Genomic DNA, 115,343 nt, shown 5'->3' with positions numbered 1-115,343 from the left:
CCTTATAGCCGGTGGAGATGCCCTCGGAGCTGAGCCACATGATCTCGCGGGCGTGATCGGAGTCGGCGTTGACATCCGTGAAGACGTCGTAGGACTCGGGCGTGAACTTCTTGGCATCCTTATCGCCCAGATAGGTGGCGAGACGGTTCAGGAACGCCGCCATATCCTGGCGGTAGACCTTCTCCTCGGGACGGAAGGTCCCATCAGGATAGCCGGTGGAGATACCGGTGCTTGCGAGCCACCAGATCTCGTTCGCGTGCGGCGTGGCCTCGGTAACATCGGAGAACGCGGCCTTCTGGTCCTCGGTGGGCGTGAAAACGGGCTCGCCCGCGATGCGATACAGGAAGGCGGCCATATCCTGGCGATAGACCATCTCCATGGGACGGAAGCTGCCATCGGGGTAGCCCTTGGTGATACCGGTGCCCGCCAGCCACGAGATGTGCTCATGGTGATCGGTGTTGACCGTCACGTCGGGGAAGGTGGGCAGCGCCCATGCGAAATTGGTAAAAGCGGGGGCGACGGTCAGGGCGGCGGTAATCGCGGCCGTACCGACGATCGCTCCAAATGCGTTCTTCTTCATCTCTTTCCAATCTGTTCCTAGGGTGGGGGTGATTTTGTGTGTAGGAATGATTGTCCTCGCAGGCAAGAACACGCTAGCTATAATCTGTCAAATGTCGATCGTCGCCACGCTTGTTCGCATTGATTCTCGCCGGTCGTAAGCTACCAACAAACATCGGCGTGAATCATGCGGCGGTCGGCCGGAAACAGATTTCGCGAGAACACGATCGAAGATCGATCGCTATTTCCTACGCACCTCTCGTTTTGCCTCCTGCACACCACTCCTTTCACACGCCCAAGGCATCGGCTTGCCCCGTCCGCTCGATTCAACTCCATCCGGCACGATGATCCGGCTCCTATGCGTTGGGGACGCGCTCGCATGCATTGGACTCAATTGGCCTTGCGACTTCATTATCGACCGTTTGACCGAGTTTCCTAACCCCGCTCGGCGAACGTACGGTTTCGTTCGTTATACGGAAATCTTCCTATTTTTTGCATTTTGATGATGGCAATGGGGCACAACCGTCCACGGTCGATCGTAGCCGTTCTCGAAAATCTCCTGTTAACATAGGTAAACAATAGCCGTTGCTCGATTCGTTCATCATCGTGTAACCCTTTCGCGCTACCCTTTCCTTGATTCATACGCTTGAATGAAAGGAGCCATCATGGGCGAAGCCTTGAACGCCGGCATGACGCGCGATGCAGCCTTTGCACTGCTCGGGGAACACAACAAAGATCCGTTCCACATCGAGCACGCCGAGACGGTCGAGCAGACGATGCGCTACTTCGCACGCGAGTACGACCCCGAGAACGAGGAGTTCTGGGGCATCGTCGGCCTGCTGCACGACCTCGACTGGGAAGAGCACGACGACGATCCCATGAACCACACCATCTACGCCGCCAAGGACATCGAGGCCGCCGGCGGCAGCGCCGAGCTCATCCGCGCCATCCAGACGCACACGAGCGACTTCAACACCGCGCTGCCCAAGCCCGAGCTCATGATGGAGAAGATCCTGTTCGCCACCGAGGAGCTCACGGGCCTCATCGGCGCCGCCGTGGTGATGCGCCCCTCCAAGAGCGTGATGGACTTCAACGTGAAGTCGCTCAAGAAGAAGTTCAAGGACAAGCGCTTCGCCGCCGGCGTATCGCGCGACGTCATCCGCTCCGGCGCCGAGATGCTGGGCTGGGAGCTGGACGACCTGTTCGCCCGCACCATCGAGGCCATGCAGTCCTTCGCCCCCGACCGCGACACCTTCCCCTCGAATTAGGGACAGGCACTTTTCTGAGCAGGCACCTCTCAGATTAGGGACAGGCACTTTTCTGAGCAGGCACGTTTCCGAGCATTTTCGTCTCGGAAACGTGCCCGTCCTCTGAAAGGTGCCTGTCCCCTTTCTGAGAGCTGAAGGCCCCGCGGTACAGCAGAAGGGCTCGGACGAGATGGTCCGAGCCCTTCTTGCATGCGCGGTCGCCTCTACGCGGCAGCCGTTATGCCTTGTAGTCGTCGCCCAGCATCTTGCTGAACAGGGCGCCGCTCAGGAAGCGGTAGTCATCCTGCTGATGGCCCTTGTTGGTAAGGGTGTTGGCGAAGATCGTCATGTCCATACCGTTCTGGGCGTAATCGAATGCCTGGATGGTGCCCTTGTACTTGGCGATGTGCTCGCCGCTCATGAAGCCCTCGATGGGGTCGGCGCTGGTGGTCTTCATGATCACGCGCGCGCCCTCGGGCACGGCCGTGATAAAGCTGCCGCCGTAACCGTATACCAGGTCGTCGCCCTCGCCCACATAGGTGGCGGTCGCCAGGCTCTGCTCGGGGTACTCCACCGTGGTCAGCGCGTCGTACATCATATCGGCCTCGTCGTTGTACTCGAGCCCCAGGCCCATCTGGGCCACGGACTCAAGCGCGCCCAGGGTGTAGCCGACGTAGGGCTTTCCCTTGGCGACCGCGGCGATCTCGTCCTCGGACAGACCCTGGTTGCCCACGATGACGTCGGCTTCCTCGGCGCTATCCACGACCGTGAAGCCCATCTGGTTACCGAGCGCGAACCTATCCCAGTTGAGCTCGGTGTTGTGGCGGTTCTCGAAGTTCTTCACGCCGAACTCGTTGCCGGCGGCGTCGGTAAGGAATTCGGGCGCGGCGCCGGGAATGTAGACCTTGATGTCGTTCTTGATCACCTTGGCGGCGGGAACGTCGTCGGTCTTATGCGCATCGAGCACGAACTTGTCCTGGATCGAACCGAAGTCCTTCGCGGACAGCACGTAATCGCCCGCGAACTCGCCCTCGGTTACCAGACCGACGGTCTTGCCATCGGCGAGCAGGGCGTTGACGGCGCGAATGGACTCGACGCCGCTGTTCTCGAGACGAACGGTTTCACCCTCGCCATCGACGACGGTCTTGAGCTCGATGCCCTTGTCGACCTCGTCGAGGGAGGCGTCGGCGAAGGCGCCCGGCGTGGTGATGATGTCCATGTCGAAGCCGCGCTGATCGGGGAAGTTGGTCACGGGCTCGGAGTACAGCGAATCCCAGCCGCTGATGACCATGTTCTTATACAGGGCGGCGTTGGCCATGTTGCGCTTCGCCTGGTGCATATCGACCACCAGGTCGCCCTTGGCATAGCTCTTATCGCCAAACGAGAAGTCCTCGGCGAGCTGTTTGACCTTCACATCGTTGCGCAGCAGGTAGTCGACCATCTCGCCCACGGCGGCGCGGTCGTGCTGGCCCTCGACGGACGTGGGGATCACGTAGTACTCGGGGAAGAAGCTGCCGTTCTCCGCATAGCGGGGACGGAAGACCTCTGCCTCAGCACCCAGGACGTCGTGCTGGTCCACGTAGTAGGGACGCATCTCCTCGGGATCGATGTTCTTGATGCCGCGCTCGTAGCGCTCGAGGAGGTTGAGGAACATCTGATCCTTGTTCTTGGAAATATAGTCGGCATTGCCGATGAAGCCGTACTTGGTAGCCGTCACGGCATCCTCATGACCGTAGGGCAGCTCGACCGTGTAGGCGTTCACGCCGTGGAGCATGGCGTACTGCGGGGTGTAGCTCGAGGACATGTCGTCGAACGGACTCCAATTGAGGGTGCCGTCCTCATCACGGGCCAGGTAGTCGCGCAAGGGGATCTGGACGGCGTTGATGGTCTCGTTGTTGGAGATGGAAGCCGCGGCGAACGCCTCGCCCTGTCCCATGGCGGTATCGATGAACAGGTCGTACTCGTTGTTGGGGTCGTGCGTGGGCGAGCAGGGCTCGACCTGGTACTGGGTGTAGTACCCGTGGATCTCATGCAGGGAGATGGGGTTCCACTTGGCGATCATGGCGGTCATGGCCTGGGTCTCGGGCTGCGTCTGGTAGGTGTTATCGCGGTTGAGGTCGAAGCCGTTTCCGCCGGTGCGCATGGTGATGGCGCGACCATCGGGGTTCTCGGTGGGCACCAGGATGAAGAACATGTCGTCGAGCGCCTTCTCGACGTCGAAGGTGCGATCCTCGAGGTTGTAGTAGCTCTGGAACTCATCGTCGGTCATATCGACGGTATGGTGCGGGTTCTCCTCGGTGTCCGTGGGGTTCTTGGCGCCGTTGCCCTGGATATAGCCCACGCCGGTCGCCTGGTCCTTGATGATCTCGGACCACACGGTGCCGTCCTGCTCCATCTCGCTCGAAAGCGTCGCCTTGCCGTGATCGGTCAGGCTCGCCACGGTACGGTAATCGACCGGTTTGTTGGCGGCGAGCAGGCGCAGGAACTCCATCACGCTGTCGGTACCGATGATCTCGTCGGAATGGATGTTGCTGTATACGACGGGCACCTTGTACTCGAGCTCGCCCGCCTCGACCTGCTTCTGCAGCTCCTCGGGAGCGGCTTCCATCTTGTCGGTCATCTCGAGGTAGGTATCCAGGTCGGCCTCGGACTTCGCGACGAAGACCGCGTTGATATCGCGGCCCTGGGCGGACTCGCCGATCTTCTCGACCTTTGCGAACAGCCCGTTCTCGTTTGCCTGCTTCACCAGCTCGGGAAGTTCGGCGTCGACCTCCTCCTGCGTGCGGAAGGTGTCATAGGGACGGAAGTCGACCTCGGCCGTACCGGCTTCCTTGCCATCGATCGTGCACGACAGCTCATAGGTGCCGGTGTAGTCCAGCAGCGAGTCGTTCATGAGGTCGCCCTCGCGGCCATCGAAGCCGTCATAGCCGTAGAACATGCCGGAATCGAAGGTGAGCTTGAGCGCCGTCTTGCCATCGACCTCGGTGGGCTCGTTCTTGATGTTGGTGAAGAACTCGGTCGAAGGCTGGATCTCGGTCGCGACCGTCTTCCACTCGGACAGCGCGCCGCCCTTGTACTGGTACGGGAACTGCTCGGTGTCGCGCGGCAGCTCCTCGCGCTGCAGCGTCCATTCGACCTTGCCCGCGTCGATAAGGGCCGCCAGGTCGTCGGCCGACTTGCCCGAGACGGGTACCGTCGCCTCGAACGAACGCGCCTCGAGCATCGTGATGTTGTCGGGCGCGGATGCGTCCACGCCCTCGGTTACGTTTTGGAAGGTGACGGCCGGAACCGATCCGCCCGCGCATCCCCCCAGGGTCAAGGCGAGCGCCAACCCCGCCGTCGTCGCGAGAACGGTATGCTTCCTATTCATCTCGCAAACTCCTTTCCTACATGCCATTCCATCCAACGAGTACAGCCAAAACTGCGCATTCCCCCCCTTTTCACGAAGCGCCGCACGCGATATCGGCCAAAATCGGCACAAAAAAATGAGCCGGGCGACAGTTCGCCGGTCCATCAACCCGATCGGGTCCGCCCGCGTGCGAGCGCAAATTGTTCGGTACCGCCATCATGCCGTTCCCCACGCGCGACGTCGTGTGCCGTTCGCCGAACGACACGCTGGCATCGGCGAACGGAAAAGGCGCTTGAAATGCTATTTTTCCTATTTCAGAGGGGGGGGGTTGAACCACCCTGCCCACCAGATCGCTCAGATTAGGGACAGGCACTTTTCTGAGAGGCGAGGGTGGCGCCAGCGAGCAAAAACCTCAGATTAGGGACAGGCACTTTTCTGAGAGGTGGACCGGGGGTTGTGGATGAAAAGGCGGCCGCGCCCGCGCGCGCGATAACGTGCTAATGTGGGAAGCCTGTCCAGAGTTGCACGAACTCGGAACGCACATCCACACGCGACATGGAACAGGAGCTGCAATGCCACGAGCGCCGCGACAACGATCGGAAACCGGCTATTACCACGTGACCCTGAGGGGCAACGGAAAGCAGAACTTGTTCGAGACCGATACGGACCGGACGGCGTTGTTGGATGCCGTCCGGTCTTCTTTTACATGCCGCGAGATCTCGCTTATCGCGTGGTGCCTGATGAGCAACCACATACATCTCGTCATCGACGACCCCCACGACCATATAAGCGAAGCACTTCACCGGGTGACGACGACATATGCGGCGCACTTCAACCACGAGACCGGCCACACGGGGCACGTGTTCGAAGGGCGTTACCGAAGCGTTCCCATCCGCGATGACAAGCAGCTGCTTGCCGCGGTGCGCTACGTTCATGATAATCCGCTCCGAGGCATGGGCATCTCCCCCGGCCGCTACCCTTGGTGCAGCTATTCGGAATACGCTTCCGGCGCGTCGACGTACGCCGACATCGACAGCCTGCTCGACATGCTCGGAGGCGTGCAGGGGTTCACAGCATTTTCATTGCAAGAGGATCCGGAACCGTACCGCCCCGCCTTTCGAAAATACGCCGACGCCGACGAGCGCGAGCAGGTGGCGCGCAGCGTCTTCAACGCATTCGGATGTACAGCCACGAGCATAAAGGAGCTGCCGAAGGAAACGAGAGACCGCGTCCTTAGCGCCCTGTGCGACGGCGGCATTTCGATCGCCCACGTTCAGCGACTCACCGGCATCGGGGAATGGACGATCCGCAAGGCCGTCGGCCGAATCGCGCGACGCTCAAGCAACCGCACCTCCCAATAGGCCTCTCAGATTAGTGCCTGTCCCTAATCTGAGAGCGCGCGCCGCCTCTCAGATTGGTGCCTGTCCCTAATCCGAGAGGGGTTAGGGGCGGACTTGGCCGGTGCCGCGGATGACGTACTTGTAGCTGGTAAGGGCCTCGGCGGCGAAGGGGCCGCGGGCATGGAGCTTCTGGGTGGAGATGCCGATCTCGGCGCCCAGACCGAACTCGGCGCCATCGGTGAAGCGGGTGCTCGCGTTGGCATAGACCGAGCTGGCGTCGACCTCGTGCAGGAAACGCTCGATGGCGGCCTTGTTCTTGGCCACGATGGCCTCGGAATGCCCGGTGCCGTAGCGGGCGATGTGCTCGAGCGCCTCGTCCTCGCCGCTCACGCACTTCACCGCGAGCTCCATGGCGAGGTACTCGCGAGCCCAGTCCTCATCGGTCGCATCGACGAAGTTGACGATGTCCGCCAAATCGCGCGTGCGCTCGTCGCCATGGACCAGAACGCCCGCGGCATCGAGCTCCGACAGCATCTCGGGCAGGAACTCGTCGGCGATCGCCTCGTCGACCAGCAGCGTCTCGGCGGCGTTGCACACGCCCACGCGCTGCGTCTTGGCGTTCATCACGATGGCGCGCGCCTTGGTGAAATCGGCGGATTCATGCACGTAGATATGGCAGTTGCCGGTGCCCGTCTCGATGACGGGGACCTTCGCGTTCTCGACGCAGTGGCGGATGAGCCCGGCGCCACCGCGCGGGATGAGCACGTCGACCACGCCGCGCAGGCTCATCAGCACGTCGGCGGCCGCACGGTCGGTCGTCTCGACGATGCTCACGCAGTCGCGCGAGAACCCGCAGGCCTCGACGGCGTCGGCGAGCACGTGCGCGATGGCGACGCAGGAGTTCTGCGCCAGCGAGCCGCCGCGCAGCACGCATGCGTTGCCCGTGCGGATGCAGATGCCCGCGGCGTCCGCCGTCACATTGGGGCGAGCCTCGTACACCATGGCAACCAGGCCCAGCGGCACGCTCACCTTCTGCAGCTTGAGGCCGCAGTCAATCGTGCGACGCTCGATCACGCGGCCCACCGGATCGGGCAGGTCGGCCAGCGCGTCCAGGCCCTCGGCCATAGCCTCGATCCGCAGCGGCGTTAGCAGCAGGCGGTCCAGCAGGCCGTCGGCGGTACCCGCCTCGACAGCCGCTGTCATGTCCTGCTCGTTCGCGCGGATGATAGCGCCGGCATGCTCGCGCAGACCGGCCGCCATCGCCCGAACAGCAGCCTGGCGTTCCTCGTTCGATGCGAAGCCAAGCTCCTTGGAGGCAGCCTTAGCCGCGCTCGCGAGCGTCTCTACATATGCAGCGATGTTATCCGCCATACCCTGGCTCCTCTCGCAGAAAATACTGTCAACATGGTACTCGAATCGCGCGCGAGAACACAGGTGCTTCGACCAGCGCGCGCGATCGACCCCGAATCTCTATGCACACCGTCGCGCAGCCCGCACATGGGAATCGCGGCGGACGGGCCTTAAGCGAACACGATCAGCTCGTCGCGATGAATGGCGGGCTTACCGGCCAGTGCGGCGAGCAGGTGGTTGCGCGCGATATCGTCCTGACGGCGGCCGCACGCGAGCTCCAGCTCGTCGGACCCCGCGGCCGCGCGCCCGCGGGCGATCACGAAACCGTCGGCGTCGCGCACGTCGAGCACGTCGCCCGCAGCAAACGTGCCCTGCACGCTGCGGATGCCAACCGGAAGCAGGGAGCTTCCGCACTCCACCACCGCGCGCGCGGCCCCTTCGTCCACCACCACGCTGCCATGGGCGGAATCGCCCAGCGCGATCCAGAGCTTGCGCGGGGCGATATCCAGGCGATCGGCGGGCGGCGCGAACAGCGTGCCAACCGACTCGCCCGCCGCCAGGCGCACCAGCGCGTCGCGCTCCTCGCCGCTGCAGATAACGCTCGCGATGCCCGCCGTCATGAGGATGCGGCTCGCGCGGATCTTCGTGATCATGCCGCCCGTGCCCACCGACGTGGTGGAATCGCCCGCGGAGCCGATGATGGCCGCATCGATCTTGGTCACGCGGGGGATGAACGTCGCCGTGGGATCGAGCGAGGGGTTCGCCGTGTACAGCCCGTCGATATCGGAAAGCGTGACGCACAGGTCGGCCGAGACCAGGCAGCTCACCAACGCCGCAAGCGTATCGTTATCGCCGAACTTGATCTCGTCGACCGTGGTCGTGTCGTTCTCGTTGACCACGGGCACCACGCCCAGGTCCACCAGGCGCGTGAGGGCGTCGCGCGCATGAAGGTACGACGTGCGCCGCGCGGTATCGTGGCGCGTGAGCAGGACCAGCGAGGTGAGCAGCTCCTGCGCGCGGAACTCCTCGTCGTAGACGGCCGAAAGGATGCACTGCCCCACCGATGCGCAGGCCTGGAGGCTCGGCATATCAGCCGGCCTCGACGCGAAGCCGAGCTTGGGCGCGCCGCACGCGATGGCACCGGAGCTCACTACCACGAGATTCCATCCCATATCGCGCAGGGCGCGCGCCTGCCGCGCCAGGTCGGCGATGAAATCACGGCGGATACGGCGGTCGTCCCCCACCAGCGTGGAGGAACCGATCTTGACCACCATGGTCTTGCGCTGCGCCGTCATGGGGCACCTCCGTAATACGAGGGCGCGCCGCCGCGGAGATGCGGCGACGCGCCGGGTTTGATTCGTCTGCCCATCATAGCGCAGAGCGTGCGAACACGCAGTGGAGCGATGCTAGAACTTGGTCGTCTTCCACGGCAGGGAACCGGACGCCTCGGCCATGCGCTCGCGCACGAGCTCGTCGCGGACGCGCGCCAGGCCCGACTCCATGCCGACCACATACGACTGCGGGTACAAAAAGCGCTTATACGCGGGGTCGAGGCTCGCCAGCGCCTTCGAGCAGCGGTCGCGGGCGAGCGCCAGGTCCTCGCGCGGGGCCACGGCCCGGCCGTCGCGCGCACATGGCTGTAGCAGCTCGCGGTACGCATAACCCGATACATCGGTTACGAGCGCCGCGTCGTTGACCGCGACGAGCGTCGAGCCGCGCGAAGCCCCCTCGCCTGCAAGGTACGCCTCGTCGTAGATCATGTCGCACACCGGGGTCCCCGAGCCGTCCTCGTAGCGGCGCACCTGCTGGATACCGGGGATGGTGCGCTTATACGGCTGCTCGGAGAGCTTGACCACGGGCGTCCACGCCGCCTCGCCGGCGCGACGGCGCGCCGTGAGCTTGTAGACGCCGCCCAGGGCGGGCTGGTCGTAGCAGGTGGCGAGCTTGGTGCCCACGCCGAACGAGTCGATGGGCGCGCCCTGGTCGAGCAGCGACTGGATCGTGTACTCGTCCAGGTCGTTGGAAACCGATATCTTGACGTAGCCCAGGCCCTCCTCGTCGAAACGCGAGCGGACGTAGCCCGACAGCTTGGCCAGATCGCCCGAATCGATGCGGATGGCCGACAGGCGCTCGCCGCGTGCCTCCATCTCCTTGGCGACCACGATGGCGTTCTCCACGCCCTCGCGCACATCATAGGTATCGATGAGCAGCGTGCAGTTGTTGGGCATGGACCGCGCGAAGGCGCGGAACGCCTCGAGCTCGGAATCGAAGCTCATCACCCAGCTATGGGCATGCGTGCCGAACACCGGGATGCCGTAGCGACGGCCCGCCAGCACGTTGGAGGTCGAGGCGCATCCCGCCACGTAGCTCGCGCGCGCCACCGCCAGGCCGCCGTCGGGACCCTGGGCGCGGCGCAAGCCGAACTCCGCAACCGGGCGCCCCTTGGCCGCCTGCACCACGCGCGCGGTCTTGGTCGCCACCAGCGTCTGGAAGTTGATGGTGTTGAGCAGCGCGGTCTCGACGAGCTGGCACTCCAGCGCCGAGCCCGTCACGCGCACCATGGGCTCGCGCGGGAACACCAGCTCGCCCTCGGGCACCGCGTCGATATCCACATGCATGCGGAAATCCCGTAGGTACTCGAGGAACGCGGGGTTGAACAGCGCGCCGCCACCCGGGGCCGTGAGCCCGGCGAGATACGCGATGTCCTCTGCGGTAAAGCGCAGGCTCTCGACGAGCTCGGGCAGCTCGGCGGTGCCGCACATAACGGCGAACGCGCTTCCAAACGGATGATCGCGGTAGAAGGCCGTGAAACAGCCCTCCTCATCGAGCTTGCCGTTTTCCCACAGGCCCTGCGCCATCGTGAGCTCGTATAGATCGGTGAGCATGGCGACGTCCGTGGTGTACGCGGTGTCGGTGAGCGCCATCTCTTCTCCTCCCGTCGTGTGCGGGGCCGCGCGGACGAGTGCCGCCGGCTCCCGAAGCATTTCGATATAGAAAAGCCGCCGGCACCGAAGCGCCGGCGGCCGTATAACCTGCTGCTAGCCCAGATTGCCCTGCACGAGCCACCACATGCCGGCGACCAGCGCCACCAAGGCGACCACGATGATGATCTTCTGCGCGGGCGGCATGGGCGGGATGCCGTCGTCGTCCACCTCGTCTTTGGTCATGACCATCTTCTGGCCGAAGGTGAGGTTCTCCGGATTGACCGCGGGCGGTTCGTCGGCAACGCGACGCGCACGCGCGGGGCCCGGGGCCGGCTGCGGTGCCTCGGCGGCGGCGCGTTCGGCACGGAGCTGCTCGAGCTCGGCGCGCTCGCGGCGGGCGCGCTCCTCGGCCTCGCGGCGGGCCTTTTCGGCACGGAGCTCCTCGAGCTCGGCGCGCTCTTCGGCGGTGAGCGGCGTATCCTGCTGATCGGTCATATGCCGACCTCCTTATTTAGGGCAGCGACATGGTGCGTCGCCGTGCATGCGAAAAACTTGGAAGAAAGTATACCCGTTTCGAGCGGTTCCACCGCGGAGGGGACGAGCGCCGCCGCGACGATGCCGTGCGCCGGCGACGCGGCAGCGCCCATAGGCCTCGTTGCTAGCGAGCGGGAGCCGAATCACCCGGCGCGGCGCCATCCCCGCAACTGGCGGCAGAGCGCAACACGCCCGTGGTATCGAACGGGGGCGTGAAGCTCTCGTCGACCGCTCCCCCTTCTTGCCAGAACATAGTGGTGAAACCGAGCTCGTCCGCGTGATCGAGGACAAGCTCGTATTCGTCCTCGGTCACGGCGCGCGCCAGCTCGCCGCCTGCCGCCCGAACGCGCTCGTTGGGCGTGTACTGGTTCATCACCGAGATGGGCACGTCGCCGACCGTCTTCCAGATCAGGTCGAGCACGGCGCACGAATCGTCCGCATGGCCGGGAAGCACCAGATGGCGCACGATGATGCCGCGCTTCATCAGGGCCCCGTCCGCATCCCAGAGCTCGCCGCCGCGATCGGCCACCTGCTTCGCCATGGCTTCCAGTGCTCGCTGGGCGACAAGCGGGTAATCGGCCACGTGCGACAACCGTCGCGCCAGGGCGGCGTCGGCGTATTTGAAATCGGTGAGCCAGACATCCACCGTATCGGCCAAGGCGCGCACGGCCTCCACGCGCTCGTAGCCGCTGGTGTTGTAGACGATGGGCAGCGCCATGCCCCGTTGGCAGGCGCGGGCCACGGCACCGGGCACCAGGTGGGCGAAATGCGTCGCCGTTACCAGGTTGATGTTGTTGGCCCCCTGCTCTTGGAGCTCGAGCATGATCTGGACCAGACGGTCCTCGGAGACCTCAAGGCCGAAGTTCCCCGTCGAAATCTCGTGGTTCTGGCAATAGACGCACTTGAGCGGGCATCCGCTGAAGAAGATGGTGCCGGAACCAGCCTCCCCGGAGATAGGCGGCTCCTCCCACATATGCAAGGCCGCCCGGGCGATCTTGAGCTCCGCACCGGCACCGCAGATTCCGCGGGCACCCTGGGCGCGGGCGGCACCGCAGCGGCGCGGACAGAGCGCACAGCGCTCGAGGGCGGAGGGCTGGAGAAGATCGGGCGCGGGCATGCAGGGCCCCTTTCCATAGTAGAGGCGCGCGACCGGCCTCGAAGCCGAACGCGCGCCAACGTGCATCGTTCCTATTGTAGCGCCGACCGCGGCCGCGCACGCACGCGGGCACAGGACATCAAACCTAGTTCGACTCGCCGGCGCAGGCGGCATCGCGAACCTTGAAGAGCACCATGACCAGGCTGACGCCCAAGATGATGTGGCCCAGGCCGGCGATGCCGGAGATGGCGGCATCGGTGCCCGCGGAGAGCGGCACGGCCAGAACCTGCGTCACGCCGCGGACAAGCATCATCACGACGCTGAGGTTGAGTCCGATCTGATACGGCACCAGCAGGCGGCCGAGCTTCCGCGATACCTGGAAATTCTTCTCCAGCGTCATAAGCACCACGAAGAACAAAGCACCCAGCACGAGGTAGTGCGGGTGGACGAATCCCAGCGACGTGGCGCCCTCGAAACCGTTGAACTTGGTGAATTCGCGATAGAACACACCACCCGCCAACGCGAGGACGGCATAGACGATGGAGAGGTTCGCAAGTTTTTTCATGATGCCTCCAATGGTGGAACAACAGGTTAGAGGCACTATACCCAACTTATGAACAACGTTCACCGAGAATGAACAGAGTTCATATATTTTGTGCCACCGGAAAGGAAGCACATCCAAACAACCAGGAAGCACCTGTTAGATATAGGTTAGAAAGGGGGCCTTGCGACGTCGATTCGCGCGCGTATCGCTAATCATCCTGCACTGATTTTTTCAAGTCAAGACTGGTATTGCGAACGGCGCGCCCTAAGATAAAGGTATTCCGCCCCCCGCGGAGCAACTGGGTGAACCGTCGCGTTTTTCTAGGGAGCCCACACAGTCGTTTCTGCTACAGGTATCCTTCGTTGTTAAGGACGCTGGAAAGGACGATGAGGGCACCCACCTGGTAGTAGGTGGGTTCATTTCGCAACGTGGGGGACGGTTTTTTCATGCCGCGACGTCCCGATCATCGCGGCGCGCATCGCTTTCGCAACCGAATATCCGCCAAGCCGTCCGCGTGCGCGCACCGACCGCCGCCCGCGGCAGGGGCAACCGCCCGCGCATCGCCTTCACACGGAGATACATGAGGACGGCATCCGGATCGTGCGCCGGTGCGGAATGCCAAACAAAAAGGGCCGCCCGAAGGCGACCCTTGAACGATCCTGTGGTGGAGACGAAGGGAATCGAACCCTCGGCCTCTGCCATGCGACGGCAGCGCTCTCCCAGCTGAGCTACGTCCCCAGGACAGGTTTTAATTGTATTCATCGCCCGGCGCGTGTCAATGGGAAATGCCAAATTTCATACGAAGGCGTCCATCGTGCGCCCGCGCCGACGACGACCGTGCCGCGAACGCGCACCCGACCAGAGCTATTCTGCTATGACCGTGATTATAGGAAGCGCGGAGCGCACGCTGCCCAACTTCGGTATCATAGGTCCATTATTGGCTTTTCTACTGATAGTGGGATCTTCCGTGACGCTTGCCCTTCCCTACATATGCCTGGCAGCCGCCGCGCTTGTGACAACGCTGGCCCTCACGCCGCTTGCCAAGAAGATCGCCGTGCGCCTGGGCGCCGTTGACTATCCGTCCAAGCGCCGCATCAACACGAAGCCCACTCCGCGTCTAGGGGGCCTGGCCATCTTCGCCGGACTCTTCGTGGCATGCGCGCTGCAGATATTCGGCACCCTCAACTGGGGATGGCCCTCGGCGCTCATCCCGCATCCCAGCATGGAGATCAACTACCCGTTGCTCGGCCTCGCCTTCCTCGTCGTCTTCGCCACGGGTGCCGCAGACGATATCTTCCAGCTCACGCCCAAAGCGAAGCTCGCGGGCCAGGTCATCGCCGCCGTGATCGCCGCGACGAGCGGCCTGCTCATCAACGTGGTGGTCAACCCGTTCGCGTCGGGCGGCGAGGTATCGCTCGGCCTGCTCGCCTACCCCATCACCATCGTGTACCTGGTCGCTTACACCAACATCATCAACCTCATCGACGGGCTCGACGGGCTGGCATGCGGCATCAGCGCCATCGCGGCGTGCTCGATGTTCTCGTTCGCCATCCTGGGCGGCCGCGCGGATGCCGCCGCGCTATCCATCGCCCTCGTTGGCGCCTGCCTTGGCTTCTTGCGCTATAACTTCCATCCCGCCAGCATCTTCATGGGCGACTCGGGCTCGCTGCTGCTCGGTTTCGCCCTGGGGTCCATCTCCCTGCTCAACGTTACGCGCACGGCCGCCCTCACCACGCTCATCATCCCGCTGCTGGTGGCCGGCGTCCCCATCATCGATACGTTCTCGGCCATCATCCGCCGCATGCGCGCGCACGTCAGCATCGGCCAGGCAGACAAGGGCCACATCCACCATCGCCTCATCGAAGAGGGCTACGACCAGCGCCAGGCAGTCATCCTCATCTACCTCTGGTGCATCTTGCTCAACCTGGGCGCCGCAGCGATCAACCAGGTCGAGGTCCAGTGGCGCATCGTGATCTTCATCGCGCTGCTCGCGCTGTCAGCCGGCTTCGCCATGCGGCTCCATCTGTTCGAGCCCGTCCTGCGCCACCACTACAACCCCAAGACGCAACAGGACGAGATCGTCACCCCCGAAGACCCGGGCTTCGCCGACGAGGTCGAGGCGGAACGCGAGCAGCACGAGAAAATCCGCTCGAAGCTCGACATCAGGAACCGTAAGCAACCTCGCAACTAGCATACGGTCCCACCTCTCAACGAATCGAACATCCCTGCGACCAAAGGAGTCATCATGCCCAACGAGCTCAGCTACGAAGTCAGCCTGGAGCGCAGCAACCAGATCCGCGCCGACCTGCCCCTGCACCCCGAGAAATACACCATGCTCACCGGCGACCGCCCCACCGGCCGCCTGCACCTGGGCCACTACTTCGGCACCCTCAAGAGCCGCGTCGAACTGCAGGAGCTGGGCGTGCACACCAACGTCCTCATCGCCGACTACCAGGTCATCACCGACCGCGACAGCACGGACAACATCCAGGACAACGTCTACAACATGGTCATCGACTACCTTGCCTGCGGCCTGGACCCCGATAAGACCATGATCTACACGCACTCCGCGGTTCCCGCATGCAACCAGCTCATGCTGCCCTTCCTCTCCCTCGTCTCCGAGGCGCTGCTGCAGCGCAACCCCACCGTCAAGGCCGAGATGGAGGCCAGCGGCCACGAGCTCACGGGCCTGCTGCTCACCTACCCCGTCCACCAGGCGTGCGACATCCTCTTCTGCAAGGGCAACGTCGTGCCGGTCGGCCGCGACCAGCTCCCGCATATCGAGCTCACCCGCACCATCGCGCGCAAGTTCAACAACCGCTACGGCGACGTGTTCCCCGAGGTCGACGCGCTGCTGTCCGACACGCCGCTGCTGCCCGGCCTGGACGGTCGCAAGATGAGCAAGTCCTACGGTAACGCCATCAACATCTCGATGACCGCCGAGGAGACCGCCAAGCGCATCAAGAAGAGCCAGACCGATGGCGAGCGCATGATCACCTTCGATCCCGAGGCGCGTCCCGGCGTGTCCGGCCTGCTTTCCACCGCCGCGATCTGCACGGGTCGCTCCGAGGTCGAGATCGCCGAGGAGATCGGCATGGGCGGCTCCGGCCAGCTGAAGAAGTACGTCACCGAGAGCGTGAACGAGTACTTCGCCCCCATCCGTGCCCGCCGCGAGGAGCTCGTCCAGGATATGGACTACGTCAAGGACGTCCTACGCGAGGGCAACCGCCGCGCCAACGAGGTGGCCGAGGCCACGCTCGCCGAGGTGCGCGAGGCGATGGGCATGGTCTACTAGGCCCGCTGGGATACTCGCCCATGGCGTCCTTCCCCGATTACGGGTACCGGACGCCTACAGCCCCTACGGATTTAGACGGGAGCGCGCATGCCGGGCTCCCGTTTCTTCTATCAAGCGAGAGGAGCACGATGTACAAACTCGTGGTAAGCGATATGGACGAGACGTTTCTCGATGAGAACCACCGGATTCCCGCCGCGAATATACGCGCGCTGGAACGCATGCACGACCTGGGCATACGCTTCGCCCCGTCCTCGGGACGCCCGTACGCCTCGATAGCGGAAAACCTCGCCGAGCTGCCGGAGCATCTCCTGCGCGACCTGTATGTGGTCTCCTACAACGGCGGCTTCATCAACCGCTACGGCGTCGACGAGCCCCTCACCCGATGCGGCATCTCCCTCGATACCGCCAACGAGCTCTATCGCCTGGGCCTCGAGCGCAACCTGTGCGTGCATGTTTACGCCGAGTCCGGGACCGTCTACGTGTGCGATGCGCCCGCCGACGAGCATCGCTATCTCTCGAGCCTGTCCTTTGTGAGCTTCTTCGATGCCAAGGAGCACGACACGCTCGCGTTCCTCTCGCATGAGCGGCTCGTCAAGGTCATATTCATGGACGGCGATTTTCCTGCGCTCCAACGCGTTGGCAGCGAGCTGGGCGGACGCGCCGCAGCGCTCGGGCTCGCGACCACCTATTCCTCCGGACGCTATCTCGAGTTCATGCCCGCCGGCATCGACAAGGGCGAGGGGCTGCGGCGCCTGTCCGCGCTCCTTGGTATCCCGCTCGAACAGTGCGTGGGCGTTGGCGACTCGGCCAACGACCTTGAGATGATCGCGACGGCAGGGCTCGGCGTAGGCGTGGCGAACGTCACCGACGACGTCCGCCCCTACTGCGACGTCGTGCTCGACACCACGGGTATGGCAGGGGCCTTCGAAGAGCTGGTCGAACGCTATCTCGAGCCAGCGATGCACCAGCGATGAGCAGGGTGCAGGCACCACCGGCGTGTCAAGGGCCCTACGTCGTGCTGCGATTAGTAAGCCGTGGGTAACTTATGGAGACGTTATGTGCTCGAGATTCATAGTTACCTTTGGCTAACTGTTACGTATAGTAAGAGGCGAACAAAGTGGTCGCAGGCGAATTATTAAAGACCAATTTGTTTTGCGAATCGCGTCCCTCCCCTCTGCGCGGTTCCAACGTGTACCTCAGTGCAGGCCCGTCGCAGCTCATGGCGACGGGCCTGCACTGCGTTGATATGATGGGACGTACCGACATGCATTCCAGCCGCTCTGAAGGGAGCTCCATGGCACGAACCCGCACCACCGATAGCGCCCGCGACGGCTTCTTTGCCGCCGTGTACGACATGGTCAAGCAGGTCCCCCGCGGTACGGTAGCGACATACGGACAGATAGCCACCCTCAACGGCGCCCCACGACGGGCACGCTACGTGGGCTACGCGCTCCATGTCAACCCGGATCCCGGGCCCATCCCCTGCCATCGCATCGTCTTCGCCGACGGACGCCTGGCAGACGGCTTCGCCTTCGGCGGACCCGAGGCCCAGCGAGCGATGCTCGAAGCCGAGGGGGTAGCATTCCTGCCCGATGGACGCGTGGACCTTGCCGTCAGCCGTTGGACCGCCGGCATCGAATAGCACCGCACGCCACTGGACCGGCTCGTAGAAATCGCGCAGACCGCGTCGACGGGACGGGTGGAGGGTAGCGAAACGGGCGCCGATCAGCAAACCGACGCCCGTTCATGCGCAATAGCGCCGACTTTACACATCAAAGTTCAGATATCGTTTGTACACCATCGTTGCCGCAATTCCATGACCAGGGCTTTCCCAGTCTCCCAAGGAGAGCCTACTCGCGAATTTGGCAAATCGGTGGGAGAAGTCGACAGAATTGCACAAATAGACCGGCTCGAGCGCTCCCAAAGGCCCGGGCCGGTCGATCAAAACCCCTTCGTCGCGCTCGCGCGAGCTACTCGGCGAACTGGGAATTGTACAGGTCCGCGTAGAAGCCGCCTGCCGCCAGCAGCTCCTCATGCGTGCCGCTCTCGATGATGTCGCCCTCCTTCATCACCAAGATGAGGTCGGCATTCTTGATCGTTGAGAGACGGTGCGCGATCACGAAACTCGTGCGGCCGCTCATGAGCTCGTCCATAGCCTGCTGAATCTTGAGCTCGGTGCGCGTATCGACGTTGGAGGTCGCCTCGTCGAGGATGAGCATGGGCTTGTCGGCGATCATCGCGCGGGCGATGGTCATCTGCTGCTTCTGACCCTGGGAGAGGTTGACCTGGTCGTTCAGCACCGTGTCGTAACCCTGGGGCAGCGAGCGGATGAAGTGGTCGAGGCCGACGGAGCGGCATGCGCGCTGCATCTTCTCATCCGTCACGCCTTCGTCGCGGTACACGAGATTCTCGCGCACCGTGCCCTCGAACAGCCAGGTATCCTGCAACACCATGCAGAACAGCGCGTGGACGTCCTCGCGACGCATCTCGCTGGTCGGCACGCCGTCGATGCGAATCTGTCCGCCGTCGATCTCGAAGAAGCGCATGAGTAGGTTGACCATGGTGGTCTTACCGGCACCCGTGGGACCCACGATGGCGACCTTCTGCCCCGGGAACGCGTGCGCCGAGAAATCCTTGATGACCGGCTTATCGGAGCCGGGGTACGTGAAGCGAACATGGTCGAACTCGACCTCGCCGCGCACGGACCCGGCCGCCAGCGCCGGCTTCGCCGACTCGTCGGCCATCTCGGGAGCCTCCAGGAACTCGAAGACGCGCGTGCCCGCGGCGCCCGCCGACTGGAGCGCCTGCACGCCCTGGGCGATCTGCGACAGCGGCTGGGTGAAGTAGCGCACGTAGAGCATGAAGGCCACGATCACGCCGAAGCCGATCTGGCCGTCCAGCGCCAGCGCGCCGCCCACGACGCACACCGCCACGTAGCCGAAGTTGCCGATGAACATCATGATGGGCATCATGAGGCCCGAGAGGCACTGGGCGCGGAAGCCCGCGTCGACCAGCTCGCCGTTCATGCGGTCGAACTCGGCGCGGACGCGATCCTCGGCGTTGTACGCCGCGATGACCGAGTGGCCGGTGTAGGACTCCTCGATATGGCCGGACAGCGCGCCGAGGGCCGACTGCTGGCGCAAGAAGTACTTTTGGCTGCGACCCATGATGCCCATCATGAGCGCGAAACCCAGCAAGCTCGCGCCCACGGCGGCCAGGGTCATCCAGCCGTTGGTGGTGACCATCATGAACAGGCTGCCCGCGAACAGAACCACCGCGGACAGCAGCGTGCCGACGCTTTGGTTGAGCGACTGGCCGAGCATGTCCACGTCGTTGGTGATGCGCGAGAGGATATCGCCCTTGGGCACCGTGTTGAAGTAGGACATGGGCAGGCGGTTGATCTTGGCCGAGATGTCGGCGCGCATGCTCTGGCCAATGCGCTGCGTGACCGTCGTCATGATCCAGCCCTGCAGCACGGTGAGCAGGTAGCTCGCCACATAGAAGCTCACCAGGGTGAGCGCCACGTGGCACACGAAGCCCATGTCTATACCGGGCTCCACGAGCCCCTTTACCGATGCCGGAAGATCGTCGAGAGCCGCCATGGCGGCCTCGGTGTCGTTCATATCGAGATGCTCGAAGATATCGAGAAGCTTCTTCTGGTCCGCCGCCGTGATGACGACCCCATCCACCTCGACATCGGAGAGCAGCGCCGTGCGCGCCTCCGCGGGCATGGCGGGCAGGTCATCGAGCGAGGGTGCTGCCGCGCCCCCTGCATCGAGGCCGGATCCGGCCGCATCCCCGGCCGCCTCGCCCGGGCCACCGGCCTGCAGCCGCGCGCGGGCACCGGCGTTTGCCTCGATGTTCTCCGTCACCGTCTGGACGACCCGCTCGAGCGCCTCGGTATCGGGCGCGATACCGTTTTGCACCGCATCCGTGATATCGGAGAGCATATTGGGGCCAAGCAGCGTAAGGACGGTGCCGACCATGGCGCACACGAGCGCCACCGCGACCGCGGGGACGTAGCGCCTGCAGTACCGCAGCAGCTTGCCCCAGGTCGCATGGTCGACGCGCTGCGGCGCGCCATCGCGCCCGCGCGCGCCGTGAGGGGCATGTCCGTGCATCATCTACATCAACTCCTCTTCGCTCAGCTGGGACAGGGCGATCTGCTGATAGGTCTCGCAATCGCGCATCAGCTCGGCATGGGTGCCCTGCCCCACCACACGGCCGTCCTCGAGCACGACGATCAGGTCGGCATCGCGGATGGTGCCGATGCGCTGGGCCACGATGATGCGCGTTGTATCGGCGCATTCGCGGGCAAGGGCATCGCGCAGCACGCGGTCGGTCTTGTAATCGAGCGCGGAGAAGCTATCGTCGAAGATCAAGATCTCGGGTTTGCGCGCGATGGCGCGGGCGATCGACAGGCGCTGGCGCTGGCCGCCGGAGAGGTTTGCGCCGCCCTGAGCCACCTGGGCATGGTAGGCGCCCTCCATCTTCTGGACGAACTCCGCGGCCTGCGCGGTGTCGATGGCGTCGGCGACATCCGCCTCGCTCACGGGGCCGCGGCCGTTGTCGCCGTACGCCACGTTGGTGCTGACCGTGCCGCCGAACAGCGTTGCCTTCTGGGAGACGTAGCCGATCTTGTTGCGCAGCGCGCGAACGGAATAGTCGCGCACGTCAACGCCATCGACCAGCACCTGGCCCCAGGTGGCGTCGTAGAAGCGCGGGATGAGGTTGATGACCGTCGACTTACCCGAGCCGGTCGCACCGATAAAGGCGACGGTGTCGCCGCGATGCGCGCTGAACGAGACATGGCGCAGCATGCTTCCCTCGGCATCCGGATAGCGGAAGGTCACGTCGCGGAACTCGATCTCGCCGCGAAGACCCGCCTCGCCCTGCTCGCGGGCTCCATCCCCGATCGACGCCTCGGTGTCGAGGACCTCGTTGATGCGGCCGGCTGCCACCTGGGCGCGCGGCAGGATCATGAAGATCATCACGAGCATCATGAAGGCCATGACGACCTGGATGGCGTACTGCGAGAACACCATCATGTCGGAAAACAGCGCGATCTTGCCCGCCATGGCCGAGGAATCGATAAGCGCCGCACCGATCCAGTAGATGGCCAGCGACAGCCCGCTCATCGCTGCCTGGATAGTGGGCATGAGAAACACCATGGTGCGGTAGCCCACCAGCTGGTTGTTGGTGAGCGTATCGTTGACCTGGCCGAATCGGCGCTCCTGGTAGCCCTCGGCGTTGTACGCGCGGATAACGGACAGGCCGGACAGGTTCTCGCGCGAGACGCGATTGAGGTCGTCGGTGAGGCGCTGCATGCGACGGAAGCGCGGCGTCGCGATCACGAGGCACACGGCGACCACGAGGAGCAGCACCACGATGGAGACGCCGGTGGCGACGGTCCACTCCCATCGCTTGCCGGCGATCTTGGTGATCGCCCACGCCGCGGTGATGGGGGCCTTGATGAGCATCTGCAAACCCATAACGATAAGCATCTGGACCTGCATGACATCGTTCGTGGAACGCGTGATGAGGCTCGGCGTGGAAAAGCGCCCGATCTCCTCCATGGAAAACGATTGCACCTTTGCAAAGAGCTTCGAGCGAACGGTGCCCGCGAACCCGGTGGCGATGCGAGCGGAGCACACCGCCGTTGCCACCGCCGCAAGCAAGCTGCCGAGCGAGCAGCCGAGCATCTTGCCGCCCGCGGCGAGAATCTGCGGCATGGTCGACCCCTCGACCTGCACGAGCCGCGTGATCTCGGCCATATACTCCGGGGACTTGAGGTCCAGCCAAACCTGCACGACGATGAACGCCAATGCCAAGCCGGCCAGCCCCCATTCCCGTTTCGTCAGATTTCGAAATAGCTTAAACAACGACATCTCTCCTTATCTAACCCCATAAGGTATTTATAAGCACGATTTGCCATCGGAATCACTCGTAGTTCAGGGGAAATTGGCGGAACACCGCGGGTGCGGCGGCGATCAAGCCCACCGGACCGCTTCGAGCACCCCGAGCGACCGGCCCCCGCCTCCGATTCGGCGCGCTGGGGCATCAGCCGTGGATCCCCCCATCGGCGCCCCATAGCGGCGCGTCCTAGATCTGCATGGTGGGAGGACGCAGACGGGTGCGGATCTCCGATGCGGTTATGAAGAACTCGCGCAAGCGCTCCTCGCCGAGCTCGTCGATCAACATAGCGACCTGGGCCCGCACCTCGCTTCTGAACGTCTCCACGCGCGCAGCGCCCTCTTCGGTAAGGACGACCTCCGTCACCCGCGCATCCACCGCGCTGCGGCGGCGCGCGATCAAGCCCTTGGACTCCAGGCGCTTGAGCAGGGCCGCTACACGCGGCGTAGACACGCCGAGTTTCTCCGCGATGGCGCCGGCGGTGACGACCGTACCCGACTTGCGCGCTTCGGCCAGCATGCGCATCGTGCCGCCGATTCCCGCGTTCGCCTCATCCATGCAGCGAAACGCCTCCGAGGAGTGAACGCGTTCCGCCAGGCGGATCATCTCCGTTACCTGCTCTTCTGTTGCCACAGCAAGCCTCCAGTCCGGTCCATTGCGCCATCGGTAGGTAACCCCGTTAATGACCTTTAGATTATTACCTCATGCCATTACATAATTCAGATTGATGAGGAAAACACGCTACGCTACATAGATTGCATAGAACTGTATCTAAAGTGCATACAGATAAATTACAGATGTCGCTTATTGCTAATCTTGATGCCTCTTTCGTAGACCGCTGGCATTATTTGCACATTTTGAGTCACCTCACCGCATGAGACAACAGCCCCGCCAAAACACGTCGCATCCAATCGCGCTACCAGCAACCGGAAACGCTTGCACCTGTCCATGAATCCATCGCTGAGAACATGCCGAATATCCTCGCACGGCACCCTTGCCGTTATACATCGGCCATTCATGCGCGCAAAAAGACTCAAAATCGACAATTCCTGCCAACGGTCTCGCCCCAGCACTCACAGGTCAGGTTCATGCAGCCCTTAGCCGATCGCCTCGAGCGAATCCTCGGCGCGATCGATGGCCGATCGGGACCGTGCGCCCTCTTTGAACCACGTGCGCAGGTCTTCCAGGGTGCTCCCGGCAGCGTAGACCTTGAACTTACGGCCGTCCGCTGCCGTGATCGAGCAGCGGTCCCCGCTCTCGCTCCCCTCATACGCCGCGACCTTCTTGAGGTAGTCGCGTCGGAACGCCACGATGCGGGCGTTGACGATCTCGATAAACCAGTCGTCGTCGACGAACGAGGTGCCCGTGGCGCCACGGGCAGCCATCTCCTCGGCGAAGGAAAAGCCAAGCTCGCGCTCCTGCCTGCCGATCTCGAGGATGCCGCGGGCAGGCATGCTGAGCATGAACAGCGGCAGCGCGACCCCTATGAACAGGAACAGGAACGGGACGAGCGCGAGCAGGCGCACGCCCTCGTCGGTGAAGAACGCCATGAACGCGATCACGAGCGAGAAGACGAACGCCATGCCGTTGAACACGAGCGCGAGCGGCTTGATGGCCGCCCAGCAAAGCCCCACCTTGGTCATAGGGCGCTCGACAGCATCGAAGATCTCGATGCCCTCCTCCTCGAGGCGCGCGATCAAGTTGAGCGAGCACACGCCCTCGAGGCTGATCGAGCAGAACTTCCGCTCGCCCTCGAACAGGTCGATTCTCATCATCTGCGCATGCAGCGTCGCTCGGGTGATATTGGAGAAAGTCGTCTCCCTGCGCGCGCCGAAGACGTTGCGCGACACGACCCGGTCGCCGTCGACGTCGAGGCGCGGGATGCTCAGCAGGGCCCATATGGACATGCCGGCGAGCGCCATGGCATGGCCGAACCACACGAGCTCGTGGTCCCACTCCCCCAGCGAGACGCCCTGCCAAACGTAGACGCCGAGCATGATAAGCTCGAACGCGACCGCGCAGCAGGCGATGACCACGCGGACGGCGGCGGGCATGCGCACGGTGAAGCGGTCGAGACTGTCCGTCGCCTCGCTGCGCTCGCGCGCGCCGCGGCGGGCGACCCATGCGATGAGGGGGCCGACGATGAACACGGTCATAGCGACGCGCAGAAGGGATTCAAACAGGTCACTCAAGGAAACCACCACCTCGGGCTCTGGAGATAAACTGCAGGAAACACTACCAGACCGATAGGGTTCGCGCATCGCAAGGCGCCGAGCGTCGGCAAGCGGCGGAACAGCAGGCGCTCACCGACCGGACGGGAAGCGGCTCCAGGCCCTCCGCGCCGAGCAGAAGGGCGGCCGACGGCGCCCTCGTGGGCACACCGTCGACCGCCCCTCACGTCGCAGCGACCCTACGCGCCGCCCGAAACGAAACGCGCTCCTCCGAAGCGCTACCCGATCTTCCTGATGCTCGGGATCGCCCAGGTGATTCCCGCGAGAATCATCATCGCCGCACCGATGAGCACGAAGCACACGCTCGCGCCGATGGCGTCCGCAAACAGGGTCGATGCGATAAGGCCCACGGGCATGGCCCAGCTGCAGACCGCCCCGTACAGGCCGAAGACGCGGCCCATGCACTCGGGATCGACGCGTTCCTGCATGAGCGCCATCTGCGGCGCACTGTAGAGCGGACTCGACACGCCCATCGCGAACGTGAGGCCCAAGAAAACGACGAGCGCCGAAGGGGGCACGAGGCCGCCCGCGAGCGTAACCGCGCCGAAAAGGGCGATGGCCAGCGTGAACGAGAGTGCGCGGTTCTTGAGGCCGCCCGTCGCCCCGATCCAGCCGCTCGCCGCGATCATGCCGACCGAGAACGCGATCTCCGCGATGGCCGACTGCGTTGCAGTGCCCCCGAAATGGTCGAACACCATGAGCGGGAACAGCGCGGATATGGGCGAGAACAGCACCGAGAACGCGAAGCCGATCCAGAGCATGGCGAACAGGCCGCGATGGCGCTTGAGCTCGTGATAGCCGCCTGCCGTCTCCGATAGGAAGGCCCGCACCGCATGGCGCGACGCCTCGGCGTTCTCCTCGGGCGTGCGACGCTCGGGCGCCGGCGTCTTGATGCCAGAGACCGCAACCGCGATGCTCGCGAGCACCGCGCCGGCGACGTCGAGAGCGATCATGAAGGTCAGGCCGAACGCCGGGTAGATCACCGCGGCGATGGCGTTGCCGATGATGTAGCTGCCCGACTGCATGAACTGCAGCATGCCCGCCAGCTTGCCGAGCGCCTCGGGCGGGGCGACGAGCGGCGTGAGCGCGTTGAAGGCGGGCGTATGGAGCGTACTGCCCAGCGCACGGACGAACAGCACCGCCGCCACGGCGGCGACGGAAAGGTCGCCTTGAAGCGAGCCGAAGACGAGCGTGAGGCTCACGGCCGCGATGAAGAGGTCGGCGCCGATCATGAGACGCCTGATGGACGTGCGGTCCACGATGGTGCCCGCGAAGGCGCCGAGGAGCGCCATGGGCAAGAAGGCCGCGAGGCTCACGAACGACAGGGCGCTCGCGGAGCCGGTGGTGAGGGTGACGTGCCAGATGAGGCCCATCTGCAAGATGGAGCTCGTGAGCACGGAGAAGAACTCGCCGATCCAGACGATGGCGAGCGAGCGCCTCCAAGAAGCGCGAGGATTCGATTGTGTCATGGAATAATCCTTTGATGCGATCGGTGATATGCAGCGAAGTACCGGTCGCTCACGCGACCGTGGCTAGAGCCAAATCCTCATGGAAGCAAGCATGGTGCAGCCCCCCTTTCCCATAGTCGATTATGCAGCGGGTCGTGAGTGCAGGATATTATACGCAACATGCCCCGCCGCGCAACGCGATGCTCCCTACGCTCCGTAGATATCGTTTCCCCAGGTACATCACAACTATAAAGCCTTTTGACAACCCGGCTCGACCCCTCAGCGGCAGGTCATAAAGACCTTTGATGGTACGATTTGCCCGTCAATGCCATGGTGACTCTCGACAGGGGTCACCCCGAACCCCAAGGGAGCACGCGCATGGAGCTGGGCTCGCACATCAAGGAGCACCGCACGGAGCTCGGGCTCTCCCAGGACGATTTGGCGGAGCGCATCTACGTGTCGCGCCAGACCATCAGCAACTGGGAGTGCGGCCGCACGTATCCGGACGTCCAGAGCCTGCTGCTGCTTTCCAACGTGTTCGGGGTGACCGTGGACTCCCTCATCAAAGGAGATGTGGAAACCATGGCACAGGTAATGAACGAGGCGGTCAAGAAGTACAACAACCTCTCGACGGTAGCGGTGGTGAGTGCGGTCGCGTTTCTCCTGCTCGGGATCTGGGGCGCGCTTCAGTACGAATGGGGATGGGGCGGGCACGCGATCCCCACGGTGGTGTTCGCGCTCGCGGCGCTGTTCGTCATGCTGATCGCGTTCGCCAATCTCGAGCACCTGAAGAAGCAGCACGACCTGGTCACCTACCGCGAGGTGCTGGCGTTCAGCCGCGGGGAGCACGTGGACCGCAGCACGCTCGCCGGACAGCACGCGCGCGAGATGCAACCATGGAAGAAGGGCGTGCTCAACAGCCTGAAGATCATCCTCGGCGCCGCCGTGGGCGCAGCGATCGGCATCGGAATCGGCATGCTCATCAAGATCCTCGCCTAGCAGCAGACTTGGCGCATTTCGCAACCGGCGATCGCCCCGTCCAACTAGATATTGGACCCACGTCCCTCCTATATGTCAAAGCGGATCAGCCATGAGAGCGCAACCGAAAGTACGCCGCCCACCCTCACCGCGTTGAGCATAGTTTTCTTATTTCCCCAGGTGACCCATGTGGGCAAAACGGGATGGACGGCAAAGACGATACCGCCGAGAGCAGAGGCGATATTGAAGAGGATGGGACTATCAAACGCGGCGGCGGCATACTGTCCGGCAACCGCGACGGCGAAGCAGGCGATCATCTGCGCACCGAAGGTGATTTTTCTCATCTCAGCACCCCTTCAACGCACCACATATATTAACCCTATGCTAACGCACCACGGATGATTAAGCGCCGCGATCAGACGGCGGCCGACGTTTGCGCCCGCCCAGTTTAGTTTCTGTCCCTAAAATGAGTCCTTGCGGCATCGCCCACGCCGCGATCGGCCGTGCCGCCATGCGCATACGCGCTCACATTACGCACGGCTGCGGCTCTCACCCCCGAAGTGAGTGACTTTTCCCGGGCACCCGATGAACAGCGTATGCGCAAGCTAAATAGTAGCGACATATTCCCAGATGAGCACTTTCTCACAGTGCAGTGTACCGACGCCTCTCTGAAAAAGTCACTCACTTCGGGGGTGAGAGCTCCACTCTGACGGACACGCAGCGCGAAACGCCCGGCTCAAAAGCACTCGGCCCCAAGCGCACCCGTTTTCCGCACCGCTTCGACCGTCTCGTATCGTCAGACGCTCCAGATCGGTGAACATGCAGATCAGGCGCGTGCAAAACAGATTTTGCAGCGAGGAATGACCCCATCCGCGTAAGATGTACGGCAGATTTGATGGCGCGGCCGCGGCGACCGCGGGACGCTCCTTCACAACCGGGAGGTGACGATGGACATCAGCAACCAGATCAAGACGCGTCGCGAGGCGATGGGCCTCTCGCAAGAGCAGCTCGCCGAAAAGCTCTACGTATCGCGCCAGACCATCTCGAACTGGGAGCGGGACAAGACGTATCCGGACGTCCAGAGCCTGCTCATGCTGAGCATCCTGTTCGACACCTCCATAGACACGCTCGTGAAGGGAGACGTGACCGTTATGGAAGAGGCTGTCGAGAGGGACCGCAAGCTCGCGGGAAAGCGCATGGTACGGCTCGCCCTGCTCATGGTCGCACTACTTGTCTTGGCATTTGCCCTGCTGTTGTCGCCCGCCTTTACTTGGCTGGAAAGGGCTTGGGGCACGGGCCTTGCAGCGGGGATGGTGTTTGCCCCGGCGGTTGGCGCGCTTCTCGTCGCGACGGTCCTGGAGCGCATCAAGCGCGAGAACGACCTGGTGACCTACCGCGAGATCCTCGCGTTCATGAACGGCGAAGCAGAGATCGAGCGCGATCCGCGGGCACTCCCCCGCCGCGCATGGCCGACGAAGCACCGACTGGCGTATGACCTACTGACCTTCCTCGCCGCGGCGCTCATCGGCGGTGCACTCGGCTTTACCGCGTGGGGGCTGCTGAATTAGACGGACGCGCCCCGCGGCGGCCGAATGCTCGGTGCCGCGGGGCGCGAGAAGGACACGATTCGTCCGATGAACCAATGGCACGATGGAGGAGCCGTCGCCTAGCAATCGCTCCCAGGCTGGACGTCGTCATCGTCGATGACGACCAGAGCGATTCCGCTAGCCAGGCTGCCAACGAGCCAGGGAAGCCAGAACAGACCGGAGACACCCTCGGACGCGCCTATGGCGGACGTGCCGAAAAGCCATACCAGCGCCACCATCGTGGCGACGAGCATGATCACCATGCAGGCCTTCTCCTTGCGATCGGCGGCGCCGCGATGCCTGGGGTTGCTAACGCGCAGGTACGCCTCGCGGCTCTGTTGGTCGAGCTGCGCCAACTCGTCATCGCTCAGCTCAACGGTCTCGAGCCACTCCTTGTTGTAGTCCGCAAGGTCCGTGCGCCCCCAGAGCATGCCCCAGTAGACGATCGTCCCGACGCCGAGCGCGACCAGCACCATCATCAGCGAATCGCCGTATACCTGCACGTTGAACTCGACCTCGAACAAACCGGCCAACGCGACCCCGAGCAGAATCATCGCGATGCCGGCCACGATCGCGATCGACGCGCGGCGGCGGGCCGTCGCCTTCTCCTCCACCGTATAGAAATCGGCGACGTAGGGGTGCGCCTTGGCAAATGCGGCGTGGTCGATCCCCGCGGGAATGGTAAATGCGAGGCCGGTGGCAACGAACGCGAACGTCGCGAGGAGGACGATACCGTCCGAATGCATGACCTCGTCGGTGAAGATGGCGGCCGCCGCACCGAGAATAAAAAGCACGACGCCGATCGCGATTTTGCGAGCAAAGGTGACCATATGCTCGTCGTAACCACATACATCCGAAGCTGGACCGGCGGGAATAGCGCAGGCACCAGCGGAGAAACGTGCGCGCGCAGGCCCCGCGGGCGCGCCGAGGGAAGCGTCGTGCGCCGCGACGACCAACGAGGCTGCAGGCATATCGCCGTCGACAATCGGTGTGGGCGCGCACGCCACGGAGCGGCCGTCCAGGTCCTCCCGGCCAGAAACCCCGCGACTGGACACGTCCCCGGTCACCAGATCGTCCAGCGAGCACTCGAAGACCTGGCACATCTTGATGAGCTTGTCCATCTCCGGGTAGGACTTCTCGGCCTCCCATTTGGTGACGGATTGGCGGGACACCCCGAGCAACATAGCGAGTTGCTCCTGGGTCATGCGGCGCTCTGCGCGCAGATATTGCAGGTTGGTGCGGAAGCTCATGATGGGTCCTCTCGTTGGCTGGCGCGAGGACTCGTGAGACGCAGCGCCAAGGCAATGCTGCGACTCGGGTTCGGCATCCCAGCATTTGGTGTTATTCCTGCCGGCGACTTACACACTACGGTTGCCGCACGGCGAGAACCACCAACTTAGCGCTTCATTTTACGCAACTTGCAGGCACCCTGCGGTTGCAAACCGCAGGTAGATTGACCAGACGTCAAATGAGAAGGATTGCACCCCAATTCCCCAGGGAGACAAGGTACAGCAGAAGCGCAATGCGGAATCGCACCGCCCGATGCCGTCAGGACAGGCCACCACTTACCAACTAGAACATATGTTCGTATTATATGGTATACTGGACATAGCGACATGGGCGGTGCCCTCCGAGTCCTTGCAGGGGGTTAGGAGGGTTCCCATGGCGAAGTTCACCGCAATGCTGCTCGCAGCTGCCGTGCTCGTTCTATCGATCACGCTATTTGTTCTTGCCGTTCTCTAACGGCCGAGGGGTGAGACTCGCCACATAAGGGAACAGCCGCCCTGGCAGGAGCGGCTGTTCGTGCGGGTTTCACCCCACCAGCTAAATCCAGGAGGGCGTACGCCTCCCTAGTCGTTACCAGTATACCCGCTTTCCGGCGCCCCTGCACGCCACCCGCGGGTTTCTGGGCGGCGCCGGGCTACGCGAGCTCGGCGCCGTTTTCTAATGATCGGGCCCCAGCGTTGCGACAAAACAGCTCGGCGCAGCCCCGCCCTGCAAAGAAAGTACGCCTCAAACCGCTCGCTACAGCTTGCGGAATTCAAAACAAAGCGGGTCTCGCCGCGTTGCAATTCACATCGATGTCACCTACCGTTGAGGAATCTTGATCCGAGCACTCAACCCGGCAATCCCAAGGGGGCGCAATGAACAGGAAAACGGCTCTCGTCGCGATAGCGGGCGCTTTTGCCGCTCTTGGCATCCTGGTGGCGCTCGTCGGCCCCTCCGGTGGAAACGTGAAATCTGTCGAGCGCATCGCGCAATCCACGGACCGCTATACCGAAGCCGATATCCTCGCCGCATTCAATGCCATCGAGACGGAGTTCGCGTCGGAATTCGAGGGATGCACGCTCGATGAGGTCCGCTATGACGGCGAAGTCGAAACCCGGCATCTGGACGAAATGCTCGAGCATGGGCAAAAAGGCGAAGGGGACCTCATCGTCGTGCTATCCGAATTCACGACAGACTGGCGGGCAGCTGACGAGGGCTTCTCGCCGAACGAAAGATACGAAGGCTGGCAATGGATTCTCACCAGGCCCTCGCAAGGCGCCCCATGGAAGGTTGTCGACTGGGGCTATTGATGATGTCCCCAATGACCTCCGAAATAAACCAGGCCCATCATAGCGACCCCGATTAAGCGCAAGGCAAGCGCGTGCGTCGGAACGGCGACATCACGCAAATAAACCAGGCCGGATAAGTGTCGCAAACCACACGAGCATGCATGCGATATCTACCGCACACGCTGCGCTCAATACAAGGCGAGCGTATGGGTCGCGCACGCCATCGCGCGCGATCTCGTGGGCCAATCGCTCACGAAGCACGACCTTTTCCGCAGCGGCGCACTTGCCCGCAGCCAACTCGGCAAGCACCCCGGCGGCTGATGCAGCGGATACGGCCCTCTCGCCCGCCCGTGTCATCACCGTAAAGCCCATCACCATGCTCAAAAGCGTCATCGAGTAAAATGCGACGGAACCCACCAGATAGCGCGCGGTAAAAGAGACCGCGACAAGACAGACTCCCGCACCTACGGCAACGCAGGCAAGCGCGAGCGTCCTACCTATGGCCACCCGCGCTTCGCGATCGACAATCTCTTCCATTTCTGCAACATCCCCTTTCACGAGCTCATCAATGCTCGTTCCGAATATCTCGGAAAGAACCAGCAGGGATTGCGCGTCGGGGAGCGTCCTGCCCGTTTCCCAATGCGAAAGCGTCGGGCGCGATACATATGCTCGGTGAGAAAGTTCCTCTTGAGAAATCCCAAGCCGCTGCCGCTCACGACGAATCCGGTTTCCGACCTCCATTGCCCCTCCTTCGCTTCATGCATCCCCGGAGATGTTTCAGATGGTTATAGCACATGGACCGGAAAGCGTCCGTAAAAATACTTATCAAGCGGCTCACCTGCGCTTTTAAATTAGATGAACGGTATGATCTAAGCATCTGAGACCGGTTTGCGAGCCGCTGCCAACAGGAGGTCGACGAGCATTCGGGCATCAAGCAAGCAGAAGCCCGCCTGCTTCTTCCGCAAGCATCTCTTTCGATGCGGTCAGCGAACATATCAAATATCCGTCAGCCCCGCTCGACGATCGCGCCGTAGCCCGTGTGCGGCAGGTACTCCACCGCGAGCCCCTCGCCGTCGTCGACGTATCCGGAGAACACCGTGAGGTCGACGACCTCGCCGGTCTCGCCGTCGCGCACCGAGATGCCTCGGCGCTCGCTCGGAACGTCCGCCCCGCCGTGCGCGCGGCCGACCGCGACGCCCTCGACCCTGAGGTAATCCCCGCCCATGATCCGGGGCACGTCGAGGAGGGCGCAGACGAGGAAGGCCGCCGTGGCGACCGCCACGACCATCGGGACGATGTTCAAAACCCTCAGGAACAGGACGTCGTTCCTGCCGCTGAAACTCTTCCTCACCTCGTCCGGGCTCCGGAAGACGGCGTCGATGAAGTCCCTTTTGCGCACGAGGTGCGAGACGCAGAAGACAAACGCGACGAGGAAGACCAGCGATCGCATCGCGAGCCTGAAGACGGCGTATTCCATCACGCGCTCACCTCCAGCCCTGACAGGACATCGGCGCGCAGGCGCTCCATGCGGGGCGTGAGCGGCTCGAGGAAGGCATCGGACGCCAGGCGCGCCGCCTCCTCGGGCGATCCATGTAGCAGCTCGTACTCGGCAAGGTAGAGCTGCCAGTTCGCGCGCTGCTGGTGGTAATCGGCCAGAGCCATGCGTTCACGCATACGCGCAGCGTCGGCGGCGTCCCGCTCGGCGGGAGGGCGGACCAGGACGGTGAAATCGGCGATCTGGGAATCGATGACGGCGCGGTTGCGCGAACCCTCCTTGAAGCTCGTACGGAACGCCGAGAGCCTGGACAGCGTGTCGCGCGCGCCGTCGAGGTCGCCGGTGTCGACGCGGCTCAGAAACTCGACCTGCATGACGCGAAACCACCTCGGATTGTCCGGCCGCTTGAAGGAGACGGATCCGAGCCGGCTCAGCGCGCCGGCGCTGTCGAGCTCGAGGTAATCGCAGTACGCGAGCTCGATGGCAATGGCGTTCGCGGAGCGGCCGAAGCGGTCGCGCGCAGAGAGGACGTCGAGCACGGCGCGGTAGCGCGCAGGGTCGCAATCCTGCGACACCACCTCGCTCAGCTTGACGAACAGCGACGCCATGCGCGCCCGCGCGATGAGCACGATGGCGAACAGGAGGACGAAGCCGAAGAAATATAAGGCGACGTGCCCCCTCTCGATAAACCAGACCATCGCGACGGCATTCGCGATGACCAGCGCGATGGATTGCGCCTTAATCGAGCGCAGCCGCCCGAGATAGGCGTCCACGGTCTCCTGGGCGCTCATGCCGCCATACGCCGAGCGGCCCTCCCCTTGCGCGGGGGCGCCTTGCGGCTGGTCGGGCTCGGGCGCAAAAACGGGCGGTACGGGTTTCTCGTTCATCGTCACCATCTCCAAAATACGTTGAGGGGATTGTATCCCATCCGGAAGGCACCGTCCGAAACAGCGCGAGACAACTCGACGGGCGCCGAACGAAGGATCTAGCGAATCCTCAGGCGCTCGAGGCCCGGGTATCCGCGGCGGAGCGCGGCGTTGTACTGGCTCTTCAGGCGGCCGGCCTGCAGATACCAGGCGACATAGAGGGCGATCCCCTCGACCGCGAGCATACCTGCCAGCACGAAGGGCGACGAGCCCGTCATGATCAGCATCCCATCGAAGGCGGCGAAGACCGCCAGCACCCCGGACATGGCCCTGGTGCGCTCCTCGACCTGCCTTTGGAGACGGCAACGGACGCCCTCGAGCTCCATCTCCGAATAGCGCGCCGCGATAATGCCGCGGCGAACATCCTCATCCATGTGCGCGATGCAAAATCCGATCACGGCAAGCTCCCCTCGATCGCTAATCAATGAACCAGAACCACGTGAAGAACGCTAGATACGGGACGCACAGAAGGTACAGGGCGCCGATCAAGACGACCATGCCCGTCCGAGCGCTCGAGCCCGCGCGGGCCCGGCGCGCCTCGCGCACCGTCAGCACGATGGCTATGACGAATCCGAGCAGCGCCACGGCGGCCATCCCCATCAGCACCAGCGCGATGCCCGCGCCCAATGCCACGACGGGCGCCATGAGCAGGGCGCACCCGCAGCCGCCGGGACTGTACAGGCGCCCGGCTCCCCTATGGCGCGGGCAGCCGCCGGACACGGCGGCAAGAGGGCCCTCGGGCTCATTACCAGGCATCATCGCCCCCCTACCCTATCGGGTCGCCCGCGGTGGCGGGTCCGTCGACGTCTTGCGCGCCCACAAGGGTACGGGTCCTGGGATACCAGCGCACCTCCGCCATCGGCTCGTCGAGCACGAGGGCGACCTCGGGCCATTCGTCGGCGTTGACGCTGAGGCGCGCGTCCACGTGCCCGGTCCTGACAGACTCGCCGTCCTTGTAGAGCGAGACCTCGAACGTGGTGGGCGACAACGCCGCCCCGCGGCCGCGCGGACGGTTGATCTCGGCCTCGTAGAAAGCGAAGCGCTCCTGCTTCCAGCCGCCCTCGAGGTCATCGAGCATCTCGCTGCAGGAGAACGCGCCGCCAACCAACGCGAAGCCCGCCATCGCGACGCAGAACAATATGAGCGCGGCGGACCCGGTGTGCTTGTAGGAGATGGGATCCTTCTTGCGGTGGCGGCGGTAGACGAAGGGGATCGCGCCGAAGGCGACCATGAGCGCGAGCCCGAACATCCCGGTGCTGTCCGCAGAGGAGAGGGCGCCCATGGCGAGGAAGAACGGGACCACGTAGCAGAGGAACCCGAGCGCGATGCCCTTGAGCTCGCGGGCGAGGTCAGCCGGATCGACGTGGCGGCGATGCATGCGCTGCAGGTAGAGAAGGGGCGTGAAGCACAGCAACGAGACGCCGAAGAGCATGAACCCGACGCCGACCGCGGCGCGGTTGTACAGCGCGAAGGCCCCGACGCTGGTGGCGAAGCGGCCGTAGACCAGCACGCCGAACGCGGTGAAGAGGAACACGCAGCCGATGATGGCGGCAGCGCCCTGCTTGCGATCCCGTGCGGTGGTTAAACGTGCCATGGCGCCTCGCTCGTGTCCGGACGGCCCGGATCCGTCCCCGGGCCGATGATTCAGACGAATCTAGCACGTGGCGAAACAACCCATAACGGCGGTTCGGTAAAAGAAAGAAAGGGTCGGCATGCGCGAGATTCACCGGCTCGGCGCAGCACCAATCCGCGGCGCCGGGGTAACGCGAGCCAACTTCAATCCGCAGGATACATCCTCACCGGGTTCGCAGGGGTACCAAGAGCGGTGAAGCACGGATCGGAGCCATCCCATTCGAGCGCGTAGGTCCCGTTGCCCATGGGGCTGTAGCCGTCGTCGGCGCTGTAGCTCGCGATCTTGCAGCCCAAGCCGCATCCACGAGGCCGCGCGCTTCGTCCCGCTCGAGGACCTCTGCCTCTCCCCGCAGTGCGGCTTTGCCAGCTGCGAGATCGGCAACAAGCTCACCGAAGACGAACAGTGGGCCAAGATCGCGCTCGTGCGCAGCATCGCCGAGGAGGTCTGGGGCGCATAACTAAAAGACTCGTGGAGAACGTGGCACGCCTACTCCGCGGCGGCGCGGACGAATTCACGGAACAGCGGATGCGGGCGCGTGGGGCGGCTCTTGAACTCGGGATGCGCCTGCGTGGCGACGAACCACGGGTGCAGGTCGCGGCGCAGCTCGACCATCTCGACCAGTTCGCCATCCGGACTCATGCCGGACACGACCAATCCGGCCGCCTCCAGCTCCTCGCGGTACGCGCTGTTGAACTCGTAACGATGACGATGGCGCTCCTGAACGAGCGCCTCGCCGTATGCCTCCGCAGCGAGCGTGCCTGCGACGAGCGCGCACGGATACGCGCCAAGGCGCATGGTGCCGCCCTTCTCGGTCACGCCCTCCTGCTCATCGAGCAGATCGATCACGGCGTGCGCGCACTGCGGATCGAACTCGGACGAGCTCGCGTCCGCATAGCCCAGCACGTCGCGCGCAAACTCGCACACGGCGACCTGCATCCCCAGGCAGATACCCAGATACGGCACCTGGTGCTCGCGCGCGTAGCGGGCAGCGGCGACCTTGCCGTCGAAGGCGCGCCTGCCGAAGCCGCCCGGGACGAGGATGCCCGATGCGTCGCCCAGCACCTGCTCGACGTTGTCATCGGAGAGCGCCTCGCCATCGACGAGCTCGAGCTCCACGTGCTTGCCCAGGTGCGTGCCCGCGTGGTGCAGCGCCTCGATGACGGAGAGGTACGCGTCGGGCAGCTGGGTGTACTTGCCCACGAGCGCGATCTTCACGGGGTCGCCCTCGTTTTCCGCATGGTCCTTCGCAGCGAGGAACCCCTCCCAATCCGCCATGTCGCGCTCGTGCGGATCGAGCCCCAGGCGCTCGCAGACGCGCAGGTCGAAATCCTGCTCGGCCATCATGCGCGGCACATCGTAGATGGACGGGGCGTCCTCGCAGGTGAACACGCAATCCACGTCCACGTCGGTGAACGAGGCGATCTTGGCGCGCACGTCGTCGTCGATGTGATGGTCGCTGCGCAGCACGATGATGTCGGGCTGGATGCCGAAGCTCCGCAGCTCCTTGACGGAGTGCTGCGTCGGCTTGGTCTTTACCTCGTGGGCCGCCGCGATATAGGGCACGAGCGAGACGTGGATGTAGCAGACGTTCTCGGCGCCGGCATCCTTCTTGTACTGGCGGATGGCCTCGACAAACGGCTGGCCCTCGATGTCGCCGATCGTGCCGCCGAGCTCGGTGATAACCACGTCGGCGCCCGTCTGCTCCTCGACGCCGCGAAACTTGGCCTTGATGGCGTTCGTCACGTGCGGGATGACCTGCACCGTGCCGCCGAGGAAATCGCCGCGGCGCTCGCGCGCGATGAGGTCCTGGTAGATGGCGCCCGTGGTGAAGTTGGAGTCGCGCGTGAGGTTCTCGTCGATGAAACGCTCGTAGTGACCGAGATCGAGGTCGCTCTCGTAGCCGTCCTCGGTGACGAACACCTCGCCGTGCTGGAACGGGCTCATGGTGCCCGGGTCCACGTTGAGATACGGGTCAGCCTTCTGCATGGTCACCCGGTAGCCGCGCGACTTGAGCAGACGCCCCAGCGATGCCGCGGTGATGCCCTTGCCCAGCGAGCTGACCACGCCGCCGGTCACGAATATATGCTTTGTCATGGTGTTTACCTGCACTTCCCGTCGAAATCTGCACCGGAGTCCGGCGCTTCCACGGGATTTCAGTGTACTACCCGCCTACCATGACGATGGGGAGCATGGCGAATTCACGCACTGGAAACGATTGCCCCTCTCAACCTCAAATGAGGGACAGTCCCTAATTTGAGGTTGAAGTCCCATGCATTCGAAGCGAAGGCCGCGGTGAAGGCCGGTGCTCCGCGTGGTGCTAGCGTCCGAGTCCGAGCTCCCGCAGCGCCGAGGCGCAACGCCGCGACGCCTCCGCAGACTCCTGCGCGGTCGCATGGTCGCGATCCACCTCGACCATGAGCTCGCGGACCGCTTCGCAATCCTCGGCCACCGCAGGATCACCCGTCCCGTTCACCCACTCCCACCAGCGGGCACGGCCGTAGAACTCCACGCCCTCGAACCAGGCGCGAATCTCTTCCAGGCTCACCGGCGCCAGGTCGTTCGCATCCACGCCCACGTCATAGCGCATGAGGCCCTGCTTGCGGTTGAGCTCGTTATACACGCTACCCGCGCTGTGGATATGCCCATGTAGATGCCAGGACCCGCGCGACATGGACTGCCACTCCATGAGCGGATAGTGCGACAGCACAATCTTCTGCCCGTGGATGTTGATACGCACGATGGGCGGCTCGACGATGAACGTCCCCGCCACGTCCTTGTGCGTCCAGTCCTTGTCGTGATTGCCCGGCACGATGTGCACCTTGCGGCAATTGATCTTCGAGCGCAGCGCCGCCGCCTCGACCGCGGTCATCTGATACGAGAAATCACCGAGGATGTACAGGTCGTCGGTGGGCGCCACACGCTCGTTGATCGCGTTGATGAGCGCGCGATTCATATGCGCGATATCGCCAAATGGGCGATCGGTGAAATTCAGCACGTTGGCATGGCCGAAGTGCGTGTCCGATGTAAACCAAATCATGAGACGGACCTCCCGTCACGCGGAGTGACATAGTCCGATAATCATACCCTCGGCAGCACCACCCGCTCGACGGCGCGGGCGGTGATCGCCCCGTACGTCGCCATGAGGCCGACCGTGAAGGCGAGCACACCCGCAACGATCGCGAACAGGCCCTCGGCACCGAGCGCGAACGCGAGGAACGCGACGAGGAACAACCCGAATACATCGTGGACGAGAGCCCCGGCGAGCGGCGCGGCGAAGTAGAGCGCGAGCTGCCGGCGCACGGACGCGCGCATAAGGGCGCGGTCGCACCCGAGCTGCCCCAGCACGCCGTACGCGCGCCGTGCATCGACCGCGCCCGAAAGCTGCTGGAGTGCGAGCACCGCGACGGCGCTTAGCAGGAACACCGCCCCGTAGAAGATGCCGATGTAGCCGATCGGCGCCATCGACGCCGCGATGCCGGCCGAGACCATCTCGGGCGTGCGCAGCCCGATGCTGAAGACGAATCCCGCGACCATCATACACACGGCGACGGCGACGAGCACGCATACGCAGGCGAGCGCCATCGAGGTACTGGACACGCGCGCCTCGACCTGCCGCACCGTGAAGCCGGTGAGCCCGTCCCAGTACCGCTCGGAGCGCTCGCGCGCCCGCTCACCCCATGCGGCCACGCCCAGGCGCGCGACGAGCGACGTGGCGAAGCAGGCGGCGAAGCCCATGGGGATGATGAACGCGATGAAGTACACCGGTTGGAACACGCACGAGCCCCATACGACCGCGAGCAGGACCGCGGCGAGCACCGCCTGGCCGCCCCGAACGACCCGACCGCCGAGGCGCATGCGCTCCGGCGCACGCTCAGCGGACATGAGCTCGATCAGCGGGCGCCGCGCGATATCGCGCGCGCCGTCCACAGCGTTCACCGCAAACACCACGGCAAAGCATCCGGCGGTCCATGCCGCGGAGTCGGGCGAGAAGGAGAACGCGAGCCGCCAGGGAGCGTCGAACACGAAGGCCGCGACCGCGCCGAACGCGGGCGACAGTGCCGCACCCGCCGCCAAACCGCACGCCAGCGCGCCGGCACCCACGAGCGCCGTCTCGGCCACGAGCACGACCGATACCGCACCGCGCCCCATGCCGCACAGCTCGTAGAGGGCGAACTCGCGCTTGCGCCGGCGGAGCAGGAACCGATTGGCATACCGCACCAGGAAGAGGAACACGAGCACCGTGAAGACGGAGAACGCCTGCAGGATATCGCCCGCGCTCCCCAGCACGCCCAGCTGCTCGGGCGAGAGCCCCATGGCGCGCAGATGGTCGGTCGAGGCGACGAACGAGTACAGCAGGCATGCCGCGAACCCGAGCGTCGCGAAATACACCGAGTAGTCACGTGCGCCGCGACGCACGTTGCCGAGGGCGAGCTTGAGATATAGCTGCATGGCGAGTCCTTCCAAGGGTTATTACCGCACCCATTCTCGTGAACTCGTCCCTCCCGTGCCATCGATTCGGCTTACGCGCGGCATACGAAAATGTAAGGCTCTCATCCTCGAAGCGAACCAAAGTAAAGATAACCGCTCCGTTCACGACCGAAAACACCCGCACTTTGGATGACCGGACCGAGTTCCCTACACCGAACCCACGGCCTTCCATTTCTCCACGAACGAACGGTAGGCGGGGACTGCGCGCACAAAAGCATACTCGTCTTCATTCTCGACTTCCGAAAGCAGCAGCGCACCCATCCTGGACGTCAAGTCGGTCAAGTCATTCAGGTCCGAATAACGGTAAAGCGGACCCTGGAGTGCCGCGGAGTCGCCCCCATGCAACGAGGCCATGACGGCGTCAAGAAGCTCAATCGCCTCACCAGAATCGCCCGATGCCGTCACGGCCGCCAGCCGCGGCATCAGACTCATCCATGCAGGCTGACCAAGTGCCTCGAATGCCAGCTGAGCGCGGTGCGCGCACTCGAGCGCATCGTCTTTGCGGCCATCCCTCAACGCAATTTCGATCAACCCGACAATCGCCCCCATCAAATCGGCGGCAATGCGAATCACGCGGGCCTCCCAAGTGCGCGCGGCGTCCTCGTCCTTTCCTTCGCGCGCATACAAGATCGCCTGGCGCTCCTCCTTATCCACCGTGCGGTCGGGGATGCCGTCCAGGATACGCTGGGCATCCTCATACCGCTCTTCCTGCATGGCTTTCGCGATGAGCATTGCGGACGCCTGATCCCTCACTGCCGGCACAACGCTCTTCGCCAAACGCGCATACGCATCGTCAAGCACGGGCCGATACCCCTCGGCACCCGGTATTTGCCGAAGCATGAGCGAACCGTCGAGATACTGCGTAAGAACGATAGCCAGCTCATCGCTCGTCGGATATAGGCGCATCTTCTCCTGCGCGTAATCGAAGCCCGCCTCGTATCCCTCTTCACGCACCAGTCGATCGACCTCGCGCTGTATTGCCAGGTTCTCTTCCTCTCCCAACTCCGGCTCGAACGACAACAGCGTGTTTGCATCCGTTTCGAACAGGCGGGCAAGCGAAGGGATGAGCGTGATATCCGGATAGCATATCCCGCGCTCCCATTTGTTGACCGCCGGAGCCGAAACACCGAGACGCTGCGCCACTTGCTCCTGAGTCATACCGAGCTCACGACGGCGAGAGCGAATTATCTCTGAGATGTGCATGTCTTTCCTTTCGCCTAAAGACGATATACCGCAGCTGCTTAGCATCCATTTCATCAGCTAGCGACCGTCAGCACAATTGACACGCCCTCATGTTTTGCTAATGTGCGATAAAGAAGTAATAGAAGTGTAAAAAATTATGCCGTTCCTATCCGGCACTTAGGGCTGTGTCGGATAGGTCAGGCGTTAGGCTTCCGGCAAGTCTATCTTGCCGACAAAGCTGTAATAAATCTCAATGTCCTGCCTGCGGGTGCCGTTCTCGTCATAGCTGCACTCATGCACGACGATTTTCTCAATCATTTCCCGCAAGAGGGTGGGGGTCAATTCTTCAAAAGCAAGGTGCTTTCTCACAATCCCCATGAATTTCTCGGCGTTGACGGTGGCGGCCTGCGACTTGGAAAGTTCCTCCTGCACAATGATATTTCGCAATAGCCAGCAATGAACGCTTGCATTGCGCAAGACGTTACATTATCTTCTGAAACATATAGCGCACCTTGTCCAGGCGGCTGTTTGGACGGCGGGGCTGGATGACTGGCTTGCCGACAGCGGCCTGATACCCTTTCAGTTCTGTAAGGCATACGCTCTGCCCGTTGGTGTAAAAGGCCAGATCAGTACGGTATGCCTGTATACAGCGGGCGGGAATCTCGCCAGTAAAGACAACTTCATCCTTTTTTACCTGGACCGTTTCGATGGTGGCACAGTATTTCGGTGCATCATGATAAGCCCTGGAAAGATATTCCCGGGGCGCATAGAGGGTGAAGGAGAGATAAGGTTCCAGCAGTTGCGTCCCTGATTCCTTCAATGCCTGTTCCAATACAATCGGGGCCAATGAGCGGAAGTCCGCCGGCGTGCTGACCGGACTGTAATAAAGCCCGTATTCAAAGCAAATCTTACAGTCCGTTACGTTCCAGCCGAACAAGCCCTGCTCCAGCCCGTAACGGATACCATCCCTGACAGCGTTTTGAAAACTCTGGTTCAAGTATCCCAGCGAAACCCGGCTCTCGTATTGTACACCGGAGCCAAGCGGGAGTGGTGTAACAGACAGTCCTATGGATGCCCAAAACGGGTTGGGCGGCACCTCGATATGGATGGTGTGGCTGGCTGCTTTGAGCGGCCGCTCCATATAAATGACGGAGGGTTCCTTTACCACTGTTTCAAGCTTGTATTTTTCCGACAGCAAAGCGGAAACAACCTCCAACTGCACCCGGCCCAAAAAAGAAAGAATGATCTCATGGGTGATGGAATCCACCTCGCAGCGCAAAAGCGGGTCAGTATCCGCAAGTTGCGTAAGAGCGTCCAGCAGCCGTTCTCTTTGCGCTGCCGTTTTCGGCGCAATCGACGTCCGCAGCATGGGGAGGGGGTCCTCGCGCCACCTTTTACGAGGGAGCCGGGTTGGGTCCCCTAATACATCGTTTAACCTCACGCTGTCGCTGGGAAGGATAACAATTTCACCCGGATAAGCGGTGTCTGTCAGAACAATTTCCCCTTTGGATGGAATACGCATCTCTGTGATTTTCAGCTTTTCTCTCCCGGCCAGGGCCACCGTATCCCGCAGGCGCAGCGTTCCGCTGTATAGCCGTAGATAGACACGCCGCTGGCCGCAATCTGTATACTCCACCTTGAAAACGCTGCCGCATAGGGCGGCGCTCCCCTGTTCCCCAATCGGTTGGAACAGCCCTGTCACCGCATCCATCAACGGTTGAATGCCAAGGCCCTTTTTGGCGCTGCCATAATAGACCGGGAACAGGGAGGCGTCTTGAACCCGCCGCTGTTCCTCCCGCACAAGTTTTTCCCGGCTGATTGGTTCTCCTGCGATATACTTTTCCAATAATTTATCGTTATTTTCGATGACCGCATCCCATGCTTCTATGTCGGTATTTTCCTCCAGGACTATTTCCGGGGACAGCGACACCGTCTGCTTGATGATAATATCGGCGGAGAGCTTATCCCGAACAGACTGAACCACGCTCTGCAAATCAACGCCAGCCTGGTCGATCTTGTTGATAAAGATAACGGTGGGAATGTTCATTTTCCGCAGGGCATGGAACAGAATACGGGTCTGGGCCTGCACGCCATCTTTAGCGGAGATCACCAAGATGGCCCCATCTAAAACAGCCAAAGAGCGGTACACCTCCGCCAAAAAATCCATGTGGCCGGGCGTATCCACAATGTTGACTTTACATCTGTGCCACTGGAAGGAAGTGACTGCCGCTTGAATGGTAATCCCACGCTGCCGCTCCAAAAACATGGTGTCCGTCCTCGTTGTCCCTTTTTCGACGCTCCCCGGTTCTGAAATGGCTCCGCTGGCATATAGCAGGCTCTCCGTCAAGGTCGTCTTTCCAGCGTCTACATGGGCAAGAATTCCAATATTGATTATTTTCATGTGATTGTCCTCCCTTTACTGCCCCGAAGGGCATAAAAATCCCCAGCAGTAAAATACTTTTACCACTGGGGATGATAATTTCGGACATACACATATACAGCATACACCTGTTTGTGAGTGCTGTTTTTGGGGATATGTCAAAATTGATAAGGCAAAAGTATTCTTAAATTGGGTACAAAAGACTAAGCCCCTACAAAAGGGACTATCATAATCCTTTGTTCCCACTATTTGATTATAGTTTTATTTAAGAATACCTTGCTGCATATTTTTTACTCCTTTTCTGGTTTTGAATTATTATATCACATCAGTTTTAGGAAAACAAGTATCTAAAAGAAATTTTTCTTCCCCTTATATGTAACAATCATACCGGCTTCCTAACGTTCAGAATGGTTTCTACTGTCTGCTGCGGTGTTTGGTTGGAATTGTCCAGCCAAAAGCCGATCCGTGGTGTTGTCTGCATTTTACTAAATACAAATTCAATGTATACAGAAAGAAATATATAAGGAGTGGGAGGGATTCCGCCGTAGTCGGCATTGTAGGAAAATCCAAAAGTTTAGATTTTCTCAAAATGCTTATCTTTTGGTCTTTGGTTCGGAATAGTGTAGTGCTGGCGGTCTATCTATTGTTTTCGGTTGCTTGCTTCTTTACCGTACATGAGCATTTCGGCAGGAAATCTAACCGCTGGTTAAAACAATCATGCCCCCGGCGCGATCGCACCGGGGGCATGCAAGCATCTCTAGTCGAAAACGCCGCCTACAGCACGCCATCCAACATGAGGTTCACCTTGAGCACGTTGACCGTGGGCTCGCCGAAGACGCCCAGGAATCGGCCCTTGGTGCACTGGGCGATGATGTCACGCACCTCGCCTTCGCTCTTGCCGGTAGCCTTTGCCAGGCGCGGTACCTGGTACTCGGCAGCATCGGGAGAGATCTCGGGGTCGAGCCCTGAGCCGGAACACGTCACCAGGTCGACGGGCACGGCATCCATGCCGGCGTCGGGATTGGCGGCGCGAATCTTCTCGACGCGCTCGTCCACAAGCTGCCGGTACTCCTCGCTCGCCGGGGAGAGGTTGGACGGAGCGCCGTAGGCCATGAGCCCGCCGTCCTCCCCCTCGACGATAGTCACGTTCTGGATACGGCCCCACATGTGGTCCTCATCCTCAAAGTTCTGACCGATCAGCTCGGAGCCCACGATCTTGTCGTCGACCTTGATGAGCGAACCGTTCGCCTGATACGGGAACGCAACCTGGGCGATGCCGGTCACGACGAGCGTATAGCCCAGGCCGCAGACAACGGTAAACAGCGCGAACACACCCAGTGCACGCGATGCAACACCTTTGAACATACAAACCTCCACTTACATAATGCCGCAGAACGCGAGCAGCATGTCGATGAGCTTGATGAATACGAACGGGGCAACGATGCCGCCCAGACCCCACACGAGCAGGTTGTGGGTCAGCAGCTGTCCGGACGGGACCTCGCGGTACTTAACGCCCTTCAGCGCGGCGGGGATCAGCGCGACGATAACGAGCGCGTTATAGATGATGGCCGAAAGAACCGCGGACAGCGGGCTTGCCAGACCGAGGATGTTGAGCGCGCCAAGGCCCGGGTAGATCGGCGAGAACAGGGCCGGGATGATAGCGAAGTACTTCGCCACGTCGTTGGCCACCGAGAAGGTCGTGAGCGAACCGCGGGTCATGAGCAGCTGCTTGCCAATACGCACAACCTCGATGAGCTTGGTGGGGCTGGAGTCGAGGTCGACCATGTTGCCGGCCTCCTTGGCAGCCTGGGTGCCCGTGTTCATGGCCACGGCGACGTCGGCCTGGGCCAGAGCGGGCGCGTCGTTGGTGCCGTCGCCGGTCATGGCGACCAGGTGGCCCTCACGCTGGAACTCGCGGATCTTCTCGAGCTTGCCCTCAGGGGTGGCCTCGGCCAGGAAGTCGTCAACGCCGGCCTCGGCGGCGATTGCCGCGGCGGTGAGCGGGTTGTCGCCCGTCACCATGATGGTCTTGATGCCCATGCGGCGCAGGTCGGCGAACTTCTCCTTAACGCCGGACTTGATGATGTCCTTGAGGTACACAACGCCCAGCACGCGGCAGTTCTTGGTCACGACCAGCGGGGTGCCGCCGGCCTTGGCGATGCGCTCGACGACCTCGTCGCACTCCTGGGAGAACACGCCGCCGGCTGCCTCCACATAGGTGCGCACGGAATCGGCAGCGCCTTTGCGGATCTCATTGCCCTCGTAGTTCACGCCGGACATACGCGTTGCCGCGGTGAACGGGATGAACTCCATACCCTTATCCTCAAGCGTGCGACCGCGCAAACCGAACTGCTCCTTGGCGAGCACGACGATGGAACGGCCCTCGGGAGTCTCGTCGGCCAGCGAGGAAAGCTGAGCGGCATCGGCCAGCTCCGCGGGATCGACACCGTCGACCGGGATGAACTCGGCGGCCTGGCGGTTACCCAGGGTGATGGTGCCGGTCTTGTCGAGCATGAGGATGTCGACGTCGCCGGCGGCCTCGATGGCGCGACCGGACATGGCCAGCACGTTGGCCTCGTTCAGACGGCTCATGCCGGCGATGCCGATGGCGGACAGCAACGCACCGATGGTAGTGGGAGCTAGGCACACGAGCAGCGCCACAAGCGTGGTCACGGCCGTGGGGTTGACCATGTCGTTAAGACCGGCCGAGAAGCAGGAGTAGCAATACAGGGCCAGCGTGACCAGGATAAAGACGATGGAGAGGGCCACCAGGAAGATTTCTAGAGCGATCTCGTTGGGAGTCTTCTTGCGCGCGGCACCCTCGACCATCGCGATCATCTTGTCCAGGAAGCTCTGGCCGGGCTCACTGGAGATCTTGACGACGATCCAGTCGGACAGCACCGTGGTACCGCCGGTAACGGCAGAGCGGTCGCCGCCGGCCTCGCGGACCACGGGAGCGGACTCGCCGGTGATGGCGGACTCGTCAACGGAGGCAGCGCCCTCGATGACGTCGCCGTCGCCGGGGATCTGCTCGCCGGCGCGTACGATCACCAGGTCGCCGCGCGTGAGCTCGGTGCCGGGAACGACGGTGAAGTGCTCCTTATCCTCAACGGACTCGATGCGATGGGCCTCGACATCCTTTTTGGCCGCACGCAGGGAATCGGCCTGAGCCTTACCGCGGCCCTCGGCAAGCGCCTCGGCGAAGTTCGAGAACAGGTCGGTGAGCCACAGGATGACCGCGATGGCGACCACATAGTAGGTGGGCACACCCGCGTCCTGCACACCGAAGATGGAAGCGACGGCCAGGACGGAGGTCATGACGGCGGAAAGCCACACCAGGAACATGACCGGGTTTTGAATCTGGACGCGAGGATCCAGCTTGGCAAACGAGTCGCGGACCGCGCGGCCCATCATGTCTTTTTGCATAGCCATAAATCTGCGCCCTCCTTTACGCAATCATCTGGAAGAACTCGGCAACGGGGCCAAGCGCCAGGGCCGGGAAGAAGCTCAGGGCACCGATCAGCAGAACGATGAACACGAGCAGGAATACGAACATGCCGTTGGTGGTAGACAGGGTGCCGGCGCTCTCGGCGACCTTACCCTTCTTGGCCAGCGAGCCGGCGATAGCCAGCGTGCCGATGATGGGCATGAAGCGGGCGAATAGCATCTCGAGGCCGAGCATGACGTTGATCCAGGGAATGTTGCAGTTCATGCCTGCAAACGCCGAGCCGTTGTTGCCGCCGCATGAGGTGAAGGCATACAGCACCTCGGAGAAGCCGTGCGCGCCGCCATTGTTGAGTTGGTCGGCAAGACCGGGCACCATGCAAGCGATGGCCGAGCACACCAGAATGGCAAACGGAGTTGCCAGGCACAGGACAACTGCCCAGCGCATCTCGCCCGGCTCGATCTTCTTGCCCAGGAACTCCGGCGTGCGTCCGACCATGAGGCCGGCGATGAACACCGTGAGGATGGCGAAGCCGATCATGCCGTACAGGCCGCAGCCCACGCCGCCGAAGACGACCTCGCCCAGAGCCATCTGAAGCATCTGGACAAAACCGCCCAGCGGGGTGTAGGAGTCGTGCATGGAGTTAACCGAGCCGTTGGAAGCGGCGGTGGTGTAAGCCGACCACGTGGAGGAGGCGGCGATACCGAAGCGGCTCTCCTTGCCCTCCATGTTGCCGCCGGCCTGGCCGTCGGTCATCTCGATATTGACCGCTCCGCCATCGGCCAGCTGCGGGGTACCCGCATGCTCGTTGACGGCGATGGTGCCGGTGAAGATCACCAGCAAGATGAACATGGCGGCAAAGATGGCCTTGCCCTGCTTGGTGTTCTTGACGCCGATACCGAAGGTGAAGCAGCAGGCGGCCGGGATCAGCAACAGGCTGGTCATCTCGATGATGTTGGTGAAGGCACTGGGGTTCTCATACGGATGGGCGGAGTTCACGCCGAAGAAGCCGCCGCCGTTGGTGCCGGACTGCTTGATGGCGACCTGAGGAGCCGCGGGACCCTGGGGCAGGAACTGCTCGGTGACCACGCGCGCGCCCTCAACGACCTTGCCATCGACCTTGACCGTGTCACCCTCGATCTGGGCGCCGTCGATGACGCTCCAGCCGCCGTCTGCATTAGGCTGGACGGCGACGGGCTCTACGAGCTCAGCCTTCCGAGCCGGCTGGAAGTTGGAGATGACGCCACCGGCAGCCAGGCAGACGCCCAACACGAGGTTCAGCGGGATGAGCACATACAGGACGGTGCGGGTGAGGTCGACCCAGAAGGAACCCAGGCCCTGCTCCTTGACCTGACGGAAACCGCGGATCAGCGCGAACATGACCGCGATACCGGTGCCGGCGGAAACGAAGTTCTGCACGGTGAGACCCATGAACTGCACGAGGTAGGACAGGGTGGTCTCGCCGGAATAGGACTGCCAGTTGGTATTGGTGATGAAGGAGGCCGCCGTATTGAACGACAGGTCCCACGGCACGCCCGGCAGGTGCTGCGGGTTGCCCGGCAAGACGGCCTGAAGCATTTGAAGCGCAATGAGCGCCACGAACCCGATGCCCGAGAAGGCAAGGACGCTCACCAGGTAGCGCTTCCAGCCCATCTGCTCGGCATCATCGATGCGCAGCAGACGGTAGATGCCGCGCTCGACCGGACCGAGCACGGGAGAGAGAAACGTGTGCCCGCCGTCCATGACACGAGCCATGAACCGCCCGAGAGGAACGGCCAGGACGACGAGCACGGCGAAGTACAGTACGTACTGAATCACAGCATTCATAATGGTTACGAATCGCTCCTCATGAGAATGTAGATGTAGTAGATCAAGAGTCCGATACAGGTGATGCCGATGATCGGGATGAGGACGTTCATGTTTCCAACCTTTCCAAGTGCGGATAGCCCTCGTACACCCGGCCCTTCAAGCGGATGCACATGATCAGTAAACGACTTCGCGCATAAAGGTGGTATTAGGGTTGGCCGCCTCGGCCTTAAGATGACATAAAGATGCAGGTAGATGGCTATACCGGTGGGATGACGAAGACTATACTCGACACTTGTACCGCCCCGGCCGGACCGCATCCGCACCGGGCGTCGACCATCCTGCACGAGAAAGGCCGCACCATGCCGCGCACCGCATCGGACGTCCGAGCCAACCCCGACCTGCTGCTCAAGGCCGTCGAGCGCGATGCGTCCTCGGCCGAGGCCCGCACGCGCCGGGGACACCTCAAGATCTTCTTCGGTTACGCAGCGGGCGTGGGCAAGACCTATGCGATGCTCCAAGCCGCCCACGAGGCGCAGCGGCGGGGCGTGGACGTGGCCGCCGGCTATATCGAACCGCACGAGCGACCCGCGACGGCGCGCCTCATGGAGGGCATCGAGCAGATTCCGCACGAGCTCGTCGAGCACAACGGCATCACGCTCACCGAGTTCGACCTCGACGCCGCCATCGTGCGCTCCCCCCAGCTCGTCCTCGTTGACGAGCTAGCCCATACCAACGCGCCGGGATGCCGCCATGAAAAGCGCTACCAGGATGTCGAGGAGCTATTGCGCGCCGGCATCGACGTCTACACCACCGTCAACGTGCAGCATATCGAGAGCCTGAACGACATGGTGGCCGCCATCACGGGGATCATCGTGAGCGAGCGCATCCCCGACCGCATCTTCGACGACGCCGACCAGGTCGAGCTCGTGGACATCGAGCCCGAAGACCTGCTCGAGCGCCTGAAAGCAGGCCTCGTCTACCGCGCCCCGCAAGCCGACCGCGCGCAGCGCAACTTCTTCACCGTCGAGAACCTCACAGCGCTCCGCGAGATCGCCCTGCGCCGCTGCGCCGACCGCACCGGACGGCTCGCCGACGCCGCGCGTGTACTGGGCAACCGCGACTACTACACCAGCGAGCGCATCCTCGTCTGCGTCTCCCCCGCCCCTACGAATCCGCGTATCGTCCGCGCCGCCTCGCGTATGGCGAAGGCGTTCCGCGGAGAGCTCGTCGCGCTCTTCGTGGAGAGCCCGCGCACGCAGACCATGGACGACGACGAGCGCGCCGAGCTCGCGGCGAACATCGCGCTGGCCGAACAGCTCGGCGCCCATATGGAGACCGTCTACGGCGACGACATAGCGTTCCAGATCTCCGAGTTCGCTCGCCTCTCGGGCATCTCGAAGATCGTCATGGGGCGCTCGGGCGAGCCGCACGGCATGCGCCAAGCGCTCTTCGGCCGCAAGTCCCTCGTCGAACAGCTCATCTCGATCGCCCCGAACCTCGATATCTACATCATCCCCGACCAAGCCGAGCCCGTGCCGCGACCGGCCGCGCAGCGCGAGCCCTCCGCGTTCCAGCCGCCCAGCGGACGGGATGTCCTGCGCACGCTCGGCCTCTCCCTCGCCGCTACGGCGATCGGCGCGCTCTTCCATCGCCTGGGATTCGCAGATTCGAGCATCATATCCCTCTACATCCTCACCGCACTGCTCACCGCCGTCACCACGACGGGGCGCATCTGCACGATCTTGTCGAGCATCCTCTCGGTGGTGCTGTACAACTTCTGCTTCGTCACGCCCCTGTTCTCCCTCGATAGCTACGACCGCAGCTACCTCGTCACCTTCGCTATCATGTTCGCGACCGCCATGGTCGCCGCCGAGCTCACCGCGCGCATCGCCGACAACGCCCGCGCATCAGCCAAAAACGCCTTCCGTACCCGCGTCCTCCTCGAGACCAACCAACTTCTGCAGCAGGCCCACGGCGCCGAGGCCCGCGCCCGCGTCGCCATGAGCCAGCTCATCAAGCTCCTCAAGCTCGACGTGGTCTTCTATCCCGCCGATCACGGCTTGCTGGGCGATGCGCTCTATGAGCCCGCGGGCACCGAGGACCGATCGGCCGCGCTCCTCTCCGACTACGAGCGGGCGGTCGCCACGTGGACCTTCACCAACAACAAGCACGCCGGGGCGAGCACCCGCACCCTGCCCGAGGCCCAGTGCCTCTACCTCGCCGTCCGCGCGGGCGACGAGGTCTTCGGCGTAATCGGGATCGACCTGCAGCGCAGGAAGCTGGAGGCTTTCGAGCACTCCATCGTCTTATCCATCGTGGGCGAGTGCGCGCTCGCACTCGAAAGCGACCAGGCTGCGCGCGAGCGCGAGGAGGCGGCCGTCCTCGCCAAGAACGAGCAGCTCCGCGCCAACCTCCTGCGCTCCATCGGACACGACCTCCGCACGCCCCTCACCGCCATCTCGGGCTCCGCGGCCCTCCTGTGCGAGGACGGCGAGAAGCTCCCCGCCGAGAAGCGCCGCGAGCTGGCCGCGGCCATCTGCGACGACTCCCTCTGGCTGATCGACACCGTCGAGAACCTCCTGGCCATCACGCGCGTGGAGGACGAGGACATGCGCCTCAATCTCACGTCGGAATTGATGGACGAGGTCATCGTTGCCGCCCTCAGCCATGTGGCGCGCGAGGCCCACGGCCACCGCGTGGAGGTCGCGCACACCGACGACCTCCTCCTGGTCCGTATCGACGTCCACCTCATCATGCAGGTGCTCACCAACCTCATCGTGAACGCGTTCAAGTACACCCCCGAGGGCTCGGTGATCACCGTGGGAGCCGAGAAGCAAGGCGGCTGGGTCGTCGTGGAGGTCGCCGACAACGGCCCCGGAATCGCCGATGCCGATAAACCGCGAATCTTCGACCGCTTCTTCACCGCCGGCGACGCGTCTCCGGTCGACTCCCACCGAAGCTTCGGCCTGGGCCTCTCCCTGTGCCGCTCAATCGTCGAGGCCCACGGGGGTATCATCGAGGTCGATGACAACCAACCCCAGGGAGCGCTGTTCCGCTTCACCCTGCCCGCCGAGGAGATAGATATCCATGAGTGAGAACGCCCACGCGCGCATCCTGGTCGTAGAAGACGACCCCGCTGTACGAAACCTTGTAACGACCGCGCTCGACCTGCGAGACTACCGCGTCGAGACGGCCGATAGCGGAGACACCGCCATCATGGCCGCGGCCTCGGGCAACCCCGACCTGGTCCTGCTGGACCTGGGCTTGCCGGATATGGACGGCGTCAAGGTGCTGGAGAAGCTGCGCAGCTGGTCCACCGCCCCCGTCATCGTCATCTCGGCGCGCACCGAGGACGCCGACAAGATCGGCGCACTCGACGCCGGCGCGGACGACTACCTCACCAAGCCGTTCTCCGTCGAGGAGCTCCTGGCGCGCGTGCGCGCGAGCCTGCGGCGCTCGACCATGGGCGCCCACGAGGCACTCGAGGCCAGCACCTTCGACAACGGCCCGCTCCATATCGACTACGCGTCCGGCTGCGCTTTCGTAAACGGCACCGAGCTCGCCCTCACCCCCACGGAATACAAGCTGCTGGTGCTCCTGGCGCGCAACGTCGGCAAGGTGCTCACCCACACCTTCATCACCCACGAGATCTGGGGGACGAGCTGGGATAGCGACGTCGCCAGCCTGCGCGTGTTCATGCGAACCCTGCGCAAGAAGATAGAAGCCGACCCCTCCCATCCCACGATGATCCAGACGCATGTGGGCGTCGGCTACCGCATGCAGCGCCTCTAGGCGCTCGAAAAAGGGACAGGCACTTTTCTGAGCGCAGGCACTTTTCCGAGGTTCGGCTACCTCTCGGAAACGTGCCTGTCCCCAATTCGAGGCTACTCGCTGCGCAGGGCCTCGACGGGATCGCGGCGGGCAGCGGAGCGACTCGGGATGAGGCCCGCGACCACCGTGAGCGCGACGGATACCAAGATCAGCGCGAGCGCGGACTCGACAGGCAGGCGCATCACGCCCTCGACCTGGTACTCGGCGAGCGCCCAGGCGTTGATCGGGAACGAGGCGAGGACCACCACGGCGATGGCCAGCACGCCGGCGATGAGCCCCTCGATGAAGGTCTCGGCGTTGAAGACGTTGGCAACGTTTCGCTTGGACGCGCCCATCGCGCGCAGGATGCCGATCTCCTTCTTGCGCTCGAGAACACTGATGTAGGTGATGATGCCGATCATGATGGAGCTCACCACGAGCGAGATGCTGACGAAGGCGATGAGCACGAGCGAGATCATGTTGACGATGCTGGTCACGCTGCCCATGAGCACGCCCATGTAGTCCGTGTACACGATGACCCGGTCGTCCTTGCCCGCGGCGCGCATCTCGTCGTTATAGCGGTCGATAGCGCCCAAGATCGAGTCCTTGGCCTGGAAGTCGACCGGGTAGATGCTCACGGCCTGGGGGTCGGCGGCGTCGGCGTATCCCAGCGTCGCCAGGTTGTTCTCGTATGTGAGCTTGCCCGCGTTGGCGTAGCTCGCCATGAGCGACGCCAGGTCCTCGGCATCCATGTTGAAATGGATCGCGCTGGCGAAGGCCGCGCCGTCCACCGAGAAGGCGCCCTGGAGGGACGCGGCAAGGCGCTGTCCGAGCTGCGGCGCCATAGCCGCCATGGCCCGGCCGAGCCCCGCCTGCAGCTGGCTGCCGATCGCGTCGGCGAGCTGGCGCGAGACCTGGTCCGCCACGCCCTTGAGGGCCGTGGTCATATAGGGCGCCAGGTCGTCTTGGACGTAGGCGCGCACGATCTTATCCAAACGATCGGCCACGGGCTTGCCGGCGACGGCCTCGACCTGCTCGAGGAGGCCCGCGCCGCCCTCGGGAGCGTCGCTCTTGGCGTATGCGAGGAACTGCCCTACGAGCTTCTCGCCGAAATCGGGGGCGCCGGGGCGCAGACCCTCGCCATGCGCGGGCAACCAGGCGGTGATAAACCTCTGGACGAACTCGCCCGACAGCTTGGAAACCTGCTCGAGCTGAGCTTTATCAAGCACGGGGTCGTTCTCCAGGTCGCCGAGGATGCCCTCGAGATTCGGCATGGGAGCCCCCGCGAGGACCTCGGACAGGTCAACGGAATCCAGGGCGCCCGACACGTCGATATCGATGCCGCCGAGGTCGACCCCCGCGAAGTCGAACCCGGACAGGTCGAGGCCCGCGCCGAGCTTGGACGCATCGACCTTGAAGGCGCGACGCAGGCCCACCTCGTCCACGGTGAAGAGGCTCGCGAGGTCGACGCCGCGCTTGGCCTCCTCCTGCAGCGTGGCGAAGGGCTTGCCGGTGAAGACGTCCACCGCGGGGTCGGCGAGCTGCTGCTTCACGATCTCGGAGTTCGCGGCGCGCGCCATGAGCTCGTCGGTGAGCCCGTGCGTGTAGGCGATCCCCTGCGAGAGCGCGGCTGACTTGGCCGTGGGACTCGGCTTGACCACGCCCACGACCTTGAGGTCCAGGCCGTTCGCGACCTGCTTCGCCATGAAGGCGGCGTCGTCGGACATGTTGGTCCATCCGCCCGTCTCGGGGTTCTTGCGGTAGGAGTCGCATGCCGCCAGCACCTTGAAGCTCGTGCCAAGCGCGTCGTCGTAGGTGAAGCCCTCCTTGACCGGCGGGACGTCCACGGCGCCGGCGCCGCCCATCGTGCCCTCCACCATGCGGGTCAGCTCGCCGGGGTCCAGCGCGCCGATGCTGTAGAGCGTGAAATCCGAGATCTTGCCGCGCGCCGAGAGCACCAGCACGCATTCGTCCGCCGCCTTGGCCCAGCGGCCCGCCACCACGTCGTACTGCTCGTCGAGCAGCTTGGGGTTATCGATCATCTCGGTGAACGCGCTCGCGCCCGTCATCATGGTGCCCGCCATCGCGCCGCTGGAGGCCCCTCCCGTCATCGCCGTGGTCAGCGCGTTGGGCGACAGGCGGACGGGGCCGTCCGCCGCGTCGGCGCGGTAGACGAGGGGCGTGATCCCGTAGTCGTACTGGATGGCCGAGACCTCGCCGTCCAGCTCGCGCGCGTCCTCGTCCAGGAAGGTCTTGAAGCTCGCCATGTCGTTGGACTTCACGCTGGCGAACATATCGGACAGCATCGTGAACACGGGGATGGGCTTTCCGGGGTCGACCTTTCCGTCCGCCCCCGAGCGCCCCTTCGCGTCGCCGTCGGAAGGCTCCGGCCCGCTCGCGTCCGAGTCCCCGTCGGCGCCCGCGTCGCCGGTCATCATGCTCGTGAGGTCGTAGCTCTGCCGCGCGATGGTGAGCGGGTAGCTCGACAGCGTGTCCTGCTCCACCTTGGCGATGTAGCCGTTCACGCCGTTGGAGAGCGCGAGGATCGCCGCGATGCCCATGATGCCGATGGAGCCCGCGAAAGCCGTCATGATGGTGCGGCCCTTTTTGGTCATGAGGTTGTTGAAGGAGAGCGACAGCGCCGTGAGCAGGCCCATCGAGGAGCGCTTGGCCGGCCCCTCGTCCGGGTTCTCGGCCGAGGCGGCGCGGGCGGCCTCAAGCTCGGCGGGCGCGACGGGATCCGTGTCGCCCACGATGCGACCGTCTTGGATGCGCACGATACGCGTGGCGTAGTCCTCGGCGAGCTGCGGGTTGTGCGTGACCATGATCACGAGCCTCTCGCGCGCCACCTCGGCGAGCAGGTCCATCACCTGGATGCCCGTCTCGGTGTCGAGCGCGCCGGTGGGCTCGTCGGCCAGTACGATCTCGGGGTCGTTCACCAGCGCGCGTGCGATGGCGACGCGCTGCATCTGGCCTCCCGAGAGCTGCGAGGGCCGCTTGTTCACATGCGCCCCCAACCCGACGCGCTCCAACGCGGCGGTGGCGCGCCGCGTTCGCTCCGCGCGGTCGACGCCGGCGAGCGTGAGCGCGAGCTCGACGTTGGCGAGCACCGTCTGGTGCGGGATGAGGTTGTAGCTCTGGAAGATAAAGCCCACGCGGTGGTTGCGGTAGGTGTCCCACTCGGCGTCACCATAGTCGCGGGTCGAGACGCCGTTCACCACGATATCGCCCGAGTCGGCATGGTCGAACCCGCCGAGGATGTTGAGGAACGTGGTCTTGCCCGAACCCGACGGCCCCAGCACCGCCACGAACTCGTTCTCGCGAAACGTCACGGACACGCCGTCCAGCGCGCGCTGGACCAGGTCGCCCGTCGTATAGGTCTTGGTGATATCGCGAATCTCGATCATAGGATCCCATCCACTACGTGAACGAAAGGCGCGGCCGGGCTTCGGGCTCCATCCCGAAGCGGCGGCTTCGCGCCTCGCTGCTTTCATGAGCTTCTCGTACCCAGAATCGATGCGCTCATCACGATGGGCGCGCAACAGTTTCAAGATGGCGGATCACCCGCGGCGCGGCGGCGCCGGACGAAAAGCCCCTATCCCTCCAGTCGATCGCTCGCCTCGAGCCAGGCCATCTCGAGCTCGTCGAGTTCGTCGCGCGCGGCGGCTATCGCCTCCTGCTGCGCCGTCAGCGCCTCGAAGTCGGTGGGGTCGATATCGAACATCCCCTGCTCGAGCTGCTCGATCTTAGTCCGGCGCGAGTCCATCTTGCGCTCCAGCGACGCGACCTCCTTCTTCAGCTTCTGGCGCTCGGCGTTCGACATGCCGGACCTCTCCGTCGAGGCGGCGGGTGCAGGAGCGTCGAATCCGGGGGCCTGCGGACGGACCCCCTTGGATTCGTCGCGGACGACCAGCTGCAGATACTGGTCCACGCCGCCCGGGACATGGCGGAACTCGCCGTCGATGATCGCCCACTGCTGGTCGGTCACGCGCTCCATGAGGTAGCGGTCGTGCGTCACCAGGATGAGCGTACCGGGCCACCCATCCAGCAAGTCCTCGACGATGGCCAGCATATCGGTATCGAGGTCGTTGCCGGGCTCGTCCAGGATGAGCACGTTGGGCTCGGAGAGAATCGTGAGCAGCAGCGACAGACGACGGCGCTGGCCGCCGGAAAGGTCGCAGATGCGGCTCCACATCTGCTGCGTGGTGAAGCCCAGCCGCTCGCAGAGCTTCTCGGGGCTCGTTTCCTTGCCATCGATGACGTAGTGGTGCTTGCAGGTCTTGAGGACCTCGCGGATCGTATCGTTCATATGGGGCGCGAGCTCGTCGAGCTGCTGGGAGAGCACGCCGAACTTCACCGTGGCGCCGATCTTCACACGGCCGCGGACGGGCGCGATCTTGCCCTGTATCACCTGGAGCAGCGTGGACTTGCCGGCACCGTTCTCGCCCAGCAGCCCGTAGCGGTCGCCCGCGCCGATCAGCCAGGTAACATCCGAGAGCACCGTCTTGCCCTGCCCGCCGTCCTCCCCTGCGTAGCCCGCGTCAACATCGACGACGTCGATGACCTGCTTGCCCAGGCGGCTCACGGCGAGGCGCTTGAGCTCCAGCTCATCGCGCACCGGGGGCACGTCGGCGATGAGCTCGCGAGCGGCTTCCACGCGGAACTTGGGCTTGGTGCTGCGCGCCTGCGCGCCGCGCGAGAGCCAGGCGAGCTCCTTGCGCGCCATGTTGCGGCGGCGCTCCTCGGTCACGGCGGCCATGCGGTCGCGCTCGACGCGCTGGAGGATGTAGGCGGAGTAGCCGCCCTCGAAGGGGTCGACGCGCCCGTCGTGCACCTCCCACATGGAGGTGCAGACCTCGTCGAGGAACCAGCGGTCGTGCGTGACCACCAGCAGGGCGCCCGCGTTGGCGGCCCAACGCTCCTTGAGATGGGCGGCAAGCCAGCTGATGGTCCGCATATCCAGATGGTTCGTGGGCTCGTCGAGCATGAGGACGTCGTAGTCGCCGATGAGCAGGCGCGCGAGGTCGACGCGTCGGCGCTGGCCGCCCGACAGCTCGCCCACCAGGCCCTCCCAGGGCACGTCGGCGATCAAGCCGTCGAGCACCTGGCGGACGCGCGGCGACGCAGCCCATTCATACTCCGGAACATCGCCCACCACGGCGCGATGCACGGTGTCGGCATCGTCCAGGCGGTCGCGCTGGCCCAGCATGCCCACGGTTACGTCGCGACGATGGGTCACGCGCCCGTCATCGGGCTCGATGGCGCCGGCCAGCACCGAAAGCAGCGTCGACTTGCCGTCGCCGTTCTTGCCCACGATGCCGATGCGGTCGCCCTCGTTCACGCCGAGCGTCACGGAATCGAAGATGTGCTTCGTGGGGAACTCGAGCCCCACGCTATCGCAACCCAACAGAATGGCCATCGCATGCTCCTTGCCGCGTATCTTTCTCACAGCCCTTCATCCTAGCACGCGACCGCCCGGCGCATCCGCGGCACCGGCTTTTACCCTTCCCGTCCGCACGGGAGCGCGATGACGCGGCGCGCCAACCGCGGCGCGCACCCGACTCGCCCGGAAACGCGCATGCGCGGCACCCCGCCAATCCCGGGGCACCGCGCATGCTAAGCGGCCGCATCGCATGGCGAACAGGTAGCAAGAAAACCATGCGACGGGTTATGAAGCGTTCCGGACTAGGAGAACGCTCCGGTGAGGTAGTCATTCAGGCGCTGGTCGGTCGGACGCGTGAAGATCTGCTCGGTCTCGCCGTATTCGACCATATCGCCCATATAGAAGAAGGCGGTTCGATTGGACACGCGGGAGGCCTGCTCCATGCTGTGCGTCACGATGATGATGGCGCGCTCCTCCGCCAGGGTATTCATCAGGTCCTCGATAGCCAGCGTGGAAATGGGATCGAGCGCTGAGCACGGCTCGTCGAACAGGATGACATCGGGCTTGAGGGCGAGCGTGCGCGCGATGCAGAGGCGCTGCTGCTGCCCGCCGGAAAGCGCGAAGGCGCTCTTGTCGAGCTTATCCTTCACCTCGTCCCATAGGGCCGCGCCGCGCAGGCTCTCCTCAACCAGCTGGTCGAGTTCGGCCTTGCCGGTCACGCCATGGCGCTTGGGAGCGAACACGATGTTCTCGTAGATCGACTTGCGGAAGGGGTTGGGCTGCTGGAACACCATGCCGATGGAGCGGCGCAGCTCGTAGAGGTTCTCCTTGGGCGTATTGATGTTGCGGCCCTGGTACATGATCTCGCCGGTCACGCGGCAGCCGCGGATCTCGCGGTTCATGAGGTTGAGGCTGCGCAGGAAGGTCGATTTTCCGCATCCGGACGGGCCGATGAGCGCCGTGATCTCGCCCTTGTGGAAGTCGAGGCTCGTGCCGTGCAAGGCGTGGTGGTCGCCGTAGTACACGTTCACGTCGTTGGTGGAGATCGCCACCTCGCCCGAGGTCGCATGGCCGCGCGACGCCTTGCCCGTGCGCTCGCTGGTGGCCACGCTGCTCATGAAGCTTTCGGTTTCGTTACTCATTCGGCCGTCATCCTCTTCGCAAGCATCTTGCCCACCACGCGGGCAGCGATATTGAACATCAGAACGCACACCATCAGCAAGGCCGCGGTTCCCCATACGATCTCCTGCGCCTGGGGGCTGCCCTCGCCGTAGATCTTATAGATGTGCACGGCCAGCGACTCGCCGGGACGGAAGACGTTCCACGCGCAGGTGGGGCTGGAGAAGTTGAGGGACAGGAAGTTCAGGCGCACCGGGCTGGACATGCCGGAGGTGAACAACAGGGCTGCGGCCTCGCCGAACACGCGACCGGCCGACAGGACGATGCCCGTCACGATCGCGGGCATGGCCGCGGGGATGAGCACGTGGATGGTGGCCTCCCAGCGCGTGAGGCCCATGGCCAGGCACGCGTCGCGCTGCGACTGGGGAACATCCTCGAGCGCCTGCTGAATCACGCGGACCAAGATGGGAATGTTGAACATGGTGAGCGCCACCGCGCCGGAGATGATCGAGTACTTCCAGCCCAGGTTCACGGAAAACACCAGGAAGCCGAACATACCCACGACGATCGACGGCAGCGAGGAGAGCGTCTCGATGGCCGTGGACGCAATCTTGGTGATCGGGCCGTCGGGCGCGTACTCGACCAGGAACACCGCGCCGCCCAAGCTGATGGGCACCGAGATGACCAAGGTGAGGAACAGCATGTAGAACGAATCGAACAGCTGGTAGGCGACGCCGCCCTGCGTGCCGTTGGCGCGGGAGGCCTCGGTGAGGAACCCGGGGTGGAACAGCATGCCGATTCCCTGGTACAAGATGTAGGCGACCATGGACACGACCAGCAGCATCACGAAGGCGACGATGGCCGTGAGCACGAAGGTGGCGATACGGTCCTGGGCGCCGGCGCGCTCGATATGCTTCGCGCGCCTCGCCTCTGCCGCAGCGGTCTGCAGCGAGGCGGCTTGAGCCGTCTGGCTCGCTTCGATGCTACTCACGCTCGGTCGCCCCCCTTCTTGCCGATCAGATGGATGATGAGGATGAAGATGAGGGACATGCCCATGAGCATCAGGGCCAGCGACCACAGCACGTCGTTCTGCACCGAGCCGTCGGCATAGACCGCCATGGAGGTGGTGAGCGTCGTGGTGATGGTCGACGCCGCATCAAGCAGTCCGTTCGGCATGGTCTCGATACCGCCGATAACCATGCGGACCGCCAACGTCTCGCCGAAGGCGCGGGTCATGCCCAAGATAACGGCCGTCATGAGCGACGGAGCCGCGGAGCGCAGCACCACGTGCCAGATCGTCTGCCAACGGGTATAACCCAGCGCCAGGGAACCCTGACGGTAGCTATCGGGAACGGCGCGCAGCGCATCGATAGCCAGCGTGGTGATGGTCGGCAGAATCATGATGGCCAGCACCAGGGAGCCGGGAAGGATGCCCAGACCCGTGGGCACATGGAAGATCGCCTTCATGGCGCCCACGATCACGTAGAAGCCGATCAGGCCGAAGACGACCGAGGGGATGCCCACCAGCAGCTCGATGAGCGGCTGGAACACCTTCTGCCCGAACTTGGGCTGGATCTCGACGGCAAAGATCGCGGAGCCGATGGCGATTGGAAGGGCGATGGCGGTCGAGAGCACCATCACCGCGAACGACGTCACGATCAACGGAAGCGCACCGGTGAACGGCATGCCGTTCGCATCGGTGTTGTGGAGGTCCCACGCGGTACCGGTGAAGAAACCGACCACGTCCACGCCGTCCTTGAAGAACGATGACAGACCTTTTTGTGCAACCATGAAAATGAGGGCACACACAACGAGTGTCACGAGCACGACGCACGCGCCCGTGACACCCATGCCCACTTTTTCAAGGTCGCGCTTTGGCAAATGCGAAGCCATTGCGCACCCCTTCTAGTCCTTAGGGCTACCTATTTACTTCGTTACAGGTTGGAGACCTTGCCGGAAGCGTCCTTCTTGACCTTCATCTCGGAGACGGGGATGAAGCCCTGCTCCTCGACGAGGGACTCCTGGACGTCGGAGGACAGCATGAACTCCAGGAAGGCCTTGGTGGCCTCGTCGGCGTCCTTGGCGCAATACATGTGCTCGGTCGCCCAGATGGGGAAGGAGTTGTCGAAGACGTTCTCGCTCTTGGGCTCGACGCCGCCGACCTTGATGGCGTTGAACTTGGTGTCATCGAAGTGGGAGAAGTCGAGATAGGAGATCGCGTTGTCGGTAGCGGCGATCTGGGTCTGGACGTCGCCGGACTTGTCGAGCTCGGCGTCACCCTTGAAGGTGTTCTCCTCGCCCGCGAAGACGGCGGCCTCGAAGGTGGCGCGGGTGCCGGAGCCGGCCTTGCGGTTGAGGACGACGATCTTGGCGTCCTCGCCACCGACCTCGGACCAGTTGGTGATGGCGCCGGAGAAGATGCCCTTGAGCTGCTCGAGGGTCAGATCGTCAACGGTCACGTTCTTGGAAACGACCGGGCCCATGCCCACGACGGCGACCTCATGGTCGACGAGCTTCTCGGCGTCGGCCGCCTCGAGCTTCTCCTCGGCGAAGACGTCGGAGTTGCCGATGGTGACGGTGCCGGCGGCGACGGCGGTAAGGCCGGTGCCCGAGCCGTTACCGGAGCCGGAGACGGACACATCCGGGTTCTGGTCCATGAACTTCTCCGCAGCAGCCTCGACGAGCGCCTGGAACGAGGAGGCGCCGTCGTAGGTCACCTCGCCGGCAAGGGTGGAGGCGGCATCGGCGGAACCCTCTGCAGGAGCAGCGGAATTGCCGCAACCAGCGAGACCGAGGCCGGCAACGGCGGCGACGCCGCCCGCAAGACCGAGGAACTGACGACGGGAGCAGTTGTATTCGAACATGGTTCTCCTTCCGAGAATGAACGGCGCAATGCGCATTCGTGAAGCATCGGCAGCCCGTTGCCGCCTGTGTGCTCTACGAATCAGTACGATAGAGCTCGTTCGCGGAGGAAAACCGCGCGCCCGCAGGCCATTACTTGCATTTGACCAATCATTACCCATCTCATGCGCTGTATTTACATGTCGCTTACATTGCATCGTCCGTGCAGGTTACGGCTTACAAAAAAGCCGCGGCCCCCGTACGGGAGTCGCGGCCGAAACCGTGCTGGAAACCGATCGGCAACACGTGGTCGCGCGCTATCGGGCCTCGTCGTACTCGAGCTCCATGAGCTCCAAGATCGCGCGGATGTACATCTTGAGCGCCTCGCGGAGCAAGTCCTCCTTGGCCGCCTCGTTGGGACCGTGCATGGTGCCCGCCCACGCCGGCAGCTCCAGTGCGTTGTCCTCGGGACCGAAGGATACGGCGCTCTTGAAGTTGCGCGCATACGTGCCGCCGCCCATCGCGAACGGCTTCGCATCACGACCAGTGGTGTCGTTGTAGATATCGATCAGGGTCTGGACCTGCGGAGAGGAGGCATCGACCGAGAACGGGGGCTTCGCGCGGCTCACCTCGACGGAGGCGCCGAATCGGCCGGCAAGCGCCTCGCACGCCGAAACCAGATCGGCCTCGGTGATGCTATCGGGGAAGCGGACGTCGATCGTCTGCTCCAGGCGGTCGCCATCCACCAGGCGGATGGTGCCCGCGTTGCAGGTGAGCGGACCGAACGCCGCGCTCTCCGATGCGATGCCGATGCCCGCTCCCGCGGTATCCGCGTGGATGCTCGCCAGCAGGTCGAGCACGGGCGCCGCGCCATCCCCCAGCACGCCGCTCTCGCGCAGGTAGCCCACGATGAGCGCGATGGCGTTCACCGTTCCCTCGGGCAGCGAGGCATGGCCTCCGATGCCATGCGCGACGATGCGGCTGACGCCCTCGGCAACCGGCTCGATCGAGATGCGGTCGGCGTTCGCCATCGGCGCGGGGAGCACGGAGGCATCGAGGTTGAGTTCCAGGACCGATTCGCCCGGAATAGCATTGGTGGCCTCGGCTCCGCTCCACGAGCGGATCAGGCCGCCGGGTACGGCCGCCGTGGTGAACGTGGCACCGAAGCAGCCCTTCTCGGCATTGCAGACCGGAAACTCCGCATCGGGCGTGAAGAGGAACAGCGGGTGGTCATGGCGATCGAGGTAATGGTGGACATCGGTCATACCCACCTCCTCGTCGCATCCCAGCAGCGCGCGGAAGGTATAGCGCGCAACGATGCCCTCGCGCTTCAGGAAGGCGCCGGCATAGAGCGACAGCACCGCGGGACCCTTGTCGTCGATAACGCCGCGACCGAGCAGCCAGCCCTCGCGGCGCACCATGGTGAAGGGGTCCGTGACCCAGCCGGGGCCCGCGGGAACAACGTCGACATGCGCGATCGTGGCAATCTGCTCGGGGCGCTCGCCGGGAATATCCGCTATGCCCATGTAGCCGTCGTCATCGCTCACCTCGTAGCCCAGGCGCTCGGCAATGCCCAGCGCAGCATCCAGGGCACCGCGAACGGGCGCGCCGAAGGGAGCGCCCGGGCGGGCCGCATCGGCGTTTGCGAGCGACGGGAAGCTCACCAGGCGAGCGATATCGGCAACAACGTCCTCCCACACCTCGTCGACGTACGCATCGATGCGGCACATCAAATCTGCATTCATCCAAACCTCGCTTTCAAGCGGTTCAAAGGGAAATCCGCTCTATCTTACAATCCCAGCAGCTCGGAAAGCTCGGCAACGCTATGGCAGGTCGCAACGGCGCCGGCGTCCTCGAGCTCACCGGGATGCGCCGCGCCGGAATACAGCCCAACGCATGGGATCTCCCACTCGGCCGCACCGATAACGTCGTGCATGCGGTCGCCTACCATGAGCGTATCGTGCGCCGAGACGCGCATCGCCATGATGGCCGCCTCGATAGACTCGGCCTTTGAATAGCGAACGCCGTGCACGCGCCCCGCTATCACCTCGAACTGGGTAAGCCCCAAGACGCGGGCCATGGCGCGCGCCGAATCCTCCATGCGCGATGTAGCCACGGCAAGGCGCTTGCCCGCTGCCACCAAGCCGTCGAGCAACTCGTTCATCCCCGGCATCAGCAGAAATTCATCGGGCGTCACGGTGTCATGGAAGATGGCGCGATACTCATCGGCGCACGCGCGCGCCTCGGCGGCATCCATACCGCCCGCCAGCGCGAAGCCCTCCTCCAGCGGCGGGCCGATCATCAAACGCAGCGTGGCGTCGTCGTGGTCGTATCCATGACTGCGAAGCACCGTTGATGCGACGCGATAGATAGCCGGTTGGGTGTTGGCAACGGTTCCATCGAAATCGAAGAGCACCACCGGATAATCAGACAACGGGCGCATGCGCTCGGGCGCGCCGTTCGAAACTGGCATCGAAACCCCTTTCACCACGCTGCGCCAACCATTGCGCGCAGCACGTTTGCCCATTCTACCCAGCATGGCACGCCCCAACCACCGACCGGGCCCGCTCCTTCAAACCGGCGCTTCCACAAAAGAAAAGCCCCCGGGCGAACCCAGAGGCCTTGCGCGCGTAATGTGTGAGAAAAGATGCTTGAACGCTACTCGGCGTCAGCAGCCTCGGCCTCGTCGTCCTTCTTCTCGGAGGGCAGCGGGGCAACCTCGATCTCGACGCCGAGGGTCTCGGCGGCGGACTTCATGGACAGGGAGATGCGACGACGGTCGAGGTCGATCTCCATGACCTTCACCTGGACGGTGTCGCCCACGTGGGTAACCTGGCTGGGCTGGTCGACGTGCTTGTTCGCCATCTCGGAGATGTGAACGAGGCCCTCGATGCCGTCGCCCAGGTCGACGAAGGCGCCGAAGGGAACGAGCTTGGTAACGGAGCCCTCGACGATAGCGCCCACGGGGTACTTCTTAACGAGAGCACGCCACGGATCCTCGGTGGTCTGCTTGAGACCGAGGGAGATGCGCTCGCGGTTGAGGTCGACATCCAGAACCTCGACCTCGACCTCCTGGCCGACCTTGACGACCTCGGAGGGGTGGTTGACGTGGTTCCAGGAGAGCTCGGAGATGTGGATGAGGCCGTCGATGCCGCCCAGATCCACGAAGGCGCCGAAGTCCACGATGGAGGAAACGGTGCCCTTGAGACGCATGCCGCTCTTGAGCTTGGAGAGGATCTCGGAGCGCTCGGCCTTGCGGGACTCCTCGAGCACGACGCGACGGGACAGAACGACGTTGTTGCGGTTGCGGTCCATCTCGATGACGCGAGCCTCGATGGAGGTGCCCATGTAGGAGGTGAGGTCCTTCACGCGGCGAAGGTCAACGAGGGAGGCGGGCAGGAAGCCGCGCAGGCCGATGTCGAGGATAAGACCGCCCTTGACGACCTCGATAACCTCGCCCTCGACGTTCTCGCCGGCGTTGAACTTCTCCTCGATGCGGTTCCAAGCACGCTCGTACTCGGCACGCTTCTTGGAGAGGACCAGACGACCGTCCTTGTCCTCCTTCTGGAGAACGAGGGCCTCGATGGGATCGCCGATAGCGACGATGTCTGCAGGGTTAGCGTCCTTGCGGATGGAGAGCTCGCGCACGGGGATAACGCCCTCGGACTTGAATCCGATGTCAACGAGCACCTCGTCGCGCTCGATCTTCACGACAGTGCCGCTTACGAGATCGCCCTCATCGAAATCGGTGATGCTACCGTCGATAAGGCTGTTCATCTCCTCTTCGTTTACATCGTCGAGGGAGAAGATGGACGAGTTCTGAATCTCACTCAAAGGTGGACCCCTTTCGAACTACGGGGCCCCGATTTGCTAGACCTGCAGATGAACGCCTGCATTGGGTAAACTACCCGGGCGCATTTGCTCACTGTTTGGAACATACTCGGGGGCCGACAGATACGGATGTGAAGCGTTTGCATTCACGTTCATCTAGAGTACGAGTAATTCCGACTATTTTCAAGCGTCAGACCCAAGTTTTACGCAGCTGGTCCATAAGAACACCTTGACGATCATCATGGGACGGTAAGGCCCCGCCGCCCTCCCCGGAGCCGCCCGGGCTCGTGCTATAGTTAACAGATTGACCGTTAGAGGAGGCGCTATGCTCAAGGCCGTGGTATTCGACATGGACGACACGCTGCTCAGCCTGAACCTGAGCGCTTTCATCGCCGTTCTCGCCAGGGACGAATCGTCCATGCTCGCGCAGATCGGACGCAAGAACGCGCTGTCGATGTTCGCGCTCTACGGCTCGGCCATGCTCGAGATCAACAACGCCGAGCGCACCGACCAAGACCTTTCCAACCGCGAGTTCTTCGACGATTTCATCATGCGCCGATGCGGCGTTCCCATGAACGACCCCGTGGTCCGCGACGCGTTCGAGTATTACGAGCGCGAGGTGCTCCCCAACAGGAACGACGCCATCATCCATGCGCGGCCGCGCCCCGGCGCCCGCGAAGCCGTCGACGCGGTGGCCTCGCGCGGTCTGCGCACGGCCCTGCTCACCAACCCCAGCTTCAGCGAGGACTGCATACGCTGCCGCATGGGCTGGGGTGATATGCTCGACATGCCGTTCGAGCTCGTCACCACCATGGAGAACTCCCACCACTGCAAGCCCAGCGCCGCCTACTACCTCGAGAGCCTGGCAGCCCTTGGACTCGAACCCCACGAGGTACTCATGGTGGGCAACGACCCCAAGCGCGACTTCCCCGCCCCCGCCTGCGGCATCCAGACCGCCTATGTGGGCAACGGCGTGCAGGAGCGCGCCACGTGGTCGGGCTCGATGGCCGATTTCGCCGCCAGCTTCAACGAGATCGAGGAGCGCTTCTACCGGCGCCAGGAAGAGGCTGCGGCCTCCCGCGCCTAGCGAAGCGGATGCATAACCCAAGGGCGCCCCCGCGAACGAACGCGGGGGCGCCCTTGGTTACATGGTGGGTGCGCGATGGATCTAGCAGGCGGCGACCTCGGTCTCGCCCGTCATGATCTTAAGGATCTCGACGTCGGTATCCTTCATGCCCACGCGGCCCACGTAGCCCATGGCCGCGATGGTCTCCTCGACCGTATCCTGCACGACGCCCTCGCCTGCGCGGAACCCGCGGCCCTCGAGCGCCATATCGCAGCCGAGGATGGCCGCATCCACCGCCGCCGAGATCTTGGCCGCGCAGCTCGCCTTGGCGCCGTCGCACACGATTCCGCCGACGTTGCCCAGGGTGTTCACGATGGTCGCGCCGATCTGCTCGCGCGTGCCGCCGCGCATCCAGCAGATGGCCGCACCGGCTCCGCACGCCGCGCACACGACGCCGCAGAACGCCGAGAGCGCACCGATGTAGCTCTTGGTATGGATGGCCACGAGGTCCGCCAACGCGACCGCGCGCACCAGCCTATCGTGCGGCACGCCGAGCTGCTCGCCGTACGTGAGCACGGGCAGGGCGCAGGTGATACCCTGGTTGCCCGAGCCGCACACGATGGCCACGGGCAGCGCGCACCCGCTCATGCGCGCATCGGACCCGGCCGCCGCGCGGGCGCGGGCGCGGCATGCCACGTCGTCGCCGCGCGTCGCCAGCAGCGTGCGCCCGACCTCGGCGCCCCAGGAGTTGCGCAGGCCCTCGTCCGAGATGGCGCGATTGAGCTCGAGCTGCCGCTCGAGCGCGGCGCGGGCGGCCTCGATGTCGCCGGACTCGACGAAGTCCATGATCATATCGAGCGACATCCCCTCGACGGGACGCGCATGGGAGGGCTCGGCAGCAGCGGGGCCCGCCGCATTCAGCAGCGCGCACGTGCCCGAGCATGCATCCTCCACCTCGCCGCCGCGCGCCGCGGGACACAGCCGGTTCGCCGGCACGCCGTCGCGCGTGCAGCGCACGACGTTGGTGTGGTGTTCCGAGATGGCGACCTCGGCCACGTGGCCCAGGGCCTCGGCGCGCACATCGATATAGAGGTTGGGCACGCCCTCGACGAGGCCCACCTCGCAGTAGCCGTCCGACCCGAGCAGCTCGACCGTGCGGGCGCGGTGCGCATCGTCCACCCCCTCGAGCACCTCGAGCGCCGCGGCCGCGTTGCCGCCCACGGCGCCCAGCACGGCCGCGGCCTCGACGCCGCGCATGCCGCCGGAGTTCGGCACCGTCACGCTCTTCACGTTCTTGATGATGTTCCCCGAGCATCCCACGCGCATGGCCTCGGGCTCGCAACCCAGCACCAGGCGCGCCAGCGCCGCCGCGTACGCCACGGCGATGGGCTCCGTGCATCCCAGCGCGCAGATCAGCTCGCCATCGAGCAGCTCGCACAGCGCCCGATCGCGCGCCGCGGCATCCCTCGTTACCTCGCTAGCAGATTCCCCCACGATTGCCTCCTTGCATCGACCAATGGTTGCAATTCTACTTGGTTCGACGCAAATTTCCTAACCATGCCGCCCTTCACGGCCGAACGGACGCCATCCAGCGCGCACGGGGCGAGCTCGACGGACATGGATGCCCGCTACGACCGAAGGTACCGGGCCAGGAACGCGCGGGTACGCGGATGCGCGGGCTCTGTAAACATCTGCTCGGGCTCGCCCTGCTCGGCGATGACGCCCCGGTCCATGAACACCACGCGGTCGGACACGGTGCGCGCGAACTCCATCTCGTGCGTCACGACGACCATGGTCATGCCGTCGCGCGCGAGACCGCGCATGACCTCGAGCACCTCTCCCACGATCTGCGGGTCGAGCGCGGAGGTCGGCTCGTCGAACAGCATGATCTTGGGATTCATGCACAGGGCCCGCGCGATGGCGACGCGCTGCTTCTGGCCACCGGACAGCGTCGCGGGGGCGGCGTGCGCGAAATCGGCAAGGCCCACGGATTCAAGATGGGCCAACGCGACGGCCTCCGCCTCGGCCTTCCCCATCTTCTTGAGCGTCACCGGCGCGAGCGTGCAGTTATCGAGGACGTCCATGTTGTTGAACAGGTTGAATCCCTGGAACACCATGCCGATATCCTCGCGCAGCCCGTTCACGTCCACATGGTCGGCCGTCAGGTCGCTGCCCTCGAACCACACGTGGCCCGCATCGGGCGTCTCGAGCAGGTTGATGCAGCGCAGCAGCGTCGACTTGCCCGAACCGGACGCGCCGATGATCGTCACGACCTCGCCCGGCGCCACGTCCAGGTTCACGTCGCGCAGCACCTCCAGGTCGCCGAACGACTTCCGAAGGCCCTCGATGCGAACCATGCAGCCATCCATGGGGACAGCGGATTCGTTCATGCTCATGATCTAGTTCTCCTCCACGTTGACGGGCTGGTCGGACGTGCTGCCGAGCTTGACGGGCCTCACGTCGAGCCGGGCGGCGAAGCGGCCCAGCAGCCACGAGGCGCACATCGTAAGACACAGATAGATCACGCTGGTCAGCAGCGCCGCCTCGAATTGGCGGTAATACATGCCGCCCACGGTCGTCGTGGCGAACATGAGGTCGAAGGTGCCGATTACGGACAGCACCGAGGAGTCCTTGATGTTGATGACCAGCTCGTTGGACAAGCCGGGAATGGCGAACTTCACGCCCTGGGGGAAGACGACCTTCCTCATGGCCTGCCACTGCGAGAGACCGAGCGAGCGCGCCGCTTCCATCTGGCCGGCGTCGACGGACTCGATGCCGCCGCGCAGGACCTCCATCATATAGGCCGTCGAGTTCAACACGATGGTGACGAGGCCGGCTGCGAAGGTGCTCCAGATGCCATTGACCTGCGTAGTCGTGAGGCTCGTCAGCTTGAACAGCGAGAACACGCCGAAGAAGATGATCATCGCCTGGACCATCATGGGCGTGCCGCGCACCACGGTGCTGTAGGCCTTGGCGAAACCCGCTCCCGCGACCTTCCAGAACCGAACGAAATCGTTATCGGCGCGGTCCACCACCTGGATACGCAAGAACACCAGCAGCAGCGCCAGGAAGAACGCTATGACCGTGCCGAATACCGCGAGGGCGACCGTGGTCTTGAAGCCCTCGAAGAAGATCGCGCGGCTGTCGTAGAGCATGAAGAGCATGCTCTCGAGCATGGGCTCGGGACGCGTATCGGCGGTCACGGCGACCCGCCATGCCGATGCGAGCCCCATCGCGATGCGGTCGATCGCGAGGACGAGCGTCATAGCGCATACCGCATACGAGCCGTAACGAAGCGCGCGAACCGCAGCGGGACGCGTGAAGGGCGACGTCTTCGCATACGTCCTCCACCTCGCAAGCTTGAACGCGAGCGCGACCGCGGAGAGGGCGACCCAGGCGGCGAGCGCGTAATACATGACGACCTCGACGCCGTAGGCATGCGCCATGAAGCTGAGCGCGGGACGCGGGCGGCTCGACAGCGCCATGCCCGCCGCCGCCACGGCGCTCGTGCCGAGCAGGACGTAGCGGTGTTCGGAGCGAGCGAACGCGGCCATGCGGGCCAGGGCGCCGCCCATGCCGGAACGTGTGGAATCCATAGTCTCCCCCAGATAGAGCGATAGGGCCCGAGGCGCGCGCGGGCCCTTGCCCAACGCGCACCAGGGGCGTTGATGGTTGTCTTGGTTGACGACGCGCGAGCGCTAGGCGGGCTGGCGGTCCATGCAGGCCGACCACATGTCCTGTCGATCCTGTTCATCGATGTCGGCGATGATCTCGTTGATGCGGGCGAGCGCGGCATCGTTGCCCTTCGCGACCGCCGCGTTGTCGGGCATGCGCGACCCCTCGAAGGCGTCGGCCATCTCGAGCTCGACGAAATCGGGATAGACCTCGAGCAGCTTGGGGGCGGAAAGCTTCGAGTAGGTGATGATGTCGCACGTGCCGCTGCGCAGGTTCTCCACGACCATGGGGACGGTCTCGGCGGGCGTCATATGGTTGACCTCGGGAATCTGGTCGATCACGTCGTTGTACATGGTGGCCGCCTGGCCCAGGATCGATGCATCCTCGAGGTCGGCGAACGTGGTGGCGCCGGCGTACGCGGAATCCTTCTTGGTGATCATCACGATATCGTCGTCCACATACGACTCGGAGAACGCCGCCGCCGAGGCGCGCTCGGGCGTGACGGACATTCCCGCGCACACGATATCCACCTGGCCGTTGTTGAGCGCATCGATGAGCGAGCCGAACTCGAGCTTGACCGCGACGGCCTCCATGCCGAGCTGCTCCGCGATGATCTTGGCAACTTGGACATCGTAGCCATCGGCATAGGCGCCCGAAACGTTCTCGATGGGGATGGTGAAATCGGAAGCCGAGGAAACCTGCCAGTTATAGGGGGCATATGCCGCCTCCATACCGACGCGCAGGGTGACGCCGTCGCCCAGCACCGCGGAAGAGGCCGAAGAGCCCTCCGCATCATCCGCGCTCTCCAGGGGAGCAGGGCCGCACCCCGTGAGGAACATCATCCCCCCGATGCCCAACGCCGTGAGTCCCGAGAGCTTGAGAAACTCCCTACGGGAACGTATGGCGGATCGTACCGATACATCGACAGTCTCGTGAGTCATGATGTTACCTCCGGTTTTTAGTTTGAGACCCCTTTCGCACAACGCAACCAGAGGGGGCCCATCCCCCTCTCCCTTGCAACTCAATGCGTGAAAGTTCCGCGTGCTGCCTGGCAGGATACTCCATCTTGATGAAGCGCCAGCACGTCATATTCCGAGAAATAGATTGGTTACATTTCATATTCATAGATGCGCATACACTGGGACGCCGCGGCGATGCAGGAGGGCCGCCGTCTCGATGGCGCCCAGAATCACGGCCGGGGACGGAGCAGATGGACCTACAATGGCATCGAACCACACGACCGCCGCACCCCGAAAGGACCCTATGCTGCCCTCCTACCTCGACGATCCCGCCCTTGCATCCGTCGCGCTCGTGGCCACCGATATGGATTGCACGCTCCTGGCCGATGACGGCACCCTGCCTCCCGGCTTCAACCAGCTGATCGCCTCGATGGAGGACGCCGGCATCGTGTTCTGCGCCGCAAGCGGACGGCCCTGCTACACGCTGCGCGAGATGTTCGCCGACCACCTCGATGCGATCGCCCTCATGTCGGACAACGGCGCGGCGATCGCCTATCGCGGGGAAATCATCTACAAGAGCCTCATGGAGCCGAAGGATGTGGACGAGCTACTCGGGTTCACCCTGGAAGACGGGCGCGGCTGCCCTACGGTCTGCAGCCTGGAAGCCTGCTACATCAGGGCGTGCGACCGCGTGCACGACGGCTATTTCCGCAAGTTCTTCTCGACGATTCGCTATGTCGACAGCTTGGACGGGATCGACGCCGAGGTGAACAAGTACACCGTCTACTTTCCCGAGCGAAACGCCGAAGAGGTGTTCGCCGACGCCTACCGCGACGCATGGGGCGCCCGCTTCCACGTGACCAACGCCGGCCGCGAGTGGATCGACGTGATGAACCGGGGCATCAACAAGGGCTCGGGGATCGAACGGCTCTGCGAGCACCTCGGCATCTCCACCGCCGACGCGGCCGCGTTCGGCGATACCTACAACGATATCCAGATGCTCGAGGCGGCGGGCCATGGCTTCGTCGTGGCCAACGCCGAGGAGCACATGCACGCCCATGCGAACTACCTCGCACCCAGCAACAACGACCGCGGCGTGTCGACGGTCATCGAGGCGATGCTCGCGGCGCGGCGCTAGCACGCAAGCGGAGCACGGCGTCAAAGGCCGCCGGAAGCCGTGCGCCTCGAACCATACGCGGCGAACGCACGAGGACGAAAAAACGGGAGGCGACTCGCTTACGAGCCGCCTCCCGTCATCATTTGAAAGCGTTTCGCAGACCTCGGGGTCGCGAGCGCGCCCGCGCTACTTAGCGTCGGCCCAGGTCACGCCCGTGCTCGCCTCGGCGATGAGCGGCACGCGCAGCTCGACCACGTTCTCCATCTCCTCGCGCACGAGCGCCGTCAGAGCTTCCACCTCGGAAATCGGGCACTCGAAGTCGAGTTCGTCGTGCACCTGCAGGACCATGCGCGCGGCAAACCCCTCCTCGCGTAGGCGGCGCGCCACGCGGATCATCGCGAGCTTGATGATGTCGGCCGCCGAGCCCTGCATGGGATGATTCATAGCCGTGCGCTCGCCGAACCCCCGCTGCACCGGGTTCTTCATCTGAAGCTCGGGGATGGGGCGGCGCCGGCCGAACATCGTGACCGCGTAGCCGCATGCCTTGGCGTCCTCCACCGTGCGATCCAGGTAGGCGCGCACGCCGGGATAGGCCTCGAAGTAGCGGTCGATCATCTCGCGCGCCTCGCCCATGGGGATATCGAGCGTCTGCGACAAGCCATAGGCCTGCTGGCCGTATACGATGCCGAAGTTCACCGCCTTGGCGCGGCTGCGCAGGTCGGGGGTCACCTCGTCGACCGCGACGCCGAAGACGCGCGCGGCGGTCTCGGCATGGAAGTCCTCGCCCTCGTTGAACGCCGCCACGAGGTGCTCGTCGGCGGAGAGGTGCGCGAGCAGGCGAAGCTCGATCTGGGAGTAATCGACCGCGAGCAGCACGGATCCCTCCCCTGCCGAAAACGCCGTCTTCACCGTGCGCCCGAGCTCGGAGCGCGTGGGGATGTTCTGCAGGTTGGGGTTGGAACTCGAGAGGCGCCCCGTCGCCGTGATCGTCTGGTTATAGGTGGTGTGCACGCGGCCATCGGTGCGCCGCAGCTGCCCGAGCGCGTCGAGATAGGTCGACTTGATCTTCGTTTTCTCGCGATACTCCAGCACCAGTCGAACGAACTCGTGGTCGCGCGCAAACTCCTCCAGCACGCGGGCGTTCGTGGAGTAATAGCCGGTCTTGGTCTTCTTGAGGCCCTTGGTGGGCAGCCCCATCACGTCGAACAGGATATGGGAGAGCTGCATGGGGCTCGAGATGTTGAAGGTCTCGTCGCCCGCGAGCTCGCGGATGCGCGACGCCAGGGCATCGATCTGCCCGCCCAGTTCGGCGGAGAGGCCGGCGAGGCGATCGGGGTCGACCAGCATGCCCGAGCGCTCCATATCGGCGAGCACCGGGACCAGCGGCATCTCGATCCGCGTGAACACATCGACGTCGCCATCGCGCTCGAGGGCCGCCGCCAGCGGCTCGAGCAGGCGCTGCGCCAGAACGGCGGCGCGGGCGCCGCGGGCGGGGGCATCGGCCGGGGCGCCCTTCTCCCCGCGCACCGCGGGCAGGCCGACATGCAGATAGGTCTCCGCCAGGTAGGCGTCGTCGAAATCAGAGCGAATCGAATCGAGCAGGTACGCGGCCACGACCACGTCGAAGACGCGGGCGGGGTCGACCATCAGCGGATCGAGGAAGGCGCGATGCGCCGAGTCCACGGGTGAAACCGCATGGATGAGCGCCTTGACGTCGGGCGAGACCACCGAGGCGTTGGCGAACAGGCACAGCAGCACGCCGCGCACCAGGCCGGCATCGGAGTCCACGCCCAGGTTGGCCGCGACCTCGGCGGGAAGCGGCGCGGTCGCGAAGTCGTCCTGGTGAATCTCCTCGAAGGCGAGCAGCCCCTGCGACGTCGCCGCCCACAGGGTCCAGGTGGTGCCGAACAGCGAGCCCGCCGCCGCGTCGTCATCGAGTGCCACGGAGACCCACTCGCCCGCCTCGATGGCGGCGAAGAGCGCGACCAAGGCGTCGGCCACGCCCTCCCCCGACTCGGCGATCGCGCGCACGGCGGGCTCGGGCAGATCGAAAGATGCGGGCTGGGGCAGGTCGGCCGCTGCGCCCTCGCCCAACAGCGCCAGGAAGCGGCCCTGCATGGCGGTGATACCCAGCTCCCCCAAACCGGAGCTCACCTGGACGGCATCGTAAGCAGGGAAGCTCGTCGAGGCGAAATCGACCGATACGGGCGCGTCGGTGCGGATGCGCGCCACCTCGCGGGAGAGCAGCGCGTCGTCGATATGGGCGCGCAGGTTCTCGCCCATCTTGCCCTTGACCTCGTCGGCATGGGCGATGACCTCGTCGAGGCTGCCGTACTGCGCGATGAGGGCGCTGGCCTTCTTGGGGCCGATGCCGGGCACGCCGGGGATGTTATCCGAGCTGTCGCCCTTGAGGCCGTAGAAATCGGGTACGAGCTCGGGCGTGATGCCGTGGTAGAGGTCGTCCACGCTCTCGGGCGTCATGATGGCGATGTCGGACAGGCCCTTGCGGGTCGAGACGACGTTGATATGGTCGGTGACCAGCTGGTACATGTCGCGGTCGCCGGTGATGAGCAGCATGTCGCAACCGGCGGCCTCGCCGGCGCGGGCGAGCGTTCCCAGGATGTCGTCGCCCTCCCAGCCCTCGGCCTCCACGATCGGCACCTGGATGGATTGGAGCAGCTGCTTGATCATGGGGAACTGCTGGCGCAGGCCGTCGTCCATAGGCGGGCGCTGCGCCTTGTACTGCGGCAGCATCTCCATGCGCACCGCCGGGCGGCCCTTGTCGAAGGCGACGACCACGCCGTCGGGATCGAACTCGTCGACCATCTTGAGGAACATGTTGAGGAAGCCGAAGACGGCGTTGGTGGGGCGGCCGTCCGGAGCGTTCATGGTGGGCGGGACCGCATGGAAGGCGCGGTGCATCAGCGAGTTGCCGTCGATGACGGCGAATACGCGGCGGCGCTCGGCGGCGGGGGTTGTATCGGTCATAGGGGAACTCCGTTCCTGCGTGGTTTTCCACCTACAGTCTACGGCACGGGGCACGAGGGCGCACCCACAAACCGCAACGGCGCGGCGACTACGAAATGCCCGAAAAACTGCGGGCGTACCCGCACGATTACAAGATGGTTCACGGGATGGCGCGCACATCGCGCGCACGCGCACGTGATACCATGACGAACAGCACCAGATCACCCACGTAGAAAGGACGCATCCCATGGAGCGACCCAACGCATGGAAGAAATACGACGACGCGGCCCTGGCCGAGCTCGACGAGCTCTGCGAGAGCTATCGCCGCTACATCAGCGAGAACAAGACCGAGCGCGAGTGCGTGAAGTCCAGCATCAAGCTGGCCGAGGAAGCCGGCTACGTGAACCTCGAGACGGCGATCGCCGAGGGCCGCACCCTCTCCGCCGGCGACAAGGTCTACGCCGCCAGCCACAACAAGACCCTCATGCTCGTGAACCTGGGCCGCCGCCCGATGGAGCAGGGCATGAACATCCTGGGCGCCCACATCGACTCCCCACGCCTCGACCTCAAGCAGAACCCGCTCTACGAGGCCGGCGACATGGCCTACCTCGACACCCACTACTACGGCGGCGTGAAGGCCTACCACTGGGTCGCCACCCCGCTGGCCCTGCACGGCGTCATCTGCAAGAAGGACGGCACCACCGTCGACATCGCCGTGGGCGAGGACCCGGCCGATCCGGTCTTCTGCATCTCCGACCTGCTGATCCATCTGGCAAGCGAGCAGATGGAGAAGCCCGCCGGCAAGGCCGTCGACCATGAGAACCTCGACGTCATCGTCGCCGGCCGCCCCGTCGTCATCGAGGGCGACGAGGAGGTCAAGGAGCCTGTCAAGCAGATGTTCCTCGACCTCATCAAGGAGAAGTACGACGTCGAGGAGGAGGACTTCCTCTCCGCCGAGATCGAGGTCGTGCCCGCCGGCCCCGCCCGCGACATGGGCCTCGACCGCTCCATGATCTTGGGCCACGGACAGGACGACCGCGTCTGCGCCTACCCGTCCCTGCGCGCCCAGCTCGACACGCCCGAGGTCGAGACCACGAGCGTGACCCTGCTCGTCGATAAGGAGGAGATCGGCTCCGTAGGCGCCTCCGGCATGACCAGCCGCTTCTTCGAGAACACCGTAGCCGAGATCATGGCGCTCGCCGGCGAGGACTCCCCGCTGGCGCTCCGCCGCGCGTTGGCGAACTCCCGCATGCTCAGCTCGGATGTGTCGGCCGGCTTCGACCACCTCTACGCCGATCGCTTCGAGAAGAAGAACGCCGCCATCATGGGTCACGGCCTGTGCTTCAACAAGTACACGGGCTCCCGCGGCAAGGGCGGCTCCAACGACGCCGACGCCGAGTACTTCGCGCTGATCCGCGACATCATGGACGAGGCCGGCGTGGACTACCAGACCTGCGAACTCGGCCGCATCGGCGCAGGCGGCGGCGGCACGATCGCCTACATCCTCGCCGAGTACGGCATGGACGTCATCGACTCCGGCGTGGCCGTCATCTCCATGCACGCGCTGTGGGAGGCCACCAACAAGGCCGACATCTACGAGGCGTACAAGGGCTACAAGGCCTTCATCGAGCGCCCGTAGCGCACCCGGCGAACAGCGCCCTTCACACGGCGTCGCGCCCCGGCACCCGGCGCTCCGACGTGCCCCGGAAATCACCCCGACCCTCGCGGAAACCAGGGGGCCCAAGAACGGCACCCGCGCCCGCATCGATGCGTCCAAACGCTCGATGCGGGCGTTTTCTTTCCATCGGAGCCCCGATGGCGCCCCTATACGAAGCGCGGCGGCATCCGCCCCGCCGCGAACGCCGTCTGATGCGAATGCCAGGAGCCCGGGTGCGGGCGTCGAAAAGCTCTCACCCTCGATGTGAGTGGATTATTTTCACACCCCTGGACAGACCGCGTTTTCAGCGCAAAACCGCCCGTAAAGGCCCAGGTAATCGCACTACCGAGAATCGAGCGATCGGGCTGTTTCATTTTTCCACTCACTTCGAGGGAGAGAGCCCTGGCGGCCCCCGATATTCCACTCACTTCGGGGGGAAGCCCGACGAATGCGCGAATTCCATCCAAAGCGTGCGGGCGGACCCGATCGAACCCGCCAGCCTTGACCTCTCGCAGTCAAAAGCCCCATGACCAGGCACGCGGTCGGCGCCCCCTTACAGCATGAGGGCCCGGTCCGCGTACGTCCGCAGCATCTCAAAACAGCCACTCGAGCGTACCCCGCCCTGCTCGTTCCAGGATGGCGGCCGCCCATCGAATAAGCCCTGCAGGCAAGGGCCCTTGCTCATACCTCGCCCAGGCGACGCCAGTCGCAGAAGAGCTCCCGGCGAAGCGCGCGCTCGCGCTCCATCAGCAGCGCCGATTTCTCAAGATAACGGCCCTCGAGCTTCATTCCCACCAGCTCCGCCATCTCCCTATGCCTGGCATCATCCCTCAGCTGCGCGTACGTGAGAGTAATATACTCATATCCCATCGCCTGCAGCGCGGCTTGCCGGTCAAAATCAAGCAGCTGCCGGTCGGCAGCCGAATGAATCAACCTGCTTTGGCATTCAAGCACCAGCTGCCTGGAGCCATCCAAGCTCTCGGCAAGCAGATCGGCATAGCACACCGATTGACCCGTCAGAATCCTTCCCGACCGGGAGAGGTCGATCCTCTCGTCAAGACGAACGGCCCTTCCCTCGCCGCCGCGCAAGCGCGACAGCCCGTACTGCAATGCCGCCCGTACCTCGAACGGCGACCGAGCGCACCCGAAGTAATCCTGTGTAGCGCGCAGGAGCCGCAAGCCCCCCTCGCGCACCCTGGTTGCACATGGCAAACCGTGCAACGCTACCCACGTCGATGCACGCCGGGCGCTGCCAAAGATCGGTCAAGCGGCCCGCGCCATCCAACACCGGCCGCCAACCCTCGCTGCCATGCCATCCCCTCCCCACGAGGACCTGCAGCTCGTCGCGCACGCACCCGGGCAATTCGCACACCGTAAAGCCTCCGCATACTTCGTGCAGCAGCATGCACAGATGAATCTGCGAGACAAACGGCGCGAGCTGCAAAAGCGCGAAAGCCGGCGTGGCGCAGGACGCATAGGGGCCGCATTCCCCAATGGCGCCAACGGGAACATCGCCACCCCACAGGTGCATCTTCGCGTGCTTGAGACTCCAACGGTCCGCGCGGGAGCGCACCATAACGTGGACGGGTCGTCCGATAAGATCGACGGCGGACTGATCGACCCTCGACGGACGATGCAGAAGATCCTCCCGATCGAAGCGCGCCGCCAGATCCCCGCGAAGAAACGGAGGCATGCGGTACATGCGCAAAGCCGATATGCCCCAAAACACGACATCCATGATTCGACCGTACCAGCGCATCAGGCGGGCATCGTGCAAATCCATGAAATCCGGCCGATGCGCCAACAGCCGGATGCGCGCAATCCAACAAAGCTGTTAGCGGTTACAATTTCGGCAGACACACATCCCGCAGTTCCCGAAAACCCTCGAACCAGAATCGGAGCATCCCGTGATACAAGCCATCATCTCGCCCGCGAAGCAGATGAACGTGGACGGCGACGCCTTCGCCCCGCGTGGCATCCCGCCGTTCCCGCGAGAGACCGCGCGCATCGTCGACGAGCTACGAGCCGTCGAGCAGAACGAGGGCGCCGAGGGCCTGCAGCGCCTCTGGGCCGTGAGCGACAAGCTGCTGGCTGAAAACGTCGAGCGCCTGCACGATTTCCACCCCGTAGCGGACGCGCGCGAACTCGACGACGCCGAGACCTCTCGGCGCGTCGGCCCCGCCATCTTCTCGTATACGGGTATCCAATACCGCAGCATGGCGGCGCACGTGCTGGGCGATGGCGCGATCGAATGGCTACAGGAGCACCTATGGATCCTCAGCGCGCTCTACGGCTGCGTGCGCCCCTTCGACGCCGTTCAACCCTACCGGCTTGAGATGGGCGCCAAACTCGCCATCGACGACGCGCGCAACCTCTACGCCTTCTGGGGCCGGCGCCTGGCGGAACGCATCTGCGCCAGCGACGACACCGAGGTCGTCAACCTGGCAAGCGCCGAGTACTCCAAGGCGGTGCTCCCCTGCATCTCAGCAGAAACACCAGTAGCTACCTGCGTGTTCTCGAGCAGCTTGCGAAACGGCAAACCGGTGCAGAAATCAACCGAAAGCAAGACCGCGCGCGGATCCATGGTGCGCTGGATGGCCGAGACGGGCGCCGGGCGCCTCGAGGACCTCAAGCGCTTCGACGTCGGGTTCGTCTTCGATCCCGCGCTCTCGCACGAGGGAGACGGACGCGCCACGTACGTGTTCATGAGGCGCTAGCCGGCGGCGGCCCACAGGCACGTTCGACCGACGCGCGCTCGCCCCTCGAAGACATTCGCACTCGCGCGCCCCGTCCGACCCCGCATGCAGACGGCCGCCACGCACTCGCGCGCCCCGATCACCTCGCTCGGCCATCGAGCCGGCGACAGCCCGCGGGCACGTTCGCACCCGCTCTCCGGCGCCGCCTACGCCCGTGATCGCCCGCTCGCAACTGACAATCGGCCCGCACGCCGCCTCCACCGCTCGTCTAGCGGCCATCAAAACGAAAAGGCGCCCGCGCACCGCGTTACCACGATGCGCGGGCGCCTCCTTACTCGCACGCGAAGCCGCCAGCCTGGCTACAGCCCCTTGATATAGCGCTGGAGCTGCGGCTTGAAGCCGATCTTGTCCGGCGCCTGCGAGGGCATCTGCGGGAAGGCGTCATGGCCGGGCATGTTGTTCGCCTCGATGAGCAGCGACCCGTTTTCGGTAATAGCGACATCCCATCCCAGATAGCCCATCTGCGGCACCTTATGGGCGGCCTCGCAGCACATGGCGATTGACTCGTTCCACAGCGGGATCTGGTACCCCGTAAGCACGGTGCCCGTACGGGGATGCGCCTCGTATACGCGGAATTGCTTGTCGCACGCGGGACCGGCGATCTTGCCCGTCTCCATATCGACCGGCGAGTACATGCCGCCCGCATTGATGTTATCGACCGGACGGTCGCTATTGCCCATGCGGATGCACGCGTACACGGCGTTGGCCTCGCCGTCCGCAAGCACCGTGTAGACGCGGATGGTATTGACGGAGCCGGGATTGATACGCGCCATATCGGGATGCTGGACCACCACGTCCTCGATAAGGTCGGCATCGGCGCGCTTCAGATAATCGTACATCGCGTCGACCGTCTCGAAATCGGCCCGCGCGAGCTTCTCCACGCCCACGCCGCACGAGGCGTCGCGGGGCTTCGCGATGATCTGCTCGCGCGCCTCCAGGAAGGCGCACGCCTCGTCCTTGGTAGCGGCGCCGAAGTCGAGCCAGTCGCGGTGCAGGTACTCGGCGAAGGCGGTATAGAACTCGTTCTTGTTATCGAAGATATGGTAGTACGCAGGGTCGTTGAGCATGCTCACGATCGTGTTGTTCACGCCGCGGGTCACAAACGTCGCACGCTGCGCCTCGGTCATGGTTTCGAACTCAAGCAGCAGGTAATCCTTGTAGCCCGCCCCGTACTTGAAGCCGCACTTCACGATATCGAAGAACAGGCCCACGCGGTTCTTGCCGCTGCGCCTATGCACCTCGCCGACCGTTTCGAACAGCGCGCCGTAATCCATATGCGCGATGCACCGTACGATATAGCCCAGACGGCCCATGCCCGCCCCCGTTTCATTCGAGCCGCTTGCGCGCGGCCATGGTTTCCATGCGATGCACCTATCTTACGCCCATTCGACACCGGCGCATCCCGCCTGCGGCCCTCCCTAAAAAAAGAGCACCCCGAAGGGTGCTCGCTGAGGGCGGGCGGCGCGGGCCTCCTGCGCGTGCGCTACAGGTACTTGCGCCAGTCGTCGTCTTCCTCTTCCTCGCTCACGGCGGGCTTCTCCTCTACGGGCGCCGGTGCATACGGGGCGTCGACGGCCTCGGGGAACGCGGCGAACACGTGGGCGAACTGAGCGAAATTCTCATCGAAGCGCGTGCGCGGCACCGCCACGAAGACCTCCTTGGCACGATGCGCGCCGCTCGCCAGCTCGGCGCGCATCATCTCGGCCACCTCCACGGCCTCCCAGCCGAAAACGCCGCAGCCGAATGCGCCCAGCACGAGCTTCTCGCGACCCGTGGCGTCGGCGAGCGCCAGGGCGAAGCGGATGCGGTCGCGCATCGCATCGCGCAGGACATCGTCCTTCACACCGTACTCCTCGCGCGCGCGACGGGCGTTCGGCGCCGCCGCCACGAGCACGTCGGCGTACGCATGGATCTTGTCGCGCGTGAAGCGCACGGCGGGCGCCACCATGCCGCGATTCTTATACAGATTGCAGTTGATATGGCGACGACGGTTCTCGCCATACCAGCCACCCTGGCTCTTGAGCACGTTATACAGGAACGATTCGGCGCACAGGGCCTCCTCCTGCGCCATGGAGCCGCGCGCGTAGCCGCCGCCCGGCGTGGTGAACGAAGCGAAATCGAGTACGGCCATATCGCAGAACTGGGCGCGGCCGCGACCGTTCTCCAAGATCGTCGCCACGCTGTCCTGATCGACCACGCTCACGGACGGCACGCAGCCCTCGGCGTCCACCGCAGGCGAGGCATCGTAGACCGCAAGGCCGGCGATGCAGCGCTCGATCTCCTTGGCGTAAGCGTCTGCCATCTTCTTGGTGTGGAGCTCGGCCTCCCGGGCGCGCTCGTTCTTGCGGTCGCCTCGACGCTCCGTACGGTCGGAGCCCCGGCGATTACGGTCATATGCCATGAGTACGTTCCTCCTTGTCACAAGGCGCCGTATGGCGCACGTTCTCCATGGTACCCGATTCGCAGAACGCCCGAACGCCGCACGCGGGCGAGCGCGTCGAATCGCACGGCGGGGCGCATCGGCCGTCGGCGCCTCTCGCGCCGGGCGCCGCGCGAGCGCGGTGAAACGGGAGTACAATGCCCCTCGCAACCCGGGTTCAAGGAGGATACATGGACGCCAGCGCATACGATCGAAGCGATCTCATCGTTTTAGACGAGGTGGGGTCCACCAATATCGAGCTGCTCGAACGCGCCGCCGCCGGTGCAGGTCACGGAACGGCGCTGCGCGCACGCGTCCAGACCTCGGGCCGAGGGCGCCGCGCCCATAGCTGGGCCTCGCCGGACGGCGGCCTTTACCTCTCCATCCTGCTGCGCGCGCCCATCCCCGCGCGCGTGCTGCCCGGACTGCCCATCGCATGCGGCCTGGGCGTCCTGCGCGCGCTCGAGGAGGCGGGCGCGAGCGGGCTCTCGCTCAAATGGCCCAACGACATCGTGTCCGCAGACGGCAAGCTCGGCGGCATCCTCGTGGAGGCGCGGGCGAATTCATCCGAGACCATCGCCGTATGCGGCATCGGCATCAACTACCACGCGCCGCGCCGCATCGAACGCGTCGACGGCGCCCTGCCCGTCTCGAGCCTGGATGACTGCCTGCGCGCCTCCCCCCTCCCCGGCCACGATGACCTCGCGCGGTCCATCCGCGCGCGCGTGCTCGAGACCACGGACGACTGGCGCGGCGCAATCGAGCAGGCGGATGCGGATGCCGCGCCCCTCACCGGCATCGTCGACGCCTACAACGAGCGCCTCGCCTATCGCGGCCGATGCGTGCGCGCCGTATCGCCCGACGGCGCCACCATCGCCACGGGCACCTTTACCGGAGTCGACCTCGGGGGATGCGCCCGGCTGCTCACCACCGCCGGCAAGATGGCCTCCTTCGACTCCGTGGACGCTTCGCTGCGCCCAGTCGACGCGCAGGCGATTACCACACTGTAAGCATAATGACAAGAAGAACGGTCTCATTCGCCGTTTCCCTATAAACCTATCGCTTTGACCGATTTGTTATGCGCTGCAGGCACTTCGCTTTGGCATAGTGGAGCCCATGCGAATGCAAGGTGCATTACATGCCTTCGAATAAGGAGTGGTAGGTCATGATTGGAACCGTTCTTCAGGATCTTGGTATCACCGCAGACCGGGCGCGCGTGCACGTTGACTGGTGCCCGGCCCAGCTCATCGCGCACGCCGTAAGCACGGGTGAGGGCGTCCTCACCGCATCCGGCTCCCTCATGGTCGAAACCGGCAAGTACACCGGCCGCTCCCCCCAGAACCGCTATATCGTCGATGCTCCCGTGGCACACGAAAACGTGAACTGGGACAGCCCGCAGAACCGTCCGATCGATGTCGAGACCTACGAGCGCCTCTACGGCAACGTAGCCGCCCACCTGTCCGAGCGCGAGCTCTTCGTCGTTCGCGCCTACGCCGGCGCCGACCGCGCCTACGCGCGCAAGGTCATCGTGATCTGCGAGCGCGCCAGCCAGGCCCTCTTCATCAGCCAGCTGCTCGTGCGGCCCACGGCGGACGAGCTCGAAAACTTCGGCCGCCCCGACATCGTGGTATTCGCCGCGCCCGACTACACCACCACCAAGGAGGCCGACGGCGTCGACGGCGACGCGGCCGTCATGCTCAACTTCGACGCCAAGACCATCATCGTGGCGGGCACCGGCTACTCCGGCGAGATCAAGAAGGGCATCTTCACCACGATGAGCTACCTGCTCCCCGTGGAGGACGGCGTGCTCTCCATGCACTGCTCCGCCAACGTCGACCCCGTCACTGGAAAGACCGCGGTGCTCTTCGGCCTCTCCGGCACCGGTAAGACGACGCTCTCCGCCGACCCCGACCGCCGCCTCATCGGCGATGACGAGCATGGCTGGAGCCCGCGCGGCATCTTCAACATCGAGGGAGGCTGCTACGCCAAGTGCATCGACCTTACCCGCGAGCGCGAGCCCGAGATCTACGACGCCATCAAGTTCGGCTGCCTCACCGAGAACCTCGTCCTCGATCCGGCCACCCATGAGCCCGATTACGCCGACGGCTCCATCACCGAGAACACCCGCGCCGGCTACCCGCTGTCCCACATCGCCAGCGCCGTCGAGCCCAGCGTGGGCGAGACCCCCAGCGTCATCCTGTTCCTCACCGCCGACGCCTACGGCGTGCTGCCGCCGATCTCGCGCCTCGACCGCACCGAGGCCATGTTCCACTTCCTCACCGGCTACACCTCCAAGGTGGCCGGCACCGAGGTGGGCATCGTGGAGCCGCAGCCCACGTTCTCCGCGCTCTTCGGCGAGCCCTTCATGCCACTCGACCACATGGTCTACGCCTATCTGCTCGGCGAGAAGATCGCGCGTCATAACACCCGCGTCTACCTGGTGAACACCGGGTGGACGGGCGGCCCCTACGGCACCGGCCACCGCATCGCCCTCTCGCACACGCGCGCCCTCGTTCGCGCCGCCATGGACGGCTCGCTCGATTACGCCGGCTATCGCCACGACGACGTGTTCGACGTCGACGTCCCGCGCGAGTGCCTGGGCGTCCCCTCCGACCTGCTGGAGCCCCGCAAGACCTGGGACGACCCCGAGGCCTACGACGAGGCCGCAGCCAAGCTCGTCGCGCTCTTCAAGGAGAACTTCGAGAAGCGCTATCCCGGCACCTCGCTCGAGGACCTCACCTCGCTGAAGCGCTAGCGCCACACGCAGCCCATCCTCCTTACGCCCCGTCGGAAGCATCCCTTCCGGCGGGGTTTTCGCTGCCCCGCGGCCGCCGGCAAGCACGCTCCAGCGCCCGCGCGGCATGCGAGCGCCCTCCTCGCCGGCCGGCTTCACGCCATACGGCGACGGGGGCGCGCTCGCGTATGCGCACGAAAACGCCCCGCCCGGCCAGAGGCCGAAGACGGGGCGAAGCGAACGGCTAATCGACTTCGATGGATACGGTCACTTCCTGCACGGGCACATCGTAGAACGGGTCCTCGCGACGACCCAGGAAGTCGCGCGCCTGCTCGGGAAAGAGCGCATAGGACAGCACGTCTTCCTCGGAGCGGGCGTACTGCGAGATCTCCTCGCGCAGCCGCGGCATGGCCGGCTCGATCAGATCGGCGGGCCGGCAGGTCACCACCTCGTCATCGCCGATGATCGCGGACCGAATATCGTCGGCGATCGGCACGGGCGGACGTCCATACATACCGTGCACGTAGTCGCGGATCTCGGACGGCACGATCTTGTAGCGCTCGCCCGACACGACGTTCATCATGGCCTGCGTGCCCACCATCTGGGACAGCGGCGTGACCAGCGGCGGATAGCCCAAGTCGGCGCGGACGCGCGGCACTTCGGCAAGCACGTCGGCGTAGCGGTCCTCGATGCGCATCTCCTTGAGCTGGTTGAGCAGATTGGACAGCATGCCGCCCGGAACCTTATACAGCAGGGCCTTGGGATCGACGGCCAGCACCTTGGGGTTGAGCACGCCATCCTCCAGGAAGTGGTCTCGTACCGGCAGCAGCGCCGCGGCAACCGACTCCATGGGAGCCAGGTCGAGCCCCGTGTCGTACCCGAGCCCCTCCAACGCGATGGCCATGGACTCCGAGCACGGCTGGCTCGTTCCCTCGGCAAAAGGCGATAGGCAGGTGTCGATGATGTCGGCCCCGGCCTCGACGGACTTGAGCAGGGTCATCTGGGCGATGCCGGCCGTACCGTGCGTGTGCACCTGCAAGGGCACGTTCGTGGCCGCCTTGATCTTGGAGACCAGCTCGAACGCCGCGTCGGGCGTGAGGACGCCGGCCATATCCTTGATGCAGATGGAATTCGCGCCCGCGCGCTCCATCTCGCATGCCAGGTCCACGAAGTACTCGACCGTGTGCACCTCGCTGGTGGTATAGCAGATAGCCGCCTGGACCTCGCCGCCCGCCTCCTTGGCCGCGCGGATCGAGGTGACCAGGTTGCGGGTATCGTTGAGCGCATCGAACACGCGCACCACGTCGATGCCGTTCTCCACCGCCTTCTTCACCAGCGATTCCACGACGTCGTCGGCGTAGTTGTGATATCCCAGCAGGTTCTGGCCGCGCAGCAGCATCTGCAGCTTCGCGTGCTTCACGTGCGCGCGAATGGTGCGCAGCCGCTCCCACGGGTCCTCGTTCAAAAAGCGCAAGCACGCGTCGAACGTTGCGCCGCCCCACACTTCGAGCGACTCATAGCCGCAGGCATCGAGCTGTTCCAGAATCGGAACCATGTCCTCGATGGGCATGCGCGTGGCGATCTGGCTCTGCTGCCCATCGCGCAGCACGGTCTCCATAAAACGAATCGTGCGTCCCATACGGCGAACCGCACCTCCCTTATTCTCGCAATCGGGTCGCTGTTCCTAGTCGTCCTTCCTCGGCGGGAAGAGCTTGCACAAACCCAGCGACACGAGATAGATGATGATCATGACGACGAAGATGCCACCCCAGCCCAGGCCGAGGATCTCGATGCCCTTCTCAAGGGCGTTCATATCGATTGACATCGAATCTCACGCTTCCTTTCTTAGAGCAGCAGGCCCAGCACCAAGCCGCCTGCGACCACCGATGCGATCTGACCGGCCACGTTGGCACCCGCCGCCTGCATGAGGATGAAGTTGCCCGGGTCCTCTTCCGTCGCCATCTTCTGGATCACACGCGAGCTCATGGGGAACGCGGAGATGCCCGCCGCGCCCACCATGGGGTTGATCTTCTCCTTGCGGAACAGGTTGAGGAACTTGGCGAACATCACGCCGCCGACCGAGTCCATCACGAAGCCGAGCAGGCCCAGCCCCATGACGAGCAAGGTATCGAACTGCAGGAAGTCGGTGTAGACCATCTTCACCGACACGCACAGGCCCAGCAGGATGGAGATAAGGTTGACCAGCTCGTTTTGTGCGGAGACCGACAGGCGGTCGAGCACGCCGCACTCGCGCAGCAGGTTGCCGAACATGAGGAAGCCCACGAGCGGCAGCGAGACGGGCGCGATGAGGCCGGCAACCACGCAGATGATGATCGGGAAGAGGATCTTCGCCGTCTTGGAGACCTCGCCGGGACGATAGGTCATGCGGATCTGGCGCTCCTTCTTGGTGGTGACCGCCTTGATGGCGATCGGCTGAATGATGGGCACGAGGGCCATGTACGAATAGGCCGCGACCATGATGGCGCCCATGTACTTCGAACCCAGCGAGTTTGCCACGAAGATCGATGTGGGCCCGTCCGCCGCGGCGATGATGCCGATCGACGCCGCGTCCGCGATATGGAAGCCGAGCAGGGCCGCCACGATTATCACGAAGAAGATGCCGAACTGCGCGGCGGCGCCGAACAGCAGCAGGAACGGGTTGGCCAGCAGCGGGCCGAAGTCGATCATGGCGCCGATGCCGATGAACAGCAGCAGCGGGAACAGCTCGGTCTCGATGCCCGCATCGAACAGCACCTGGAACGGGCCGGCGGCGCCATCGATAGACAGCACGCCGGAACCGGGGATGTTCACCAGGATGGTGCCAAGACCCATGGGGACGAGCAACGTGGGCTCGTACTCCTTCTTGATGCCCAGATACATAAGGATGCAGCCGATGAGCATCATCACGATGCGCCCGGGTTCGGCGCCCAGGGCTTGTACGCCTTCAATCAAAGTTTCCAATGGAACCACGCCTCTTTTCTGAGTAGCCACGCAAAAAACGGCGCTCCCGCGCCGCCGATGCCTGGCCTAGCTCAAACTGAACAGCTCGTCGCCGGGATTCACCATGTCGCCCTTCGCGACCGCGATGGACGCGATGACGCCGTCCTGATCGGCAACGACCTGGTTCTCCATCTTCATGGCCTCGAGCACCATGATGGGCTGGTTGGCCTTCACGGCATCGCCCACGGCGACCTTGATATCCAGGATGGTGCCCGGCATGGGCGCGCTCTGCACGTGGGCGCCAGCGGGCGCGGCAGCGGGCGTGGGCGCCGGGGCGGCAGCGGGCGCGGGCGCCGGGGCGGCAGCGGGCGCGGGCGCGGCAGCGGGCGCCGGGACAGCGGCGTCCGCCGGCGTCTGCACGGGGGCGCCAACCTCCTCCATCTCGACCAGATACTGGGTACCATCGATAGAAATCTTGAATTTACGCAGCATGTTCGCTTCCCCTCTCCATCTGCTTGTAAATCTTCTTCACCTTGAACGAGCTCATCTCGTACGCCCCCGCGGCAATGGCCGTGGCGACGCATGCGACGCGACGATGTTCATCGTTCGCGATGCTCACCCGGCGCACGACCATCGTGCTTTCCGGCCGGTCGCCCGCCGCGATGGCCGACGCCACCACGCATGCGGCGGCATGGTCCTTCGGATCGACCTCGACAAAGGGCGGTACCTCCACCCATGAGCCCGCCGAGCATCCGAACGTCTCCGGCGCTTCAGCACGCGCGCCCGCACGAGCAGCGCTCGCTTCGGCAGGTACGTCATCGGTGCGACGAAAACGCTCGCGCAGCCATGAGCACAATCCCATATCTCGCAACCCTCCCCTTCCTCAAGCAATCGCAGAGCTGCAATGGCTATATTTCCAATATGTTGATTGTATAGAGGATTGCAGTTTTTTCTGAGGTGAAGCGGCGCCGCATCGGCCAGCGGTTCTCGCTTGACGGGTGCGGGCAAAGCGCTAGATAGCAAAGCGCCGCGGACCCCCGACGGGACCCGCGGCGCTCGTCTGCACGCGCTCTTCGGCTCTTTCCGCATCGACGCTACGACGTAGCCTCGGGTGCATAGGTGTTGAAGTACGTGGCCGCCTGCATCGGGGCCATCATCACGCGGCCAGTACCGCGATACACGTTCACCAGGCCCTCGCCCGATGCCGCGGAGCCGATCAGGCTCTTGCCCGAACGCTCGACGGTGAAATCGAGCCCGGCGGTCCAAGCGAGCGCGTAGTTGCCATCGACCCGCAGCTCATCGTTGTGCAGGTCGACGTAGACCACTTCCGCCTCGGGGCACGGCGACTCCAATACCGCCACCCCCGCGCCGTCCAATCTCAGGCTGAACAGGCCCTCGTTGCCTGCGACCGCCGACGACAGGTTGGAACGGCGCTGCAGCGAATGCTTGATCGTTGCATCGCACGCCAGGAACAGCCCGTCGTTGAGCACGAGCGAGCCGCCCCACTTCGAAAGGTCGACCAACAGCAGGTGCTGCCAGGTGGGCTCGCACACCAGCTTGCCCGTACCGGTGTATTCGGGCTTGATCACGGAATCCTGGCTCACCGCCCCGCGGAACATCTTGCCCATCAGGTCGCCGGCGCCCTTCACGCCCGTGTTCGCCGTAACCGAGCCGACCGTCCACTGCATGGCGCCCGCCTGGAGCGTCACGCCCGTCTTGCCGTCGAGGTCGGCCACGAGCTGACGGCGACGCACGTCCATCTGCGCGGCGAACCAAGCGGTCGCGGCGCTGGAGGGCATCACGGAAAGGTCGCGGTCCCACTGGACCACCTTGAACTGCCCCGCGCGCGCGATAACGCGCACGTCGTCGTTGTCTTCGAAGTTGTAAACGGTAAACGCCATGGGTGGCCATCCTCTCGGCTCGCACGTGACGGACATTGCGGCCATGGTAGACGAGCGCCGCGCGGGCGAGCGCGACAAGGCGCCGTCGGACAAAACGTCATCGGCGAACGGCGCGCCCTAGTAGTCGTTGGCGCCGGCGCTCGCCATCCACTCGTCGCGGAACTCGGCGTAGCGACCCTCGATGATCGCCTGGCGGGCACGGCGCATGAGGTCGAGCAAGAAGTAGATGTTGTGCTGCGACAGCAGGATGCCGCCGAGCATCTCCTTCTGGGTGACCATGTGCCGGATGAGCGCGCGGCTGTAGCCCCCCGTGCACACCGGGCAGGTGCACTTCTCGTCGATGGGGCCCGCGTCGTGCGCGAAGCGGGCGTTGCGGAAGTTCAAACGGCCCTCGCTCGAGAACGCGGTACCCATGCGGCCGGTGCGCGTGGGCAGCACGCAGTCGAACATGTCGACGCCCATGCCGACGGCGCGGACGAGCGTGGTGGGGTTGCCCACGCCCATGAGGTAGCGCGGCTTGGTGCGCGGCATATGCTCGGAAACGAGCGGCTCGAGCGACTCGAACATGGTCTCGTGGTCCTCGCCAACCGAGTAGCCGCCGATGCCGTAGCCCGGGAAGTCTCCGCACTCCTCGAGGTGCTTGAGCGAGCGCAGGCGCAGGTCCAGGTGCATGCCGCCCTGGACGATACCGAAGAGCGCCTGGTCGTCGCGGGTATGCGCCTTATAGCAGCGCTCCGCCCACATGCTGGAGAGCTCGACGGCGCGCTCGACGTACTTGCGCGTGGCCGGATAGCCCGGGCACTGGTCGAGCTGCATGCAGATGTCGCTGCCCAGCTTCATGGCGATCTCCATGTTGTCCTCGGGCGTCCAGAAGACATGGGATCCGTCGTAGTCGGTGGCGATGAAGCGCACGCCCTCGTCGGTGAGCTTGACCGCGTCGTTATGGCTGAACACCTGGAATCCGCCCGAGTCCGTCAGGATGGGTCCGTGCCAGTTCATGAAGGCGTGCAGGCCGCCCATCTCCTGGACCAGGTCCGCGCCGGGACGCATGGCGAGGTGATAGGTGTTGGCGAGGACGATCTGGGCGCCCAGGTCCTTGACCGTCTCGGTGGGGATGCCCTTGACGTTCGCCTTGGTGCCGACCGGCATGAAGATCGGGGTCTCGATATCGCCGTGCGGCGTGTGCAGGATGCCCGCTCGCGCATGCGTCTTGGGGTCCTCGGCAACTATATCGTAGGTAAACAGCTTTTGGTCCATAGCGTCTTTCGTATACCTTCCTGCACGCGCCCGCCCGGCCGCCCATGTGCGGCATCCGACGAACGCGTAGCTCACTGCTCTGCTGGATTATTGTAAGGTCACGCGCGCACCGTAGCGGGAGCGCATCAATTCTTCCGATTTGTTTCGGTCATTCGCCAGCCGTGCACGCGGGCGTCATCGCGGGCATGTAACATACAGGAATGAACGACACGCGCCGCGCCTCCCCGCCGCGGCGATTTGGATAGGAGCAAGCGCATGGACGAGAAGCACGATACCGTCGAAGGCCACGACGAGACCGCCGTCGATGCCGCGGCAAACAAGTCCGCGGACGTCCCCGGCGATTCCAGCGTACACACCGCACTCGACGATGCATCCGACGCGACGTCCGGCAACGACGCCGCGGGCGATGGGGGCTCGGGCCAGACCCTTACCCCCACGTTCCTGACCCGGGAGGAATACGAGAAAGTCGGTGACGACCCCGCTCCGCTGCCCCGCGGCTTCGAGGTCATCGACGGCGGAACGAGCTCCTGGCCCGCATCGGCCTCGTTCAAGGCAGAAGACGCCGCGGCGCCCGGCGCACCGGAACCCGCGTTCGAGCCCGTTCGCGAGACCGCCGACGGCTCCGATGACGACTCGTCCACCGCGGATAACGCCGACGACGGTCCGAGCGCCGCTCAGGTCGTAGGCTCGTTCATCAGCGAGGGCGTCGGCGCCGTACGCGAGGTCAACGCCGCCAAGCGCGCCCATGCATCGGCCCGCGAGCACCTCGACTACCTCCAGCGAACCATCGAGGACCAGCAGGAGGAGCTCGCCCATCGCCGCGACATCATCTCGCGCTACGAGCTCATCATGGATGAACAGACCTCCCGGCAAGACGAGGCGCACACGCGCGTCGCCACCGCCCAGCAGCAGCAAGATGCCGCCCGCGCCCGCATCGAAGAGCTTAAAGAGCAGCTCCAGCGCATGCGCGACGACGATACCCAAGTCGAGAAGCGCCTGAAGGCCGCCGTGGAATCCGCCGAGGCGCGCGAGTCCTCCTCGCGCGAAGCCGGAGCGCGCATGCAGCGTCGCCTCGACGACGCCAAGCGCGCCCTGCAGGTCGCGCTCTCCGAAGAGGAGACGGCCATCGCCGCAGCCGAGCACGCCGTGAAGAGCGCAGCGGCCCGCCTCGATGCGCTCAACGAAGAGAAGCGCGAGCTGGAGCGCAACCCATCCGCCAACACCGCGGCCTATTCCGTCCGGTCCGGTGAGCTCGAGCTCGATATCTCCGACGCCTGCGCCCAACTGCGCGACGCCGAGAACGCCCTGCCAACAACCAGGGACGAGGTCGAACGCAGCGTCTCGCTCGCCCGCGCTGCGGTAGCCGAGGCCCAAGAGCCCATCGAAGCCGCCAAGCGCGCCCATGAAGCGGTAACCAACGAAGCAGACGAAGCGCGCGATGCGCTCGACAGCGCAAAGAACGAGGCGGCCGAGCGCCAGCGAGCGCTTCGCGACAACATCGCCGAGCAGGAGAAGGAAGTGAAGAAGCTCGACCGCCTCATCGACGACGCGCGGGCCGAGGCGAACGAGGCGCAGGCGGTCATGGACGAGGCCACCGAGATCCGCAACCATCCCGAGGTCATCGAATCGCTGGCCATCGACCTCGAGCGCAACCTCGCCGAGGGGCGCGAGCAAGCGCAGGAGGTCGAGCAGCTCGCCGCAACCGAGCGCGACGTGCGAGAGCGCACGCGCTCCTCGCGCCTGCGCTTCCTGGGCGCGCTCGGCATCGTCTTGATCGCTGTACTTATTGGTATCACGCTGTGGTTTGCGCTGAGCTAACGTCGAAACCGCACTACCCCTCGCTGTTGTAATGCGCCCGGGCCCGCACGCCCGGGCGCATTCGTTATCAAGGAGGATCTCGTGATATCGGAACGCATGCTCACCGGCGTCATACAGACGCTGGCAAAACACGAGCTCGCACTCGAACCGGCAACCGAAGCGCGGCTGCCCGCGCCTACGCCCGGCGCGCGCTACATGCTCTACATGCACATTCCTTTCTGCCAACGGCTCTGTCCATACTGCAGCTTCAACCGCTATCCCTTCCGTGAAGACATCGCGCGCCTACTTCGACCGCCTGCGCCGAGAGATGCGCATGCTCGAGGACCTTGGCTACGACTTCGAGAGCATCTATTGCGGCGGAGGCACGCCCACCATCCTCATCGATGAGCTCTGCCAGACCCTCGACCTCGCGCGCGACCTCTTTTCCATACAAGAGATAAGCTGCGAGACCAATCCCAACCACCTCGCCAAGCCATATCTCGATCAGATGGAAGGTCGCATCCAGCGCCTGTCGGTCGGAGTGCAGAGCTTCAACGACGACTTGCTACGGCAGATGGACCGGTACGAGAAATACGGCAGCGGCAGGGAGATCTTCGATCGCATCGGCGAGGCGGCGGCGCGCTTCGACATCCTCAACGTCGACATGATCTTCAACTTCCCTTCGCAGACCGAATCGGTCCTTCGGCGCGATATCGAGCTCATCAAGGAATGCGGTTGCCAGCAAACGACCTTCTCGCCCCTGTACTTCTCCCGCGCGACCACCAAGAAGATGCTCGACACCCTGGGAAGCCCCGACTACGAACGCGAGTATGCCTACTACCGGCTCCTCGATGCCGAGCTCGCAGATGGCGACGGCGCCGCGTTCGAACGGCGCACCGTCTGGACATTCAACCGCGCGGGATGCGGGTTCCATGCCTGCGGCGAGATACCGGTCGACGAATTCGGCGTCTCCTATGAGGAATACCCCGCCATCGGATCGGGCGCGGTCACGCATCTCGGCGGCACCATCTACGTCAACACATTCAGCCTGCGCGAATACAACGAAGCAATCGATGGCGGCCGCATGTCGCTCATGGGCAAGGCCGCGCTGAGCAAGCGCGACCTCATGCGCTATAGGTTCATGCAGGAGCTCTATGCGCTCAGGCTCGACAAGAAGCGCTTCGAGCACGATTTCGGCGTGAGCGTCGAACGCGGCCTTCCGGTCGAGATGGCATTCATGCGCGCAAACGGGGCCTTCGCAACCAATACCGCCGACGAGCTCACGCTCACCGCCAAAGGCCGCTACTACGCCCTCGTCATGCAGCGGCAATTCCTCTCAGGCCTTAACGAGCTACGAGACCAGGCGCGCGCCGCGCTCGTCGGCCCCGAACGAGAGTTGCTCTTCGGCGACGGCACGCGGGAATAGGACGCGCGGCGCGCCTAGAAAAACAGCGGGGAGCCCGTATTGGACCCTCCCCGCCGCGTCGCGCCGACCTGCAGCGCGCCTACCCTACCAGGCCGTACCTATCCATACGTCGAAGGAATGCGGCCATATCGCAGCGGGCGACTTCCTCCATGCCGCGGAACTCGCGCCTACCATCTGGCAACAACCAGCCTTCGGACACCTTGGAAGAGGCGAGCCAGGCAATATCCTGCGCGTGATCCGTCTGCGCGGTAACATCGGAGAATCCGGCATACGCCGCAGGAAGCGCCGCGCCGCTCGCCTTCGACCACGTGCTCAACCGATGCAGGAAGGCAGCCATATCTTGGCGCACGACCAAGTCAAAGGGACGGAACGTCCTGGATCCATCTGCTTCGCTCCAACCGGTCGATATGCCCGTCGCAGTCAGCCACCAAATCGCCTTGGCGTGCGGAGTGCCCGCATCGACATCGGCAAACGCGGCCCTATCCTGGGCTCCCGGCTCGAATTCGGGCTCGCCCGCCAGGCGATACAGGAACTGCGCCATATCGGCCCGGGCAACTTTGCCATACGGCTTGAAGGACCCATCGCTAAACCCCGTGGAGATGGACTCGCGTGCCATCCATACGATATCGTGCGCATGGGGCGTGGCGCTCGTCACATCCCAAAAACGCTTCGACACGGGACCGGGGTAGCTGCTCACGATGATGCCGGTATCCGGCATCTCGGAAATACCGATTGAAACCGTGGCAGACGAATCCCAGATGGTGGGGATGACCTTGCGCTCGATCGGCACCATTCCCGGGCCGCAGGCCTCTACGACCGCATCATGGACCAGGCCGTCAGGGACACCTGAATAGAGCAGCGGGGTCATCAGCTCGATGCAACCGAAATCGCGATGCACATACACGCCATCTACGAACAGGTGAAAGCCAATACCAAACCGGTCGCCGCCGTCTTCGATATTGCCCCCGCCGACGGGGACGGTGCTCAGGAACACGCGCGAACCACGCGGCACGTTGGCGCCGCTCAGCACCGCTCTTGCCGTGATCCCGGCCACCATGGACCCGCTCTCCGCATCGTATACGGGCACATCGATAGCGCGGTCCTTGCTCGTCACCACCGTGCCGCGCGTATCAAGGCCATGCGAGCACCCGGGTACCGACACGATCGCCCGCAGCTCCAGGATATTCTCGCCGGGCACATAGCGCACGGGTGCATCCAGATCGACCTCTTCGCACATGACGACGCTAGCCACCCCGTTGGTGGCAGAAACGAAGAAAACGTTGCGAATCCCGGCAAACGACCCGCCGCTCTCGGACGCGTAACGCCGTGCGAAATCACGAAGCCCTGCGATTTGTCCCGAGCAAGCGCCGTTGAACGTCTCGCCCTCCGCGATTTTCGCATACAGCCCCGTGGGCTGCGGCGAATCCAAGCTATGACCGTCCTCATCGACAACGACAAGCCGGAACAAGACGGACATCATGGTGGCGGACCGGTCGCCGGCTTCAAGAGGCGCCGCCGAGGGCTGATCGGCGAACGCCAGGGCGGCTGGCGCACCAACCCCCAGCGCCATCAAGCATGCCAAGCCCCCCGTTACCACAGCCCTTGCGCGCTTCCCAGTATTCATCATGCACTCCTCCAATCGCGCATCCCCATTGACAGAGCTATCATAGACCCTCATCGCGCGCCGCCTCAATACGCCCTGATCCGAACAGCACGATGAGGCCGCTTCCCGCGCCCGATGCGAAGGCAAAAACGGCGGCGCCGCATCTGCGACGCCGCCGCGTGACCTGTACTTTGGAATCCCCTCGAATCTCCTACCGCAGGTGCCGGTATGCGGTTATGCGAACGAGCCCGGATAGCACGCCTTCTTGCGGCCGCCCCCGATACGTCGCCGGGATGCTCACGAGGCGAGTCCGCTCGCCCTCAACTACTCGGCCTCGACCGCGCCATCGGCGGGCCCAAAAGCTGATATCTCTTCACTGCCCACCGGAATCACCTCCTGCGTCGGTCGCTTTCTTGGGGCGACTGTTTCTTTGCTCGCCCTCTTTATTCCCATATAGTGCTGGTATCTTCATTCGAAACCACATTCTCCGCAAGCGGTAGGTTTGTAACCGCAGACGGTTTTCCAATCAAAATGCGCCCCCATGTAAAGGCCTTTTGACAGACGGTAGCGACGCGCTCGCCTACCCTTAAGGCGATAGATACCACCCCAAAAGCAAAGGAGGACACCATGAAGGGATCGAAGGCAATCGGCTCGCGGATCCGCGTCCATCGCGAGGCACTCGGCATGTCCCAAGAAGAGCTCGCGTGCGCCTGCCATGTCTCCCGGCAAACCATCTCATCTTGGGAGAATGCGAAGACGCTTCCCGACATCCAAACCGTCGCCTCCCTCGCCAATATATTCGATATCGAACTCGAGGAGCTCGTTTCGGATGAAGAGGCGCGGGTCGCCAAGCGCATCTCTGCCGACCGTCGGGAACTCAAGCTGCTCTGGATCGTCCTGCTCGGCATCGCGATCCTCTATTTCCCCGTCGACAAACTGCTCGAAGACAAAACGTACCAGGGCAACCTCTCGCTCGTCATCATGCTGCTCTTTCTCGCGGCGCTCGCCGCCACCATAGGGCGCATCGCCTTCCTTACGCGCAAGCATCACCTCTCAAACGATGTCGAGGTCGGGGACTACATGCTGGGAGATATCAAGAAGGGCTCCGCTGACCGCGCGGACAGCAGTTTCGCGTCGTTCGTCAAACGCAACTACTTCATCATCTCGATCATCGTCGGCATGTTGTTCTGGTTCGTGCTCGACGTGGTCTTCGCGCTCAGCGAGTCGCTGCCGGCCACCATCGCCTTCGCCGTCCTCTGGATCGTACTCGAGATCCTGCTCGACCCATCCCATCCACTGAAAGAAGCCCTATCTAATAAAAAGCACCGGGAGTAAGTAGATTTCCATCATCCGCCAACGCAAAGGGCGCCGGCACCCCGCTGGGATGCCGGCGCCCTTTCGTTAGCACATAGGTGCCGATTATTCGATGAGCATCGCGTCGCCAAAGCTGAAGAAGCGATAACGCTCCTCCACCGCCGCCTCGTAGGCAGCCATGATCTGCTCGCGCGTCGCGAATGCCGAGACGAGCATCATGAGCGTCGAGCGCGGCACGTGGAAGTTGGTGATCATCGCGTCCACCACGTGGAAGGTGGAGCCGGGCATGAGGTAGAGGTTGGTCGTAGCGTCCTCGCGCACCGCGATATCGCCGTGGCCGCACACCGCAGCGGAATCGGCAGCTCCCTCAAAGCGAAGCGCCGTGACCGCGGGATCGGCCGCAGGGACATCGGGCTCCCACGAGCTTTCGAGCGAGCGCACCGCCGTGGTGCCCACCGCGATCACGCGATGGCCCGCAGCCTTCGCCGCGCGCGCCGCCTCAACGGTCGACGCGGGCACATGGTAGCGCTCGGTATGCATGACGTGCTCGGTGGGGTCGTCCTCCTCGACGAGACGGAAGGTATCGATACCCACCTCGAGCTCCACGGTCTCGAAGCGCACGCCCTTAGCCTCGATGCGCTCGATGAGCTCGGGCGTGAAGTGCAGGCCCGCCGTGGGCGCGGCGGCGCTGTGCTCCTCCTCCATGGCGTACACGGTCTGGTACTTCTCGGGATCGCCCTCGTAGTCGGTGATATAGGGCGGCAGCGGCACATGGCCGGCCGCATGGATGGCGCCGTCGAGCGTACGAGGAGTGCCGTCGACCTCCTCGCCCACCGGCTCGAAGCGCACCAGGCGACCGCCGCGGCTGTCGTCGACGAACTCCTCGATCGTCGCGCGCAACACCACCGGTGCGCCATCGGGCGCCAGCGCGCCGCCCGCGCGATACTCGATCACCGCGCCCGGTTTTAAACGCTTGCCGGGGTTTACCAGGCACTCCCACACGGCGCCCATGGGATCCACGTCCTCGCGGCGGTTGAGCAGCAGCGTCTCGGCCGTGCCGCCCGTGGGCTTCTTGCCGATAAGGCGCGCCGGCATGACGCGCGTTTTGTTGGCGACCAGCACATCGCCCGGCTCGAGGTAGTCGATGATGTCGCGGAAGATACGGTGCTCGACCGAACCGTCCTCGCGATGCAGCACGAGCAGGCGACACGAATCGCGGGGCTCCGCGGGCGCCTGGGCGATTAGCTCGTCGGGCAGGTTGTAATCGAAATCATCGGTACGCATATGCGCTCCTCGCGTTCAAACGTTCACTTCTCACGGCGCCCTATGATAGCGCGTCCGCCCGCGCACTCCCCGTATGCGCGGCGCATCTTCTCCGAACCGCTATGCCGACGTCTCGTCGCGGCGCGCACGGCGCTCGTCGCGCATGCGTGCGCGGTCGAGCACCGACTCGGCGGCGGAGAAGCGGCAGCCGCAATACTGCTGGCGATACATCCCCAGCTCGCGCGACCGACGCGTCGCCTCGGGATACCAGGGACGAAAGTCGCGTATCACCGGCATGAGGCCATGGGCGCGCGCCAGCTTCTCCAGCACCTCGTTACAGGTGTCGAACAGCTGATACGGGGATACGGCGAGCGTCGTGCCGATGTACTCGAAACCGCCCTCGCGCGCCACGCGGCACGCCTCGGCCAGGCGCAGCGCATAGCACGCGCGGCACCGACGCTCGCGATCGCGGGCGCCCACGGTCGCGACGCCGCGCTCCCAGCGCGCGAGGTCCTCCCGCGCCTCGATGAGGTCGATACCCACCTGGCCGCACCAGTGCCTCAGCTCCTCCAGCCGCCGGCGGCGCTCTGCGGCCGGCTGGATATTCGGATTGGTCCAGCAGATCGTGGGCTCGAAGCCCTCTTCGACCAGCAAGCGCACCGGCTCCAGCGAGCACGGCGCGCAGCACGCATGCAACAGCAGTCTCGTCATCAAGCAGCTCCTTCGCCACCATCGGCATCTTCATCGCGGCCATCTTCCCCGACCCCGTAAAACTGGACGCCCCACTCCGTGTCCTCGCAGTACGCGATCGCGGGGTCCGCCGCGATATGGGCCGCGTACGCCCAATCGCCCACGCAGCCCGAAAGGTGCAGTGCGACCACGACAAGCGTCCATAGCGGCCACGAGACCAGCGCCCCCGCGGCCACCAACGCCAACGTGACCACAAGCGTCGGGGCCAAGACGATAGCCAGGTACTGGCGGCGCGTGTACACGATGCCATCCGCGCAGGCGAACAGCATCCCGCATCTCCAATTGGCACCGAACGTGATGCGGGAGCCCTTGGGAGCGAACAGCTTGAACACCGCGGCGTGCACTGCCTCGTGAGCCACAAGCGATACGAGCACCCCCACCGCCAGGGCGAGCAGCCATCCGAGCTTCGATGGCGCGTGGACGGGTGAGGCCAGCTCGAACGCGGGAGCCGGGGATCCGGGGATCAGCGAGCATACCCCCCACACAGCGCAAACCGCGGCTGCAGCCAGCATCACCGCGAACGACGTCCGCGTGATGCGAGCCAGGAAGCCCTCATCCTCAAACGTATGTATGCCGTCGATTTTCTTCATGATGCAAGCATACCCATTCACCCCGCCCGATGTGCGATAATGTGACGTCATGCATACGAAAAGTAACGAAAAAGGAGCCGCACATGGCACACACCTATAGCCGTGAAGATCGTCCCGCCTGGCCGCGCCGCGCCGTGGTCACCGCGGGCATGCCCTATGGCAACAAGGGCCTGCACTTCGGCCACGTGGGCGGCGTCTTCGTCCCGGCGGACTTTTACGCCCGCTTCCTGCGCGACCGCCTGGGCCGCGAGAACGTGGTCTTCGTCTCCGGCACCGACTGCTACGGCTCCCCCATCATGGAGGGCTTCCGCAAGCTCCGCGAGGCCGACGGCTACGCCAAGCACATCTCCGACTACGTACGCGAGAACCACGATAGCCAGGAGACCGACCTCGCCAGCTTCGACGTGTCCTGCGACCTGTACGCCGGCAGCGCGCTCGAGCCCGCCGTGCACATCCACGAGCGCATGACCGCCGAGCTCGTCGAGCGCCTGCACGAGCAGGGCAAGCTCGCCAAGATGTCCACCAAGCAGTTCTACGACCCGAGCGCCGGGCAGTTCCTGAACGGCCGCCAGGTCCTCGGCCGCTGCCCCATCCAGGGCTGCAAGTCCGAGAAGGCCTACGCCGACGAATGCGACCTGGGCCATCAGTTCGAGCCCGAAGAGCTCATTGCCCCCAAGAGCGCTCTCACCGGTGAAACGCCCGAGCTCGTCCCGGTCGACAACCTCTACTTCGACCTGCCCTCCTACACCGAGTACATACGGGAGCACACCGAGCGACTTGCCGCCGATCCCACCGTGCGCTCCGTGGTATCCAAGACCATGCAGGAATGGCTCGACGCTCCGCGCCTGTTCATCCAGATCAAGTTCCGCGATGAATTCGAGGTCGTCCGCGGCGAGCTGCCCGCGCACGAGGTCATCGAGGCCGAGGGCAACAAGGGCTCCTTCACGGTGGTCTTCCCCACCTGGCGCGAGCGCGACGAGGCCCACGAGGTCCTCAACCGAGCCGGCGTGCGCTTCCGCTCCGGCAAGGCGCTCGTGCCGTTCCGTATCTCGGGCAACGTCGAGTGGGGCGTGCCCCTGCCCGAGGTCGAGGGCTGCCGCGACCTCACGGCCTGGGTCTGGCCCGAGAGCCTGTGGGCGCCCATCAGCTTCACCCGCGCCGTGCTCGCACGCGATGCCGCCAAGCTCGAGGCCGCGGGCACGCCAGCATCCGAGCTCGCCCCGACCGCCGTCGCCGACGCCGAGCTCGTGGGCGAAGCCCCTGCCATGATCATGGACGAGCCTGCTTACACGCATGCCAGCCTCGACTGGCGCGACTGGTGGGCGAGCGAGGACGCACGCGCCTACCAGTTCATCGGCCAGGACAACATCTACTTCTACTGCATCGCGCAGTCCGGCATGTGGGAGGCGCTCGACTGGAACATGCAGCAGTCCTGCGTCGCCGCCAACTACCACATCCTCTACATGGGCAAGAAGGCCAGCTCCAGCTCCCAGACCCCGCCGCCCCTGGCGCACGAGATGCTCGACCACTACACGCCCGAGCAGCTGCGCGCCCACTGGCTGTCGCTCGGCCTGGGCGAGAAGCCCGTCAGCTTCTCCCCGAAGGCCTTCGACCTGCGCGAGACCGGCAAGGACAGCCAAGGCAACCCCGTGCTCGCCCGCGACGACAAGCGCGTGATCGACCCCGCCCTCAAGGAGGGCGCGCTGCTCACCGGCGTCTTCAACCGCCTGGCCCGCTCCTGCTTCTACGGCGTCGCCCCCAAGGACGGCGACGAGGCCGCATACCGCACCGGATGCATCCCCGCAGGCGCCCCGGGCGCCGCGGTCATCGATGAGACCGAACAGGCCGTCCTCGCCTTCGAGCAGGCCATGCACACTTTCGAGCTGCACCATGCCCTGGGCGTATGCGATGAGTTCCTGCGCTCCGCGAACAAGCGCTGGAGCGACGCCTCCAAGGCTGCGAAGAACGCCTCCGACGACGCCGCCATGGCTCAGGCGCTCGTCGATGCGTTCCACCAGCTACGCGTCGCCACCGTCCTCATGCACGGCATCGTTCCCGCAGGCTGCGAGAAGATCTGCGAGCACTTCGCCATCGAGCCCGCGACCTTCTTCTCGTGGAATCATATCTTCGAGACGAACGACGAGCTCGTCGTCTCGCTCGGCGAGCATCCGGGCGAGCACGCCATCAAAGCGCTGCCCCCGCGCTTCGACTTCTTCGCGAAGCACCCGAGCCAGTTTTAAGGTCTGATCAGCCGGGCCGCGCGGCCCCGATGGTTCATCCTCATTTTTGAAAGGTTCTCTGATGACGATTTGTATTCGACCGACGGTGCCCGCCGATGTTGATGCGGCCGAACAGGTGCTGAACGATGGCAAAGCCTCGCTTGCCGCCATGGATATCCCCCAATGGCAGGAGGAGTATCCCAACCACATCGACATCGAGGCCGATATGGCCGAGGGCGCGTCCTACGTCGCCATCGATGAGGATGGAACGATCCTGGGCATCATGGCGCTTTCCTTTAACGGAGAGCACACCTACGACAAGATCGACGGCGCCTGGCTCACCCAGTCCAGCTCCGCCAACCCCTCGTACGCCGTCATCCATCGCTGCGCGATCAGCAAGGCTGCGGCGCGCCGCGGCATCATGACCGAGATGTTCGAGGAGGGCGAGCGCATCGCTCGCGATCGCGGGGCCGCGAGCATTCGCATCGACACGCATGAGCGCAACATCCCCGTGCAGGGCCTCGTGGGCAAGCTCGGCTACGAACGCTGCGGCGTCATCACGCTCGGCCACACCGGCCAGTACGATCCGCTGCGCATCGCGTTCGAAAAGGTCCTGGTCTAACGATGGCGCGCTCCCGCATCCAGGCATACCTCGACCTTGCGCCGGCGCTGCGCTGTCCGCTCTGCGGATCGGCCCTGCACGCCGAAGGCGGCTCCCTCGCCTGCAGCCGCGCGCACCGCTTCGATATCTCCGCCAAGGGCTTTTTGACGCTGGTGCCCAACGTCGCCCCGCTCAAGGGCTACGATGCGGCATTTTTCGAAAGCCGCGCGCGTATCATGGATGCGGGCTTTTACCATCATGTGCTCGATGCCATCTTGCAGGAGCTTCCTTATCTGGCAGCCGGCTCGACCGTGGTCGACGCCGGCTGCGGTGAAGGCTATTACGCCAAATCGATTCGGCAGCGCACCGGCTGCCGCACCATCGGTATCGATTATTCCAAAGACGCCATCCGCATCGCCGCACGCGGAGGCAACGCCGTCCATTGGCTCGTGGCCGACCTCGCGCACATGCCGCTTGCCGCGAACACCGCCGCCTGCATCATCAATGTCTTCACGCCCGCCAACTACCAGGAGTTCCAGCGTGTCCTCGCACCCGGCGGCACCCTCGTGAAAGTGGTGCCCGGCTCGCGTCACATGCAGGAGCTCCGTGCGCTCACCGGCAAGCCCTCGATTGACAATGCATACTCAAACGAGCCCATCGTCTCGCACCTCGAGCGCCACGCCGAAATCCTAGCGCGCACGCGAGCAGCGCAGACCCTGCCGGTCGACGGCGAGCAAGCCCGCGACCTCGTTCGCATGAGCCCCGTCACCTTCGGATGCAACGCAAACGAACTCGAAATCGGGCGGCTCACGCAGATAACGGTAGATGCCGAAGTGCTGGTAGCGCGATTCGACGACAGCAAGGTCTAGCGCTTGCCGTGGCTGTTTCGCCAGATCTCCCGACCCAGTCCCAACGCCAAAAACAGCGCGCTGGCGTACCCGAAGAACCCAATGACGGGGATGCCGAAGATAACCGGCTCGATCTTAGCGAAGTACACGACCGACGAACCGATGAAGAGACCGGCGATTACGATGGCCATAGACATGCGGTCGACGATGCCTCCGATATGCCTCAGCACCTCCTCGGACCCCATGACCTGCGTGTTCACCTTAAGCTGGCCGCGCGTGAGCATATGCGCCGCCAGCCCGAGATGCTCAGCCGCCTCAAGCGACCCCCTTGCCGCGCGCAGGCTGCTTCCTTGCAATTCGCGCATCATCTCTTCCAGGCGCGCAAAGGAGCTCTTCTCGTGGGCGATATGCGACGAGATGATCTCTATCATGTTGATATCGGGCATGTATTCCGAAAGAAGCCCCTCGAGCGTCACCATGCCCCGCGCAAACATCGTCACCACGCTGGGGAGCTCCACATCGTTCTTGCGAGCAAGGTTGACCAGCGATGTGAGAAACTCTCCGATGTCCAGATCCTTCAAATCGAGCCCGGCGAAATCGGCGACGATGTAGTCGAGGTCGCTGAGGAAGGACGCGTGGTCAAGCGAATCGGAATCGCCGCGCGACACCGCGAAGCGCATCAGTGAATCCTTAAGCTTGGAGACATCGCCCTCGGCCACCGAGTAGATGATGTCCTTCACGATGAGGCGATCGTGGTTCGACATCCTGCCCACCATGCCCAGGTCGATAAAAAAGATAACGTTGTCCTTCACGATGATGTTGCCCGCATGGGGATCAGCATGAAAGAAGCCGTCGTCGAGCACCTGCGTCGAATAGTCCTCGACGATGCGCGCACCCAGCTGCTTCAAATCGTAGCCGGCGCGCACCAGCCCCTCCGGATCGGCAATGGAGACACCCTCGATGTAGTCCATAACGACCACGTGCTCGGTACACAGGCCCAGATACGGGCGCGGGCACGCTATGCCCTTCGTATCCTTGTGAAACGTATGGAAGTCCTCAAGGTTTCGCGCCTCCATGAGGAAGTTCGTCTCCTCCCGGAAGGACTGCCACAGCTCCTCGACCACGTCATGCAGATCCACGAACTGGTCCGTTTTCACGAAACGAGATGCCATGCGCACCAAGGAGCGCATGATATCGATATCCTGCGCCATGATCTGCTGCGCACCGGGGCGCTGGACCTTTACCGCCACCTCCTCGCCCGTCTTCAGGCGCGCGCGATGCACCTGGGCGAGCGAGGCGCTGCCCAGCGGCTCTTCATCAACCCATTCGAACACGTCCTCCATCGGACGTCGATATTCCGCTTTCAAGCAGTCGCGCACCGTCCCGAACGGAACGGGGTCGACATCGGTGCGCAGCTTTCGCAGCTCGTCGCAGAAGCGCTGGGGCAAGATCTCCGACCTGTTGGCCAAGATCTGCCCCATCTTCACAAACATGGGGCCGAGCTCCTCGAGCAGGCAGCGTAGGCGAACCGGAGTAATATCGTTCCAGACCTCGTATTTTCGTAGCAACTTGATGATCTGGCCGATACGCCAGCGCCGTCCTGCCGACGTGAGCTGGTACTTCTCGCCAGGAGCTACAACGGCAGGCTCATCTGGAAACTCGTCTACCGCGCGCTCACGATGACGAGAAACACCCGATGCGTCCATCGATGGGGCACCAGGGCGCGGGGAATCTCCAAAACCCCTTGTGTCCCAGCGGCTGTTGTCGTTTTCACTCGCTGCCATGAAATATCTACTCGCCCTTCTCCTCGGTCTCGGCCACATCAGCCCCATCGACCGACTCTACGGGCACGTTAACGGTCTCGCTCTCGACAGCGGTGACCAGGTCGCCCACATGCACGAGAAACGCTGCGCGACTTGGGGAATCGAGCATGCGCAGACGCGCGACGATCAGCTCGTCGAGCACGCGTTCGGCAACCGTCTCGCCCTCGGCGCTAAAGCGTTCGGTGGTTTCGGTGAATACGCCGCCGGCGCGCTCGAACACGTCCGACATCGAACGAGCGAAATCACCCGAAGTCGCATCGGTGCGCACTTCAGCACCCTTCGCGTTGAAGTCCTCGAGCATCTCCCGGCTCTTTTCTGCGGCCGTTGCCGCCATCCCGAAGCCGACGTTAATCATGCCGTTGACCAGTTCCTCGAACTTGGTTGCCATCATGGCCTCCCATCCTAGGCGGTTCGCGGAGCCGCCGCTCGCTGTTGTAATAAGCTTCTACCCCGTAGCAGATGCCCCAAACGATTCGATGCCGCCGCTGTTAATTGTCAGACATCGCAAAGGCGTTTTTCATCGCGCAGCTCGTCGTGTAGAGCACCTTCGCCAGCAGGTCCTCGGTCTCCAAGCGTACAGCTGACACCAATTCCGCATTCGCCCGCGCAAGGTATGCCGGCGCCTCGTCAGGACCCAGGTCGCGCGCTACGGCGTCGGTCTTGCGCAAGAAGGCATGGCCCATTCCGCCGACCTTTTGCTGATAGCGCTCGATATGCGCGGCGTTATCGCGGAAGCGCGCATCCGCCAGCGCGGCCACGATGCGATTCGTCCAGTAGAAGCTATCGGTCGTGACGCGATCGGTCGTATTCGAAAGATACTCCGGCATTTCGTCGACGTTTGCGTAAAGCGGAACCAACGCGTTGAACGGGTTGGAACCAAACGCCATCCACTGGATCGCACGATATGCGCGATCCGCGTACGGACGCAGCTGAAGGACCGCAAGCTGGCCGTTGCGGTTGATGCCGATAGGCCTATACAGCCCGCGCGACGCGTCATCGCCCTTCCTACCATAGGGGTCGTACGGGGTTCCCTGATAGTGAGCCGAGAGAACATATTTAACGTCTTCGATCGTCACCTTGCGCTCGGGTACGCGGGCCCAGGGAATATCGTCTGATTCGGGACCCCACGTCGCCATAGGACCTTCCCACTCGTCACGGGGATTCAGGCACCGCTGCATATACCAGGCACGCGGCGTGTTGTATACATGATCGCTATCCGAATGCGAACCGAACGCATCGCGAGGATTGAAGATATCCTGTGCGCGATCAAGATCGATCTCGATTATATCAACGCCATCGTCGGCGTCATCGTCGCATGCTCCATCGCACTCATCGTCGATGGCATATTCGAGGTCACCGCTCATGTAGTAGTCGGCGTCGCGCATCGTCAGGTCGAGGTGGTTCTCCTCCATCCATACGCGCAGGTCGTCGCTGGCCATATGCTCCAGCTGCTCGCCCTCGGCATCTGCCAAGTCGAACCAGTCGATACCGAGCTGGTTGGGCATCGTCACGTAGGCATCGTCGGGAACGCGCTTGGCGATCCAATGATGTCCGCCGATCGTCTCCATCCACCAGATCTCGTCGAGATCGGAGAATGCGATACCGTTCATCTCGTACGTACCATAACGCTCGAGAAGCGCTCCCAGGCGCTCCACGCCCTCGCGCGCCGAATGGATATAAGGTAAGACGAGGGTAACGAAATCCTCCTCACCCAAGCCTCCGGGAACCTCGGGGGCATAGCTCGCGTCGCCGGCAACCCCTTGCGGAGGAGTGTATACGACCAAGGGGTCCGCCCCCAGCACGCGATCGTTGCTGGTGATGGTTTCAGTCGCGCTCATGCCCACGTTGCACTCGTTGAAACCTGCAGCGGCCCACACGCCATGACCTGGAAGAGCATCGGGGACCGACGTATAGCGCATGGGCTCCTCGGGAAGCTCGACCGTCAGATGGGATTCCGAACTCACGTACGTCCGCGGCTGATCGCTGGGCATAACAACCTGCATGCGCTTGGGCTCGAACTGCCCGCCCGGAGAGTCCTCGTTGCGGGCAACGATTGTCGACCCATCATAACTCGCCAGCTTGCCTACAAGAATAGTCGTACAGGCCATGGTGCCTCCCTAGTAGTTGTGCGCGCGTGCGCATGCCCATTTTGCACAGTGTAGCGCTCAAGAATTAAGCGCGCTATAGCAGCAGGGCGCCCCAAAGGGCGCCCCGCACGCATTCGTATATGCTTAGCCGATCTTGCGAACATTCATAGCCTGGGTCTCACCGGGCTTCTTGCCCGGTCCGACCTCATACTCCACGCGATCGCCCTCGTCGAGCGACTTGAACCCATCCATCTGGATAGCGCTGAAGTGAACGAACACATCCGAATGCGAGCCCTCCGGAGCATCGTCAGGGGTGATGAAGCCAAACCCCTTTTCACGGAAGAACGATTTCTTAAGAGTACCGGTTGCCATGCTATCCCTTTCTTCCCGCCCTTGCGAGCATCGTCAGCGCGCGAAATAACCGTGCTGCGCGCTGGGTGTAATAGTACCCCTCATCGATGGCCCGTCCGCCCACAAATACGATGTCGCAAAAGAGCGCCCCGCGTGCCAGCCGTATCGGCACGAGGGACGCTCACGGTAACAAAACGGAAACACGAGCTAGAGAGCTCGCCCCAGCTGCAGACGGGCGGCCTGAACGATGTTGCTCATCAACATGGCACGGGTCATAGGACCGACACCGCCGGGAACGGGGGTAATAGCCCCTGCAACGCGTGCAGCGGAATCAAAATCCACATCGCCGCAGAGCTTGCCGTTTTCATCGCGATCCATGCCCACATCGATGACGACGGCACCCGGCTTCAACCAGTCGCCTTGAACCATCTTGGGAATACCGCATGCCACCACCAGCACATCTGCCGTACGGCATACATCTGCGATATCACGTGTACGCGAATGGGCGACCGAAATCGTCGCATCGCGTTCCAGCAGCATAAATGCCATAGGCTTTCCAACAATCGAAGAACGGCCGACAATCACAGCGTTCTTGCCCGAAAGCTCGATACCGTATTCGTCAAGCATCGCCATGATACCCGCGGGCGTACACGGACGAAGACCGGGAAGGCCCCGAACAAGACAGCCGAGGCTTTCGGGATGAAACCCATCGACGTCCTTATCGGGCGAAATGGCCGCAATGACCTTCTCGGCATCCAGATGCGCAGGCAAGGGCATCTGGACGAGAATACCCGTAACAACCGGGTCGGCATTCAGGTGCTCGACCAGATTCATAAGGTCATCCTGAGAGGTGGCGGAAGGGAGCTTGTAATCTTGCGATGCTATGCCGCACTCCTCGCAGTCCTTAAGCTTAGAGCGAACGTAGGTGGCGGAAGCCTGATCATCGCCAACAAGCACGACCGCCAGATGGGGATGAACGCCGTGCTCAACAAGCTCGGACACATCTATTGCCGCTTGCTCGCGCACGCGAGCAGCCAGTCGCTTTCCGTCAATTATCGTCGTCACGTATAAAACTCCTCAAGGATGAAACAAACGGATTAGAAGAGACCCGAAATCACGCCGTTATCGTCGACATCGATATGCTCCGCCGCGGGAACCTTAGGCAATCCGGGCATCGTCAAGATATTGCCGGTCAGCGCGACGACGAAGTGGGCGCCAGCACTCACCTTCAGCTCGCGAACCGTGATACGGAAATTCTCGGGAGCACCCAAAGCGGTCGCCCGGTCGCTGAATGAGTACTGGGTCTTCGCAACGCATACCGGCAGGTTGCCAAAGCCGTTCTCGCGAAGCTCGGCAAGCTGGCGCTTCGCTGCGGGCGAGAAGTCAACGCCGTCAGCATGGTAGACCCTGGTCGCAATTGCCTCGAGCGCATCGGCAACATCGGCTCCGTCAGGATAGCAGTAATTGAACTCATGCGGCTCCTCGACCAAGCGAAGCACTTCGTCGGCAAGGTCGAGCGCGCCCTCGCCGCCCTTGGCCCAAACCTCGGAAAGACGCACGTTGACGCCAAGTTTCTCGCACTCGGAAGCAATCAGGTCGAGCTCGGCCTGGGTATCGCTCGGGAAACGATTGATGGCGACGACGCACGGCAGACCGAAGACATCCTGAATATTCGCAACATGCCTCAACAGGTTGGGCATACCCGCCTTCAGGGCCTCGAGGTTCTCGTTATTCAGCTCAGCCTTCGCAACGCCGCCGTTGTACTTCAACGCGCGCGCGGTGGCGACGACCACGACCGCATCGGGGCGCAGGCCCGTCATGCGACACTTGATATCAAGGAACTTCTCCGCACCGAGGTCGGCGCCAAAACCAGCCTCCGTGATGGCGATATCACCGAAGCGCATCGCCATGCGCGTAGCCATGATGGAGTTGCAGCCGTGGGCGATGTTCGCAAACGGGCCGCCGTGCACGAACGCAGGAGTATGCTCGAGCGTCTGAACCAGATTCGGCTTCAACGCGTCCTTAAGCAGGGCTGCCATGGCGCCCTGCGCATTCAACTGGCTCGCACGGACCGGCTCGCCACTGTACGAATAACCAACGACAATCTCGCCCAAGCGGTTCTTCAAGTCAGTGATGGAGGTAGACAGGCAGAGGATCGCCATCACCTCGGATGCGACCGTAATATCAAAACCATCTTCACGTGGAACACCCTGCGCCTTGCCCCCGATGCCGTCGATGATATGGCGGAGCTGTCGGTCATTCATATCGACCGCGCGCTTCCAGGTAATGCGCTTCACATCGATGCCAAGAGCGTTGCCCTGCTGAATATGATTGTCGATCATAGCGGCGAGCAGATTGTTAGCCGCTCCGATAGCATGAAAGTCGCCCGTGAAATGAAGATTGATATCCTCCATCGGGACCACCTGGGCATAGCCGCCGCCGGCGGCACCGCCCTTCACGCCAAATACCGGGCCGAGCGAGGGTTCACGCAACGCAACGGCGCTCTTCACGCCACGGCGACGCAGGGCATCGGCAAGTCCGATCGTGGTAGTGGTCTTACCCTCTCCAGCGGGAGTCGGATTAATGGCCGTTACCAGTACGAGCTTCGCCTTATGATCCGTCTCCTCGTTCAGCAGGGAATAATCGACCTTCGCCTTATCGAAGCCATACGGAATGAGGTGGGACTCGTCCACGCCGGCCTCTTTTGCAACCTCGAGAATGGGAAGGGGCTTCACGGAATGGGCGATCTCAATGTCTGACAGCATGATGTTCCTTCCTGAAAAGGGGATTACCAACTCATACAGAATAGCGCGAAACGCTTACGCGTGGGCGGGAGGCTCTAGACGAAGGTGCTCGAATGCGGTAAGCGTGGCAACGCGCCCCTGAGGCGTTCGCACGATCAATCCGCGCTGCAACAAATATGGCTCGTATACATCCTCAAGTGTTGAAGGGTCTTCGCCCACAGCGCTTGCCAACGTACTCAATCCAACCGCCCTACCGCGAAACGTCTTGCACAGCGTTTCCAAGATCCTGATGTCCATCCAATCCAAGCCAAGCTCATCGATTTCGAAAAACGAAAGCGCCTCTCGCGCGATGCTGATTTCAATAGGACCAGACCCTCGAACTTGAGCGTAGTCTCGCACTCGCTTGAGCAAGCGATTCGCAAGGCGAGGCGTACCTCGAGAGCGCGAGGCAACCTCAAGAGCGGAATCGTGGTCGATCGATACGCCCAATATAGAAGCCGAACGCTCAACGATGGTCGCAAGCTCTTCGATCGAGTAGTAATCAAGCCTGAAGGAAATGCCAAAACGGTCGCGCAATGGACCTGTGAGCATTCCCGACCGCGTGGTGGCGCCAACCAAGGTAAACCTCGGCACATCAAGGCGAATCGAACGAGCAGCCGGACCTTTGCCGATGACGATATCAAGGGCAAAGTCCTCCATCGCAGGATACAGAATCTCCTCCACGGAACGATTCAACCTGTGAATCTCGTCGATAAATAGCACGTCTCCCGGTTGAAGATTCGTAAGTATAGCGGCGAGGTCTCCAGTGCGCTCTATCGCCGGACCAGATGTCGTCTTGATCTGCGCGCCCAACTCATTCGCAACCACAGTGGCCAGCGTCGTCTTTCCCAAACCCGGCGGGCCCGAAAAGATCACATGGTCAAGGCTCTCACCCCTGTTTTGCGCTGCCTGAATAAGGATTTTTAGACTCTGTTTTATATGTTCCTGGCCGCAGTAATCTTCCAACCTCTGTGGTCGAAGCGTTCGCTCCACATCAAGATCGGCCGCTGTCAAATCACCCGTTACAAACCTTCCAGCTTCCGGTGAAGGACCTGTAGGCAGGCCCGAAGCATCATCCCAAAGATCCCTACCCGCATCTGCTTCCCACATCATGCGTCCATTCCTAGTCGCTTCAGAGCAGAGCCCAGCAACACCTCGACCCGCTGTCCGGTGTCATCAAGCCCCTCCAACGCCAACTCTGCCTCTTGTGAGCTAAAGCCCATTGACAATAGCGCCATTCTGGCATCATCCATATTCGTTGAAAGCTTGGGAGCCGCGCTCGCTGCGGCATGCGGCTCGACATCGGGAACCGACCACAGTGAGGCATCTTTTTCAAACACGCTCTTGAGCTCAAGGATCAGGCGTTGCGCGGTCTTTTTTCCAACACCGGATACCGACGACATCCCCTTGTCATCCTCAGCCATAACCATGGTGTACACCTGACTGGGACTAAATTTCGACAGGATCGAAAGCGCGAGCCTCGGTCCGACCCCGCTAACCGCAATAAGCCTGTCAAACATCAATCGCTCTTCGGTATGCGCGAATCCAAAGAGCGTCATCGAGTCCTCCCGCACCTGGAGCCTCGTATGTAAAACGCATTCATGCCCAAGCGTTGGCAGCTGCGCTGCCGTGGTATGCGAGATGCCGACCTCGAATCCAACGCCGCCGACATCGACAAGCGCCGAACTTGGCGTCGCCTCGACCAAAACGCCCCTCAACATCGAAATCATAAACGCGGCCGCTCCTTTCCCTTCATCAATATGCGCCGTTGCTCAATGCGGCAGTACGCCTCAAGTGCGCATGGCAGATAGCGCATGCAAGAGCATCTGCAGCGTGGTCCGGCCGTGGATCGTGATCGAGCTGCAGCAAGCGCCTCACCATAAAGATGACTTGATCTTTGTCTGCGGACCCTGTTCCCACGACTGCCTGCTTGATCTGCATAGGGGTATATTCACCGATCTCAACGCCGCACAAAGCGCAGGCAACGAGGGCAGCCCCCCTGGCGTGAGCCGTAGGAATCGCAGAGCGCACGTTCGCTCCAAAGTAAATACCCTCGACAGCTGCTTCAGTAGGGCGATAGCGATCAACCACACGATGCAACTCGTCCGCGATACGGCACAAGCGAGCGGCAAGATCGTTTCCAGCGGACGTTTGAATACAGCCATAGGCTCGGCAACGAACTTGGCCCTTGCGTTCTTCTATGACGCCCCATCCGGTATTGGCCAAACCTGGATCGATACCCAAGACGATCATATCCACCTCCGCTCATACTCGAACATCTGTTCTACTATATCATGAGCCGGCAAGTTGGTCATGCGAATGTTTAGTTCACGGAAAAGAACGGACCGCCCATACGAAATCCCGGAGGAACTGCCTCTTCACTCGAAAGATCAATACCAGGGGCATCATCTTCCAGATATCTTGGAGAGGACTCGTTGCCAAGATCGACAGATTCCCCCTTCGTGGCTTCGTCGGATTCTAGAGAAGAGTCCTGCCCGTCGTCGGGCTTCATCTGGTGCAGTCCTAAAAACTGGCCGATGAGCCCCGCGATTTCCTGACGCGCCCGCTGGCCCGCGTCCTCAAGCCGGCGCTCCTCACGCTCCATCTCATAATCAACAAGCCCCTTGACGGCATCGGGCCGCACCCCCTCAGCCGGCTCAAGCCAATTCATGGACAGAGGCCATGTTCGCGCCGCAAGGGGCGACGAAGAAACGCATGGAAACGCGGGCATTCGACGACACAAGGAAGCTCCGCTTTGCACCAAGAAGCACAGAGCCCGCATAAGCTCGGGGAACATCTGGCCGACGCCCGTCAGAGCGCCCGGCTTCCCCTGGGCAATATGTTCCTTCAGAAATGTGTCAAGGGTGTCGGCATCAAGATTGTGGGCAGAATCCTCCAAAACCGAAAGCAGGTCGCCATGCACCGAGTGAATTCGCCGCAATGAAGTTAGAGCACGATCGACCGCGCTGACAGCAGTCCGATTAATGGCGTCCATCGAAACAGCTTCGACCGGCACGACCTCAGAAACACGATTTCGATACTCGACCAGAGGTGCGAGCTCAGATAAATACAAATCGCCAAACGGAGCGAATGCGAAATGCAACTCAAATTCACGAGCTCCGCCCAACGCGTAATCAGTTTTCGTATATGAGGACAGCACCACGGCATTCAGGCGCGACGCATATGATTCGAGCACTAGGTACCTATACAATGATCCAAGATCGCAATCCGTAAGTTCAAATTCGCGGTAAAGCCCTTGCAGCGAATCGGGAACAGAGTGCTCCACATAGCGAATGTGGAGCGTATCCGCTTCAGCACGAGCATTGGTAAAGGCTGTAGCCTCCTCTTGCATCGCCTTGGCCGTAGCTTGACCGTAGGTCGGAAAGGCAAGGGCAACGACACGCCTAGAACCCAGCGCATCGGCGGCAAGCGCCGCCACCAAAGCACTCGATACCGATCCATCAAGTTCAACGAGAACCGTTCGAGCATCGAAAGACTCAACGAAATCCGTAACACTGCGGCGCAACGCACCCCACAAAAGCTCGGAAGACGAAATGCTCTCCAGAGCATTTGAAGTAGAAGGCTTCTCGCCGGAGATTTTACCGAAATCGCAGACCAAAAGATCCTGCTCGAAAAGTGCGGCAGAAGCAATGATATTCGCCGAATCATCAAGTACAAATGAGCCGCCGACATACAGGTCGCTATCATAGAGACCTACCGGAGCCATACATGCAATCCAAATGCGATGCTGTTCGGCAAGATTACGATATTGGGAGATACATGAACCCGCACCCAAGGTAGCGCTGAGCTCATCCACAGAGAAAGGAGATAGCTGAAAGTAGAGGCATGCGTCGGTGCCCGGGGGCAGCAATTCAATGTCGCGATTGAGATCGAATGAAAGCGCGATTCGGAGGCCATCAAGATCGAAGCAGATGGGCGCCCAGGGATCCGCTGACTCATCCATCTTCATGCGGGATTGAGAGGCCAGAAGCCGGAGTGGAATCACACGTCCGTTTCGAAGATAAAACGTTTCGAATAAGACCCCCTCCCCATAAGCAACGGGAGCGGGAACAAGGGCAGCATGAACCCCCGACGCCTGAACATCGGAGGACAAAGAGTGTAGCGCGTCAACAAGGCGCGTCTGGTACGCCGAACTCCCAGCAAAGGTGCCAGGCTGGGACCCACATATAAGTGGTGCGGGAAATGCGATCAGATCGGCACCGCGAGACTCGGCCATATGGAGCTGAGAACGAGCGCGCATCTGAAAGGCCTCAAGATCCCCAATCGGAAGATGAATTTGAGAAAGCGCGACCTTCATGAATCCCCTTTAGCACGACTATAAACCGTCATTATCATACAACGTTGTGCTGAAAAGCATAAAGAAGGGGGCTTAAAACCCCCTTCTAAATGTCTATAACAATATACAAAAACGATTCTAAAACGATGCCTTCCACAAACCATGAAGGTTGCAATATGCATATACCGTTCCGGACTTAACGCCGCCCGCAAAGAAGGTGGTAGGCGTCTGTCCGGGCTTCAGATAATGGAATTCCAGACGGTCACCAGACTCAAGCGCGACCCACTCGATATAGTGCTCGGCCGTCATCGGATGCTCGACCTCGCCAATAGTCACGTGAATAATGTGGCCATCGCGCTGCAGCTCAATAGAAGGAACATGCTTCTCAACAGCAGCGTCAACAGAATTCGCCTCAACAAGTTCGTAGCCAGCAGGCGCAGCAGAGTCATTCGACAAACTTGTCAGGAAGGAACCGTCAGCAATGCACTTAAAAAACTGAGCCATAAGGAGCCTCCTATACATGAGTTAATAACGTTGAAAAGTATGCCCACTTATATTGTTTTCAGACGCTGCTCGCAGTATCGACACGAAGCCGGCAATCACTCCTGGCTATTCGCAACATCCAAAGGATTCAGCTTGACCGCAAAGCACAACCATCAAAGCAATGAGATCAAAGAAAAGGGACAGCAACGCCTGCCCGCAAGAATGGTCCTGATATACACGAAAAAAGATGCGCTTGAAACCCTATAGCCAAGAACCGTGCTCGATAGCCGCTCGCCCCGCCGGGCCCCTTAAACGAAGGAAGGGGCCCTCCCCCGCGGGAGGACCCCTTCCATGCACCGAAGTGCCG

Annotated in this window: 93 protein-coding genes, 1 tRNA gene and 2 pseudogenes (1 of these 96 running past the window's edge); 24 read left to right on the top strand and 72 right to left on the bottom strand. The window is 63.4% G+C overall.

Annotation, left to right across the window (positions count from 1 at the left end):
* A protein-coding gene (locus E4J93_RS03030) for an S-layer homology domain-containing protein (RefSeq protein ID WP_147588006.1) crosses the window boundary here: on the bottom strand, positions 1 to 580 show its 5' end (the start). The gene continues 3,095 nt to the left of window position 1, outside the view; only the first 580 of its 3,675 coding nucleotides appear in the window; the start codon lies at positions 578 to 580; its stop codon lies beyond the left edge, outside the window.
* 643 nt (positions 581 to 1,223) lie between these two features.
* On the opposite strand from E4J93_RS03030, the gene E4J93_RS03025 reads away from it, so the two are divergent.
* The gene (locus E4J93_RS03025; protein ID WP_147588005.1) at positions 1,224 to 1,826 is read left to right on the top strand and encodes an HD domain-containing protein; all 603 of its coding nucleotides are present in this window, start codon (positions 1,224 to 1,226) and stop codon (positions 1,824 to 1,826) included.
* A 217-nt stretch (positions 1,827 to 2,043) separates the two neighbouring features.
* On the opposite strand, the gene E4J93_RS03020 is transcribed toward E4J93_RS03025, so the two are convergent.
* Positions 2,044 to 5,175: a M14 family metallopeptidase gene (locus E4J93_RS03020; protein WP_147588004.1), complete on the bottom strand. Its 3,132-nt coding sequence runs from the start codon at positions 5,173 to 5,175 to the stop codon at positions 2,044 to 2,046.
* A gap of 479 nt (positions 5,176 to 5,654) precedes the next feature.
* Here E4J93_RS03020 and E4J93_RS03015 point away from each other — a divergent pair, with 479 nt between their 5' ends.
* Complete coding sequence (locus E4J93_RS03015; RefSeq protein WP_147588003.1) at positions 5,655 to 6,515, top strand: transposase; 861 nt, start codon at positions 5,655 to 5,657, stop codon at positions 6,513 to 6,515.
* 81 nt (positions 6,516 to 6,596) lie between these two features.
* Here E4J93_RS03015 and E4J93_RS03010 read toward each other — a convergent pair whose 3' ends face one another.
* From E4J93_RS03010 to E4J93_RS02980, 7 genes are all read right to left on the bottom strand, one after another.
* The gene (locus tag E4J93_RS03010; RefSeq protein WP_147588002.1) at positions 6,597 to 7,865 is read right to left on the bottom strand and encodes a glutamate-5-semialdehyde dehydrogenase; all 1,269 of its coding nucleotides are present in this window, start codon (positions 7,863 to 7,865) and stop codon (positions 6,597 to 6,599) included.
* 149 nt (positions 7,866 to 8,014) lie between these two features.
* Positions 8,015 to 9,139, bottom strand: coding sequence for a glutamate 5-kinase (gene proB / locus E4J93_RS03005; RefSeq protein WP_147588001.1), 1,125 nt, complete (start codon positions 9,137 to 9,139; stop codon positions 8,015 to 8,017).
* A 111-nt stretch (positions 9,140 to 9,250) separates the two neighbouring features.
* Positions 9,251 to 10,768, bottom strand: coding sequence for a nicotinate phosphoribosyltransferase (locus E4J93_RS03000; protein ID WP_147588000.1), 1,518 nt, complete (start codon positions 10,766 to 10,768; stop codon positions 9,251 to 9,253).
* A gap of 114 nt (positions 10,769 to 10,882) precedes the next feature.
* Positions 10,883 to 11,263 (bottom strand): hypothetical protein, encoded by a 381-nt coding sequence (locus E4J93_RS02995; protein WP_147587999.1) that lies wholly within the window; start codon positions 11,261 to 11,263, stop codon positions 10,883 to 10,885.
* A gap of 163 nt (positions 11,264 to 11,426) precedes the next feature.
* Positions 11,427 to 12,419 carry a radical SAM protein gene (locus E4J93_RS02990; RefSeq protein WP_147587998.1) on the bottom strand — a complete coding sequence of 331 codons (993 nt, stop codon included), beginning with the start codon at positions 12,417 to 12,419 and terminating at the stop codon, positions 11,427 to 11,429.
* A 124-nt stretch (positions 12,420 to 12,543) separates the two neighbouring features.
* Positions 12,544 to 12,963: a DUF2871 domain-containing protein gene (locus E4J93_RS02985; protein WP_147587997.1), complete on the bottom strand. Its 420-nt coding sequence runs from the start codon at positions 12,961 to 12,963 to the stop codon at positions 12,544 to 12,546.
* Between the two features lie 641 nt (positions 12,964 to 13,604).
* Positions 13,605 to 13,680 (bottom strand) — tRNA-Ala (locus E4J93_RS02980).
* A gap of 229 nt (positions 13,681 to 13,909) precedes the next feature.
* Between E4J93_RS02980 and E4J93_RS02975 the strand changes: the two genes are divergently transcribed.
* From E4J93_RS02975 to E4J93_RS02960, 4 genes are all read left to right on the top strand, one after another.
* A complete protein-coding gene (locus tag E4J93_RS02975; RefSeq protein WP_147588136.1) occupies positions 13,910 to 15,133 on the top strand; it encodes a glycosyltransferase family 4 protein in 1,224 nt (407 codons plus the stop codon).
* Between the two features lie 54 nt (positions 15,134 to 15,187).
* Complete coding sequence (trpS, locus tag E4J93_RS02970) at positions 15,188 to 16,237, top strand: tryptophan--tRNA ligase (RefSeq protein WP_147587996.1); 1,050 nt, start codon at positions 15,188 to 15,190, stop codon at positions 16,235 to 16,237.
* A gap of 128 nt (positions 16,238 to 16,365) precedes the next feature.
* Positions 16,366 to 17,211 carry an HAD-IIB family hydrolase gene (locus E4J93_RS02965; RefSeq protein WP_147587995.1) on the top strand — a complete coding sequence of 282 codons (846 nt, stop codon included), beginning with the start codon at positions 16,366 to 16,368 and terminating at the stop codon, positions 17,209 to 17,211.
* Positions 17,212 to 17,531: 320 nt separating this feature from the next.
* Positions 17,532 to 17,879, top strand: a complete 348-nt coding sequence (locus E4J93_RS02960; protein WP_147587994.1) for an MGMT family protein — start codon at positions 17,532 to 17,534, stop codon at positions 17,877 to 17,879.
* A gap of 328 nt (positions 17,880 to 18,207) precedes the next feature.
* On the opposite strand, the gene E4J93_RS02955 is transcribed toward E4J93_RS02960, so the two are convergent.
* From E4J93_RS02955 to E4J93_RS02935, 5 genes are all read right to left on the bottom strand, one after another.
* On the bottom strand, positions 18,208 to 20,361 hold the full coding sequence (locus E4J93_RS02955) for an ABC transporter ATP-binding protein (protein WP_222705678.1): 2,154 nt from the start codon (positions 20,359 to 20,361) through the stop codon (positions 18,208 to 18,210).
* Positions 20,362 to 22,125 (bottom strand): ABC transporter ATP-binding protein, encoded by a 1,764-nt coding sequence (locus E4J93_RS02950; protein WP_255431890.1) that lies wholly within the window; start codon positions 22,123 to 22,125, stop codon positions 20,362 to 20,364.
* A gap of 214 nt (positions 22,126 to 22,339) precedes the next feature.
* A complete protein-coding gene (locus E4J93_RS02945) occupies positions 22,340 to 22,783 on the bottom strand; it encodes a MarR family winged helix-turn-helix transcriptional regulator (RefSeq protein WP_147587993.1) in 444 nt (147 codons plus the stop codon).
* Between the two features lie 464 nt (positions 22,784 to 23,247).
* Entirely contained in the window at positions 23,248 to 24,351 is a 1,104-nt protein-coding gene (locus E4J93_RS02940; protein ID WP_255431889.1) for a hypothetical protein, read from the bottom strand.
* Positions 24,352 to 24,599: 248 nt separating this feature from the next.
* On the bottom strand, positions 24,600 to 25,850 hold the full coding sequence (locus E4J93_RS02935) for an MFS transporter (protein ID WP_147587991.1): 1,251 nt from the start codon (positions 25,848 to 25,850) through the stop codon (positions 24,600 to 24,602).
* A gap of 357 nt (positions 25,851 to 26,207) precedes the next feature.
* On the opposite strand from E4J93_RS02935, the gene E4J93_RS02930 reads away from it, so the two are divergent.
* A complete protein-coding gene (locus E4J93_RS02930) occupies positions 26,208 to 26,828 on the top strand; it encodes a helix-turn-helix domain-containing protein (protein WP_147587990.1) in 621 nt (206 codons plus the stop codon).
* A 68-nt stretch (positions 26,829 to 26,896) separates the two neighbouring features.
* Here the strand turns inward: E4J93_RS02930 and E4J93_RS02925 are convergent, their stop codons facing one another.
* On the bottom strand, positions 26,897 to 27,151 hold the full coding sequence (locus E4J93_RS02925; RefSeq protein ID WP_147587989.1) for a hypothetical protein: 255 nt from the start codon (positions 27,149 to 27,151) through the stop codon (positions 26,897 to 26,899).
* 603 nt (positions 27,152 to 27,754) lie between these two features.
* Between E4J93_RS02925 and E4J93_RS02920 the strand changes: the two genes are divergently transcribed.
* On the top strand, positions 27,755 to 28,375 hold the full coding sequence (locus tag E4J93_RS02920; RefSeq protein WP_147587988.1) for a helix-turn-helix transcriptional regulator: 621 nt from the start codon (positions 27,755 to 27,757) through the stop codon (positions 28,373 to 28,375).
* Positions 28,376 to 28,473: 98 nt separating this feature from the next.
* Here E4J93_RS02920 and E4J93_RS08255 read toward each other — a convergent pair whose 3' ends face one another.
* Positions 28,474 to 29,643 (bottom strand): helix-turn-helix transcriptional regulator, encoded by a 1,170-nt coding sequence (locus E4J93_RS08255; protein WP_255431888.1) that lies wholly within the window; start codon positions 29,641 to 29,643, stop codon positions 28,474 to 28,476.
* An 894-nt stretch (positions 29,644 to 30,537) separates the two neighbouring features.
* Between E4J93_RS08255 and E4J93_RS02910 the strand changes: the two genes are divergently transcribed.
* Positions 30,538 to 30,972, top strand: a complete 435-nt coding sequence (locus tag E4J93_RS02910; protein ID WP_147587987.1) for a hypothetical protein — start codon at positions 30,538 to 30,540, stop codon at positions 30,970 to 30,972.
* Positions 30,973 to 31,062: 90 nt separating this feature from the next.
* Here E4J93_RS02910 and E4J93_RS02905 read toward each other — a convergent pair whose 3' ends face one another.
* From E4J93_RS02905 to E4J93_RS08070, 7 genes are all read right to left on the bottom strand, one after another.
* Positions 31,063 to 31,692, bottom strand: coding sequence for a helix-turn-helix domain-containing protein (locus E4J93_RS02905; protein ID WP_147587986.1), 630 nt, complete (start codon positions 31,690 to 31,692; stop codon positions 31,063 to 31,065).
* A gap of 265 nt (positions 31,693 to 31,957) precedes the next feature.
* Positions 31,958 to 32,428, bottom strand: a complete 471-nt coding sequence (locus tag E4J93_RS02900) for a hypothetical protein (RefSeq protein WP_147587985.1) — start codon at positions 32,426 to 32,428, stop codon at positions 31,958 to 31,960.
* Positions 32,428 to 33,333, bottom strand: coding sequence for a hypothetical protein (locus E4J93_RS02895; protein ID WP_255431887.1), 906 nt, complete (start codon positions 33,331 to 33,333; stop codon positions 32,428 to 32,430). The genes E4J93_RS02900 and E4J93_RS02895 overlap by 1 nt, the downstream gene beginning before the upstream one ends.
* Positions 33,334 to 33,431: 98 nt before the next feature.
* Positions 33,432 to 33,770: a hypothetical protein gene (locus E4J93_RS02890; protein ID WP_147587983.1), complete on the bottom strand. Its 339-nt coding sequence runs from the start codon at positions 33,768 to 33,770 to the stop codon at positions 33,432 to 33,434.
* Positions 33,771 to 33,789: 19 nt separating this feature from the next.
* The gene (locus E4J93_RS02885; protein ID WP_147587982.1) at positions 33,790 to 34,131 is read right to left on the bottom strand and encodes a hypothetical protein; all 342 of its coding nucleotides are present in this window, start codon (positions 34,129 to 34,131) and stop codon (positions 33,790 to 33,792) included.
* 7 nt (positions 34,132 to 34,138) lie between these two features.
* Positions 34,139 to 34,966: a hypothetical protein gene (locus E4J93_RS02880; RefSeq protein WP_147587981.1), complete on the bottom strand. Its 828-nt coding sequence runs from the start codon at positions 34,964 to 34,966 to the stop codon at positions 34,139 to 34,141.
* Positions 34,967 to 35,148: 182 nt separating this feature from the next.
* Complete coding sequence (locus E4J93_RS08070; RefSeq protein WP_187231584.1) at positions 35,149 to 35,298, bottom strand: hypothetical protein; 150 nt, start codon at positions 35,296 to 35,298, stop codon at positions 35,149 to 35,151.
* Here E4J93_RS08070 and E4J93_RS08250 point away from each other — a divergent pair.
* Positions 35,298 to 35,462 (top strand): annotated as a pseudogene (locus E4J93_RS08250) (5-methyltetrahydropteroyltriglutamate--homocysteine methyltransferase); the annotation flags it as partial. The gene E4J93_RS08070 and the pseudogene E4J93_RS08250 overlap by 1 nt on opposite strands.
* A 29-nt stretch (positions 35,463 to 35,491) precedes the next feature.
* Here E4J93_RS08250 and E4J93_RS02870 read toward each other — a convergent pair.
* From E4J93_RS02870 to kdpA, 9 genes and pseudogenes are all read right to left on the bottom strand, one after another.
* Positions 35,492 to 37,099 (bottom strand): CTP synthase, encoded by a 1,608-nt coding sequence (locus E4J93_RS02870; protein ID WP_147587980.1) that lies wholly within the window; start codon positions 37,097 to 37,099, stop codon positions 35,492 to 35,494.
* A 223-nt stretch (positions 37,100 to 37,322) separates the two neighbouring features.
* Positions 37,323 to 38,042 carry a metallophosphoesterase family protein gene (locus tag E4J93_RS02865; RefSeq protein WP_147587979.1) on the bottom strand — a complete coding sequence of 240 codons (720 nt, stop codon included), beginning with the start codon at positions 38,040 to 38,042 and terminating at the stop codon, positions 37,323 to 37,325.
* Between the two features lie 41 nt (positions 38,043 to 38,083).
* The gene (locus E4J93_RS02860) at positions 38,084 to 39,454 is read right to left on the bottom strand and encodes an FtsX-like permease family protein (RefSeq protein WP_147587978.1); all 1,371 of its coding nucleotides are present in this window, start codon (positions 39,452 to 39,454) and stop codon (positions 38,084 to 38,086) included.
* A 186-nt stretch (positions 39,455 to 39,640) separates the two neighbouring features.
* On the bottom strand, positions 39,641 to 40,696 hold the full coding sequence (locus E4J93_RS02855) for a helix-turn-helix transcriptional regulator (protein WP_147587977.1): 1,056 nt from the start codon (positions 40,694 to 40,696) through the stop codon (positions 39,641 to 39,643).
* A gap of 183 nt (positions 40,697 to 40,879) precedes the next feature.
* Positions 40,880 to 41,104: pseudogene (locus E4J93_RS02850) on the bottom strand (DUF4368 domain-containing protein); the annotation flags it as partial.
* Positions 41,105 to 41,156: 52 nt separating this feature from the next.
* Positions 41,157 to 43,076, bottom strand: a complete 1,920-nt coding sequence (gene tet(W) / locus E4J93_RS02845) for a tetracycline resistance ribosomal protection protein Tet(W) (RefSeq protein ID WP_147587976.1) — start codon at positions 43,074 to 43,076, stop codon at positions 41,157 to 41,159.
* Positions 43,077 to 43,829: 753 nt separating this feature from the next.
* Positions 43,830 to 44,420, bottom strand: a complete 591-nt coding sequence (kdpC, locus tag E4J93_RS02835; RefSeq protein ID WP_147587975.1) for a potassium-transporting ATPase subunit KdpC — start codon at positions 44,418 to 44,420, stop codon at positions 43,830 to 43,832.
* Between the two features lie 12 nt (positions 44,421 to 44,432).
* Positions 44,433 to 46,487 carry a potassium-transporting ATPase subunit KdpB gene (gene kdpB, locus E4J93_RS02830; protein ID WP_006722307.1) on the bottom strand — a complete coding sequence of 685 codons (2,055 nt, stop codon included), beginning with the start codon at positions 46,485 to 46,487 and terminating at the stop codon, positions 44,433 to 44,435.
* Between the two features lie 16 nt (positions 46,488 to 46,503).
* Complete coding sequence (kdpA, locus tag E4J93_RS02825) at positions 46,504 to 48,327, bottom strand: potassium-transporting ATPase subunit KdpA (protein ID WP_147587974.1); 1,824 nt, start codon at positions 48,325 to 48,327, stop codon at positions 46,504 to 46,506.
* A gap of 341 nt (positions 48,328 to 48,668) precedes the next feature.
* Here kdpA and E4J93_RS02820 point away from each other — a divergent pair, with 341 nt between their 5' ends.
* Both E4J93_RS02820 and E4J93_RS02815 read left to right on the top strand, forming a co-directional pair.
* Entirely contained in the window at positions 48,669 to 51,404 is a 2,736-nt protein-coding gene (locus tag E4J93_RS02820) for a sensor histidine kinase KdpD (protein ID WP_147587973.1), read from the top strand.
* Positions 51,397 to 52,101, top strand: coding sequence for a response regulator transcription factor (locus E4J93_RS02815; protein WP_147587972.1), 705 nt, complete (start codon positions 51,397 to 51,399; stop codon positions 52,099 to 52,101). The genes E4J93_RS02820 and E4J93_RS02815 overlap by 8 nt, the downstream gene beginning before the upstream one ends.
* A 92-nt stretch (positions 52,102 to 52,193) precedes the next feature.
* On the opposite strand, the gene E4J93_RS02810 is transcribed toward E4J93_RS02815, so the two are convergent.
* The 9 genes from E4J93_RS02810 to rpsA all read right to left on the bottom strand — a co-directional run bounded on the left by E4J93_RS02810 (position 52,194) and on the right by rpsA (position 65,296).
* Positions 52,194 to 55,526, bottom strand: a complete 3,333-nt coding sequence (locus tag E4J93_RS02810; RefSeq protein WP_147587971.1) for an ABC transporter ATP-binding protein/permease — start codon at positions 55,524 to 55,526, stop codon at positions 52,194 to 52,196.
* A 188-nt stretch (positions 55,527 to 55,714) separates the two neighbouring features.
* Positions 55,715 to 57,538, bottom strand: a complete 1,824-nt coding sequence (locus E4J93_RS02805) for an ABC-F family ATP-binding cassette domain-containing protein (RefSeq protein ID WP_147587970.1) — start codon at positions 57,536 to 57,538, stop codon at positions 55,715 to 55,717.
* A gap of 266 nt (positions 57,539 to 57,804) precedes the next feature.
* Positions 57,805 to 58,644, bottom strand: coding sequence for a phosphate ABC transporter ATP-binding protein PstB (gene pstB, locus E4J93_RS02800; RefSeq protein WP_147587969.1), 840 nt, complete (start codon positions 58,642 to 58,644; stop codon positions 57,805 to 57,807).
* Positions 58,641 to 59,612 (bottom strand): phosphate ABC transporter permease PstA, encoded by a 972-nt coding sequence (gene pstA, locus E4J93_RS02795; protein WP_255431886.1) that lies wholly within the window; start codon positions 59,610 to 59,612, stop codon positions 58,641 to 58,643. Before pstA ends, pstB begins: the two co-directional genes overlap by 4 nt.
* A complete protein-coding gene (gene pstC / locus E4J93_RS02790; protein ID WP_147587968.1) occupies positions 59,609 to 60,514 on the bottom strand; it encodes a phosphate ABC transporter permease subunit PstC in 906 nt (301 codons plus the stop codon). The genes pstA and pstC overlap by 4 nt, the downstream gene beginning before the upstream one ends.
* 41 nt (positions 60,515 to 60,555) lie before the next feature.
* Positions 60,556 to 61,485 carry a phosphate ABC transporter substrate-binding protein gene (locus tag E4J93_RS02785; protein WP_147587967.1) on the bottom strand — a complete coding sequence of 310 codons (930 nt, stop codon included), beginning with the start codon at positions 61,483 to 61,485 and terminating at the stop codon, positions 60,556 to 60,558.
* 294 nt (positions 61,486 to 61,779) lie between these two features.
* Entirely contained in the window at positions 61,780 to 63,207 is a 1,428-nt protein-coding gene (locus tag E4J93_RS02780; protein ID WP_147587966.1) for a Sapep family Mn(2+)-dependent dipeptidase, read from the bottom strand.
* 44 nt (positions 63,208 to 63,251) lie between these two features.
* A complete protein-coding gene (locus tag E4J93_RS02775) occupies positions 63,252 to 63,935 on the bottom strand; it encodes an HAD hydrolase-like protein (RefSeq protein WP_147587965.1) in 684 nt (227 codons plus the stop codon).
* A gap of 185 nt (positions 63,936 to 64,120) precedes the next feature.
* On the bottom strand, positions 64,121 to 65,296 hold the full coding sequence (rpsA, locus tag E4J93_RS02770) for a 30S ribosomal protein S1 (protein ID WP_147587964.1): 1,176 nt from the start codon (positions 65,294 to 65,296) through the stop codon (positions 64,121 to 64,123).
* Positions 65,297 to 65,618: 322 nt separating this feature from the next.
* Between rpsA and E4J93_RS02765 the strand changes: the two genes are divergently transcribed.
* Complete coding sequence (locus tag E4J93_RS02765) at positions 65,619 to 66,380, top strand: HAD family hydrolase (protein ID WP_147587963.1); 762 nt, start codon at positions 65,619 to 65,621, stop codon at positions 66,378 to 66,380.
* A gap of 81 nt (positions 66,381 to 66,461) precedes the next feature.
* Here the strand turns inward: E4J93_RS02765 and E4J93_RS02760 are convergent, their stop codons facing one another.
* The 4 genes from E4J93_RS02760 to E4J93_RS02745 form a co-directional block, all read right to left on the bottom strand.
* Positions 66,462 to 67,853: a serine dehydratase subunit alpha family protein gene (locus E4J93_RS02760; RefSeq protein WP_187231583.1), complete on the bottom strand. Its 1,392-nt coding sequence runs from the start codon at positions 67,851 to 67,853 to the stop codon at positions 66,462 to 66,464.
* Between the two features lie 134 nt (positions 67,854 to 67,987).
* Positions 67,988 to 68,755, bottom strand: coding sequence for an amino acid ABC transporter ATP-binding protein (locus E4J93_RS02755; RefSeq protein WP_304512559.1), 768 nt, complete (start codon positions 68,753 to 68,755; stop codon positions 67,988 to 67,990).
* A gap of 3 nt (positions 68,756 to 68,758) precedes the next feature.
* Entirely contained in the window at positions 68,759 to 69,955 is a 1,197-nt protein-coding gene (locus E4J93_RS02750) for an amino acid ABC transporter permease (protein WP_147587961.1), read from the bottom strand.
* Between the two features lie 102 nt (positions 69,956 to 70,057).
* On the bottom strand, positions 70,058 to 70,975 hold the full coding sequence (locus E4J93_RS02745) for a transporter substrate-binding domain-containing protein (protein ID WP_255431885.1): 918 nt from the start codon (positions 70,973 to 70,975) through the stop codon (positions 70,058 to 70,060).
* Positions 70,976 to 71,255: 280 nt separating this feature from the next.
* On the opposite strand from E4J93_RS02745, the gene E4J93_RS02740 reads away from it, so the two are divergent.
* Entirely contained in the window at positions 71,256 to 72,131 is an 876-nt protein-coding gene (locus tag E4J93_RS02740) for an HAD family hydrolase (RefSeq protein ID WP_255431884.1), read from the top strand.
* 165 nt (positions 72,132 to 72,296) lie between these two features.
* Here the strand turns inward: E4J93_RS02740 and polA are convergent, their stop codons facing one another.
* Positions 72,297 to 75,098 (bottom strand): DNA polymerase I, encoded by a 2,802-nt coding sequence (polA, locus tag E4J93_RS02735; RefSeq protein ID WP_147587960.1) that lies wholly within the window; start codon positions 75,096 to 75,098, stop codon positions 72,297 to 72,299.
* A gap of 226 nt (positions 75,099 to 75,324) precedes the next feature.
* Between polA and E4J93_RS02730 the strand changes: the two genes are divergently transcribed.
* Complete coding sequence (locus tag E4J93_RS02730) at positions 75,325 to 76,716, top strand: aminopeptidase (protein ID WP_147587959.1); 1,392 nt, start codon at positions 75,325 to 75,327, stop codon at positions 76,714 to 76,716.
* Between the two features lie 699 nt (positions 76,717 to 77,415).
* Here E4J93_RS02730 and E4J93_RS02725 read toward each other — a convergent pair.
* Complete coding sequence (locus E4J93_RS02725) at positions 77,416 to 77,739, bottom strand: hypothetical protein (RefSeq protein ID WP_147587958.1); 324 nt, start codon at positions 77,737 to 77,739, stop codon at positions 77,416 to 77,418.
* Positions 77,740 to 77,788: 49 nt separating this feature from the next.
* Positions 77,789 to 78,517, bottom strand: coding sequence for a hypothetical protein (locus E4J93_RS02720; RefSeq protein WP_147587957.1), 729 nt, complete (start codon positions 78,515 to 78,517; stop codon positions 77,789 to 77,791).
* 124 nt (positions 78,518 to 78,641) lie between these two features.
* On the opposite strand from E4J93_RS02720, the gene E4J93_RS02715 reads away from it, so the two are divergent.
* Entirely contained in the window at positions 78,642 to 79,451 is an 810-nt protein-coding gene (locus E4J93_RS02715; RefSeq protein WP_147587956.1) for a YaaA family protein, read from the top strand.
* Positions 79,452 to 79,789: 338 nt separating this feature from the next.
* On the opposite strand, the gene E4J93_RS02710 is transcribed toward E4J93_RS02715, so the two are convergent.
* Together E4J93_RS02710 and E4J93_RS02705 are read right to left on the bottom strand one after the other, a co-directional pair.
* Positions 79,790 to 80,803, bottom strand: coding sequence for a sugar-transfer associated ATP-grasp domain-containing protein (locus E4J93_RS02710; protein WP_147587955.1), 1,014 nt, complete (start codon positions 80,801 to 80,803; stop codon positions 79,790 to 79,792).
* Positions 80,804 to 80,973: 170 nt separating this feature from the next.
* On the bottom strand, positions 80,974 to 81,891 hold the full coding sequence (locus tag E4J93_RS02705) for a TIGR02452 family protein (protein ID WP_147587954.1): 918 nt from the start codon (positions 81,889 to 81,891) through the stop codon (positions 80,974 to 80,976).
* A 209-nt stretch (positions 81,892 to 82,100) separates the two neighbouring features.
* Between E4J93_RS02705 and E4J93_RS02700 the strand changes: the two genes are divergently transcribed.
* Positions 82,101 to 82,919 carry a biotin--[acetyl-CoA-carboxylase] ligase gene (locus E4J93_RS02700; protein ID WP_147587953.1) on the top strand — a complete coding sequence of 273 codons (819 nt, stop codon included), beginning with the start codon at positions 82,101 to 82,103 and terminating at the stop codon, positions 82,917 to 82,919.
* A gap of 155 nt (positions 82,920 to 83,074) precedes the next feature.
* Positions 83,075 to 84,664, top strand: coding sequence for a phosphoenolpyruvate carboxykinase (ATP) (gene pckA, locus E4J93_RS02695; protein WP_147587952.1), 1,590 nt, complete (start codon positions 83,075 to 83,077; stop codon positions 84,662 to 84,664).
* 223 nt (positions 84,665 to 84,887) lie between these two features.
* On the opposite strand, the gene E4J93_RS02690 is transcribed toward pckA, so the two are convergent.
* From E4J93_RS02690 to tgt, 7 genes are all read right to left on the bottom strand, one after another.
* The gene (locus E4J93_RS02690; protein ID WP_147587951.1) at positions 84,888 to 86,282 is read right to left on the bottom strand and encodes an oxaloacetate decarboxylase subunit alpha; all 1,395 of its coding nucleotides are present in this window, start codon (positions 86,280 to 86,282) and stop codon (positions 84,888 to 84,890) included.
* Positions 86,283 to 86,327: 45 nt separating this feature from the next.
* Complete coding sequence (locus E4J93_RS08065; protein ID WP_187231581.1) at positions 86,328 to 86,468, bottom strand: OadG-related small transporter subunit; 141 nt, start codon at positions 86,466 to 86,468, stop codon at positions 86,328 to 86,330.
* Positions 86,469 to 86,488: 20 nt separating this feature from the next.
* Positions 86,489 to 87,604: a sodium ion-translocating decarboxylase subunit beta gene (locus E4J93_RS02685; RefSeq protein ID WP_147587950.1), complete on the bottom strand. Its 1,116-nt coding sequence runs from the start codon at positions 87,602 to 87,604 to the stop codon at positions 86,489 to 86,491.
* 66 nt (positions 87,605 to 87,670) lie between these two features.
* The gene (locus E4J93_RS02680; RefSeq protein WP_147587949.1) at positions 87,671 to 88,075 is read right to left on the bottom strand and encodes an acetyl-CoA carboxylase biotin carboxyl carrier protein subunit; all 405 of its coding nucleotides are present in this window, start codon (positions 88,073 to 88,075) and stop codon (positions 87,671 to 87,673) included.
* Positions 88,065 to 88,445, bottom strand: coding sequence for a hypothetical protein (locus E4J93_RS02675; protein WP_147587948.1), 381 nt, complete (start codon positions 88,443 to 88,445; stop codon positions 88,065 to 88,067). Before E4J93_RS02675 ends, E4J93_RS02680 begins: the two co-directional genes overlap by 11 nt.
* 232 nt (positions 88,446 to 88,677) lie before the next feature.
* Positions 88,678 to 89,484, bottom strand: a complete 807-nt coding sequence (locus E4J93_RS02670) for an AIM24 family protein (protein ID WP_147587947.1) — start codon at positions 89,482 to 89,484, stop codon at positions 88,678 to 88,680.
* 117 nt (positions 89,485 to 89,601) lie between these two features.
* Positions 89,602 to 90,741, bottom strand: a complete 1,140-nt coding sequence (gene tgt, locus E4J93_RS02665) for a tRNA guanosine(34) transglycosylase Tgt (RefSeq protein ID WP_147587946.1) — start codon at positions 90,739 to 90,741, stop codon at positions 89,602 to 89,604.
* Between the two features lie 255 nt (positions 90,742 to 90,996).
* Between tgt and E4J93_RS02660 the strand changes: the two genes are divergently transcribed.
* Complete coding sequence (locus tag E4J93_RS02660; protein WP_147587945.1) at positions 90,997 to 92,559, top strand: hypothetical protein; 1,563 nt, start codon at positions 90,997 to 90,999, stop codon at positions 92,557 to 92,559.
* Positions 92,560 to 92,815: 256 nt separating this feature from the next.
* A complete protein-coding gene (locus E4J93_RS02655) occupies positions 92,816 to 93,964 on the top strand; it encodes a coproporphyrinogen III oxidase family protein (RefSeq protein ID WP_255431901.1) in 1,149 nt (382 codons plus the stop codon).
* A 79-nt stretch (positions 93,965 to 94,043) separates the two neighbouring features.
* Here E4J93_RS02655 and E4J93_RS02650 read toward each other — a convergent pair whose 3' ends face one another.
* Positions 94,044 to 95,534: an S-layer homology domain-containing protein gene (locus tag E4J93_RS02650; protein WP_187231580.1), complete on the bottom strand. Its 1,491-nt coding sequence runs from the start codon at positions 95,532 to 95,534 to the stop codon at positions 94,044 to 94,046.
* A 660-nt stretch (positions 95,535 to 96,194) separates the two neighbouring features.
* Between E4J93_RS02650 and E4J93_RS02645 the strand changes: the two genes are divergently transcribed.
* The gene (locus E4J93_RS02645) at positions 96,195 to 96,902 is read left to right on the top strand and encodes a helix-turn-helix domain-containing protein (protein WP_147587943.1); all 708 of its coding nucleotides are present in this window, start codon (positions 96,195 to 96,197) and stop codon (positions 96,900 to 96,902) included.
* 84 nt (positions 96,903 to 96,986) lie between these two features.
* On the opposite strand, the gene queA is transcribed toward E4J93_RS02645, so the two are convergent.
* From queA to E4J93_RS02630, 3 genes are all read right to left on the bottom strand, one after another.
* Positions 96,987 to 98,165, bottom strand: a complete 1,179-nt coding sequence (queA, locus tag E4J93_RS02640) for a tRNA preQ1(34) S-adenosylmethionine ribosyltransferase-isomerase QueA (RefSeq protein ID WP_147587942.1) — start codon at positions 98,163 to 98,165, stop codon at positions 96,987 to 96,989.
* Between the two features lie 99 nt (positions 98,166 to 98,264).
* Positions 98,265 to 98,855 (bottom strand): epoxyqueuosine reductase QueH, encoded by a 591-nt coding sequence (locus E4J93_RS02635; RefSeq protein ID WP_147587941.1) that lies wholly within the window; start codon positions 98,853 to 98,855, stop codon positions 98,265 to 98,267.
* Positions 98,855 to 99,484 (bottom strand): DUF3267 domain-containing protein, encoded by a 630-nt coding sequence (locus tag E4J93_RS02630; RefSeq protein WP_187231579.1) that lies wholly within the window; start codon positions 99,482 to 99,484, stop codon positions 98,855 to 98,857. Before E4J93_RS02630 ends, E4J93_RS02635 begins: the two co-directional genes overlap by 1 nt.
* A gap of 83 nt (positions 99,485 to 99,567) precedes the next feature.
* On the opposite strand from E4J93_RS02630, the gene E4J93_RS02625 reads away from it, so the two are divergent.
* From E4J93_RS02625 to E4J93_RS02615, 3 genes are all read left to right on the top strand, one after another.
* Positions 99,568 to 101,724: a class I tRNA ligase family protein gene (locus E4J93_RS02625; protein ID WP_147587939.1), complete on the top strand. Its 2,157-nt coding sequence runs from the start codon at positions 99,568 to 99,570 to the stop codon at positions 101,722 to 101,724.
* A 61-nt stretch (positions 101,725 to 101,785) separates the two neighbouring features.
* Positions 101,786 to 102,325 carry a GNAT family N-acetyltransferase gene (locus tag E4J93_RS02620; RefSeq protein WP_147587938.1) on the top strand — a complete coding sequence of 180 codons (540 nt, stop codon included), beginning with the start codon at positions 101,786 to 101,788 and terminating at the stop codon, positions 102,323 to 102,325.
* Between the two features lie 2 nt (positions 102,326 to 102,327).
* A complete protein-coding gene (locus E4J93_RS02615; protein ID WP_147587937.1) occupies positions 102,328 to 103,173 on the top strand; it encodes a methyltransferase domain-containing protein in 846 nt (281 codons plus the stop codon).
* Here E4J93_RS02615 and E4J93_RS02610 read toward each other — a convergent pair.
* The 11 genes from E4J93_RS02610 to E4J93_RS02560 all read right to left on the bottom strand — a co-directional run bounded on the left by E4J93_RS02610 (position 103,170) and on the right by E4J93_RS02560 (position 114,997).
* On the bottom strand, positions 103,170 to 104,858 hold the full coding sequence (locus E4J93_RS02610) for an AarF/ABC1/UbiB kinase family protein (RefSeq protein WP_255431882.1): 1,689 nt from the start codon (positions 104,856 to 104,858) through the stop codon (positions 103,170 to 103,172). The genes E4J93_RS02615 and E4J93_RS02610 overlap by 4 nt on opposite strands.
* 85 nt (positions 104,859 to 104,943) lie before the next feature.
* Positions 104,944 to 105,366, bottom strand: a complete 423-nt coding sequence (locus E4J93_RS02605) for a hypothetical protein (RefSeq protein WP_255431881.1) — start codon at positions 105,364 to 105,366, stop codon at positions 104,944 to 104,946.
* Positions 105,367 to 105,463: 97 nt separating this feature from the next.
* Positions 105,464 to 107,083 (bottom strand): C69 family dipeptidase, encoded by a 1,620-nt coding sequence (locus E4J93_RS02600; RefSeq protein WP_147587935.1) that lies wholly within the window; start codon positions 107,081 to 107,083, stop codon positions 105,464 to 105,466.
* A 123-nt stretch (positions 107,084 to 107,206) separates the two neighbouring features.
* Positions 107,207 to 107,434, bottom strand: coding sequence for a cold-shock protein (locus E4J93_RS02595; RefSeq protein WP_147587934.1), 228 nt, complete (start codon positions 107,432 to 107,434; stop codon positions 107,207 to 107,209).
* Between the two features lie 186 nt (positions 107,435 to 107,620).
* Positions 107,621 to 108,478 carry a bifunctional methylenetetrahydrofolate dehydrogenase/methenyltetrahydrofolate cyclohydrolase FolD gene (gene folD, locus E4J93_RS02590; protein WP_147587933.1) on the bottom strand — a complete coding sequence of 286 codons (858 nt, stop codon included), beginning with the start codon at positions 108,476 to 108,478 and terminating at the stop codon, positions 107,621 to 107,623.
* Positions 108,479 to 108,510: 32 nt separating this feature from the next.
* On the bottom strand, positions 108,511 to 110,178 hold the full coding sequence (locus E4J93_RS02585) for a formate--tetrahydrofolate ligase (protein WP_147587932.1): 1,668 nt from the start codon (positions 110,176 to 110,178) through the stop codon (positions 108,511 to 108,513).
* Positions 110,179 to 110,232: 54 nt separating this feature from the next.
* On the bottom strand, positions 110,233 to 111,306 hold the full coding sequence (gene ruvB, locus E4J93_RS02580; protein WP_147588128.1) for a Holliday junction branch migration DNA helicase RuvB: 1,074 nt from the start codon (positions 111,304 to 111,306) through the stop codon (positions 110,233 to 110,235).
* Positions 111,306 to 111,926, bottom strand: a complete 621-nt coding sequence (ruvA, locus tag E4J93_RS02575) for a Holliday junction branch migration protein RuvA (RefSeq protein WP_147587931.1) — start codon at positions 111,924 to 111,926, stop codon at positions 111,306 to 111,308. Before ruvA ends, ruvB begins: the two co-directional genes overlap by 1 nt.
* A 25-nt stretch (positions 111,927 to 111,951) precedes the next feature.
* The gene (gene ruvC / locus E4J93_RS02570) at positions 111,952 to 112,449 is read right to left on the bottom strand and encodes a crossover junction endodeoxyribonuclease RuvC (RefSeq protein WP_147587930.1); all 498 of its coding nucleotides are present in this window, start codon (positions 112,447 to 112,449) and stop codon (positions 111,952 to 111,954) included.
* A 70-nt stretch (positions 112,450 to 112,519) separates the two neighbouring features.
* Positions 112,520 to 114,514: a hypothetical protein gene (locus E4J93_RS02565; RefSeq protein WP_147587929.1), complete on the bottom strand. Its 1,995-nt coding sequence runs from the start codon at positions 114,512 to 114,514 to the stop codon at positions 112,520 to 112,522.
* 117 nt (positions 114,515 to 114,631) lie between these two features.
* Positions 114,632 to 114,997, bottom strand: a complete 366-nt coding sequence (locus E4J93_RS02560) for a desulfoferrodoxin family protein (RefSeq protein ID WP_147587928.1) — start codon at positions 114,995 to 114,997, stop codon at positions 114,632 to 114,634.
* Positions 114,998 to 115,343: the final 346 nt, after the last annotated feature.

This window comes from Collinsella sp. BA40 (assembly GCF_008014645.1).
In the GTDB taxonomy this organism is placed as follows: Bacteria; Actinomycetota; Coriobacteriia; order Coriobacteriales; family Coriobacteriaceae; genus Collinsella.
This window is presented reverse-complemented; position numbering and strand designations above follow the sequence as displayed.

Coding starts and splice junctions, on each gene's coding strand:
- E4J93_RS02680 (WP_147587949.1), bottom strand. CDS start 88,075: ATGCTGCGTAAATTCAAGATTTCTATCGATGGTACCCAGTATCTGGTC.
- E4J93_RS02650 (WP_187231580.1), bottom strand. CDS start 95,534: ATGGCGCTGGGGGTTGGTGCGCCAGCCGCCCTGGCGTTCGCCGATCAG.
- E4J93_RS02710 (WP_147587955.1), bottom strand. CDS start 80,803: ATGGGCCGTCTGGGCTATATCGTACGGTGCATCGCGCATATGGATTAC.
- E4J93_RS02930 (WP_147587990.1), top strand. CDS start 26,208: ATGGAGCTGGGCTCGCACATCAAGGAGCACCGCACGGAGCTCGGGCTC.
- E4J93_RS03010 (WP_147588002.1), bottom strand. CDS start 7,865: ATGGCGGATAACATCGCTGCATATGTAGAGACGCTCGCGAGCGCGGCT.
- E4J93_RS03015 (WP_147588003.1), top strand. CDS start 5,655: ATGTGGGAAGCCTGTCCAGAGTTGCACGAACTCGGAACGCACATCCAC.
- E4J93_RS02775 (WP_147587965.1), bottom strand. CDS start 63,935: ATGCCAGTTTCGAACGGCGCGCCCGAGCGCATGCGCCCGTTGTCTGAT.
- E4J93_RS02635 (WP_147587941.1), bottom strand. CDS start 98,855: ATGACGAGACTGCTGTTGCATGCGTGCTGCGCGCCGTGCTCGCTGGAG.
- kdpB (WP_006722307.1), bottom strand. CDS start 46,487: ATGGCTATGCAAAAAGACATGATGGGCCGCGCGGTCCGCGACTCGTTT.
- queA (WP_147587942.1), bottom strand. CDS start 98,165: ATGCGTACCGATGATTTCGATTACAACCTGCCCGACGAGCTAATCGCC.
- E4J93_RS02865 (WP_147587979.1), bottom strand. CDS start 38,042: ATGATTTGGTTTACATCGGACACGCACTTCGGCCATGCCAACGTGCTG.
- E4J93_RS02620 (WP_147587938.1), top strand. CDS start 101,786: ATGACGATTTGTATTCGACCGACGGTGCCCGCCGATGTTGATGCGGCC.
- trpS (WP_147587996.1), top strand. CDS start 15,188: ATGCCCAACGAGCTCAGCTACGAAGTCAGCCTGGAGCGCAGCAACCAG.
- E4J93_RS02745 (WP_255431885.1), bottom strand. CDS start 70,975: ATGACTCACGAGACTGTCGATGTATCGGTACGATCCGCCATACGTTCC.
- E4J93_RS02950 (WP_255431890.1), bottom strand. CDS start 22,125: ATGTCGTTGTTTAAGCTATTTCGAAATCTGACGAAACGGGAATGGGGG.
- E4J93_RS03020 (WP_147588004.1), bottom strand. CDS start 5,175: ATGAATAGGAAGCATACCGTTCTCGCGACGACGGCGGGGTTGGCGCTC.
- E4J93_RS02900 (WP_147587985.1), bottom strand. CDS start 32,428: ATGGAATACGCCGTCTTCAGGCTCGCGATGCGATCGCTGGTCTTCCTC.
- E4J93_RS02855 (WP_147587977.1), bottom strand. CDS start 40,696: ATGCACATCTCAGAGATAATTCGCTCTCGCCGTCGTGAGCTCGGTATG.
- E4J93_RS03025 (WP_147588005.1), top strand. CDS start 1,224: ATGGGCGAAGCCTTGAACGCCGGCATGACGCGCGATGCAGCCTTTGCA.
- kdpC (WP_147587975.1), bottom strand. CDS start 44,420: ATGTTCAAAGGTGTTGCATCGCGTGCACTGGGTGTGTTCGCGCTGTTT.
- E4J93_RS02815 (WP_147587972.1), top strand. CDS start 51,397: ATGAGTGAGAACGCCCACGCGCGCATCCTGGTCGTAGAAGACGACCCC.
- E4J93_RS02595 (WP_147587934.1), bottom strand. CDS start 107,434: ATGGCAACCGGTACTCTTAAGAAATCGTTCTTCCGTGAAAAGGGGTTT.
- E4J93_RS02755 (WP_304512559.1), bottom strand. CDS start 68,755: ATGAGCATGAACGAATCCGCTGTCCCCATGGATGGCTGCATGGTTCGC.
- E4J93_RS02630 (WP_187231579.1), bottom strand. CDS start 99,484: ATGAAGAAAATCGACGGCATACATACGTTTGAGGATGAGGGCTTCCTG.
- E4J93_RS02615 (WP_147587937.1), top strand. CDS start 102,328: ATGGCGCGCTCCCGCATCCAGGCATACCTCGACCTTGCGCCGGCGCTG.
- pstB (WP_147587969.1), bottom strand. CDS start 58,644: ATGAGTAACGAAACCGAAAGCTTCATGAGCAGCGTGGCCACCAGCGAG.
- E4J93_RS02610 (WP_255431882.1), bottom strand. CDS start 104,858: ATGGACGCATCGGGTGTTTCTCGTCATCGTGAGCGCGCGGTAGACGAG.
- E4J93_RS02960 (WP_147587994.1), top strand. CDS start 17,532: ATGGCACGAACCCGCACCACCGATAGCGCCCGCGACGGCTTCTTTGCC.
- E4J93_RS02750 (WP_147587961.1), bottom strand. CDS start 69,955: ATGGATTCCACACGTTCCGGCATGGGCGGCGCCCTGGCCCGCATGGCC.
- E4J93_RS02920 (WP_147587988.1), top strand. CDS start 27,755: ATGGACATCAGCAACCAGATCAAGACGCGTCGCGAGGCGATGGGCCTC.
- E4J93_RS02565 (WP_147587929.1), bottom strand. CDS start 114,514: ATGAAGGTCGCGCTTTCTCAAATTCATCTTCCGATTGGGGATCTTGAG.
- E4J93_RS02730 (WP_147587959.1), top strand. CDS start 75,325: ATGGAGCGACCCAACGCATGGAAGAAATACGACGACGCGGCCCTGGCC.
- E4J93_RS02645 (WP_147587943.1), top strand. CDS start 96,195: ATGAAGGGATCGAAGGCAATCGGCTCGCGGATCCGCGTCCATCGCGAG.
- E4J93_RS02910 (WP_147587987.1), top strand. CDS start 30,538: ATGAACAGGAAAACGGCTCTCGTCGCGATAGCGGGCGCTTTTGCCGCT.
- E4J93_RS02705 (WP_147587954.1), bottom strand. CDS start 81,891: ATGGCATATGACCGTAATCGCCGGGGCTCCGACCGTACGGAGCGTCGA.
- E4J93_RS02925 (WP_147587989.1), bottom strand. CDS start 27,151: ATGAGAAAAATCACCTTCGGTGCGCAGATGATCGCCTGCTTCGCCGTC.
- E4J93_RS02675 (WP_147587948.1), bottom strand. CDS start 88,445: ATGGGATTGTGCTCATGGCTGCGCGAGCGTTTTCGTCGCACCGATGAC.
- tgt (WP_147587946.1), bottom strand. CDS start 90,741: ATGGACCAAAAGCTGTTTACCTACGATATAGTTGCCGAGGACCCCAAG.
- ruvB (WP_147588128.1), bottom strand. CDS start 111,306: ATGTGGGAAGCAGATGCGGGTAGGGATCTTTGGGATGATGCTTCGGGC.
- E4J93_RS02740 (WP_255431884.1), top strand. CDS start 71,256: ATGGCATCGAACCACACGACCGCCGCACCCCGAAAGGACCCTATGCTG.
- pckA (WP_147587952.1), top strand. CDS start 83,075: ATGATTGGAACCGTTCTTCAGGATCTTGGTATCACCGCAGACCGGGCG.
- polA (WP_147587960.1), bottom strand. CDS start 75,098: ATGACCGATACAACCCCCGCCGCCGAGCGCCGCCGCGTATTCGCCGTC.
- E4J93_RS02860 (WP_147587978.1), bottom strand. CDS start 39,454: ATGCAGCTATATCTCAAGCTCGCCCTCGGCAACGTGCGTCGCGGCGCA.
- E4J93_RS02805 (WP_147587970.1), bottom strand. CDS start 57,538: ATGGCCATTCTGTTGGGTTGCGATAGCGTGGGGCTCGAGTTCCCCACG.
- E4J93_RS02780 (WP_147587966.1), bottom strand. CDS start 63,207: ATGAATGCAGATTTGATGTGCCGCATCGATGCGTACGTCGACGAGGTG.
- E4J93_RS02700 (WP_147587953.1), top strand. CDS start 82,101: ATGGACGCCAGCGCATACGATCGAAGCGATCTCATCGTTTTAGACGAG.
- E4J93_RS02765 (WP_147587963.1), top strand. CDS start 65,619: ATGCTCAAGGCCGTGGTATTCGACATGGACGACACGCTGCTCAGCCTG.
- E4J93_RS02810 (WP_147587971.1), bottom strand. CDS start 55,526: ATGATCGAGATTCGCGATATCACCAAGACCTATACGACGGGCGACCTG.
- E4J93_RS02820 (WP_147587973.1), top strand. CDS start 48,669: ATGCCGCGCACCGCATCGGACGTCCGAGCCAACCCCGACCTGCTGCTC.
- E4J93_RS02625 (WP_147587939.1), top strand. CDS start 99,568: ATGGCACACACCTATAGCCGTGAAGATCGTCCCGCCTGGCCGCGCCGC.
- E4J93_RS02720 (WP_147587957.1), bottom strand. CDS start 78,517: ATGGATTTGCACGATGCCCGCCTGATGCGCTGGTACGGTCGAATCATG.
- E4J93_RS02660 (WP_147587945.1), top strand. CDS start 90,997: ATGGACGAGAAGCACGATACCGTCGAAGGCCACGACGAGACCGCCGTC.
- E4J93_RS02905 (WP_147587986.1), bottom strand. CDS start 31,692: ATGGAGGTCGGAAACCGGATTCGTCGTGAGCGGCAGCGGCTTGGGATT.
- E4J93_RS03000 (WP_147588000.1), bottom strand. CDS start 10,768: ATGGCGCTCACCGACACCGCGTACACCACGGACGTCGCCATGCTCACC.
- E4J93_RS02965 (WP_147587995.1), top strand. CDS start 16,366: ATGTACAAACTCGTGGTAAGCGATATGGACGAGACGTTTCTCGATGAG.
- E4J93_RS02990 (WP_147587998.1), bottom strand. CDS start 12,419: ATGCCCGCGCCCGATCTTCTCCAGCCCTCCGCCCTCGAGCGCTGTGCG.
- E4J93_RS02785 (WP_147587967.1), bottom strand. CDS start 61,485: ATGTTCGAATACAACTGCTCCCGTCGTCAGTTCCTCGGTCTTGCGGGC.
- E4J93_RS02690 (WP_147587951.1), bottom strand. CDS start 86,282: ATGGGACGCACGATTCGTTTTATGGAGACCGTGCTGCGCGATGGGCAG.
- E4J93_RS02880 (WP_147587981.1), bottom strand. CDS start 34,966: ATGGCACGTTTAACCACCGCACGGGATCGCAAGCAGGGCGCTGCCGCC.
- E4J93_RS02895 (WP_255431887.1), bottom strand. CDS start 33,333: ATGAACGAGAAACCCGTACCGCCCGTTTTTGCGCCCGAGCCCGACCAG.
- pstC (WP_147587968.1), bottom strand. CDS start 60,514: ATGGCTTCGCATTTGCCAAAGCGCGACCTTGAAAAAGTGGGCATGGGT.
- E4J93_RS02935 (WP_147587991.1), bottom strand. CDS start 25,850: ATGACACAATCGAATCCTCGCGCTTCTTGGAGGCGCTCGCTCGCCATC.
- E4J93_RS02885 (WP_147587982.1), bottom strand. CDS start 34,131: ATGATGCCTGGTAATGAGCCCGAGGGCCCTCTTGCCGCCGTGTCCGGC.
- proB (WP_147588001.1), bottom strand. CDS start 9,139: ATGACGGCGCAGCGCAAGACCATGGTGGTCAAGATCGGTTCCTCCACG.
- E4J93_RS02670 (WP_147587947.1), bottom strand. CDS start 89,484: ATGGCGTTTACCGTTTACAACTTCGAAGACAACGACGACGTGCGCGTT.
- E4J93_RS08255 (WP_255431888.1), bottom strand. CDS start 29,643: ATGAGCTTCCGCACCAACCTGCAATATCTGCGCGCAGAGCGCCGCATG.
- ruvA (WP_147587931.1), bottom strand. CDS start 111,926: ATGATTTCGATGTTGAGGGGCGTTTTGGTCGAGGCGACGCCAAGTTCG.
- E4J93_RS02955 (WP_222705678.1), bottom strand. CDS start 20,361: ATGATGCACGGACATGCCCCTCACGGCGCGCGCGGGCGCGATGGCGCG.
- E4J93_RS02995 (WP_147587999.1), bottom strand. CDS start 11,263: ATGACCGATCAGCAGGATACGCCGCTCACCGCCGAAGAGCGCGCCGAG.
- E4J93_RS08065 (WP_187231581.1), bottom strand. CDS start 86,468: ATGTCAATCGATATGAACGCCCTTGAGAAGGGCATCGAGATCCTCGGC.
- E4J93_RS02560 (WP_147587928.1), bottom strand. CDS start 114,997: ATGGCTCAGTTTTTTAAGTGCATTGCTGACGGTTCCTTCCTGACAAGT.
- E4J93_RS02605 (WP_255431881.1), bottom strand. CDS start 105,366: ATGATGGCAACCAAGTTCGAGGAACTGGTCAACGGCATGATTAACGTC.
- E4J93_RS02600 (WP_147587935.1), bottom strand. CDS start 107,083: ATGGCCTGTACGACTATTCTTGTAGGCAAGCTGGCGAGTTATGATGGG.
- E4J93_RS02585 (WP_147587932.1), bottom strand. CDS start 110,178: ATGCTGTCAGACATTGAGATCGCCCATTCCGTGAAGCCCCTTCCCATT.
- ruvC (WP_147587930.1), bottom strand. CDS start 112,449: ATGATCGTCTTGGGTATCGATCCAGGTTTGGCCAATACCGGATGGGGC.
- E4J93_RS02870 (WP_147587980.1), bottom strand. CDS start 37,099: ATGACAAAGCATATATTCGTGACCGGCGGCGTGGTCAGCTCGCTGGGC.
- kdpA (WP_147587974.1), bottom strand. CDS start 48,327: ATGAATGCTGTGATTCAGTACGTACTGTACTTCGCCGTGCTCGTCGTC.
- E4J93_RS02985 (WP_147587997.1), bottom strand. CDS start 12,963: ATGAAAAAACTTGCGAACCTCTCCATCGTCTATGCCGTCCTCGCGTTG.